Below are 115,343 nucleotides of genomic sequence, written 5' to 3'. Positions count from 1 at the left end.
GAGGGTAATTAATGCCTTTTTATGGTAAAATAAAGCAGGCATAGCAACATGCCTCATTAGGCAACCAACAGGAGGGATATTCCGATGAATCAGGAACAATTGATTCGCGTTCATACTGGCAAAGGTTTCATCGCGGCACTTGACCAAAGCGGCGGAAGCACGCCAAAGGCACTGCTGCAATATGGGATTACAGAGGATCAATATTCTGGCGAAGAAGCGATGTTCGTTCGCGTTCACGAGATGAGAACACGCATTATCCAGAGTCCGGCATTCAGTTCAGCATCTATTCTAGGCGCGATCTTGTTCGAGAATACGATGGACCGCAAGATTGAAGGCTTATATACTGCCGATTACCTATGGGAGAAGAAGGGGATCGTGCCTTTTCTCAAGATCGACCAGGGACTGGCTGAGCTTGATGGAGGCGTCCAGGTGATGAAGCCGATTCCTGGACTGGACGCCTTGCTTGCGCGTGCGAACGAGAGACATATCTTCGGGACGAAAATGCGTTCGGTCATCAAAGAGGCCAACCCGGAAGGGATCCGCAAAGTGGTGGAGCAGCAGTTCGAGATTGGCAAGCAGATTATCGCGGCAGGGCTTGTGCCGATTATCGAGCCTGAAGTTGACATCCATAGCGCAGATAAGGCGGAATCCGAGCAGCTGCTCAAGGTTGAAATCAGGAACCAGCTTGACTTGCTTCCGCAAGAAGCGCGCATCATGCTGAAGCTGTCGATTCCAACGAACGATGACTTCTATCGCGATCTCATGGACGATCCGCGAATTGTCAGAGTCGTAGCCCTCTCCGGCGGATACGAACGGGAAGACGCGAATACAAGATTGGCGCGCAATCATGGCCTTATCGCCAGTTTCTCCCGCGCGCTGGCAGAAGGACTTACTGCTCAGCAGTCGGATGAGGAATTCAACCAGCTGCTATCGGAGACGATTCGGTCGATTTATGAGGCTTCGATTACGTAATAGGTGTACATATCAGGTCATAAGAGTGAAGCCCGACCCTATGTGGTGGGGCTTTTTTTTATGTTCTGCATGACACCTGAAGTCGAGCAAACCAAGATGGTCATATTCCGATGTTTAACCAACTATGTTTAATTAGAACATGAAGAATAAGGGGATGATGAGGTCCATGCCTAAGATCATTTCTGTCATTAATTATAAGGGCGGCGTAGGAAAAACGACGGTTACATCCAATCTTGCCGCTGAACTGGCCAATAAGGGCTTTAAAGTACTGGCCATCGATCTGGACCCTCAAACCAATTTGACCTTTTCATTCTTGCCGGTAGACGAATGGCAGCGTGATTTTCAAGAGATTACGATTAAGAAGTGGTTTGACGCTTTCATTGATAACGATCAAGAGTTTAACTTAGAGGAATTGGTTATTAGCCCTAAGCGGGTAAACGCACGTCTGCAGAAGTTAAGGGCATCTGGCAGTGTTGATTTGATCTCCTCTCACCTCGGATTAATCAACGTCGATCAAGAGCTAAGCGCCAAGCTTTGGGGAGGTACGGATCGCGCAAACCGTAGAAACTATCTGAAGGTTCACTCGAGGCTCAAAGAAGGGCTAAAGCAGCTTGAAGCCAAAGGCTACGACTACGTGCTTATTGACTGCCCTCCGAATTTTAACGTAGTCACGAAGACAGCGATCATTGCCAGTGATTTTTTGCTTGCCCCTGCCAAGCCGGATTATTTATCTACGATTGGAATCGAGCAGCTTTACAAGAATGTGAGTGGGCTTGTAGCTGAGTATAATCAAAAAGTCCAATACGAAGAGCTTCGACATGAATTTCGAATCGTATCGCCGAAGCTAGAAGGAGTCATATTTACAATGGTCGGGATTCGTGAGGGAACAACGCCTATCCGCGCACAGCAGCAGTTTATTGCACAGGTTCGCAGACAAGAAATGATCCCAGTTTTTGATACTAGAATCAGAGATAACAAGACGATTTATGCTGAAGCCCCGGAGTCGGGCATTCCGGTTGTACTCGAAGACGTAAGCACCGGAACCTATGGGTACATACAGCAGGAGTTACAATCGCTTGCGCAAGAAGTAATTGATAAGGTCGGCATGCAAGCAGGGAAGGAGCATTATCAGTGAGAGCAGCTAAAAACGACATGGCTAATCTCTTTATGATTGTCGCGCAGACGCTGCGGGAGATGAGTGAAGCGGAGTTTCGCCAATTAGTGGATGGACATGGAGCACTGAAGTATGTGCCGTTGAAACAAGCCGTCAAGGCGAAGCCGGTGAAGGCAGTCTCCATAGATTTGAAAACGCTGGTCAAAAAGCTCTCAGAAGTGGAAACCAGAGAAGAAGCTAGAGGGTTGTTAGTGAAAACCGGTATGTTGAAGAATGAACTTATTAAACTGGCCTCATTACTTGATGTTTACGTGAGCAAGAGCGACAGTAAAGAAAAGATGATTGAGAAAGTCATTGAGTCGACAGCAGGAGTGAAAATGCGGTCCAAGGCAATTAAAGAAACTCGAATCGGGGAGTTATCAAGCGGTCGGGGAGGCAGCTAGCATGGGGCAGTGAATTAATAAAAAGAAGCCCAGTCCGCACGAGGACTGGGCTTCTTTTTGTTCTAATATGTTCTCATTCATCATCGCCGGTAGACGGCGTGTCTGTACCCGCCTCCGCACTCCTTCTATACTCCGTCGGCGTAACGCCCGTAATCTTCTTGAACGTGCGATTAAATGAACTGAGTGTCATGTAACCGGATTTCAAGGCGACATCTTGGATTTTTAGCTCCGATTGAAGCAGGAGCGCCCTCGCTTGCTTGATCCGGAACTCATTGACGTAGTCCACGAAATTAGCCCCCGTCATCTCCTTGAAATACGTCGACAAATATCCGCTGCTAATATTCAATTTGCCTGCGATGATATCGAGGGACAGCTCATCGCTGAAGTGCTCCTCCAGATAACGGAGCGTAAAGCTAATAATCGGATCATGCGTATCTTTCTTGAGCCGCACCAATCTACCAGCCTCGCTGACCATTTCCTCGAAATAGGCATCCAACGCTTCAACCGTATTTCGCTTCTTAATTGAAAGAGCCATCTCGGATAAGGATTCGCTGTCAATCTGCAGCCCATGAAGCACGCGCAGCACTTTATCCGTCGTCTCTTCGGCAAAACGATGGAACCTCGTCGCAGCGATGTTCTTCTTCTTCATCTTAGCCATCATCCGGCGCAGCGCGCTCAGGGCAAGCGTATCGTTCCCCTCTTGCAGGCTCACATTCAGCTCGTGCTCCAGAGCTGCAGTGGGCAGCATAGGCTGAGCGTGAACCTCGCCAGCCTGCAGGATATGCGTCGCATCATCGAAAGGTCTCAAGCTGACCAACTGCAGCGCTTCTTGGTAAGCATTCGTCATCTCGGAAGCATGCTCGTAATAAGAGCTGACGGTAATGACAAAGAAGCTATAGGCGCTATCCGTGTCCAGGACGGCTTTGATGCGGTCCAGCTCCGATCTCAAGCGGGCATCATCGCCATCGCCCAGGTAGACGACAGACAGAATCTGATTCGTTTCGATTTGAAAGGTTTGCGCGCCGGACATTGCGTTCCCTAATGCTTGAATGAGGTATTCGCGGATATAGGCGACAGTCCGTTCTTCATCCCCGGGCATCTCGTCCCAATAGCGCGGCTTGAAATTCATCTGGAACAGAATGAACCGATAGGGACGGCTATCCGCTTCATAGGCTGCATCGGTATCTTGATATTCAACACGGATGCGCTTAAGCAAATTCATCAGCGAATAATTCCGCAGATGGCTCTGTTTGTGCTGGATGCTGCGCATCGCTTCCTGATTAGCCTTCATCATATGGCCGATGTTGGCGTGAATCAGCTCGAACTCGTTGGCTGTTCCGCGAACGAAGTCTTTGTTTTCGTTCAAGCTCCGAATGGACTCCACGATCTTGCGCACCGGATTGTTGAAGCGCCTGCTGAACAGGACCGATAGAGCGGCGCTAATCGCTACCGAGATGAACAGCAGCACGATAAGGGTGACATTAAGCCGAAGAAGCCGTTTGGAGATGCTGCTCTCCGGGATGATATTAACGTAGGTTAGCCCGGTTGTTGTTCCAGTCTGGTAGAAGTAATAGTTGCCGCTTAGCTTCACCCAGTCCTTCCCGGATATCAATTCCGGAAGCGGTCCGTCGGCTGTTAGCCCGGATGAATACAGCATCTCGCCTTGCGGGCTTAGCATATAGAACTTGTTGTTAATCGACTGATGATAATCGCGATAGAACGAATCAACTTCGATAAAGGCCAGAAATTCGTAATCGGGATAGAGCTTGCTGCGAAATAAATAGGGCAGGACGCGCTCGGTACTCGAATCTGTTTGGGGCGTGTCGCTGCTGAATGAATCGGCTGGATACAGCTTCGAGTCGGAGTCCTTCGCCATCAATTCCTGCTGCCAGAAGCCAGGCGTATGGCCGCGGCTCACATAATGCTCGGAGAACATGATGTCGAGAGGTTTTCCTCGGCTGTTGTCCAGCACAAATCGATGCTTAACGTCGTAAACCAGTACATTCTTCAGATAGAGCTGCGGATTTAGGGTGAGTTTCTGGATATCGTCGATGACGCTTCCGGCGGTGAGGTAATAATGCTTCGCTTTCTGCAGATCGCTTAAGCTTCGGTCCAAGTAAAGGCCAACAAGCGCGTTGTTTAACAAGTCGAAATACTTTTCCATTCCAGAGGTCGAATGAGTCAGATTCGCATCATTATAGGTGATGATTTCTTTGTGAATGCTCTGTCTGAACAAACCAAGCGATACGAGATTGAACGAAACGAATAAGAAAATAATCGCTATAAAGCTCATCATGATCTTCGCGAAGATGGAACGGGTTCTGACCCTGAGCTGGATAATCTGCCGCACGAATAATCCCCTTTTACTCGGTTGTAATCCGATTATCGAAAACTGTGCAATTTTTCGGATATCCGCAATATTGCATGATTCTAGGCATAAATCGGATATGCCTTTGACAGTAGAACCCATATTATAGCCATAGTTTAAAAAAATCAAGAACCGTCAATTCAGTGCCATGAAGGGGGATCATCATTGAATCACTACAAGCTAACAAGCGAGGCCGCATCCAGATCGTCCGTTGCTTCCCAGAACAAGAGAAGCCGGGTAGCCTCGGTAGCGGGCAAGCTGTGGAACGAGCGATACTTGTATCTATTGCTTCTCCCGGGACTGCTTTACTTTATTATTTACCGGTACGTTCCGATGCTCGGAAACGTCATCGCCTTCCAGGACTTCAGTCCGTTCCAAGGCTTCCTGCACAGCGACTGGGTGGGGCTCAAACACTTTAAGAAGATTTTTGCGGATAGTGAAGTCATTAGGGTCATTTGGAACACGCTCTATCTTTCTTTCCTGCAGATTGCATTTGCTTTCCCTGTTTCGATAGCGCTTTCACTGATGCTCAACGAGGTTCGCAACGAACGGTATAAACGGCTCATTCAATCGCTCGTCTATTTGCCACACTTCTTGTCCTGGGTAGTGGTAGCCGGAATCGTAACCGTATTGCTTAAATCAGAAGGCATTGTCAACCATTATCTGCAAACGGGATTGGGCATCCACTCCATACCATTCTTGACTTCTCCGCATTGGTTTATGCCGTTAATCGTGTTAGAGGTCATCTGGAAAGAATCCGGTTGGGGGACGATTATCTTTCTTGCCGCGCTGGCGGGCGTCAACCCTAACTTGTATGAAGCGGCTGTCGTTGACGGCGCCAATAAGTGGAGGCAGCTATGGCACATTACGCTGCCGTCGATTCGAAGCACGATTATCATTTTGCTCATTCTTCGTCTGGGCAGCGTGCTGGATGTCGGGTTTGAACAGATCTTCCTGATGTTGAACCCACTTAATAAGTCGATTGGCGACGTGCTTGATACGTACGTGTACTACAAAGGGATTCAAAGCTCGGATTTCAGCTTTGCAACGGCAGTCGGCTTGTTCAAGTCGCTCGTCGGGCTGATCTTGATTGTCGGCGCGAATAAACTAGCCAAGAAGTTTGGCGAAGAAGGAATCTACTAAGGGGCGAGGCATGTGGTTAAAAATCATTCAAAACTGGAAAAATTAGGTGGAGCATTGAATGTGGCCTTGCTTGCCTTGGTTGGACTCTTGATGTTGTTCCCGTTCTATTACATGATCGCCACTTCGTTCACTTCAGGGGCGGAGAGCGCAGCGAGGACGTTCGTGCTGTTTCCGAAAAAATGGGTCATGGACGCTTATGATTATATTTTCAACTCCAAGGTGTTTGTCCGTTCGCTCATCGTTACGGCTGGGGTTACGGTCGTCGGGTCGCTGTTTAGCTTGCTTCTGACCTCGATGATGGCGTATCCGCTCTCGCGGAACATTACCGGTCAGCGACTCTTTCTTTTTCTCGTGCTGTTTACGTTTGTTTTCGGCGCAGGTATCATACCAACCTATATGGTGGTGAAATCGACGCACTTGATCGATACCTATTGGGCGCTTATTATTCCAGGAGCTATCAATTCGTTTAACTTAATCGTGCTACGGCAGTTCTTTCTGGGCATCCCGAACGATCTTACGGAAGCCGCGGTACTGGACGGCGCCAATGACTTGCAAATTTTCGCACGCATTATCCTTCCGCTGTCCAAGCCAGCGTTAGCCGCTTTCGGCTTGTTCTATGCGGTTACGAGCTGGAACACGTACTTCAACGCGCTTATCTATATTAACGATCCAACCAAGTGGACCGTGCAGGTTATTCTGCGGCAGATCGTTATATTGAGCCAGCGGCTGGATTCACTCTCGGACGGTCAGCAGGCTGCGATTGCCCAGGCCGCTCCTCCTGGCGAAACCATCGGCATGGCGGCGATCTTGATCGCGACGCTTCCGATTCTTGCCTTGTACCCGTTTCTGCAAAAGCATTTCGCGAAGGGAGTGATGCTCGGCTCCGTCAAAGGCTAGCAAGAAGCATCATGTTCTCGAAACGAATTGGCAAGATAAATAGAGGAGGTCAAACGTATGCGAAACAAAGTTGTCTCATCTTTACTTATTGTTGCGTTATTCAGCTCCGTTCTGGCGGCATGTTCTTCTAAAAGCAATGAAGGCAGTGAATCCACTTCCACCGCGGGCAACGCGAAGGACCAGAAAGTCTCGATCAATTGGTTCGACGGAACATGGGAAGATCCGGTTCCGGGTCCAAGCAGCGAAGCCGTGAACAAAATCAACGAGAAGTTCAATGTCGATTTCAAGCCGCAGTACATCCCATTCGATACCTATGAGGAGAAGCTCGCGGTCAAGATGGCTTCAGGCGATATTCCAGACGTAATCGGCATGGAGTCTGTAGACGCGAACTATATGAAATGGGCGCAGCAAGGCGCATTCCTGCCGCTGGACGAGTTCCTGAAGCAGTATGAATCGACTAAAGCCGTGCCTGACTATGCTTGGGATTCGCTCAAGGTAGACGGGAAGGTATACGGCATTCCGACGTACTTCTCTCCTAAAGGCGGCAAAAAGCCGGTTATTCGGAAAGACTGGTTGGACAAGCTCCACCTGACGATGCCTACGAATTATGAAGAGCTTAAGCAGGTCATCATCGCTTTCACGAAGAATGATCCTGATGGCAATGGGAAAGACGATACGATCGGGCTAGGACTCGCTAAGGGCATTTATTATGATCCTTCCTTCGGCGCGTACTATGGCAACTCGACCTGGTACAACAAGAACGGCAGCGGACAATTGATTCCTGGCGCCATTGCGGACGGGAATAAGGAGAAAGTCACTTTCCTGGCTGACCTTCAGAAACAAGGCATCCTGCAGGCCGATTGGGCGGTTACCGCGTACAAGGATATTTTCAAAGCCTTTAACGCTGGTAAAGTTGGCGTCTGGTACGAGCAGCCCGGCGGCAGCGGAAACAACGGCATTCAGTTCGACGTGCTGAAGCAGAATGCTCCGACTGCCGAAGTCGTGCCGATTCCGCCGTTCAAGGCTCCGGATGGCTCGCAAGGACTTACGATAAGCGGCAGCTGGTACCGGATGTATATGATCTCTTCCAAGCTGAAGAATGAACCGGAGAAAGTGAAACGCATTCTGGAGATGATCGACTACTTCCATAAACCGGTCGGCTTCGATCAGCGCAATCCGAAGAATGAGTATTTCGACTGGCTGTACGGCGGCGAAGGCAAAGGCTACAAAATGGAGAACGGAGCTGCACAGCCAATCGCAGAGAACCGTTCGAACGTAGCTCCAGGCGCTTATATTACTGAGGGCGGCTGGTTCATGAAGGACGAAGATTTATTCGCATTCCCGAAAATGGCCAAGACGAAGGAAGAGCAATCCTTCCAGCAATCGTTAGCCGATATGCTGCACACCCAGAAGTTCTATGTCAACCCGACGGGCCGGATTATCTCGCCGATCTTGATGGAGAAGAGCGGGGAGCTGCAGGAGTATATTTCAACCGAGACGACGAAGATGATCTTCGGCGAAAGACCGCTATCCGACTGGGACAAGATGGTTCAGGAGTACATGGATAAAGGCGGCAAGGACATGATTGACGAAGTGAATAAGAGCCTGGAGGCAAATAAAATCCAGGGCGAGTGGAAGTAAGAGATTTCTTAAGAGACAGCACGAACGGCTGAGGTTCGTGCTGTCTGTCCAATTAGATACACATTCTTTGGCAAACGAGGTATAGCAACGATGCCTATATTAACGACTCATAAACATTCATTCCTGCTGGACGGCGAGCCGTTCCGCATTCTATCTGGCGCCATTCATTATTTTCGCGTCGTACCGGAGTACTGGAAGGACCGCCTCTGGAAGCTCAGAGAGGGCGGGTTCAATACCGTTGAAACGTATGTCGCTTGGAATATCCACGAGCCGGTCGAAGGGCAGTTCGACTTTGATGGGATTGCGGACTTGACCCGTTTTATTGAGATCGCTGGCGAGCTCGGCTTGCATGTAATCGTCCGTCCTAGCCCGTATATATGCGCGGAATGGGAATTTGGCGGACTACCCGCGTGGCTGCTTGCCGATCCGGGCATGCGTCTGCGCTGCATGCATCAGCCTTTCCTGGACAAAGTCGATGCCTACTATGATGTGCTGCTGCCGAAGCTTGTGCCGCTTCTCTCGAAGAACGGCGGTCCAATTATTGCCATGCAGATTGAGAACGAGTATGGTAGTTATGGCAATGACAAAGTGTATCTAGCCTATCTGGAACAGAGTATGAATGAACGCGGTATCGATGTATTGTTGTTTACGTCCGATGGACCGGGAGACTTTTATTTGCAGGGCGGCATGATGGATGGGGTGCTCGCAACCGTCAACTTCGGCTCGCGTTCGGAAGAAGCTTTCGCGAAATTGAGAGAGTATCAACTAGACAAGCCAATGATGTGCATGGAGTTCTGGAACGGCTGGTTCGATCACTGGGGCGAGCAGCATCATACGCGCGATACGGATGACGCGGCGGCCGTGCTCGACGAGATGCTGGCTGCAGGCGCATCGGTGAATGCGTACATGTATCACGGCGGTACCAACTTCGGTTTCTACAACGGGGCGAATTATGGCAATGAGCAGCACCAACCGACCATTACGAGCTACGATTACGATGTGGCGATCAGCGAGTCAGGCGACTTGACGGACAAGTTCTATAAATACCGTGAGGTTATTTCCAAGTATGTAGAGCTTGAACCGCTTAACCTGCCGGAACCGATTAAGAAGAGAGCATACGGCAGCGTCGCGATGACAGAGCAAGCTTCTATGTTCGCTTCACTGGACAAGCTCTCTGTGCCAGTCACTCGCACATGCCCGGAAACAATGGAACAGCTGGGGCAGGACTACGGCTTCATTCTGTACTCTACTCACGTCATCGGGCCGCTTGCCGCTACCCGCCTCAACCTTCAAGACGTGCATGACCGTGCGCTCATCTTCTTGAACGGCGAATACAAGGGTATGATTGAGCGCAATTGCAAAGACCATGACGTGCTGCTTGAAATACCTGCCGAGGGCGCATCGCTGGACATTCTAGTGGAAAATATGGGGCGGATCAATTATGGCCCGTACTTGAAGGATGCCAAGGGCATTACGGAAGGCGTGCGGCTTGGACCGCAATTCCTGTACCACTGGACGATTCGATCGCTGCCGCTTAATGACCTGAGCAAGCTTGAATATCAACCGAAGCCATCTGAGCCGAAGCAAGAGCAGCCGACGTTCTATCAGGGATATTTTCAAGTCGATGAACCCGCCGATACCTTCCTTGCGCTTCCAGGCTGGACGAAAGGCGTTGTATTCGTGAACGGCTTCAACCTCGGCCGCTATTGGGAGATCGGTCCCCAGCAGACGCTGTACGTACCGGCGCCATTATTGCGCGAAGGTAGTAATGAGCTTATAATCTTTGAACTTCATGGCTGCGAGCAGCCTGAAGTTGAGCTTCTTGATCGTGCATCGCTCGGATAAAAGAGATTGCAATCCTATTTATTTTACTTGGGGAGATAACGATGAAACAACTTACCGCGATACTAATTGGAGCAGGTGCGAGGGGAGCGAACAGCTATGCCCCGTTTGCGCTTGATTATCCGCATGAATTGAAATTCGTTGCTGTTGCCGAGCCGGATCAGACTCGGCGCGAGCAGTTCGCCTTGAAACACGCGATCCCGGATCACCAGAGCTATGAATCATGGGAACAACTGCTTGCAGGCCCTAAGATTGCCGATATCGCCGTAATTTGTACGCAGGATCGCATGCATTACCATCCGACCCTGCAGGCTTTAAATAACAAGTATCATGTCTTGCTGGAGAAGCCGATGTCTCCGGATCCGAGAGAATGCTTGGAGATGGAGCAGGCTGCCCGCGACAACAATTGTTTGCTTTCGATCTGCCATGTCCTGCGCTATACGCCGTTCTGGAATAAGATCAAGCAAATCTTGCAGGAAGGCCGCATCGGCGATATCGCTTCCATCCAATTGAACGAGAACGTTGGCTATTGGCATATCGCGCACAGCTTTGTCAGAGGCAACTGGAACAACTCGACAACGTCGAGCCCGATGATTCTGTCCAAGTCCTGTCACGATATGGACGTCTTATCTTGGCTCATGGATCAGCCATGCATGCGGGTGAGCTCCTACGGATCGCTGATGCACTTTAACAGTGCGAACGCGCCGGAAGGTTCGACCGATCGCTGTCTGGACTGCGCAGTCGAGACGACTTGCCCTTATTCCGCGCCTCGGTTTTATTTGAGCGAACAATTCAAAGGCTGGGCACGTCATTTCACGCCTGAATTGACCAAAGAGAATATCGTCCAAGGGCTGCGCGATACGAATTATGGACGCTGCGTATATAGAAGCGATAACAACGTTGTCGATCATCAAGTCGTTAACATGGAGTTTGCGAACGGTGCAACCGCTATGTTCAGCATGAGCGGCTTTACGTTTGATCAGGAGCGCAGAATTCAAATTATGGGTACTCGCGGAGAATTGCGTGGGGAAGATAACACGATTACCTTATATGATTTTTTAACCCATCAAAAAACCGAGATTACGATCCCTACGCAAATGAGCGGCCATGGCGGCGGCGATGCTGGCATTGTCCGCAGCTTCCTGGCTGATGTACGGAGCTATCATGGGCAAGAAACGCTGACCTCGGCCGGCGCTTCCGTGCGCAGTCATCTAATGGCATTCGCTGCGGAAGAGTCGCGGCTGAACGGCGGCAAGTCGATTGAGCTTGCTCAGTATGCGGAAGAATTGATGGTTTAGTTTTGGTCTGGTAAATAGCTGTAATCGGATTTATGATGAGAGACACCATCAAACGGTGTCTCTTTTTGTATGCACAAGCGATGGCTCGGGTCAAATTTATGTATCTGTAAGAGTTCGTGTTATAATGAAAGTAATCGTAACAATTAAAGCAGTGGAAGAGGATGCCTGATATGCAAAGTTTTAAGGATTACAATCTGAAGGCGAAAGATACGTTTAATGCGACCAGTAACGAAATTGTATTAACCATAACGGAAGCTGGAAGTGCATTAGGCCTCTCCAAAGATCAAATGAAGATCTACGTAGACAAGAATAAACTAACTAAAGTTTCCATCATGAGAAGTGTGCATCGGTATCTGTTGTTGAAAAGTGAAATCGATGAGATTCTTCGTCTGAAGAAATAGTAATACGTGGAATTGAAGGCTTCAGGAACAATATTACTTCGCTAATTATGTCATAGTGTGTTATGATTAGATACACGTATAGTAGACGGAATGTCACATGCCGAAGAGGTTGCGATGCTGCCTTTTCGATATGTGGCTTTTTTTATGAAGGACAAACTAAAGGAGGGCTTGCTCATGTATTTTTCCCGTAAGAGACCCCCAGAGGATTATCCAACCGAAATGACGCCCATTTGGAAGTGTGCAAAAGAGGGCTGCAACGGCTGGATGAGGCAGAGGTATTCATTTGAGGATGTGCCAACCTGCGCGCAATGCATGTCTCCCATGGTCACTGGCATGAAAGAACTCCCTATCTTGTATGATTCAGGTCTTGACCGTAAGGCAGCGGTGAAGAATATGAAGAAGAAGAGCGATACTTCTGATACTTCTGATACTTCTGAATAATTTGGGGCTTATGCTTAGGTGACATCAATAAAGAGGGGTACAGGAATGGATGTAAATGAAGAGATGCTGCAGTTGAACATTAACAATGCGATCCAAGGCGCGGTTATGACCAGCTTAAAGGATATCCTTACACAGCTAACCAAGGATCGGTTGAATTTCATTGCGGCCAATTGCGCACTTGCGGGGCGCTCGAAGCTGAAGAAGCAGGAGCTCGTGGATGCGCTTTATGAACGAATTACGAATGTGATGGAAGTGCGGACAGCATTCCTATCGGCGGAGACGCAGGAATGGGAGCTGGTGAATCGGCTCTTCGATGTCCCGTACATTCAGGATAATAAAGTATTTGCGGATGCATACTTGTTCTTAATGGATAAAGGCTTAGTGTTCAGCTTCCTGGAGCAGGACAAGATGTTCTATGTTATGCCTCAGGAAGTGAAGGACGCATACAAGAAGCTGGATAAGAAGTCTTTTCAGATAGAACGCGACTTAAACCAGCTGGTGCTGCGTTATACGGAAGCTGCGGCTAACTTATACGGTATATGTCCTGTGCAGAAGCTCGTTGAGATTATTAATGCTCAGAACGACATCGGATTGACTGAAGAACAATTCAATCATATTCGTCGATCCGTCAATGATAAGGTGTTAACCTGGGATGTTCAGCGCGGGTTTCTATTTAGCGATGGCTTGGATGGAGAGAGCGTCGACGATTTTGAAGAGTTCTTGGAGAGTGTAAAGGATAAACCGTATTACATCCCTCCCAAAGATGAGTTGCTGCGCTATGCAGAGACTGATTATTTCGAGAAGACGCCCCAGCTAGAGGCATTGAAAAGCTACATCATGCAGAAGCTTGGCAAAGTCGAGCGTTTGGCTGAAGCGATCGTAGACGATCTTCAACTTGTATGCTCGATGGAAGAGCCACTTGGCGTCATTATGGAAACGTTTGAGGAACGTAGAATCCGCTTGAATAAGAAACAGGTAGAGGAAATAGTGCCGTTAATTATTCAAGTCGTTAATACGACGAGAATATGGTCCAATCGCGGCTTTACGCCTGCGGAGTTAAGCCTGAATTCAAGTCGGGATATGACTGGCAGCAATGTCGTTCAATTCCCTGCGGCCTCCTCGAAAGTCGGCCGAAACGAACCATGCCCATGCGGCAGCGGAAAGAAACATAAGAAGTGCTGCCTGTAAAGCGATAGAAGCCCGGTCCATCCATGGACTGGGCTATGTTTGTTAGAGTTGAAATAGTAGGAAACTTGCTACATAGCGTTACATTTGTAATTATTGGGATAGGTTTATCCTGCAAAACGTGGTAAAATAGCGTGGTTATGAAGTCATTTGTTGTGACGGATAGAAAGGGTCTAACATCATGGATTTAGGAAAAACAACGCAACTTAGCGATATTTTGTCGGCTTTGACGAAAGAACGTTTGAACCAAATTGCAGCAGCATGTGAACTTGCTGGCCGTTCCAAGCTGAAGAAGCAGGAGCTCGCTGACGCGCTCGTTCAGCTCCTTACCGATGCTGATTTCCCGCAAACGAGTCTGCAGCACCCAGATATGCCGGAGGAAATCCGGGAACTGCTCGGCAGCACGGACGCACAAGCGCCTGAAGCCCCTCCAGCACCCGAGGCGAAGCCGGAAGCACCGCAGGCTACAGCGCAAGCGCAAACAGCTGCAGCAAGCGTTACAAGCTCGATTCGCGCTTCCTATAAGAAAACGATCACAGCGCCTCGCCGCCCGGTGACGTCTGTCAAGATTGGCAGAAACGAGCCTTGCCCGTGCGGAAGCGGGAAGAAATATAAGAAATGCTGCTTGTAAGCGCAGCAGCGTAAGCAAAGACCACATTCGGTACCGGATGTGGTCTTTGCTGTATTCGCTAAAATTTTAAACAATTGACGAAGCTGTGAACTCCTCTTAATATATATTAAAAGCATGTTAGCGTTCACAAGGGATTCTGCTAGAGTTTGACTTTGTTGCTGTTTGGCGATAAAGCGTCGCAGTTTTTCAGAACAGATGCACTGCTTCATATAATGGGAGGGGAAATAATAGTATGAGAAAATGGTCATTATTAGTGCTCGTATGTTCTATTGTTCTACTGATTGTAGGTTGCGGCAGCAAGAAAGAAGAGACAAACAACACGGCTGCGGCTGGAAACAACACTACTGCTAACGCAAATGCGAATGCAGGCGACACGGAAACACCAGCGGAAAAGTCTTACAAGATCGCAATTTCTCAAATCGTCGAGCACCCATCACTTGATGCGACTCGTGAAGGTTTCCTAGCAGCGCTTAAAGACGCTGGCATTGAAGAAGGCAAGAACTTGACAGTTGACTTCAACAACGCGCAAGGCGACTCGTCGAACAACCTGTCGATCGCTCAGAAGATCGCGGCAGAGAAGAATGACCTCGTCTTTGCCATCGCAACGCCATCGGCGCAAGCAGTGGTACAGCAAGTGAAGGAAACGCCGGTCGTGTTCGCAGCTGTTACGGATCCGCTGGCAGCGAAGATCGTAAGCAACCTGGATGCACCAGGTGGCAATGTTACAGGCGCTTCGGATACAAACCCGGCAGCAACAACGCAGCTGTTCGACTTCATGGCAGCAAACTTCCCGAACATCAAGACAGTCGGCCTTATCATCAATGAAGGCGAAGACAATGCAGTCGTCATGTCGAAGATGGCTGAAGAAGCATTGTCCAAGCATGGCATCAAGCTCGTGAAAGCAGCAGTAACGAACACATCCGAAGTGAAGCAAGCAGCGGAATCGCTAGTCGGCCGCGCAGATGCATTCTACATCACGCTCGACAACATGGTTGTAAGCGGCGTGGATTCGATCATTCAAGTGGCGCAGAAGAATAAGATTCCGTTCTTCTCCTCTGACCGCGATACGGTAGAGAAAGGCGCATTCGCAACAGTCGGCTTCAAATATTATGATCACGGCTACCAAGCTGGACAGATGGCTGCGGATATTCTCAAGAACGGCAAAAAACCAGGCGAAATCAAAGTAAGCATGCAGGAGAAGCTGGATCTGATCCTCAACCTGAAAGCGGCTGATGCTCTTGGCATTAAAGTGACAGACGACATGAAGAAGGCTGTTCAGGATCAAGCGCAAGACATTATTCAGTAATCCAGTAATCCAGTAATCGTATTTGGAGGTTCGCCATGCATGCTATCATGAATTCCATACCTGGAGCCATTGAGCTAGGGTTGCTCTACGCGCTCATGGCACTCGGCGTGTACATCACGTTTCGCATTCTTGATTTTCCTGATCTAACGGTGGATGGCAGCTTCACAACCGGAGGAGCGATCGCCGCGACGATGATTGCACACGGCGCATCGCCTTGGATTGCAACAATCGTTGCTTGTCTTGGCGGCTGTGCGGCAGGGACCATTACGGGTCTGCTGCATACCAAAGGCAAGATTAACGGGTTGTTGTCCGGGATTCTGATGATGATCGCGCTCTATTCCATTAACCTGCGGATTATGGGGCGTCCGAACATCTCGCTGCTAGGTCAGAACACGATATTTAATTCCCTTTCTATTCTAGCTTTTATGATCGTTGTCGTAATCGTGATCCTGGCGCTGCTCAATCTGTTCCTCAAAACAGACCTTGGACTTGCACTGCGAGCGACCGGCGATAACGCGAGAATGATCCGCAGCTTCGGTGCACACACCGACAATACCATTATTCTCGGCATCGGCTTGTCCAATGGTCTCGTTGCGATGTCAGGTGCGCTCGTGGCTCAGCAAGCGGGTTACGCAGATAACTCGATGGGTATCGGGATGATCGTTATCGGTCTCGCTTCCGTCATTATCGGGGAAGCCATTCTTGGCGCCAGAACAATCTTGTGGGCAACGCTGGCCGCGGTATTCGGTTCAATCGTTTACCGCATCGTCGTTGCGTTGGCGCTTCAGGTCGACTGGTTGGACGCATCTGATCTGAAAATTATTACAGCGGTTATCGTTATCGTGGCGCTCATTATTCCAACGGCTCAGCGGTCTTGGAAACAGAAGAATGCAGCGCGCAGACGCTCCGCGGAATTGGCTGATTCGCTTACGGCTGCGGGAGGTGGGCGCTAATGCTGGAGCTATCTAGGGTGTCCAAGCTCTTCTTCCCAGGGACGCCGGATGAGAAGGCCGCGCTCGTCGGCATTAATCTGACACTGAAGCCGGGGGATTTTGTCACGGTCATTGGCAGTAACGGCGCGGGCAAGTCGACGTTGATGAATATTATTTCCGGTGTCGTATCACCGGATTCTGGCGATGTACGCATCGGCGGCAATGTAGTGTCGGATTTGCCAGAGTACAAGCGGGGCCGCTGGATCGGCCGCGTCTTCCAGGATCCGATGGCGGGTACAGCGCCTCATCTGACGATTGAAGAGAATTTGGCGATCGCGTATGTACGAGGCAAGAAGCGCGGACTAAGCTTTGGCATCACTCGCGGGAAGCGCATATTCTTCCAAGAGCAGCTGAAGAAGCTGGGCATCGGCCTCGATACGCGGCTGCGCGCCAAGGTTGGACAGCTGTCCGGCGGGGAGCGCCAAGCGCTCAGTCTGCTGATGGCGACGTTCACCGAGCCGCAGATTCTGCTGCTTGACGAGCATACCGCTGCGCTTGACCCGGCGAGGGCTGAGCTCATTACTCGCCTAACGGAAAGCATCGTACGCGAGATGAAGTTAACGACCTTAATGGTCACGCACAACATGGAGCAGGCGATTCGCCTCGGCAATCGGCTGATCATGATGGATAAAGGCCGCATCATCCTCGACATTGACGAGCAGCGCAAGAAAGACCTAACGGTCGAGCAGCTGCTTCGCGAATTCGAGAATATCAGCGGACACAAGATGGCGGATGACCGCGTTGTGTTCGGTTAATTAGGGAACGGATTCAAGCAGTAAAAAAGATCCAAGATGGGCAGGCTAGCTCTGCATCATCATGGATTTTTTTGCATTGACCGGTCGTTGTTGATGACTATTTAGGAAGCATCATGGGCTGGAAGCAGGGCAGGAGTCGAAAGTGTGACCCGTAGGGATACACATTGGCGGGAGATGGGGCAGAATACCGAAAGTGTGACCCGTAGGGATATACATTAGTGGAAAATGGATCGGAATGCCGAAAGTGTGATCCGTAAGGATACACATTAGTATAATAACGGTCGGCGTGGCCGAAGAAGCCGGTCTGGTGGACTACATCGGCGAAAATCCGCCGAACTGAGAGAAAGAAGCCGTTCTGGTGGACTACATCGGCGGAAATCCGCCGAACTGAGAGCAAGAAGCTGTCCTGGTGGACCTAATTGAAAAAAATTACCTAATGAATTGGGAAAGCGAAGGGGTTGCCTCTTAAGTCTTGATGACTTTTGGGACAACCCCTTTATTGAGTTACTTATACTTATCAGTCCAGTCTTCTTGCCATTCTTGAAAGGACTTGGATTGAACCTCCTCAAGTGTTTTTCCTTCCAATGACCAGTACCCGCCATCTGATGGATCGTCATGCGGGAACGAAGTTCCTCCTATGGGCTCGTCATTAACTTCATAGACATAAACATCGACCTTACCTTGAGCTAGCGGATGATTCTTGACAATGAACTTTTGCACGTTAATGGTTTCGCCCAGATACTTGGACGGGTCAACATGCTGCAATCCCCAATAGATCATATAGGGCAGCGTTACGATTCTTGCTTTGGTCAGCACGTAACTCTCCGCACGACCTTCATACGAAATAACGTGGAAACCCTTATGCTCCAGATAATTTTGAATAACGGATTGTTCTTTCGGATCCTCGCTGCTTGTTGCACAACCAAGTAATACTGCGAGCAATACATTGGGAATCAAATATTTCAAGGTTTTCATCTGTCTCACCTCTATCGATTACACAACCATTATTTGTATCTATAACGCAGCCGATCCCAGCAATGTTGCATTAAAGTCCCAGAAGCTCAAGCCCCAGCTTCACGGTGCGATAATCTCGCTGCTCGGTGAGATACTGCGCGTAGGCTTTGATCGTCGGCGTCTCGAACTCGCAAGGCAGAAGGTACAGCTGCTTCGCATCCAGATAAGGCTGAGCAACAGAGAGAGGCAGAAACCCGAAGCCAGAGCCTTGCAGCAGCATGGTCAGCATAATGGTGGAGTGGTCCATGTGCAGAGCAGGGATGAACCCAGTTCCCACTATGCCTGCGAACCAGTCGGGAAAAGGATAGCCCCACTCCATATGGCAGTAAGAAGCAGACAAGAAGTCCGCTTTGCTGACCGCAGTGGTCCGTTCTACAGCGGAGACAAGTACGATCTGGTCCTCGAACAGGAGCTGCTGGGTTACCTTCGGGTGAGCGGGAGGATCAAAGCGAACAGAGACGTGCACGACGCTATCGAGCAGCAGATCGCGGATCATATAGCTGGGATCGATGTTGCTGAGGAACTTCACTGCAATCTGCGGATGAGACTGCCGGAACGCCATAATGTTCGGCAAGTACCTGTAATGCCATACGGAGCCAGGTCCGCTCAGAACGAGCTGATGCTCGAATTGCTCCGACAGCGTTAGCTTACTCTCCTCATACAGCCGCATCATCCGTTCAGCATAAGGGAGGAAAGCAGTGCCTGCTTGCGTCAGGCTGACATTGCGGTTGTCTCGGATGAACAGCATTTTGCCGATGGCTGTCTCCAGTCCCTTAATACGTGCGGTAACGGCAGATTGAGAGATGTGCAGATGCTCCGCGGCTCGTGTGAAGTTCTGGATTTGGCATACGGCTAAGAAAGCTTCCAACTGGGATGAGTCCATGTGGTACGTAAACTCCTCTCATAGAGTGATTCGTTTTATTGATTATAACAAACCGAATTATTCGTTATACAAATGATGCTGCCTCCACTATTATAGGGCTATATTCAAGGGAAACATAAGCCGCTGAGAAGGAGTAGTGAACGATGCCGAAGATTACAATTGAACAAATACATGCCATTAACGATTCTACTCTAACGGAACTGTCGAAGCTGCTAATCGAAGTCGTAAAGGATGGCGCATCGATCGGTTTCTTGCCGCCAGTAGCAGAACAAGATGCCGCGCAATATTGGGAAGGCGTGCTTGCGCCGGACGTTATCTTGTTCGTCGCTAGTATGAACGGCCACATCGCCGGTACCGTTCAACTGCAGCTTTGCATGAAGCCGAACGGTCTGCATCGCGCGGAGATCGCCAAGCTCATGACACATCCCGAATGCCGGCGTAAAGGAATTGGACGACAGCTCATGATCGCTGCGGAGGAGCGGGCGAAGCAGGAGGCTCGCTCACTGCTCGTGCTTGATACAAGAGAAGGGGACCCGTCGAACCTGCTGTATACAGCAATCGGTTACACGCATGCAGGCCGCATTCCTGGCTTTGCGCGATCAGCTAATGGACAACTGGATGCAACGATGTTGTACTACAAGCAGCTATAGATAGCACGAAGCCGAAGTCACAACCTCACAGGATTGTGGCTTTTTTATTTTCTTCATGTTGAAAGTTATTTTCGCTTGTTGCCATAGATTTGAAATCATAGAATGGAAGGGAGACACCATATACTTGTACAGATCGCGTCAAAACAAGCTTTCGGGGGGATCTGATATGATAATTGCTCTACTGCTCTTGTGCGCTTGTTCCGCGGGCTTCCTGCTCTTCCGCCGAAGTACGGTTCCGGCGCTTGTGCCGGTACCGGTGCCTGTACAACATTTGCCGATACAAGGAGCACTGTCTGTCGTCATTCCAGCCCGAAATGAAGAGCGCAACCTTCCCAATCTGCTCCGTTCCTTGCAGGAACAGACAATAGGGAAGATGGAGATCATCGTAGTTGATGATCATTCCGAAGATCATACTCGAGAAATTGCCGAGCAGTTTGGGGTGACGGTCATCTCATGCCCGGTGCTGCCGGTTGGATGGACAGGCAAGAACTGGGCCGTGTGGAACGGCTACCAGCGGGCGAGCGGTGACCTTATTGCTTTTCTCGATGCAGATGTGCGTCTGGCGCCGCATGCGATGCACGCGCTGCTCGCAACACGTGCGGAGAAGGGCGGTACGATCTCCGTTGTTCCCTATCACGAAGCGGAGAAGTTCTACGAGCGGCTCGCGCTCATTCCGAACCTGCTTGGTCTCTTTGCCTTTACGTCGCCGATGGAACGGACGAATCCGCAGAAAGGGTTGTACGGCTCCTGCATTCTCACGACGAGAGATGACTATGAGAAGATCGAGGGCCATGAGAGCGTGAAGGCAGAGCTGCTCGATGATCTTAATCTCGGTGCGCGATTTATGGAAGCGAATATTCCGGTCAACAATTATATCGGGTATGGCACGGTGTCCTTTCGGATGTATCCCGGTGGCATTCGCAGCGAGATCGAAGGGTTCAGCAAAGGAGCAGTGCTCAGCACGAGCAAGCTCAGCTTGTGGACGACAATGCTTGTTGCTGTCTGGCTGATCGGCCTGATTGCTGCGGAGACGGCTCCTTTTGTACTCGGTACGTCTTGGGCGCTACCTCTGGCGGCAGGCTATCTGCTCTACACGGCGCAAATCTATTATTTTATCCAATACACGGGGCGGTTCGGTAAGTGGCTGCCGGCGCTGCATCCGATTAGCACGATCTTCTTCCTATTCATTATGCTGTACTCCATTTACCAAGTTGTATTCTTCGGGCAGGTCGCTTGGAAAGGAAGGCGAATCGAGGTTGGGGGGCGGTCGAAGCGATGATCATCGTATGGACGCTGCTGGCATTCCTCTCTGGCGGCCTCATGTTCTCCTATTGGTTAGGCCTGCTCGCTAAACAGAACCTGAAGGAGCATGGCGACGGCAATCCCGGCGCGCTCAATCTGTGGAAGGCGGCGGGTTATTCGTATGGCCTATCAGGTATCGTGCTTGATTTTCTAAAAGGGTACCTCCCCATCTTCTGGATAATCCGTACAGATGCGTTGGCAGGCTACGGTCTCATTCTTCCATGCTCGGCGGCGGTGCTCGGTCATATCTTCTCGCCTTTCATGAAGCTAAGAGGTGGCAAAGCAATCGCGGTGACGTTCGGTGTATGGAGCGGGCTCACGTCATTCACGGGTTCACTTGCATACGCCATTATTCTCGCTATCCTGCTGCTTACGGGGAGACTCCTGAGCAAAGGCAAGCCAGCTTCGTCAGAGGCGGACGGCTTCCAAGTGGTGCTCGGCATGCTCGTTCTGACCATCTACACCTTCCTCTTCGATTATTCCACGTCAGTCATCATATTCGGATTTATCAATTTCCTGCTTCTTCTGTACTCCCATCGTAAGGAGCTGCGCCGGTTCATCGGTGCGGTGTCCGCGCATACGAATCGCTAAAGAGCGGCTCCAAGGGAGCCGTTTGTTGTTGCTGCGCAAAGGATGATGCGTTTTTGTAAACGAAATTAGCGGATTGTAAGGTTCTGTGAAGCTGTCGTGTAACAGTTGTCGAATGAAATGTAGTATTTACAAGATAATAATCGAGGTTTATAATCAAAATCATGAAAATGTTTACTTAATTACTTTACATTTTATAATTTTGTAAACTGAATTCCGATTAGATCTCAGTGGGAAGAGGTGCTTCTTGTTCATGAGCGGACGCGTGCTTAATGTTGGCCTGATTGGCCTTGGGGAGGTTGCCCAGGTCATCCATTTGCCGGTGCTTCAATCGTTGCCGGAGCAATACCGAATTGCGGCAATATGCGATATTTCACCGAAGCTGTTAGAACATGTCGGCAGACAGTATGGAGTAGACAAGCTGTACACCGATATGAGGGAGCTTGTCAGGCAAGAGGATCTTGACGTCGTGTTTGTGCTTAATAGTGATGAATATCATGCGGAGTGTGCCATTGAAGCAGCCAATCAGAAGAAGCATGTGCTCATCGAGAAGCCGATGTGCCTTACGTTTGCTGAGGCGGATGCCATCATTGAAGCGAGGGATCGTAACGGAGTTCATGTGATGGTCGGCTACATGCGCCGTTATGCAGCGTCGTTCGTTCAAGCAGTCCAAGAGATCGGTGGACTGGACAACATTACATACGCAAGAGTGCGCGATATTATTGGGCAAAATCATTTCTTTATCCGTCCTACAAGCCGTACAGTCATGTTCGACGATATTCCGGAGGAAGCGAAGGCGGATCGCAAAGAGAGAGCGGAACGGCTCGGCCGCGAGGCGACAGGTGTTGAACCGGATTCGCCATTGTTCAGCTTTTACCGGCTGCTGGCGGGTCTTGGCAGCCATGACCTATCGGCGATGCGCGAGGCGATTGGCATGCCGAAGGCTTGTCTGGGGGCGAAGCTGTCTGTTCATAAGGACAGTATTTTCCTAAATGCGATTCTCGATTACGGCACTTTCTCGGTTACATATGAGACTGGCATGGATCAACAGGGGCGCTTCGATGCGCATGTGGAGGTGTATTCGAGCCGCAAGACGGTAAAGGTGCAGTACGACACGCCTTACATTCGCCATCTGCCGACGAAGCTGTTCCTCTATGAGACGGAAGGCGAAGCATACACAGAGTCGGTCATCCGTCCGACCTTTACTGATCCGTATACGCTCGAGATGGGGCATCTGTACGATGTCATTACGAATAATCATGCACCTAAGACGACACCTGAGGATTCGCGCGAAGATCTGGTTGTTTTCGAAATGATTATGAATGCGCTTAAGTCCTAGGAGGTGGCTTCCGTGAGTCAGGGTCAGCAGCTTTATAACGGTGTTTATACAGGTGACAGCAACACCCATATTGCGTTCCCGCTTGGCGGTATTGGCGCAGGAATGCTCTGTTTGGAGGGCACCGGAGCTCTGTCGCATTTCGCCATGCATCATCGGCCGAACAACTTGAATGAACCCATGGTGTTCTCCGCTCTCAGCGTAAAGACTCCGGGTGGAGGCGTTGTTGCGAGAGTGCTGGAAGGGCAGGTTCCGCGGCGCAAAATATTCGGGACCAAGGTGAAGGACTACGAGTCGGGGCCGGGAAGCGGGCTGTATGGCAAGCATTATGGATTGCCAAGGTTTGCGGAGAGCAGCTTCGAGGGGCGGTTCCCTTTTGGCACGGTGAGCTTGCAGGATGAGAAGGTTCCGGTTGCTGTGTCTATTGCGGGCTGGAGTCCGTTCATTCCGCTGAATGCAGACGATTCCAGCTTGCCTGCCGCGGGCTTGGAGTTCACCTTCGAGAACAAGACGGGCAAGTCGCTTGAGCTGGTTTATTCGTTCCATGCAGCGAACTTCATGAGCAGCTGGAACACGGAGGGGCGTCGTGTGCAGCGGGCTGAGAGCGAGGCGAATGGCTTCGTGCTGGATCAGCCGGCGCTTGCGGATGAACCGTGGAAGCGCGGGGCATTCAGTGCGGTAACCGATGACCCTCGGGCCAAAGTGGACTGCGCATGGTTCAGAGGCGGCTGGTTCGACTCGGTGACGATGATCTGGAACAAGGTGGCGGCAGGAGAGTGGTGCGAGCATCCGCCTGTTACGGAAGGCGCGCCAAGCTCTGGCGCAAGCCTCTATGTGCCTCTGGAATTGTTGCCGTACGAGCGGCAAACCGTGAGGATCATGCTGTCCTGGTACGTGCCGGAATCGAATTTGAATGCAGGCATTCCAGTGGCTGACGCTGGCACTGGCGCTGGAGTTGGCAGTACTCCGGGCAGCTACTATAAGCCTTGGTATGCAGGGAAGTTTAGCAACATTAACGATGTGGCTGCCTACTGGTCGCAGCATTATTCCCGCTTGCGTTCGGCAAGCGAAGACTTCACTGCGAGCTTCTTCGGCACCTCGTTGCCGCCTGAGCTGGCGGAAGCGGCTGCTGCAAACCTGTCCATATTAAAGTCGCCGACGGTGCTTAGGCAGACGGACGGCAGGTTCTGGGCATGGGAAGGCAGTGAAGATCTGCAAGGCAGCTGCCACGGTACATGCACGCATGTATGGAATTATGCGCAGGCGCTGCCGCATTTGTTCCCTGAGCTGGAGCGTTCGATTCGCGATACGGAGTTTGAAGAGGGCCAGGATGCGGCGGGTCATCAAAATTTCCGTGTGCCGCTGCCGATCCAGCCGGCTGACCATACGTTCCATGCCGCAGCAGACGGGCAGCTTGGCGGCATTATGAAAGTATATCGGGAATGGCGGATTAGCGGGGATACGGCTTGGCTGCAAGAGATTTGGCCGAAGGTGAAGCAAAGCCTTCACTACTGCATGGTCACATGGGATCCGGATAAGACTGGTGTGCTCTCTGAGCCGCATCACAATACGTATGACATCGAGTTCTGGGGACCTGACGGCATGTGCTCGTCTATCTATCTAGGTGCGCTCAAAGCAGCAGCCCGCATCGCGGCAGCTTGCGGGGACGACGACAATCAGTATGAGGACGTTTATCAGCGTGGTCGATTGTATATCGAACAGGAGCTGTTTAACGGGGAGTATTTTGAACAGCGAATTGTATGGGAGGGGCTTCATGCGCCTTCGCCGCTCGAGACTAAGGATGCATGGAACGTCAATTATTCTACTGAAGCGAGAGCACTGCTAGAGGAAGAGGGTCCGAAATACCAGTACGGCAAAGGCTGTCTGTCTGACGGCATCATCGGCGCATGGCTAGCGGAAATGTGCGGCCTTGGTGATATTCTCGACCGGGAGAAGGTTAGGAGTCATCTCCTCAGCGTCTATAACTATAACTTGAAGCGTGACCTGACGGAGCATGCGAATCCGCAGCGGCCAAGCTTTGCGCTTGGTGCTGAGGGCGGGTTATTGCTGTGCACATGGCCGAAGGGCGGCAAGCTGTCGCTTCCGTTCGTGTATAGCGATGAAGTGTGGACGGGGATCGAATACCAAGTGGCGTCCCATCTGATGGCGCTTGGCAGCGTGCAGGAAGGGCTTGATATCGTGCGCACCTGCCGTGATCGTTACGACGGACGAACACGTAACCCGTTCAACGAGTACGAGTGCGGCCACTGGTATGCACGGGCGATGGCTTCCTACGGGCTCCTTCAAGGCTGGGGCGGCGTGCGTTATGACGCCACTGAGCGGAAGCTCTATGTATCGCCGCGGGTTGAAGGGGATTATAGCGTATTCCTCTGTACGGCCAGCGGCTATGGGCATGCCGGTATGCGGGATGGAGCGCCTTTTGTAGATGTGAAAGCAGGACAGATTGCTGTTGACCATATGGAGCTCGTGTAACGGACCATTATTGCTAATCATTTTGCGAATTGGGGAGTGTCTGGCATGCCGAAAGTGTTGTCTGAAGCGCAAGTGCAGCATTTTAAAGAAAAAGGCTGGGTCAAGGTCGAAGGTGCCTATCCGCGTGAAGAGGCGCTGAAGGTACAGGATTTCCTATGGGGAGAACTCGCGAAGCGGGGCTTTCACAAGGAGGATAAGAACAGTTGGACGGAGCCGGTTGTAAGGCTTGGCAATTATGTGGATCCGATTATGGACGGACTGAACTCCGAGCGTCTAACCGGTGCGATTGAGGATTTGCTCGGGGAAGGGCGCTGGCAGGAAGGGAAGATGATGCAGGGCGCGATGTGGGGCGGCTACATTATCAACTTCGGGCCGGAGATTCCGGGCGGTTGGCACTATGACGGCAGTCATTTCCGTCATTACTTGGACAGCTGGGAGCAAGGGCTGCTCTTGGTTTGTCTGTTCTCGAGCGTGAAGAAAGGCGGCTCAGGCACGCTTGTTGCGGAAGGCTCGCACAATATTGTAACGAAGGTACTGGCGCAGCATCCGGAAGGCATGGGGCTGGGCGAAGCCCTACGTGAATGCGCGAAGCATCCTTGGCTGGCGGAGCTGATCGGCAAGAAGCAGCCTGCATCGGATGATATTTATGCCGATTCGCCGGAGCAGGACAAGAAGGAGCAAACGAAGCTGTCGAAGAAGGAGCATCTGGCGAAGTTTATGGACAACACGTATGAGGATCCAGAAGGCTACTCCTTGCGCGTTGTTGAGACGACGGGGGAGCCGGGGGATTTGGTGCTCTGCCATCCGTTTCTGTACCATGCCCCGTCCACGAATGAGCTTGGCGTGCCGCGCTTTATGTGCAACCGCGTAGCGCCGACGCATGAGCGGATGAATTTCAATCGGGAGAATCCAGCCGAATATTCGGTTGTCGAGCAGATGATCCGTGAGGCGCTTGGTCTGAAAGAAGGAGAGCGCTGTGAGTGGGCTAGAGTAGAGGCAAGTAAAGTAGAGTAGATTGTGCATAGAAGATCGTCCGGCAATTGCCCTCTATTGGGGGATTGTTGGGCGATTCTTTGTTTTATAGGCGCAGTCGTAGTATTGTTAGATGATATTGATGGACGTAAGAAGGTGTTTGTGAAAATGGGGAAGACACTTATAGCCGCACTGCTCGGCGGCGCGCTGTTTAAGCTGCTGAACGCGCCGATTCCTTGGCTGCTTGGGCCAATGCTTGCTGTCTTGATCGGCTCGAAGATCTTTGGCCGGACAGCCGTATTCAAGTGGTCCTCCTCCGTTCGGAACGCGGGGATGATTACGGTTGGCTATACGATCGGGCTGGCCATGACCGCTTCGGCACTCGCGGAGATGTCCCATCAGCTGGTTTCGATGGTGGTCATGATCGTGCTGCTGCTGTTATTCTGCGCAGGTATGGCGTTCGTCGTTGCGAAGCTCTCGGGCACGGACTTCAAGACCGCGCTGCTCGGCAGTGTGCCCGGCGGACTGACACAGGTGCTGGCGCTGGCGGAGGAGACTGAAGGCGTTAATGTCACGATCGTCACGGTCACGCAGGTCATCCGGCTCATGATGATTATTGTATGCATTCCGATTGTGGTATTCAGTCCTCTCCTCGGTGAGGTTCATGACACTGGCGGGGCTGTGGCAGAGCTGCATCACGCAGCCGCAACGTGGAGCGGGCTAATTCCCGGCATGCTATGGTTTGCGCCAGTAGCGATAGGGTGTGCGCTGCTAGGCAACCGAGTCAACTTCCCAACCGCGTACCTGCTCGGTCCCGCGATTGGCACCGCCGTGCTGCAGCTGTGCGGCTTGGAAGGGCCGGCGCTTCCGGCGTTTATGATTGATGCGGCGCAGCTCATGATCGGCGCCTATGTTGGGCTGCTCCTGAAGCCGGAGCAGCTGGAGAATAAGCTGCGGACGATCTCGCTCGCAGTGGGCAGCGGACTGCTGCTGATCGTCGGAGCATGGGGGTTCAGCGAGCTGCTGACCAAGCTGTACCCGATCTCGATGCCAACGGCGCTGCTCAGCCTTGCGCCGGGCGGAATGGACCAGATGGGCATCATCGCGCATGAGATTGATGCGGACTTGTCCATGGTCGCGGGATACCAGCTGTTCCGAATGTTCTTTATCTTCTTCGCTGTTCCACCGTTGCTGCGGCTGCTGTTCCGCCGTTCGCTCAAGCGAGGCGCGAGCGAGGGGTAGTGTTGGAGGGAATGGGGGCGGCAGCATGCGTAGCTGCTCCCTGCCTGGTCAAGCCGAATCGAGGAGACTCAATTCGGTTTTTTTTGTATCTAAATGAAAAAATAGAAATCCACTTGTGGCCCACCAAACCAGCCGCTCCACGCAACTCGCTCAATTTCCGCTCGGTAGACGGACCCGGTACACACTATAACCCTTCTTCTACCACACGCCACGTGCCCGCCTTCATAACAAAAAAAACAGCTGAGCAAGCGCATTCCGCGCCTGCACAGCCGTTCTTCTTATACCCTCTCGGTGGTCATCGTACTGTCGCCGATTACCACTCTCGTCGCGAGGCGAATCGTCTCGTAAGCGCGATCCGGCTTGCTTAGTCGCTGGAGCAGCTGCTCCGTCGCGCGCAGGCCGAGCTGATGCTCATCGTGCGCGACCGTCGTCAGCGTATAGCCGAGGAACTCCGCTTCCTCGATCTGGTCAAACCCGGAGACGGCGATGTCGCCTGGAACAGACTTGCCGATCTCGCCGGCATATTTAATGACGTTAAGCGCAATCTTGTCGTTGACGCAGACGAAGGCGTCGGGCAACTCTTTCATCTCTTTCAGCGAGCGCGAGAACCCCTCATAGTTCTGGAAGCCATCCGCGCTTGCCGACGTGATGCAGTAGGCAGGGTTCATAGGCAACCCTGCATCAAAGTGAGCGCGCTGGAACCCGAACCAGCGCTCCATGAAGCTGCGGCAAGAGCTGATATCCCCAATAAAGCCGAGCTTCCGGTGGCCCGCAGCAATGAGTCCACTCGTAATCTGGTAGATGCTGTCCTCATTCTCCATGAATACGACGTCTGTCTCGAGGCCGGAGAGCGGCAGCTCAGGAGTAATGTTAATAAACACTTTCGGAATCGGGAGCTGGAGCAGCTTATCTGTATAAGGCTTGCTCATGCTGCCTGCTACGATAAAGCCGGCAATATCGCCGCTTGTCAGCACGGCGGGAAGCACAAGTGCGTCGATATCCTCATTCTTCACGAAGCTGATCTTCATCTCGTAGCCGTTGCTGCTCGTAATTTCCTCGACGCCGCTCATCACGTTCATCCAGAAGCCGGTGCCGTGATACAGCTGATGCTTGGTAATATAAGCGATGCTCTGCGGCTTTACAGACAAGGAGCCTTCGGGATGCGGCTGTACAGCAACAATCTGCTTCACTTTCTTATAACCCATCGCAATCGCCTGTTCGATGACTCGTTGCTTTGTTTCGTTTGTAATGCTGGGGTGGTCGTTAAGCGCCTTGGAGACGGTGTTTCGGGAAAGGCCGAGACTTAACGAGATATCGTGGGTCGTCACCTTTTTGCTCAAGCATATCAATCCTTTAGTCATAGAGTCCTTGTTTCAATTGTAGAATAGCGCATCGTTTTGTCAATAAACAAAATCACAATTTTGTAACTTTACATAATTGAGGTAAAATTAAACAAAAGTCTTATTTACAGATGTGTTACAGGTACATTATAATCGAAATTGACTGAAATTATTACATAATTACGAAAAGTGTAAACTTTTTAGGTTACAAAACAAGCGACAAAAGGAGGGTATGTAGTAAACGGTTTATTGGCGATTCCTGGTGCTGTCACTGCTCTCTCTTGAGATGATTAGAAGAAGTAACATGATTCACTAATTATGTAAGCGCTTAAATCCAAAAAAGAGGTGAACGAGAACATGAATAGTACTCGCCGATTAGCCGCGCTATTTCTCATCATAAGCATGATCGCGGCAATGCTCGCTGTACCTGCAAGCGCTGATGCAACTTCCGACACTGCATTATTCAATTTCGAAAATGGCACGCAAAGCTTTACAGGCACCGGCGGCGCATCGCTCTCAGCCAGCAATGAACAAGCATACGCAGGCGCGCAGTCGCTGAAGATGAGCGCGAACGTAACGGGGGCTTCGACTAGCCCGTTTGCGAAGCTGGGCAATCCTGCCGGACTCACCGCAGGCAGCACTTATGAGTTTCATATCTGGGTGCCAAGCGGCGCCAACATTGCAGGCGTTCAGCCCTATATGATGGATAAGAACTGGTCCTGGACCGGTTCGCTCGTTTCTTACAGCAATCTGACGAAAGATAGCTGGAATACGCTCACGCTTACGATTCCTGCAGGTGCGTCGAATCCGTTTAACGAGCTTGGCGTGCAGCTGCAGACAAGCGGTGACTTTAACGGCAGCATCTACATCGACAGCATTAGCCTTGTCGGCGGTACTCCTGCCCCATCGCCAAGCCCGGCAAGCCTCAGCGATCTTCGCGTTAATGGCGTGACCGTGGCCGGCTTCTCGGACAATAAGTTCGCCTATATCGCGCATGTTCCGAACAGCACAGCATCAGCAACGATTACCGCAACGACTACGGACCCTGAAGCGACTGCGGTAGTCAGCGGCGGCGACAGCCTGGCGGTCGGCGAGAATGAAGTGTCCGTGCTTGTAACGGCGAAGGATCTCTCGACCAAGACATACACCATTAAGCTGATCCGCGATCTCCCTGGCGGAGGAAGCAATCCTATTACCGTACAAGGCACGAACTTCTATGCCGGTCATGAGCCGATCTGGTTCAACGGGGCGAACACGCCTTGGGATAACTGGAATGATTTTGGCGGCGACTTCGATTTCAGCTTCTGGGATACGCACTTCCAGCAGCTTCATGATAACGGCGTCAATGCGACGCGCGTCTGGATCACGAGCAACGGTGAAGTTGGCATTGATATTGACGAATCCGGCCATGTGTCCGGTGCAACAGCGGCGCATTGGAATGATCTCGACAGCTTGTTCTACCTGGCGCAGAAGCATGGCGTTTACATTATGGCAACGCTGATGTCGTTTGACCATATGAAGGCTTCGCACCCGAACTATAACAGCTGGCGCAATATGCTGATGAACGACGATAACATCGACTCGTATGTGACGAACTACGTGATTCCGTTCGCGAATCGCTATAAGGACAACCCTTACCTGTGGTCGATCGACTTCATGAACGAGCCGGATTGGGTGTACGAAGAGAGCAAGCTGCCATGGGAACAGCTGCAGAAGCTATTCGCGAAGATGAGCGTTGCCGTTCATGAGAATAGCAATATGCTGACAACGGTTGGTATTGCAATGGTGAAATACAACAGCGACACATGTACGGAAGGCTGCCAAGGCAACAAAGTAGGCGATGCGGAACTGACGGCTGCGGCTGGAGGCAACGCGCTTGCGAAGCTGGACTTCTGGTCGCCGCACTATTACGACTGGATGGGTCAGTATTGGGGCGTTCCGATGTATATGACGCCAGAGCAGTTTGGTCTAAGTGCAGACCGTCCAGCAGTCATTGGCGAGACAGCGGCTCTTGGTACGGCTGGTCACACACTTGAGCAGGATTATTTCAGCGCGTATGCGAACGGCTGGCAGGGCTTGATGCCTTGGACGTCCAACGGTGTCGACGGGCTTGGCGATCTCACGAAGGTTGGTCCAGCGGCAAGCAGCTTCTATAGCCAGCACCAGACGCTTGTATTCCCGCCAATCCGTTCGAACGATGCATCCTTAAGCGATTTGCAAATTGACGGAGTTACGGTTGCGAGCTTCTCGCCGGATACGCTGAGCTACAACATGGAAGTACCGATTAAGACGAAGGAAGTGACCGTAACGGCGACGTCTGCTGACGTGAAGTCAACGGTTACGGTTGTCGGCGGCGCGAAGCTGAAGAAGATTCCGAATACGGTGACCGTTCTTGTTAACGCAGAGGATGGCACGCAGCGCACATACACGCTGACGGTTAACCGCGTTAAGTCAAACGTAGCGTCGCTTAGTGACCTGCAAGTGAATGGCGCAACAATCCAAGGTTTTGATTCAAGCGTCCTCTCTTATTCGATTCAAGTTCCGAGCACGACGACATCGGTTTCCGTGACGGCAACAGCGCTCGATTCGCAGGCGAAGGTGCGTATTAACAGCGTGAAGAAGTTGAAGGCTGGAGCGAATACGATTACGGTGCGTGTGAAGGCCGATGACGGCACAGAATTAACGTACAGTATTATTGTTACACGAGGCTAATCCTCATTATCATATCTCGCAGCTAAGCTACATCATCAGCATTGGGAAGGCTGGTCTGGAGGTCTTTATTGACCACCGGGCCGGCCTTCAGTACTCATAAGAATGCAGGAATGGATTGACGCGAAGCAGGTCGATTACGTAAAATGATGAAAAATCATGCGAAATTGTAAAAAATCATACAGATTTAGGCTCACGCTTCCATGAGGGGGACAACTTGTGCTGCCGAAACCATCGTACTCGCTAAAGAGCAGAGCCTATTTCTTCCTCGTGCTCAGTTCGATTATTCCTCTTGCCCTAATCGGCTATATCTCCTATATTTCAATGATTTCTTTATTAAACAACAATATTGACGGCGGCATCCGAAGCAATATGAAGCAGATTCAGATCAGCACCAGCAATGTGTTCACCAATCTGGAGGACTCGGCGCTGCAGCTGGCCATGTATAACGGCAGAGTGGCCGATGATATCGAGACGTTTATTGATACAGATGATATCCTCACCAAATATGAGAAGAAGAAAGCCGTTATTGAGAGCATTTCGCTCATTAACGCAGCGAAGCCGGATATCGGCCTGATCTTCTTCTATCACGCGGACAAGCGCCAAGTCATGTTCGAGAATCAGAGCGTGCAGGAAGGGTTCCGCTTATCGAATTTGCCGACTCTTGCGCACGGTATTAACGCAACGTTCTTCGGTCCTCATCAGACGATGAAATCGACGAAGGACAGCATTGTGTTCTCGGTTGCGCGCAAAGTGAACCTCATAGAAGGCGCAGATCTCTACGTCTATATGGAGACAAGTATTAAATTGTTTGAGGATTTACTTAAATCTCAGCAGTACAAGCTTGCGGTCACTTCCATTATGCTTAATTCACAGGGCAAAGTGATGTACAGTCAGGGGCAGAAGGATTTTCCACTTGGATCCTATATGGATATCACCAAACTGAATGAGACAGGGAAGTCGGATTCAATTAAGAAAGGCTACTATATCTTCGCAGAGCAAGGCGAGCAGGGATGGTACATTTTATCGGCGGTTGAGAAGAAGGCGTACAGCTCCGACGTGATCAAGTGGATGGGTAAGTTCGCACTGCTGGCAGTGCTGTCGATTGCGATCAGCTTGTTGCTAGGTCTATCCATCTGGCGGGTCGTTTACAGGCCGCTGCGCACGATTCACCGGGAGATCAGTCTGTTATCCCATAACAAGTTCAACTCCGAATTAAAAAGGACGGGCATCACGGAGTTCGACAGCCTGCTCGTACAATTTCACAATATGAAAGACAAAATCTCCGACCTGTTCAAGGAGCTGGAGGAGAAGGAACGCAAGAAACGGGCCATAGAAGTGGAGAAGCTGCTTCACCAGATTAACCCGCACTTCCTGCACAATACGCTCAATACGGTGCAGTGGCTGGCGAGAATGAACGGGCAAGACGAGATCGACCGGCTTGTCGCGCTGTTTACGAGAGTGCTGCACTACAACCTCGGCAAGGAAGGCGGCATCGTCTCTTTAAGCGAGGAAGTGGAGGCGCTTCAGAATTACGTCGATTTGCAGCGTATCCGGTATGCGTACCATTTTGACGTACAGATCAAGGTGGATCCGGCGCTTGGCGATGTTGCAGTACCGCGCTTTATTATGCAGCCGATTGTGGAGAATGCGATCTATCATGGGCTGAAGGATGAGAGCGGCTATATCCAGATAAACGCGCATGAAGAAGCGGGGAAGCTTGTTATTACGGTGCAGGACAATGGCGCGGGCATGACCCCGCTTGAGATCGAGCGGCTGCTTGAGCCGCAAGCGGATGCGCATAAGAAGGTTGGCATGGGCATTGGCCTCAGCTATGTCCGGCATATGCTTGAAGTCAATTACGGCAGCGCTGCTTCCATGGAGATTAAGGGTGAGAAGGATCAGGGAACGACCTTCAAGCTTACGCTTCCGATAAGCCGCAGCATGATGTGAGGGGAGTCGCTGTTGATGAAGACATTAATTGTGGACGACGAAATTTTTGTGCGAAAAGGACTCATATCTGTACTGCCATGGCAGAAATTCGGCTTCAAAATCGTCGGTGAAGCAAGCGGAGGCGAGAAGGCGCTTGAGTTCTTGGCGAACAATCGTGTCGATATTGCTTTCATGGACTTAACGATGCCGGGCATGTCGGGCTTCGAATTGATGAAGGCGACGCGGGAGGCTTACCCAGACCTCAAGGTCGTCGTGCTGACCTGCCATCAGGACTTCAACTATATTCAGGATGCCATGCGCCTCGGTGCGATTGATTATATTGTGAAGACGCAGCTTGAGAAGGAGACGCTCGACGATGTGCTCGAGAGGATCTCCGCTCGCGTTCGGCATGATAGCAAGGAGCGGGGCAGCTTCGTTCCTGCGCCAAGCTTTGGTAGTGAGCATGGGAAACGCTATTCGGACGAGGTCGTTGCGAGCATTAACAATGCGATTCAGTACTTGAACGACCATTTGTTTGATGGCATTAGTCAAGAGGAAGTGGCCAAAGCGGTCAATATGAGCCGAGGCTACTTCAGCGTCTGCTTCAAGGACATTACCGGAACGCCGTTCAGCGATTACTTGAGAGGGCTTAAGCTGAGCAGTGCGGAGTCGCTGCTGCGCAAGACCGCGAAGCCGATCTATGCGATCGCCGACCAGCTCGGATTTCAGGATGAGAAATACTTCAGCAAGCTGTTCCGAGAGCATAATGGCGTGACACCGTCAGAATATCGGGAGCGAAATCGATAGCTTTAAACAATTTCGTAAACGCTTTCATACACAAGAGAAAGTTTTACTGAGTTAGTAGGAATGTTGTTATGTAAACGTCTGCAATTGATGACCAAACTCCCATTAGAAGAGGAAGATCGTCTATCCCGCGATCTTCCTCGTTTCGCTTAGTATAGAGACAAGCAAGTCATACCACTCAAGGCTAGGGGGATTCAAGTGAAAAAGAAATTAAAAGCAGTTGCATCTGTATCACTGGTCACCGCGCTTATGTTAACAAGCGCAGCTTGCGGCAATTCGAACAATGGGGGCAATTCCAAAGAAAGCAACACCGCAGAAGGCAATGCGCAAACGACGAATGCAAGCACGAACAGCGGCGGCAATGCAGACAAGGCGGCCAATACGACCGCGCCAGCTGAGAAGCCGGATCCATTCAGCAAAATGCCGGAGTTGGTTGAGTTCACGACAGGCATCTCACTCTCGGCAGAAGCGAAACCGCCTGCAGGCGAAAGCTTCGAGAACAACGATGTCGAGAAGTGGTTCGAGCAGAATTTGAACGTGAAGCCGAAGATGGAATGGTCGACAAGCGATCAGAACTATGCCTTCGAGCAGAAGATTAGCCTCTTGATCGCGGCGAACAACATCCCGGACGTACTATCCATTAGCGTGGACCCGAACGGACTTAGCACCCTGAAGAAGCTCATCAAGGCAGATATGATTGAAGATTTGACGCAAGTGTATAACGATTACGCTTCCCCGAACCTGAAGGACAGCATCGCGCTTGGCGGACCAGATGCGCTGAAGTCTGTATCCTCGGACGGCAAGCTGTATGCAATCCCGTCGATTGCCGATGTTGAAACCGCGATTCCGGTTATCTGGACGCGTAAAGATTGGCTGGATCAAGTGGGCTTGAACGAGCCGCAAACGCTGGAGGACGTAGAGACGACGCTGAAAGCATTCAAGGAAAAATTCGGTGCTGGCGTGCTGCCGTCGCAGCAGAACATCTACGGAGCGGATACTGCTTCCTTCGACTTCGTATTCGGCGCGTATAACTCGTATCCAGGTCAATGGATTAGAACGGCAGATGGCAGCGTTGGCTATGGCTCCGTACAGCCTGAGATGAAGGGCGCGCTCGAGCGTCTTGCGAAGTGGTACAAGGACGGCCTGATTGCAAAAGACTTCATTATGAACGACAGCAACAAAGCGGTAGAAGCAATCGCAAAGGGCAAAGCCGGTGTATTCGAAGGCGCATGGTGGTCCACATGGTATCCGCTGCCGGATTCGGTGAAGAACGATCATAATGCAAATTGGCAAGCGACTGTTCTTAAAGGCGTTGATGGCATTGCACATGCGAAGGGTTATGGCACAGTGAGATCGTTCGTGGTTGTGAAGAAGGGCTTCAAGAATCCGGAAGCGATTATGAAAATGCTCAACTACGCGCAAGAAGCGAATACCAAGAAGCTCGATTGGTACAACAAGCTGACGATTGACGAAGGCGCGAAGTACTTGAACGCGAAGATGCCGCTGCTTCCTGTAAGCGTCAGCGCGAAGGATCCGCATGAAATTACGGTTCGCTACAAAGCGATCATGGATGTTGTAGACGGCAAGGCGAAGATGGAAGATGCAGATCCAGAGACGAAAGTACAAGCGACTTCGATTCTGAACTACAACAAGGCAGCGGATAAATTCGCGGATATGGGATTGTGGAGCCTTGCGAACCAGTTCGCGGTCGGCGCGGCAGGTCTTGTGAAGAATCCGGTGCAGCAGACGCTTCCGGCATTCATCGGTTCGACCGATCTGATGCAGAAGAAGAAAGCTTCGCTTGACGATCTGGAGAAGAAGACCTTCCTCGAGATCATTACAGGCAAGAAGTCTATTGATGAGTTCGACAAGTTCGTAGAGCTGTGGAACAACATGGGCGGTAAGGATATTACGGCTGAAGTGAACGATATCGTAGGCAAATAAGATTAACGCACACGCAAACAAGTGCTGAGCTTGCTGCTTGGCTAGGGCAGTTCAGCACTTGTTTCATCTGAACTGAGGTGAACTTAGATTGAAAGCTAACGGCAGAGTTCGCAATAAGGAATCGCTTCACTACCACTTTATGCTCTTTCCAAGCATCGTCATTTTGGCTATCTTCAGCATTTATCCGACGCTCGGTTCGATCATGGCTTTCAAATATTTTGATCCGATTGCAGGCATCTGGGGTTCCCCATGGGCGGGACTGGATCATTTCAAGATGCTATTTCAAATACCGGAATTCAAACAAATTACGTTTAATACCATTACCATCTCCGTCATTAAGATCATTCTGAACGTCTCGTGCGCGCTGGCATTCGCCCTGCTACTTCATGAAATTAAGAAAAAATGGTTCAAGAAGTCTGTACAGACGATCGTTTACTTGCCCTTCTTCCTTTCCTGGGTCATTATGGCCGGTATTTTCAAAGATTTCTTCTCCATCGACGGCATGATTAACGGCATCGTTCACAAGCTGAACGGCGGAGAGCCGATTATGTTCTTCAGCAGCAATACCTGGTTCATGATTATCATCTATGTGACGGATGTATGGAAGGGCTTCGGATTTAACGCGATCGTGTTTCTGGCGGCTCTGACGAGCATCAATCCGAACTTATATGAAGCAGCAGATGTAGACGGCGCTTCAAGGTGGGCTAAACTTCGAAACATTACGCTGCCGAGCATTAAAGGCACGGTTGTGTTGATTCTCATATTGAGTCTGCAAGGCATCTTAAGCGGCGGCTTCGACCAGATCTTCAACTTGTACAACCCGCTCGTCTATCAGGTTGCTGACATCTATGACACGTATATTTACCGAATGGGCTTCCAGAGCAATCAGTATGAATTTGCAACTGCGGTAGGCTTGTTCCGCTCGGCAGTAGCGTTTATCTTCATTCTGATTTCGCAGTGGCTAGCCGAAAAATATGGCGAATACAAGGTCTTCTAAGGCGGAGGTGAACGAAAGTGGCTATTAAATTAACGCGGCAGGATATCGTAATCAATACGATTGTATACGCCATTCTGACGTTCTTGGCGGTCATTACGCTCATTCCGCTGCTTAATATCTTCTCCATCTCGCTCAGCGACAGCGCGAAGGCGACGGCGGGCCTTGTTACGGTCTATCCGCTTGGCCTCAGCTGGAATACGTACATCACGATATTCAAGGATCATGCAATATTGACGGCGGCGGGCGTCTCGACCGAACGTGTCGTGCTGGCGCTCGTCATTGACATGGTGCTCGTCGTGCTCGCATCGTATCCGCTTTCTAAGACGACGAAGGCGTTCCGCTCGCGGAATATCTACATGTGGACGGTCGTGGGCACGATGCTGTTCGGTCCGAGTACGATACCGATGTTCTTCACCGTCAAGGACATGCATATGCTCGGCACGATCTGGGCGCTTGTTATTCCGGGCGCTGTCGGCCAGTTCTACATTATTCTCATGATTAACTATTTCCGCAGCATCCCGTCGGAGCTTGAAGAGTCGGCAAGCATCGATGGCGCAGGACCCTGGCGCAGACTGCTCCAAATCTATGTGCCGCTGTCGATGCCGATTATGGCGACCATCGCGCTGTTCGTCGTCGTCGGCAACTGGAATGCTTACTATGACGGACTCATCTATGCCATTCAGACGAGCGACTATCCGCTTCAGACGTACATTCAGCAGCTGGTCGTCAGCTACGATACGACGATCCGCGACATTGAACAGGTGAAGAGCTTGCTCGCTGTCTCGAACCGAAGCCTCACGGCAGCGAAGCTCGTGATTACGATGATTCCGATTTTGCTCGTATATCCGTTCATGCAGAAGTATTTTATTAGCGGCATTATGCTTGGTTCGGTGAAGGAATAGGGTTTTATGAAGCTATCGAAGAGGCCGTTTGCTATGTCAGGAGATGACGTAGTGGGCGGTCTTTTTTTGTCCACTAACCAGCGGAAAAAATGTAAAAAAATCCAACCCGCTAGCTTGGTTTATGATATAAAAGAACTATATCTCATATAGAAACATCATGTTGGAGGAATCATGTCGCATAACCACCGAATGTCCGTAACAGATCGTTATCCTGCCTATAGGTCGTTGTTTGACCATTATCCAGAGGCCATTTTATCTTTTGATTTGGAAGGCAGGCTGCTCGAAGTCAACCGGTCGGCTCAGCTGAGGCTTGGTTACGAGCCAAGCGAGCTTGAGAATTTGACGCTGGATTGCGTGTCTGCTCCGGATTACAGGGAACGAAGCAAGCAGGCATTCATGGACTCGGCAACCGGATCACAAAACGAGTGCGAAATGGTTGTTCTGCATAAACAGGGATTACGTCTTGCGATGACGTTAACGAGCTTCCCTATCATCGTCAATGATGCAATTACTGGTGTTTATATGGTGCTTCGTGAGAGGGAATCGAATGATGGCCCGGATCTGGATGAGCAGCTTTCGAGAGAACAGTTGAAATTCTTCTTTGCGAATGTCGATGATGCCTGCCTCGTACTTGATACGGAGTTGCATATTGTGAAAATAAACGAAGCGTTCGAGTCCATGTTTGGCTGGTTGGAAGAAGAGGTACTGGGCATGCGGGTGCCTACAATTGCTGACCAGCGGCAGGATGAGGTTGAGCGTGTTCGCAGCCTCGTGCTTAACTCTCGGCAAACATATGGCTACGAAGGATTCCGAGCCCGCAAGGATGGCAGTATCGTCGAGATCGCCGTCACGGCTTCCCCTTTGCTGGGCAGTAAGGGTGAGCCTGTCGCTATAGCGTTAATAATAAAGGATATAGCCGAGCGTAAGAAGATGATCGAAGCGCTGCGGGAAAGCGAGAAGCAGCTGCGCGAAGTGATGAACGCCATGCCGGATCTCGTCAGCTTCAAGGACGGTCAAGGCAGGTGGATCGAAGCGAACCAGAATACGCTGATCATGTTTAAGTTGGAATCCGTTCCTTACAAAGGGTTGACCAATGTGGAGCTGGCTGAGCGAAGCGGGCATTACGAAGAGATTCTCGCGAAGAGCAACGAATGGGATGAGCAGGTTTGGGAGGCGGGCTATGCCATTCGTCAGCAGAACGGGCTTCCTGATACGCCGAACGGCGATCGTTTATACGATATTATGAAGGTGCCGCTCTTCCACGCGGACGGCCGGCGCAATGGTCTGCTGACGATAGGGCGAGATATTACGGAGCTGAAGCAGACGGAGGAGTTGCTCCGGACGACGGATAAACTCGCCGTGGTCGGCCAGCTCGCGGCAGGAATCGCGCACGAAATTCGCAACCCGCTAACGACGATTAGAGGGTTTATTAGCCTTTTGAATAAGCAAACAACCGACCAGAACAGCTGGTACCTCGATGTGATGCGCAGCGAGGTTGAGCAGATGGAGTGGATTACGAACCAGTTCATGTCTGTCGCGAAGCCGCAGTTGATGTCTTACAAGATGCACCGGATCGAGCTTGTACTGGCGCATGTGACGTCGTTTCTCTATCCGCTCGCGCTGATGAATAACGTACAAATTCACTTGGAGACTGAGCCGGACATTCCTGAGGTGGAATGCGACGAGAATCAGCTTATTCAAGTTTTCATTAATGTGGTGAAGAATGCGATTGAAGCGATGAACGGCGGCGGACAGATAGACATTATGATCAGGCGAAGAGACGAGCAGTACGTCTCCATCTGTGTCACTGACTACGGCTGCGGCATTCCTGCGGATCGTATCGCGCGGCTCGGCGAACCGTTCTATAGCATGAAGGAAAAAGGCACGGGTCTTGGCCTTATGATCTGCTACAAAATCGTGAAGGAGCATAGCGGCTGTATCAGCGTCGAGAGCGAGCTTGGGCAAGGGACGACAGTCGAGATTGTGCTGCCGTTCACGGGGGCAGCCCCGGAATCTCTGCATTGACATCCTCCTATATAGGATTTAATCTATATGTATTATAAAAAATATATATAAGATCGAAAGGATGTTCAAACTCACATGATGCATGCCATTCGTCCTTCCTCAGTTCCTCTCGTTACAGTTGATCCTTATTTCAGCGTTTGGTCGGCGGCTGATCGCCTGACGGACGATTATACGCGCCACTGGACCGGCCAGCGCCATGCGATGACCGGCTTAGTGCGCATTGATGGCAGTGTCTACCGCTTCGCGGGTAAAGTAGAGCCGAGAGCGGACCGGTACTATACAGAGCCGCCTGCGCTTGCACAAACGGGGGTAACGGTGACACCGCTTAGCACGGTGTACACATTCGAAGCGGGAGGCGTAGCGCTGTCGGTTCACTTCCTGACGCCGCTGCTGCTGGATGATCTTGATGTATTATCGCGGCCAGCTTCGTACGTATCCTTCGAAGTGAAGGCGACGGATGGACGCGAGCATGAAGTCAGCGTGTACTACGACGTGACGGGCGAATGGTGCGTCGATCTTCCGAAGCAAGCGGTGCTCTGCGAAGCTGCTGACAGCGACGAGCTGCTGGCTCTGCGCATGAGCCATGAGCAGCAGAATTATATGAACCGGTCGGGCGACGACCACCGCATCGACTGGGGTCATTTCTATTTGGCGGCGAAGCGCTCGGAGCCGGCCCGGATGTACGCGGGCTCAGATGATCTGCGCAAGCGCTTCGTCCGGGGCGAGCAGCTGAAGGGCGAGCCGGCGGATGTGTCGGCAGCGCGGGTGGTGGCAGATGCCAGCCCGGTGATGGCGGTTGTCTTCGATAGCGGCAGCATTGGCGCGTCCCCTGTCAGCCATCTGGCTGTTCTTGCGTACGATGACGTCTATGCCGTCGAGTATTTCGGCGACAAGCTGCAAGCCTACTGGCGCCGGAACGGTCAAGGCGCGGAAGAGATGCTCGCGGCTGCATTCGCGGAGTACGATACACTGCGTGAGCGCTGCGCAGCCTTCGACCGTCAACTGCTAGAAGACGGCGTGAAGGCAGGCGGCGAGCGCTATGCGGACCTGCTTGCCTTATCGTACCGTCAGTCCATTGCTGCGCATAAGCTGGTGGCCGATACGGAAGGACAGCTGCTGTTCCTGTCCAAGGAATGTTACAGCAATGGTTGTATGGCGACCGTTGATGTCAGCTACCCATCCATTCCGCTGTACTTGCTATACAATCCGGCGCTTGTTGAAGGCATGATCCGTCCGATTCTGAAATATTCGCTGACCGATGCATGGCCGTTCGAATTCGCGCCGCATGATATCGGGCAGTATCCAATCGGCAACGGACAAGTGTACAGCGACAATTCGCGTGATGGGCAAATGCCGGTCGAAGAATGCGGCAATATGCTTATCATGGCTGCTGCTGCATGTCTGGCTGGCGCTAACCGCCAATATATCTTTGATCATATGGAGCTGCTCGGCGAGTGGGCGTCGTATCTGCTCGAATACGGTCTCGATCCGGAGAACCAGCTGTGCACAGACGACTTCGCCGGACATCTTGCACGTAATGCGAACCTGTCGGTGAAAGCGATTATGGGCGTCGCTAGCTATTCGATTCTGAAGCAGTTGCAAGGCGAGACGGAAGAAGCGGCTCGTTATCGCAGCGCGGCGCAGGACATGGCGGTTAAGTGGGGCGAGCTTGCAGCGGATGGCGATCATACGAAGCTGGCATTCGGCTCCGAAGGCACATGGAGCTTGAAGTATAACCTGATCTGGGATGTGCTCTTCGGCACTGAGCTGTTCGACCGCGACATGATTCGCCGCGAAGTAGCTTGGTACGTGAAGCAGAGCAACAAGTACGGCACGCCGCTTGATAGCCGCGCGACCTACACGAAGTCGGACTGGCTCGTATGGTCGGCTGCGCTCGCGGAGCAAGACAGTGATTTCACTTCGCTGATCGAGCCAATTTGGCATATGCTGAACGACACGCCAGACCGTGTGCCGTTCTCGGATTGGACGGATACGTTAACGACGAGACAATTGAATTTCCAGCATCGCAGCGTCGTGGGCGGGATCTACATGAAGGTGCTGAAGGACAAAGGAACGATGCACGTATAAGCAATTTCTTTAAGAGGCGGCGTAAATGGACCATTTACGCCGTCTTTTTTCATGTTTCAGCACGGGCAGCCTGCTGATACTTCCATTAGACAGACAACGTAGGTAGGTGGGATAATAGCAGGAGTCAATCAAAATAGAGATACGGATACATGGGATAGGAGACATATTGAAATGAGTAAAGGAGAACAACTGTCAGGGGCACAGCAACCCTCTTGGAAGAAGCTGACGCTGTTCGCGCTGGCTTGGCCGATTCTGGTCGATTCCGTCCTGCGCATGATGCTGGGCACGGCGGATGTCTTTATGTTAAGCCGCATTTCGGATGAAGTGGCCGGCGCGGTAGGACTTGCGAATGAAATGATTATGTTCTGCGCGATGATGTTCGGGTTTGTTGCCGTCGGTACAAGCGTAGCGGTGACGCAATACCTGGGAGCCGGGCAGAAGGAAACGGCGACACGCATTTCTGCGCAGGCGATTACAATGGTGTTTATTTTTGGAATCGTGATTAGCCTGGTGCTCTTCTGCTTCAGCAAGCAGGGACTCGAGCTGATGAATCTTGATCCGTCTCAAGTCGATATCGCGAATAAGTATTTAAGGCTTATCGGCGGCTTCATCTGGATTGAGGCGCTCTCTTACGCCATTGCGTCCATTATTCGGGCGAACGGCAATACGAGAGGCGTTATGTATGTCACGTTCGGAGTCAATTTGCTGCATGTTGCAGGCAACTATCTGCTCATCTTCGGTCACTTCGGCTTCCCGGAATGGGGCGTCACAGGTGCAGCGGTATCAACGATTATAAGCCGTTTGATCGGTGTGCTGGTGCTGCTCGTTCTCCTGTACCGAACGGTACCGAGCAAGATTCGGCTGAAGGATTACTTCCGCTTCAACAAGCAGTATGCATCCAAAATATTAGGCATCGGCTTGCCGTCCGCAGGCGAGCACCTCGCATGGCAGTCGCAGCTGATGATGATTATGGTCTTTATCAACATGATCGGCCAACAAGCGCTGAGCGCCCATGTGTATGTGTGGAACATCTCGGCGTATTTCATGGCGTCATCGATGGCCATCGGCATGGCAACGGAGATTATCGTAGGTCACATGGTCGGGGCGGGCGAGAAGAGAGCGGCGTTCTTCCGGCTGCTGCGAAGCCTGAAGATTAGCATCGCGGTAACGGCAGGCTTGGTGACGGTCGCTGCGTTATTCCGCTATCAGCTCCTCGGTTTATTTACCGAGGATTCTCAGGTCATCTCGATCGGCGCGAGTATTCTTCTGTTGTCGATCGTCCTGGAGCCGGGGCGCGTCTTCAACATCGTCGTCATTAACTCGCTCCGCGCGGCAGGCGACGCCAAGTTCCCGGTCCTCATGGGCATTTGCTCCATGTGGGGGATCTGCGTACCGCTCGCATACTACCTGGGCATTCATCAGGATATGGGGCTTCTCGGGGTATGGATCGCTTTTGCCGTTGATGAATGGGTAAGGGGATTGCTCATGCTGGCTCGTTGGAAGAGCGGCGTCTGGGCGCGAAAGTCGCTCGTCAGTCACGAGCATATGGCTGTATAAACAAGAAGAAGCAAGCTTGTCCGGCATGACCGGAGCGGCTTGCTTATTTCTTTATGTCTACTCATTCGATAAAATGTCGAAAATAGACGCTATCTATATAGTTTTGTCATCCTATTCAAAGCTTAAATGAAATCGCTTACAATATCAATTGTGCGTGGTTAAACCTGGAATAACCTACAATGGCATAGGAGTTGATTACACCGTTATGAAACTGCCTGTTGTACATTTGTGCGGAGATTTCATCGTGAGGCGCAATTGGAAGCTGGAGATGCGCCGGCTGGAACAGCATGAGCTCGTCTATTTCCCCATTGGAACGGGAACGACGTATCATATTGCAGAGAAGACCTATACGCTGGACAAGCCTTGCTGGGTCATAACGAGGGCCGGGGAGGAGCATGGCTATCAGTTCAGCGAGACATCGGCGACAAGGCATCAGTTTATTCATTTTACGCAGGAGGATTCCACTCAGCTTGCGCTTCTTGCTGCGGACGGACCTGACGTCATTCCGATTCGCGAAGGCGGGTTTCAAGAGCAGATGATTCGTCATCTAATTGAAGTCACGTACACGGGCGGCAAGGACACCAGGCGCAGCGGATTCCTATTGGCGGCACTGCTCAATGAGCTAATCCAGCTAAGCGGTGCCAAACAAAAAGAAACCGTCGCCGGTTCCTCTTATTCCCCTATGGTCAGAATGGCGCTCGCCTATATTCGCCGTCATCTGGCCGAGCCCATCTCGGTCGCGGAAATCGCAGGCCACTGCAAGCTGTCGCAGGAGCATCTGTCACGATTGTTCGCTCGCGAGGTGGGCATTCCGCTTCGCCAGATGATTATTCAGCTGCGGCTGGAGCGCGCTGCGTATCATCTGCGCCACAGTACCCTCAGCATCAATGAGATTGCAGCCCAGTGCGGCTACTCCGAGAACCATTATTTCTCCCGAACGTTCACCGCCTACTTCGGCATCTCCGCCTCCGTGTACAGAGGCAAGTATGCGACGCCTGCTGAACGGCATGTCGTGTACGAGCAGCACATCGACGTCAAATATCCGATCAATACCTACATCTTCGTTAACCCTTGATGCCAGTCATCGTAATCCCTTCAATAATGTATCGCTGCAGCAGCAAGTAGACCACTAGAACAGGGATAACCGCAATCGTCGACCCTGACATCATTAGCGTCCAGTCCGTTACATACAGCCCCTTGAATGTACTGAGCATAAGCGGAACCGTAAACTTATCCGTCGTGCTTAGGAAGATGACCGGACGGAAGAAGTTGTTCCACGTTCCGAGGAAGGCAATAATCGCAAGCGCCGCGAGCGCCGGCTTCACGAGCGGAATCATAATGCGCCAGTAGATGGTCCACTGGTTCGCGCCATCCACATAAGCCGATTCCGATAGGTCGCGCGGAATGCCGAGGAAGAACTGGCGAAGCAGGAAGACACCGAATGCGCTGAATAACGAATCAGGTATGATGAGCGATAAGTGGGAGTCAAGCCAGCCGAAGTTCTTCAGAATGATATACAGCGGGACGATGGTGACTTGCTCGGGCACCATCAGCATGGACAGGAAAGCGATGAAGAGGATGTTCCGGAACGGAAAGTTGATCTTGGCAAAAGCAAACGCAGCCATCGAGCAGGTAAGCAGCTGGCCAATAACGATGGCAACCGAGATGTAGGCGCTGTTGAAGTAGGCCTTGTCGAACGGCATCGCCGTCAAGGAACGATGGATATTCTCCCAGTGCCACGGATTCGGCAGCAGGTTCGGCGGAACGAGGAAGATCTGGGACAGATCCTTTAGGCCGCTCGATACCATCCAGAAGAATGGGGCAATCATGAGTGCCGATGCTAATATCAGAATGAGATGGAGAATGATGCCTGGGATATTCAGTTTGTGTGAAGCGCGCCTGGCAGCTGGGCGCTGCTGCAGCTGCGTCATTGATTCCGTCTTAGCAGATTCCATGGACAATCATCCTCCTTAATCGGCGTAATGTACCCATTTGCGGGAGTAGTAGGTTTGCAGCACAGTCAGGATGAGAATGATGACGAACAGAATGACGGCGGCTGATGCGCTCCGGCCGAACTGGAAGTTCTTGAACGCAAGCTCGTACAGATGGTAAACCATCGTATAGCTGGCCTTTGCCGGTCCGCCGCTTGTCATGACGAAGGCGGTATCGAATACCTTGAAGGAATCAATAACGGCAATGATCGTGACGAACAGCGTCGTCGGCGACAACAGCGGCACCGTAATGCGCCAGAACTGTTGGTTTCGAGTCGCGCCGTCAATCATGGACGCCTCGTAATAGTCTTTGGAAATCCCCTGCAGACCGGCGAGGAACAGCACCATGTTGAAGCCAATTCCTTTCCAGATGCTTACGATTGCAAGTGATGGCAGCACGAGATTGAGGTCGGTCAGCCACTGTGGACCTTTGATATTGAAGAGCAGCTTGAGCGAGACGTTGATTAGGCCAAAGTCGCCGTTGAGGAGCCACATCCAGACGATTGCAACCGCAACGGAGCTCGTGACGACTGGCATGAAGAAGAATAGGCGATACAGCACGCGCATCCGTACATTATTGAGGGCGACTGCTGTAATTAAGGAGAGGAAGATACCCGCTGGCACCGTTAGGACGGAGAACAGCAGCGTGTTCTTCATTGCTTTCTGGAAGTCAGGGTTGTGGAAGGCATAATTGAAATTGTCCAAGCCGACAAAAGCCGCTGCCTTGAACCCGTCCCAGTCGAGCGTGCTGAGCACGAACGCGCTGATCAGAGGGATGAGCGAGAAGGCAAGGAGCCCAACGAGCTGCGGGGCAATAAAGAGATAGCCCCATATGGTGTTCGAACGTTTAGGATTCATAACGGACCTCCGATGTAGCTCGAATGGAATCGTAGAGAAGGGGAGGAATGAATTCCTCCCCTTCTCTTGGTGCTGCTATATTACTTGGCGTTTGCCTCAGCGATCTTCTTGTTCACGCCTTCAGCCATTTTCTTCAGCGTCGTCTCTGCGTCCTGTTTGCCGAGCAGCAGCAGGTCGTAGTTGTCCTTCACGATGTCTGAAGCGCCTGGTACGGCGGACTCCGATGGCCAGAGCGCATAGCCGATCTCGCGAGCATCAAGGAAGTACTGAGCGTGCGCAGGCTGAGCGCTTTTATCGAGCACCAGATCATCTACACCGGAGACGGAAGGAACGGCGTTACCGCCTTTCAGACGGAACTGCTGGCCTTCCTTCGATACGAAGTAAGAAAGGAAGTCATACGTTGCATCCGGATGAGCGGTCTTCTTGTTCATAACCATGTAGGCGGTAGGGATGCCTGCCGGTTCCATTTTGTTGCCTGTATTCGTAGGCAGCGGAACGATATCGTATTGCAGTGCAGTGTTTGCATTATATTGAGGCACCCACCAGCGTCCAGCGATACCGAAGCCGACTTGGTTGGACATGAACATCGCGTCAGGACCTTGTCCTTTCGGCAGGGAGCCGGAGAAGACGAAGTTCTTGTTCTTCACATTGTCAGCGAGGTATTGGAAGGCTTCGAGCGCTTTCGGATCTTTATCGGCAACGAATTGGCCGCCAAGGTCTTTGTCATATACTTTGCCGCCGTTTGTCGTTACCCACGAATAGATTGGGGATGACCAGTCTTCAAGCACGAGGCCGTATTTGCCGGCCGCTTGGATCTTAGCCGTCAGTTCGGAGAGCTTCTTCCAGTTCCACTCGCCTGCTTCGTACAAGGCTTGCGGATCGTCGGTAATGCCAGCGTCCTGCAGCACTTTCTTGTTGTAGTACATAACAAGCGGGTTACAGTCGACCGTTACGCCGAAGATTTGGTCGCCTTTCTTCGAGCCGCCCCAGAGGCCTTCTGCAAAGTCAGAGGCTTTAATCGGACTGCTCGGCTTGTCCATCAGCTGTGTAAGTTCAGAGATCGAGCCGTTGGCAATAAGCTTAACGACGGTCTGATCGCCCGCGTAGAACGCGTCAGGCGCTGTGCCGCCTTGCAGCTGAGTAATGAGCTTCTCTTCGTAACCGTCGTTCGGTACAGCAACGAGCTCCCATTGTGTCTTCGGGTGATCCTTGTTGTACTGATCGGTTAATTCGTAGAAACGTTTCAGCTCACCGGGGTTGCCCCAGGTGCTCCATTTCAGGTGCAAGACTTCACCGTCAGAACCGGATTTGCCGCTGCTGCAAGCAGACAGTGCGATGGATAGAACGACGAGTGAGCTTGCGGTTAATTTCATACTTCTTCTCATTGTCCGAGTCGACCCCTTCCAGAATTGAAAATCTTCCAATTATGGCGAATTGTAGTGACTTTGCGCGGATGTAAGTAAATTGTAATGCCAATTGGTAGCGGTTACAATGTGCGTAACTCGTACAAAATATGGACTTTTATGATCTGTGAAAGAAGCAAGCACGCGTATAACTATACGGAATGAGCCTTGTCAGACCTGGGTGGAAAGGGTATAAAGAAGAGGATAAGCGCTTCTCAATTTCTGGTAGTGGAGGAAGGGGCAAATACGCGTGGTATTATCGCTTTCAAGCAAAGTAACGCTGAATAATGGCGTTCAGATGCCGTGGCTAGGACTTGGAGTATGGCAGGGCAGATCGGAGGATGGCCCGCATGTCGAGGCCGCGGTGCGTACGGCGATTGAAGCCGGCTACCGCAGCATTGATACGGCTTCGGCTTATGAGAATGAAAGAGGCGTCGGTAAGGCGGTTCGCGAGAGCGGCGTTCCGCGGGAGGAGATCTTCGTGACGACGAAGGTCGCGAATCCGGATCACGGCTATGAAGCAACGCTGAGTGCTGTGGATCGGTCGCTTCGCGAGCTGAATATTGATTATGTGGATCTGTTCCTGATCCACTGGCCGGTGTCCGTTCGCGCGTCATTCATTGATACGTGGCGTGCGCTCGAGAAGGTATATGCCGAAGGCAAAGTGAAAGCGATTGGCGTCAGCAACTTCCAGATTCACCATCTGGAGAAGCTGATTGGCACCTGCGAAGTAGTGCCAGCGGTGAATCAGGTGGAGTACCATCCGCGGCTGACGCAGCAAGAGCTGCATAGCTACTGCAAGAGCAAAGGCATTCAGCTTGAGGCTTGGAGTCCGCTCATGCTGGGTCGCTTGCTGGAAGAGCCCGTCATCCAGAAGCTGAGCGAGCGCTATGGCCGGACGCCTGCGCAGATCGTGCTGCGCTGGGATTTGCAGAACGGCGTCGTGACGATTCCGAAGTCGTCGAACCCGAAGCGAATTCACGAGAACGCCGATCTGTTCGGCTTCGAGCTGTCCGCTGCCGATATGGAGCAGCTGAACGGCCTCAACCGGAACGAACGATCCGGTATGGATCCGGATAAGTTCGAGCAGCTGTGGAGCTGGTAGCTAGCTCTGCTCTGCCTTGCTCTGCTCTGTAAATGCAAACACCCTCGGGTCCGTCTTCACGGGTCCGAGGGTGTTTTTGTCGTTATGGGCTATTCTTCGCCTTATGGCAAGATGTTGCCAGCAGCGCGGTAGATTGCGTACCACTCTTCGCGAGTGAGGCGAATCTCGCTTGCTTTGACGCAATCGAGCAAACGCTCTACGTTCATCGTGCCTGTTACTGGCTGCATGTTCGCTGGGTGACGAAGCAGCCAAGCGATTGCGATTGTTGTGTTGCTCACTTCGTATTTCGCTGCGATCTCATCGATCTGCTGGTTCAGTTCAGGGAACTTCGCGTTGTCGAGGAAAACGCCTTCGAAGAAGCCGTATTGGAATGGCGACCAAGGCTGAATCGTGATGTCATGCAGGCGGCAGAAATCAAGAATGCTGCCGTCGCGGTTGAGCGACGAATCGTTCACCATGTTAACGTTAACGCCATTAGAGATCATGTTGGCATTCGTGATGCTGAGCTGCAGTTGGTTTGCAATAATCGGCTGTTTGACCGATTTCTTCAGCAGCTGGATTTGGAGAGGGTTCTGGTTCGATACGCCGAAGTGGCGCACTTTGCCCGAGCTCTCGAGTTGGTCGAATGCAGCCGCAACTTCGTCCGGCTCAACGAGCGCGTCAGGACGGTGCAGCAACAGCACGTCCAGATAGTCGGTTCTCAGACGCTGAAGGATCTTATCCACCGACTCCAGGATATGCTCCTTGGAGAAGTCGAACTGTCCTTGGCGGATTCCGCATTTGGACTGGAGAATGATTTTCTCCCGAATCTCATCGTTCATATGAATGGCATCTGCAAAGATCTCCTCGCACTTACCGCCGCCATAAATATCAGCGTGATCGAAGAAATTCGCGCCTGCCTCTAGTGATGTTTGGACGAAACGCTCTGCCTCAGTCTTGCTAAGCGAGTTGATGCGCATGCAGCCGACGGCTAGAACAGGTACTTCTAACGTGCTTGTACCAAGCTTAATCGTTCTCATTGGAATTGTTGTCCTCCTCATCATTTGGAAATACTGTACATCCCTTACCGATTGTGACACAGGTGACAGTACATCGCAAGGAGGCAGATTCAAGAACATCTGGCGGGAATTACGAGCTTGGCGGTTATGCGAGAGTGTGTTATCGTGAGAATAACGATTGTTTGAACGAAACCATGTATGTAAGAATGGATGAAGACGCAATATGGAAGGCGACCGGTACCACCTATCGGACGCCTTATTTTGTGCGGCTACCGCGCAACATGAAGGAGGCATCCTTAGTAGGTTATGAATGTAAAAACACTGGTTATCTGTCTGTATGTCATGTTGATCTATTGGCTATCCTTACACGTATCCTTCCTTGATACGTTATTCTTCCCAACGCTCGGCGCATTTAGTTTCTTATTTCTTTCTCGTCCATTTACACCGAAAGAGCTGGCGAAGGTCGTATTCGGCGCTGTGGTGACATCGCTGATCGGCTTGCTCCTGGTATCGCTGTACGCGAGCGCGCTCACCTTGTTTATCAATGTCGTCATTACGATCTGGCTGATTCGCAAGTTCAAGTGGAACGCGCCGCCGATTGCGGCTATTGCTCTTATTCCGTTCTTCTCTCATTCCCCGCATCTGTGGGCGATTCCAATCTCGGTGACCATTGCTTTGCTCGGATTGATGGGCGTACTCTACCTGGGCGGGCTTGTGGAGCAGAAGTTCGGACAACGGCTGGAGCTGCTTACGGGCAGAAGCAAGACGGCAGGAGAGCGCGATATTGCAGGTTAACTCTAGTATCCACAGCCAGAAGAGGCTGTGGATTTTGTTGCTATATATTCATATGTATAAATTGACTTACTCAAATTTGATTGGATAAAATAATAGAAGAATACTTCTAGCAGCGTTAGAGGCAGCATATCGTGCAGGGGGCAGACGTAATGGATTCAATTGGACTCATACTTGAAGGCGGGGGCATGCGGGGCATCTATACGGCGGGCGTGCTCGATTATTTCGCGGAGCAAAATCTCTATTTTCCATATACAATCGGGGTATCGGCAGGGGCGTGTATGGGCGCGAGCTACCTCTCGCGGCAGATCGGCCGGAACCGGGAAGTGAACGTGAAATGGGTGAGCGATCCGCGCTATATCTCATGGAGCAGCTTCTTCAAGAAAGGCGAGCTGTTCGGGATGGACTTCATCTTCGATGAGCTTCCGAATCGCCTGGTGCCATTCGACAATGAAGCGTTCAACAATAGCGAAGAAGAGTTCGTTATCGGCACGACCGATCTCGAGACTGGCAAGACGGTGTACTATCGCAAGAGCGACCCTGAATTTGATCTGCTGACGATTATCCGTGCTTCGAGCTCGCTTCCTTTTATCGCGCAGATTATTGAATATAAGGGGCGCAAGCTGCTGGATGGCGGCATCTCCGATCCGATTCCAGTTCGTCAGGCCGAGCGCGACGGTTATAAGCGCAATGTGCTTATTCTAACCCGCAACGAAGACTATCGGAAGTCCAAGAACAAGTTCGCCTTCTTCGTTCGCCGCGCATATCGCAAATTCCCGAAATTCGTAGAGAAGATGCTGACGCGGGACCGTATCTATAATGAAGAGCTGGACTATATCGCGGAGCAGGAGCGTAAGGGCAACGTGTTTGTTATCCGCCCGCAGAAGAAGCTGACCGTCGGCCGGTTAGAGCGCGATTCTTCGAAGCTGGATGAGCTGTACCTGCAGGGTTATGAGGAAGCGAAGCTGCTCGCGCCGAAGTTGAAGGCTTGGATGGAGCAGGGCTAGGCGCTGTTAATAGAAAAACCCGGACCAGTTGGTCCGGGTTTATTTGTCCTTGTGCGGCTTAATGCGAAGCTTTCCGGCGCAGACGGAATTGCTTCCATTGGAAGTACATGAAGCAGCCCATGCAGAATCCGCATAGCGCGAGCACGACTGCAACCGTGAGCATGCCTAGGCCGATATAGCTCAGTATCGTGAGGTTCAGCGCATAGGCAATAAGCGTGATAGCGAGGAAAATAATCGCGAGCAGGTTGTTGAAGCGCAGCAGCTCGCGGCTTTCTGTTCGGGCGCTGACCGGGAAGAGCGGCGACAGCACGCGAACGAACAGGTTATAGCGCACGCCATAGGTTCGGCTGATGAGCTGAACGGCGAGCGGCAGCAATAGAATCCATAGCTGCCCGGTCAGGACGCTGGCAATGATGCTGATCAAGATGCCCAGCTGATTGCCGCGGACGCGGTGGAGCGGGACTTCATCTACACAGTCATAGGATAAGTTTACAGGTGGACGTTCCATCGAGATCATCCTCCGATTCTGAATTGGGGTTGTATTGTTTTTATTATACGCCAAAACATAGTTTTCGGGTAGGATTAATTGAATAGGTTGTCTCATCTTTGAAAATAGGCGTAAAATTCCATAATTTCTGCCATGGATTAGCAACTTTATATCGTTTACTATTAAGGTTGCGAGATTCATTGTCATTAACTGATTCTTCATGACAATGGTACGAGAGTCGAATAATAGGGGAGGTTTATGATGAGAAAGCAAGCACTGATGAAGCGAGTAGCTGCATTGCTTGTTGTTACGATTGTTGCGGGGCTCATGCAGACCGCTGGTCTAGGCTTGGGGAAAGCAAAGGCAAGCGCGGGTGATGCGCTGGCAGGCTTAAGTTGGTTCGCGAAGCCGTCAGAGACGAGCGATCCGACGGAGATGTTCCGTACGGCAGCCTATGGGGACGGAACAATTGTGGCGGCGGGTACGCCGACGATGTATTTCACAGGGGAAAACGGTGATATGCACAAAAAGGATCTGATCAGAACGTCGGACGCAGGGGCGGCTTGGACACCCGGAAGCACACAAGCCAATCTCGAACTGAGAAGTCTACTCTATGGACCGGATGATCTGTTCATAGGAGTAGGATACGGGCAACAGCTCTATTACGGACAGCAAAGCTACCATGGCAAGATTCTGACCTCCGCCGATGGCGTGAATTGGGATTCAGAAACAGTGCCGATCGAGATCGAGCCAGGCACGCAACTCTTTGGCGTAACTACGAACGGGACTGACAAGTATGTAGCGGTAGGCGCGCTGAGCGATATTAATTTCAACCAGACGCCTGTTATCTTAACTTCAGAAGACGGAACGGACTGGTCGTCGCAAGCGTCTGCGGTCGGCACCGGGGCAATGAACGCCGTTACATATGGCAGTAACAAGTACGTTGCGGTTGGCAGCGGCGGCGCAATTCAAACATCGGGCGATGGTGAGAACTGGACGCAGCAATCGTCAGGCGTTACATCGACGCTTCGCGGAGTTGCTTACGGGAACGGCAAATTCGTAGCCGTCGGCAGCGGCGGCAAAATCCTTACATCGTCCGATGGATCGTCTTGGTCTGCGGCGACGCCGCCGGTGAGCGGGACCTTCAACAGCATTGCTTTTGGCGGTGGCACGTTCGTCCTTGTGGGCAATGGCGGAGTAATCCTCAGCTCGCAGAATGGAACCAGTTGGACGCAGCAGACATCAGGCACGACTGCGGTGCTGTACGGCGCGGCTTACGTGAATGGCGAGTTCATGGCGCTCGGCGCGAACGGCACGATTCTGATGGCCCAGCACAAGCTGAGCTATTCGGCTGATGCGAACGGTTCGATTGACGGCAATGCGGTGCAAGGCGTACGTTCGGGCGGAAGCGGTACGACTGTTACTCCGAAGGGGAACACAGGCTACGAGTTCGATAGCTGGAGCGATGGTCTCTTCGGGACAGCGGATGGCGTGCGTACGGATAGCGGTATTGCAGGCGATCTCGATGTGACAGCTTCTTTTAAACGGATTAAGTACGCGTTGACCTACGATATATCTGGCAATGGTCATATTGATGGAGAGCGCAACCAATTGGTGCCGTATGAGAGCAATGGGACTGCGGTTACAGCTGTACCGGAAATAGATAATCATTTTGTACAGTGGAGCGACGGGGACACGAATCCGACCCGCACAGATTTGAATGTGATGGCGGGCAAGACGATTACGGCTCAGTTCGCGATTGATACCTACAATGTTACGTATACAGCGGGCGCAGGCGGCACGATTAGTGGCACTGCTTCGCAGACGGTGAATGTAGGATCGGATGGATCTACAGTCACGGCGACCCCGAATACGGGTTATCATTTTGTAAAATGGAATGACGACAAGACGGATTCGGCGCGCTTTGAGAGCAATGTTCGATCGAACCTAACTTTCTCGGCTAGCTTCGCAATCGACACATTTACGCTGAAATATCGTGCGGGTGCCGGAGGAAGCTTGACCGGTGTCACAGATCAGACGGTAGATTACGGACAGGATGCTACGCCTATAACGGCTGTGCCGACTAATGGCTACAGCTTCATTGGCTGGAGTGATCTCGTTGCGGATCTAACGCGCACAGACCTCAATGTGACGCATGCCATTGATGTGCAGGCACTCTTTACCATTAACCAGTATACGCTTTCGTATTCAGCAACTACTGGTGGAAGCATCACGGGCACTGCTCTTCAAACTATTGATCACGGTTCTAATGGTACAGCGGTAACGGCCGTTGCGGACAGGGGTTACCACTTCGTAGATTGGAGCGACGGCAAGACGGAAGCGACGCGCCAGGATATGAGCGTAATCGCTAGCAAGACGGTGACGGCGAATTTTGCAATCAATACGTATCATCTTACTTACTCGGCAGGAGATCATGGAACGGTTACCGGAACGTTGCAGCAAACCGTGAACTTTGGCGCGGATGGCACTGAAGTGACGGCTACGGCTGAGACAGGTTACCACTTTGTTCGATGGTCTGACGACAAGACGGCGGCAAACCGGACGGATGAGGATGTCGACCGGGATATTACGGTGAGCGCGATCTTCGCAATTGATCAGTTCACGCTGGAGTACGTGGCTGGTGCAGGCGGCAGCTTGACAGGCAGCGCACATCAGAACGTGAATTACAATACGGACGGAACGGAAGTAACAGCGGTTGCGGAGACGGGCTACCACTTTGTCTCGTGGAGCGACGGCATTACGACGGCAGCTCGTAAGGACTTGAAAGTGAAAGCCAACAAGAGTGTGACGGCGTTGTTCGAGATTAATACGTACTCGCTGGCGTACACGGCGGGCGCGAATGGAACGGTTACGGGCAACGCGTCCCAATCCGTTCAGCATGGCTTGGATGGAACGGCAGTAACTGCGGTCCCGGATGCCGGGTATCATTTTGTAACATGGAGCGACAACGTCACTGCGGCAACGCGTACGGATGAAGATGTGACCGGTAATATCGCAGTAACGGCACAGTTTGCGATTGATACCTTTACCGTGAGTTACGCGGCAGGTACAGGCGGCACTATTGGCGGGGAAGCAACGCAGGAGGTTGATCGCGGCGCAGATGGCACTGAAGTGACAGCTGTTCCGAACGCAGGTTATCACTTCGTTGACTGGAGCGACAGCAAGACAACGGCGTCTCGGACCGAAACCGACGTGACAGCAGACTTCAGTGTAACGGCGAATTTTGCGATTAACAAATACACGCTGACCTACACGGCTGGCTCCAATGGAACATTGACGGGCGATACGAATCAAACGGTAACGCATGGCTCGAACGGCACGGCTGTGACAGCTGTTCCGGCTGTAGGCTATAAGTTCGTCAGCTGGAGCGACGGTGTACGTAGTGTTGCGCGAACAGACTTGAACGTTAGTGGCGATGTTATAGTAACCGCTACGTTCAAGCGGATCACGGCTAGCGGCACGGGTGGCAGTCAAGGGACAACACAAGGGGAAGGTGCGGAAGTCATTATTGGCGGCAAACCGTACACAGTCGGTGAATTGCACACTTCTGAACGTGGCGGGCAATCGGTCGCTACGGTAACGGTGGATGAAACTAAGCTGAAAGAGCTGCTGGCAAGCGTAGGTCAAGCCGCAACAGTTGTCATTCCGATTTATTCGGATGCCGACATTGCGATTGGTCAGCTCTCAGGCGGCATGATTCAGGAGCTAATTGCGAAGGAAGCGACTCTGCGAGTAGAAACGGAAGGCGCTGTATATTCGCTGCCTACTCAGCTGATTGATCTGGAAGCGATGGCGAAGCAATTCGGTACGGATGTGAAGGCGAGCGACCTGACGGTCAGTATTGAAATCGGCAAGCCGACAGCGGCTGCTGCCGCTGCAGCTCAGCAAGCGGCGGACAACGGCGATGTAACGATCATTGCCCCGCCGGTCAGCTTCTCGGTTCATTTCACCTACAACGGACAATCGATTGAGCTGTCTTCGTTCCCTTCATACGTAGAGCGTATGCTTGCGATTCCAGGAGAGAATGCGAATCAAGAAGCGACTACGGCTGTTATTGTGGAGCCGGACGGCACGCTACGCCATGTGCCAACGAAGCTGGTACAGGCGGATGGCAAGTGGTATGCCGTAGTGAACAGCATGACGAACAGCTTGTACGCCGTGGTGAATAAGCAGGTTCAATTCAAGGATATAGCGAGTCACTGGGCGAAGGATGCCATTGTTAATATGGGATCACGCACAATCGTTGGCGGAACGGGGAACGGATTATTCGAACCGAATAAGGCTATTACCCGCGCCGAATTCGCGGCGATAATGGTTCGTGCACTTGGTCTTAAGCTGGTGGATGGAACAGGCGGTTTCGCTGATGTTCAGTCATCGGCATGGTACGCGGATGCGGTTCAGACCGCTTATGCGCACCAGCTCATTAACGGCTTCGAGGACGGCAGCTTCCGTCCGAATGCAAGCATTACCCGCGAGCAGGCGATGACGATGATCGCGAAGGCGATGAAGATCACAGGCATCAATGTGAATCTTCAAGCTAGCGATGCGGACGCGTTGTTAAGTCGCTTCGCGGATAAGGCGAGCGCTGGCGGATGGGCGATTAACGGCATTGCAGCATGCTTGCAATCCGGAATCGTATCCGGTCAGGGCGCAGCTGCGCTAGCGCCGAAAGCCAACATTACACGGGCTGAGGTAGCCGTTATTATTGAGCGGCTGCTGGAGAAGTCCAGCTTGATCTAAATGGATTAAGTAAGAAGGCAGTGACCCTGCGGTCATTCAGAGTGTAGAAAGTGTAGAGAACCCCACGTTCAAAGAGAAACCCACCTTCAAAACGGTGGGTTTCTCTTTTTTTTGTATATTTTCACTCTTAGGGGTTTCGGAGAGGCACTCAGACTGGGAAGCAGCCAATATCGGCAGCATGGTCGAGGCTTTCTCGACAGCCTGAGTATCCTTGGGTCATTGCCTTTTTCTATGCTTGCATGGCGTCTACTCATGCCGTTCGTGCAGTTCGGGCTCCATCAGCGCCTTATATTCCGCTGGGGTGTAGTCCGTGTACTTCTTGAACGACTTGCAGAAGTGGGCAGCGTCGAAGAATCCCGTATCGAGCGCGATGTCGGTCACTTGCAGATGGGTCGTGCGCAGCAGACGCTTCGCTTGTTCGATGCGGATCTTCATCAAGTAGCGGCCGAGCGGAATGCCCGTGATGCTCTTGAAGATTTGGTTGAGATACCGCTCGTTCAACTCGTAACGCTCAGCCACTTCGGCTAGCGAGATTGGATCGCCGTAATTTTCATTTAGGTCCTTAATAATCTCCTGAATCATCGGCTCGTGCTTGAGCGTCTTCGACTTCGACGGTCCGTGGAACAGATGCACCGCTCGGTAGATTTTCACCAATATATGAATGAACAGGTGTTTTGTTAGGTGTGGCGACGGCTTGCCTGAACGCATCTCCGTGATCAGCGCTAAGAAGTCTTCCTCCAGTCCCGGGAGTGTCAGCGGCTTGGATTGAAGATTAATCGTCTTATAGATCTGACGCAGCTGGGCTTTAAGCGCTTCATCCTTGAACTGAAAGGCAAGGAAAATGACCTTGAAGCTGCCTTCTTCGCAGCTGCTATTGCGGATCGTATCGGGCAAGAAGAGCAGGTCATCCTGCGCGACATGTACAATGGTTCCGTCCTGGCGGATCGTGTTCGTCCCTTGAATGTAGTAGCTCAGCTCGAAGTCGTAGCCAACGCCGTCCCAGCCTGTATTCCGCCATATGCCGCCGGAATGCAGGTTCATTCGCGGCCATTCGAGATCGATCATCGCAATGAATTGTTCAAGCCCAATCAGCATCGTTTCGCTCGTTGTCAAAATTTATCCACCACTTTATCTTACTTTTTTACAATCGTACTTCCATTATACAATACAGCCTCGTGCATGCAACGTATAATCAAGTCATAAGTCAACCACATTAAGGAGTGAACAAATATGCTACTCAAATTGACAGAACAAGAAAGACTGACAGGTGTCCCAGAACAGGAAACAATTGATATTGCGATTGAGCAAATTAAGAAAAACGGATATATCGGTTTTGAAAGCGTACTCTCCCCGGAGCAAATTGCTGAGCTTAAAGGTGCATTCCTTCCGATGTTCAACGAATACATTGAACGTTTCGGCTACAATACAGGTACGAACCGTGCACAGATGCATCTACCTTTTTTACAACCATTTATTAACGATTACATGATTGCTAATTCATTCGCGTTGCCGGTAATCAAAGCCGTTCTTGGCGAAGGCGTTCGCGTTACGTACCTTGCGTCGGATACAGCTTGCCCAGGCTCTGACTATCAGAACGTGCACTCGGATATGCCGCCGCTGTTCCCTGAGCTTGGCGTAGCGCTTCCCGCTTACAGCCTTGTATTGAACATTCCGCTCGTGGATGTTAATGCAGAGAACGGTCCGCTTGAAGTATGGCCTGGCGGTACGCACCTCGATCCAGAGAGCACGAAGCATACGTCGATCGACGGCCCAATGCTGCGCGCTGCGCAAACGATGCACTCGGAGAAAATCCATATGCCGGCTGGCTCGATCGTTATCCGCGACATCCGCATGTGGCACCGTGGCACGCCGAACGTAACGAACGAGAACCGCACGAACATTGCGCTGATCTACAACAACGACTGGTACGGCGCTGGCGGCTCCATCCACGTTCCGCAAGAAGCGTACAACGAAGCTTCCAAAGAAGTGAAAAGCCTATTCCGCTGCGAAAGAATCGGCGTACCGGCGAAAATGCCTTGGGAATGGTAATTTGTTCGAAATAGAGAAGAAGGGCTGCAGCGAAATGCTGCAGCCCTTCTTTTTTTGGTGCGCTAACGCTAAGGAACCGTACGACGCTTATTCGCTCATTTGCAGTCCGTTTGCTCGTGTAACGAGCTACAGAAGCGTTATTCTGCCTATTTTGCCTACGGAATTACTGGAATATGGCTAATAGCGCTTATTGGATTCGTTACGTTTACTAAACGACTTATTTTGCTTCGATAACGCTTCTGGAGTTCGTTAGCCAGCTAGGGCCGGCCGGATCAGCTAATCCGCCGAGCCGCATAATCCTGCAGCTGAATGGGCAAATCAATCGTAACGGTCGTGCCAAGACCGGCGGTGCTGTCAATGCGAAGCTCCGCTTGCCCGCCAAACAGATGCTCAATCCGCTGCTTCGAATTCGGCAGCCCGATATGCCGAAGCCCCGGACTGCGGCGGCTCTCGCCTTCCTCCCATATGGAGGCGAGCTGTCCATCCTCAATGCCGATGCCATCATCGGCGATCGTAATGATGAGCCTGCCATTGCGTGCGGTTGCGCTTAAACGAATAATGCCGTTATCATCCTTCGGGCAGATGCCGTGGAAGATCGCATTCTCGACGAACGGCTGAATCAGGTTACGCGGAATGCTGCAATCCAGCGCCGCATCGTCAATCGCCCACTTCACCTCGAACATGTCCGCGTACCGGTATGACTGAATTGCCAAGTAGTCCCGCAGCAGCGCAATATCCTCGCGAAGCGGAATAAAGGACTGTGCGCCTCCCATCTTAACCGCATCTTGCAAAATCCGAATGAACGAGCCCACCATCCGTACGATATCGTCGTTGCCTTGCTTTTGTGCCATGTAGATGACCGCATTGAGCGTGTTGTAGACGAAGTGTGGGTTCAGCTGGGTGAGAAGCAGTTCGAGCTCCATCTCCTTCTTCTCCTGCTCGTAGCGAATGGATTCCTCCAGATGAACGCGAAGCTGATCGATCATCCGGTTAAAGCCGACGCCAAGCTTCTCGATCTCATCGCCGGTATGAATCGCCACCGACGTCTGCAAGTTGCCGCTTGAGGCAGCGTTCATCGCATGATACAGCTGCATGATCGGCCGCGTGATTCGGAAAATCGCCGGCATCATGAGCAGCAGAATAAGCGCGGTGTTCGTGAGCGTAAAGATGCCGAGCAAGTAGATGATAATGCTCGCCCGCTCGATCATCGAGTGACGCGATGTGAACGAGACAAGCTTCCACCCGTTACTTGCCATCCGATCCACGAGCATATAACCGCCCTGCGTCTTATGCTGCGTCTTATTCGCTCCAAGCTTGGCTGCATCCTGAAGCAGCTGTGCAAAATGGACTTTCAGCTCCTTCGCCGGCTTCTTCTGGAATAGCACATGGCCTGCATTGTTCATCCAGACGAGCCCGTCCAGGTCTGCGCTGCCGAAGCCAAGCAGCGAATCGAAATCGCTGTAATCGAGATTCACAATAAGCTCCCCGATGACGCTGCCGCTTATTTTCTCGATATTGCGCACCTTGACGATGTAGCTGATCGTTTTGCTGTCGGTGGCGGGTCCGAAGAAGATCTGATGCGGCTCGGTGAAACCGCTCGTCTGATTGCTGGCGCTGGCAAAATTCTGATACCACGGCTCCTCCATCCGCTGGGAGAAATAATTATCGTACTTCGATTCGCTCCAGAACGTCTCGCCGCTAGGCATGACGAGCGCGAAGCTGGTCACTTCTTTCCGCAGCCCTTTGTAATCGTTAAGGAAGTTAAATGTGTTCTGCAGCAGCATGAATTGGTCGAACGTATCGACTGAATTGTAAGTTTTATAGAACGTTTGCAGCTGATTCGATATGATAAGAGATGACGCGAATTGTGTAATATCATCGGACATATATTGCAGCTGCCTTGCGGTCTGGGCGAGCTTCGACTGATCGTCGTGAATCATTTGTTTGACGAGAATGCTCTGGTAATAGTAGTAGGTGAACCCGCCCGAGAGCAGGAAGCTGACGACGGCAACGATCACGATCCGTTGAAAAATAATCGAGCGCAGGCTTCTCATCGGTTGTAATCTCCGCTTCGGTATTGATGGGGCAGCGTACCCGTCAATTTCTTGAACACTTGGCTAAAATGCTGCGGAGAACGATAACCGACAAGCGTTGCCACTTCGGTCATCTTCGTATCTCCATGACGCAGAATACGCTTCGCATGGTGGATGCGATGCTCGGTTAAATAATCAAGAAAGGTGCGTCCGAGCTCGCGCTTGAACAGCTGGTATAAGTAAGAGGCGCTAATCTCTACGGCATCGGCGACCGCGTCGATGCTGATATCATCGCGGTAATGTGAGTGAATAAATTGAATGGCTTTCTGCAGTTTAAGCGAGAGGCTTCGCGTTTCACCGGGTGCGGCGCACAGCTCCCGAAGCAAGCAGACGAACCGCTCTTGAATGTCCCCGATGCTGTAGGCGGCATTGTAGGTCTCTGTGTCAAAAGGATCGATCTCGAGCAGACCGCGCTTCACGCGGTGCTCATTGATAAGAGCAGTCAGCCCGCGTACGGTATGATAGAGGCCGCGCAGGTTCCAGACCGGCAGGGAAAGCGGCGTAAACAGCTTTGTGACAACGCTTTCAATTTGCAGTGAGCCATCGGCTTTGGAGAGCAGCAGCTCGGAGGCTTCCTGCAGCCGCGCTGATGAGGAGCCATGCGCGAAGCTGTTGAACATCATGTCTTGTTGAGCCGAAGGCAGCAGCTGCGGAAGCGGAAGCTCATCCGCGCAGACGGTTGCTTGCGGACCGATGAAGATCGCATGATGCAGCGCGGCGGATATTTTGTGATAGGAAGCAGGGAGCGATACGCCTGCCCGTTCGTCCGCTTCGCACGTATAGCAGATCGAGAAGCTTGCTGGACAAGTCTGGCTGAGCTGTGTGCGGATCGCTTGCAGCAGCGCATGGAACGACTCGCGCATCGGCGCGGCGATGACGCTCTTCAGCGTGAACAGCGCAAGCGACTGATCCGCGTTCAGCGGGAAAGCGCCGGCGAGCTGCCAGCCGCTGTTCTCGGCAGAGCCGGTCAGCTTCTGCTCCCAGGCGAGTCGGGGCAATGGCGCAGCAGCAACTGTGGCTGCGGCCGGAACAGCTGAGAATGAGGTGTCGCTTTGGAACAGGGCCATCGCATAGGGAGGCTTGAGCAGCAGGGGACCGCCATTCGGTAGAGTGCTGCTGGCTGTGGACAGCGCCGCTCCCGCCGTTCCCGTCACGAGCGCTTTCAGCTGTTCGCTGCGCTGAATGGCACGTTGCACTTCTTCGGCTTCCCACGCTTCTTTTGCTTTATTCACTTCAAGCAGCAGCTTCTCGCTGTTCACTTCATGCTTGATGAGATAGCTGGACACGCTGCCGAGCGAGATCGCCTTGCGTGCGTACTCGAAATCCTCATAGGCGCTCATTACAATAAACTTGACGCCGAGCCTCCGCTCGGTTGCGGCATGGATTAGCTCGAGGCCGTCCATGACGGGCATCCGGATATCAACAATCATAATTTGCGGGCGAATATCCTCGCATAATTTCAAGGCGCTGCGGCCGTTCGTCGCTGTCGCTGCAATGAGGAAGCCGTGTGCCTCCCAGTCTAGGAGGCTCTTAATATGCTCGGTAGCGATCCGTTCATCGTCAACCAGAATGATCTTCATAGCTTAACCTCCATATGCAGGAAGATGATGGCTCTATTATACCTGAGCGAGCAGGGGCGGTAGAAGAGTAGTGTAGAAATGCAACCAAAAGTGTAGGTTTCTTATATTTCGGCGATGTGGGTCTTCGAATTATATTGAAAGCGGATACAATAATGATTGCTAGGGGAGGCTCATCAATGTTGGAACCGAAATGGATGAAGCGAGTTGGCGCGGGGCTGTCCGCAGCTATGCTGCTCGGCGTGCTTGCAGGCTGCGGCGGAGGCAGCGGCAATAGCAACAGCGCGAACGGGAATGCAGCAGCGAATGACTCGACAAACAGCGGAGACACGGCGAACAATACGGCTTCTGACAACAATGCAGCTGCGACTAACACCGGTAGCAGCGCAGATAAGACGGAAGGCGAGTTCGTATTGTGGACGTGGGAGCCTGATCACAAGACGGCGCTGGATGCTTTTCACAAACTATATCCGAACATTAAAGTTAAGCGCGTTAACGTTTCGGCGGGCGATGTGACGAAGAAACTGCAGACGACGATCGCATCGGGCGGCGAGCTGCCGGACGTCATTCGGATTGAGGCGGGGCAGAAAGCGAAGATTTTCGATATGAACGTCCTGGAGAACCTCGAAGATGCGCCGTACAACACGGATAAAGGGCTGTTGTTCGACTATGACATTAACGCCTTCTCGGTAGACGGCCATCTCGTCGCTATTCCGGACGACATGAGCATTGCCGGCATCGCCTACTTGAAACCGCTGGCGAAGGAGTACCTCGGTACCGATGATCCGAAGCAGCTCGAAGCGATGTTCCCGGATTGGAATGCGGTTATCGAGAAGGGCAAGGAAGTCGTCGCAAACAGCGGTGGCAAGGTAAGAATGTTCCCTGGACTTGGCGATGTCTATACGGTGCTGAAAGGACAGCGCTCCGGTCCGTTCTTCGACGGCGATAAGATGAATACGCCTGTAGTCAAGCAGCTGCTAACCGATCTCGTCAGCTTCCGTGACTCCGGCATCGTCGATAAGCTGGACCAATGGACGCCGGCGTGGAACGCGACGTTCGCGCAGTCGAAATATATGTTCGCGATGTCTCCGGTCTGGATGCCGCAATATGTAATCGGCGCCAACGACAAGGCGGAAGGCCGCTGGGGTCTGATGGTGCCTCCGGCAGGAGGCTACATTACGGGCGGCTCCTCGCACGGTATTCCGAAGGGCGCGAAGAATGCGGCACTTGCATGGAAATGGATTCAGTTCACATCCATGACGCAGGAAGGCGCGACTGCGCAGAAGCAAGACGGCGTATTCACGCACTTCAAGCCGGCCTATGACGATCCGGCGTTCACGAGGTGGACTTGGCCGAGCTTCGGCGATCAAGATATCGGCGAGAAGTACTTCAAAGATATCTCCGCGACGACGAAGGCGGTTCCGGAGAACGTTAATGACCTTCTGCTGAACGATGTCATGAACATTGTGCTGCAGACACTGTCCAAAGACAATTCATTCGGCGTCGATCAGGCATTCGACAAGATCAAGTCGGAGCTTACGGCGAAAGCGCCGGGCATTACATTCGAATAGGGCCTGTTTGCACTGCACGGGCCAACCAATAGAAGACCAAAGAACGGCTGCGTATCTCCCGGGCTGTTCTTTGGCTTCTTTATCAGGAGCGTGAATAATGGACACTGCAAAACGCAAATGGGTTCCCTATTTCTTCCTCTCCCCCTATCTGCTGTTCTATATGGCATTCGGGCTCATTCCGATTATTTTCTCCTTCTACGTCAGCTTAACGGACTGGGACGGCATTAGCGGCAAGAAATTCGTCGGCTTCGCCAACTACAAGTTTCTCTTCAACGGGGATTCGTATTTCTTCAAATCCGTCGGCAATACGCTGCTGTTCATCGTCATGACGCTTCCTTTGCAGCTCCTATTCGGGCTTCTAATCGCAACGCTGCTTTACAGCCAGTATGTGAAGTGGCGGGCGTTCTTTCAGCTCATAAACTTTCTGCCTTATATCGTGACGCCGGTAGCGGTCGGTCTGATGTTCAATCTGCTGTTCGACTGGCAGGCGGGTTTCGTGAACAAGGTACTCATTCATTTTGGGATTATAGATGAAGGTATCTATTGGCTTGGCGACCCTGTGTACGCGCGCCTCATTATCGTGCTGATGATGTTCTGGAAAGGCTTCGGCTATACGATGATCTTCTTCCTTGCGGGACTCGCAAACATTCCAAAAGACTTGAACGAAGCGGCGCAGGTCGACGGTGCATCCGGCTTCCGCAACTTCTGGTCAATTACGCTGCCGCTGCTGCGGCCTGTCATTACGTTCATTGTTATTACGGGCATTATCGGCGGCTTCCAGTTGCTCGAGGAACCGATGCTTCTGCTTGGCGGCGCAGGTATGGGCTCCAGCAGTGCGGTCATCGGCGGTCCGGATCGCTGCTGCCTGACGACGGTATGGAATATGTATGATACAGCTTACGGAAGCACGACGAGATACGGGCTTGGCGCGGCGATCGCGTATGGACTGTGCGTCATTATCGCGGTGTTCTCGTTCATCGGCGTGAAATTCCAGAAGGGGGAACAGGAATGAATAGATCGTTGCGTACGACGCTTACGACCTCGACGATTGCGCTGTTCTCTTTGTTTGCCCTGTTGCCGTTCTACATTATGATCGTGATGGGCACGTATCAGAATGAGGAGCTGTTTCAGAAGATCGTGCTGGTGCCGGGCAATTATTTAATGGAGAATATCAAAACGGTGGCAGAGAGTCGGTTCGACCTCGCGTATTTGAACAGCTTCATCGTCTCCGCGGCAAGTACGTTGGTGTCGGTGTTCGTGAGCTGCTTTGCAGGGTTCGCGTTCGCGAAGCATGAGTTCAAGTACAAGAAGCAAATCTTCTCGGGCGTGCTGCTTACGATGATGATACCTGGCCAGCTTGGCCTCGTCGCTTTCGTTATCGAGATGCGCTACATTCATGTCTCCAGCACGCTGCTGCCGCTCATTCTGCCATGGGTTGCAAATGCCTTCGGCATCTTCTGGATGACGCAGTTTATGAAGGGAGCAATTCCGACCGAGGTGCTCGAGAGTGCGCGGATTGACGGATGCTCGGACATCGGCGTGTTCTTCCGGATTGTAGTAGCCTTCATCTATCCAGCGATTGCAACGCTGTCGCTGCTGGTGTTCCTCTGGTCGTGGAACAACTACTTGCTGCCGTTAATTATTATTAACAAGCCGGAGCTGTTCACGATTCCGCTCGCGATCACCTCGCTCGGCAATGCGTACCGGACCGACCTGGCCGCGCAAATTCTTGGGCTTACGCTCGGGACGATTCCGGTGCTCATTTTGTTTATTTTCGGCTCGAAAAGCTTCATTCGCGGGCTGACGGCCGGCTCGGTGAAAGGTTAGTTGGGTTAATCTCTCAGCTAGGCTGCGTTTGGATAGAGTGTCAGCTCGCTAAACACTAACGAAAAAAGCCGCAACCCTAAACGGTTGTGGCTCTTTTGCATCCTTACCAACTAGGCACGCGGCTTCCACGGGTTCGAGCGGCGGATCAGATACAGAATGGTCCACAGCAGCAGGAGCGCGGTTACCGGATGGATCGCAGCAAGCGCCCGCGCATCCAGATTGACCGAAATGTATTGAAAAATAATAAATAAGTACAGGACCGCTGACAGCGTAATCGTCCGCCAGCCCATGCGTCCGAGGGCTGCGAAGATAATCATGATTACAGGCGTGAATTCAAAATAATGAATGAAGGACTTGTGCATCGACCAGTCGCCGTTATCGAATACGGCAAGACCGGCTAGGAAGACCTGAACGAACAGGGATGCGGCGAATAACCAGGCCAGCACATAATAGATGATTTTGAAATTACGGTTCATAGCTGCTTCAACTCTCCTTATAGTTAGTTTCGACTCTTGCGTTTGCCGCCTGGTTTCCATATGGAAAGAACGAACATGGCAATGAGAGACGCGGTTTGTATGACAACTCCGATCCACAGCGATACATGATTGACGGTGAAACCCGCGACGTTCCAAGCGCCAAGTCCCTCGGCGTCGATGCAGTTCAACCCATGCAGCGTCCATTCGTACAGCCCATACAGACCAATGCCGATTGCGAGCAGTGTCAGCACTTCTTTGGCAATAATCCAGTAGTAGCGGAACAGTCCCCAAGAGGTCCATACCGATAGCATAATGCCGGTTACGGTCGTGCCGATCGTAGATGCCCGCACGCTTGAAGTCGCCAGCAAGTGCATGATGTAGTAGCAGGATTGCAGCACGGATTCGTTGTCCGTAACGGAAGCTGTCAGGGCGAGGATGATGAAAACAACCTGCACGCCAAGCATGATAGCGGCAAAGAGAATGTGGAGCAGCAGAAGAATCCTTCGCTGCATTAAAGATATTTTGTTCACTTTGTTCAATACCCCCTACAGATTAAAGCGGTAGCCAACGCCCCAGATCGTCTCGATGTATTGCGGAGCGGATGGATCGCGTTCAATCTTCTCCCGGAGCTTGCTAATATGGACGGTGACGGTCGCATGATCGCCAAGCGCATCCAGTCCCCAGATCCGCTCGAACAACTCCTCCTTGCGGAAGACACGGTTCGGATTACTGACGAGGAAGAGCAGCAGGTCGTATTCTTTTGCTGTAAAAGCAACCTCCGTCTCGTTCACGTAGACGCGGTGCGACTGCCGTTCAATGCGGATGCCATGCAGCGTTAGCTCATCCCGCCGCCATTCGCCGCTACCGACGAGCCGGTCATACCGCGCCAGATGCGCTTTCACTCGTGCGACAAGCTCGCCGAGTCCGAACGGCTTGAGGATATAATCGTCGGCGCCGAGCCCGAAGCCGCGAATCTTGTCCACTTCCTCTTTCTTCGCGGAGACAATCAGAATCGGCAGATTGCTCGCTTCGCGCACTCTCTTGCATATCTCGTAGCCGTCCATGCCCGGCAGCATGAGGTCGAGCAGCAGCAGATCGTACTCGCCCTGCAGCGCAAGCTCCAGCCCCTGGTCTCCGCGGCTCGCTATATCGGCTGCAAAGCCGCTCGCTTCCAGATAATCCTTTTGCACCTCGGCAATGACGGGATCATCCTCAATAATTAAGATCCGCTTCTTCACAGCTGGTCTCCTTTCGGCGTTCCATTATCCGCGTCTACGCGAACGAGGGGCAGCTTAATCGTAATGCTTGTTCCTTGGCCGACTGCGCTGTGCGCCTCCACCGTACCGTCATGCTCCTCAATAATTTGCTTCACGATCGTCAGACCGAGTCCGCTGCTTCCGGCATCGGTGCGACGCGATTGCTCCGCGCGGTAGAACTGGTCGAACACATGCGGCAGAGCTTCGGCTGGTATGCCTGTGCCATTATCAGTGATGCGGATTGTGACCGCCGCCGCCGTTGTAACATTGTCCGCAAGCAACGCGAATCGAAGCTCGCGAGGCTCTTGTTCCATATGCGCGAGGCTGTTGCCGACGATATTGAGCAGCGCCCGGTTCAGCTTCTCGCGGTCCGCCCGAATCCATGCGGGTCTTCCTGGCTCGCTGCTGTTCTCGAACATCAGCGAGATACCTGCCATTCGGGGATCCAGGCGCAGCTCGTCGACCGTCATCTGCATATATGCCGCGGCATCAAGCCGCTCCCAATTGAACGGCAGCTTGCCGATATCGAGGGTCGAATAGAGCAGCAGCTCTTCGATCATCCGGTTCATGTCGCTCGTCTTGCTTGCGATCATATCCAAGTACTTGCCGCGTTTCTCTACAGTATCTGCGACGCCGCCTTGCAAGCATTCGACACAGCCCTGAATGCCGGTAATAGGCGTCTTCAAGTCGTGCGAAATGTTCGCGAGCAGCTCCTTGCGGCTCTGCTCCAGCTGCAGCTGCGCACCGATGGAAGCTTGCAGCCTTACCCGCATTTCCTCGAACGAACGGCTGAGCTGGCCGATCTCATCTTGCCGCTTAAGTTCTTCCTGCAGCAGCCTGTGCCCCAAGTTGCCCTCGCGGATGTGACTTGCTGCATCCTTCAGCGCATAGAGCGGCTTAATGATGCTGCGAGATACGAAGTACGTGAGGAGGCCATTCGTCAGGATGAGCGTGCCGATGAGCGTTAGCAGCACAGTCGGGACGAAGCGGCGGAAGAAACGCGCGACCGGCTCTATTTCCGATGCAATGACGACCGTACTCGGCTCGCCATCCGTCGCCGTGAAAGCGATCTGGTTCAGGCTTAGCTGACGCGAGCCGCTGCCGCGCTGCCAGGGAGGACCCCACTCAGCACCTCGGCTGTGCTCGCTGTTGCTTTTATCCTCTGCTAACTGCTGTTTCACTTTTGCACTATCCAATCCATCTGAAGCATACGCGACACCATCGCCCTTCAAGACGAGAAGACCGGCATCAACCTTCGCCAGCTCTGCCGCCGTCTCCTGGAGGAAAGTGGCATCCTCGAGCAGCTTCGGATCATGCTGAGCAATGAATCGCAGCCCGGAAGTCACTTCACTACGACCTTCGAATAGATTGCGAATCGCTGCGAATGGCACGCTGCTCTTGCCGCCAGCCGGCTCAGTGCCGGAATCGCGCATGAACGCGCTCGCTGCCAGCAGCACAGTAAGCACCAGCAACAACGCCGGAATTGCAATCATGGCGATATAGGAGAATACGAGCTTTTTGCGGATCGACATTGGGCATCACTCCTTCTTCCCCTATTGTACAGGGCACCTCTAAACAGCCGCTAAACCAATTCTAAAAAAAGTATAAAACACAGCTTCTAACAGAAACCAAACAGAAAATCCAAACTAGAAGCAAAGGAGTAATCACAGTTTATGAACCGTCCTCCAGTATTTCAGCGCCTTACACCACGAAAAATCACCACGAAGCTGATGATCTCCACACTCGTCATTTCTTTGCTTATCGTTGTATCGATGTCACTCTCGCTATTCATTCAAACTCCTCGGTGTTCCGGATGCGTTTAAATATTAATAAGTTGCAGGAACGGCTGTCCGCATGCTGATGCGGATGCCGTTTCTTTTTGCTGTACGGGCTTGTGCCGCACCTCCTGTTTATGCTATAAATTAGGTAGAATTAGCACTCTTCACGTTAGAGTGCTAAGCCATATTGTGCCATGAATTGGGAGGGTAATATAGCCAATGATCAAGCAAGAATTTAAAGCGGAATCCAAGCGTCTGCTCGAAATGATGATCAACTCCATTTATACGCAGCGTGAAATTTTTCTGCGGGAGCTTATCTCCAATGCCAGCGATGCGATTGATAAAATCTACTACAAAGCATTAACCGACGATACACTCGTCTTTAACCAAGAGGATTACTATGTTAAAGTGTCCGCGGACCAAGAGAACCGCCTTCTGACGATCACCGATACAGGTATCGGCATGACGCAAGAAGAGCTCGAGAACAACCTCGGCGTAATCGCGAAGAGCGGCTCCCTTGCTTTCAAGAAAGAGAACGAGAGCAAGGACGGCCACAACATTATCGGCCAGTTCGGCGTCGGCTTCTACGCAGCGTTCATGGTTGCGGACAAAGTGACAGTGACGAGCCGTGCGCTTGGCAGCGATGAAGCGTTCAAGTGGGAATCCGAAGGCGCGGATGGTTACTCGATTGTACCGAGCGAGAAAGCGACTGTTGGTACCGAAATCGTGCTGCATATCAAGGCGAATACGGAAGAGGATCAGTACGACGAATTCCTGGAGGAATACCGACTTCGTTCGGTCATTAAGAAGTATTCCGACTTCATCCGTTATCCGATTAAAATGGACGTGAAAGGCCAGCGTCCGAAGGCCGGCAGCGAAGCGGCAGAAGGCGAAGCGCCTGAGCTGGAATCGTATGTGGAAGAGCAAACGATCAACAGCATGGTGCCGATCTGGCGCAAAAATAAAAGCGAGCTGAAGGCTGAGGACTACGAGCAGTTCTACCATGAGAAGCGCTACGGCTTCGATAAGCCGCTGAAGCATCTTCATATTAGCGCGGACGGCGCGGTTGTATACCAGGCGATCCTGTACATTCCGGAGAGCACGCCATTCGACTACTACACGAAGGAATATGAGAAGGGGCTGGAGCTGTACTCGAACGGTGTCCTGATCATGAACAAGTGCGCGGACTTGCTGCCGGACTACTTCAGCTTCGTGAAGGGTATGGTCGATTCCGAGGATCTGTCCTTGAATATTTCCCGCGAAATGCTACAGCATGACCGCCAGCTGACGCTCATTGCGAAGAATATCAAGAACAAGATTAAAGGCCAGCTGCAGAGCTTGCTGAAGGACGAGCGCGATAAGTATGAGACGTTCTACAAAGCGTTCGGCAGACAGCTGAAGTTCGGCGTATACAGCGACTACGGCATGAACAAGGACACGCTGCAGGATCTGCTGCTGTTCCACTCCTCGAAGGAGAACAAGCAAGTGACGCTGGATGAGTACGTCTCCCGTATGCCGGAAGACCAGAAATTCATCTATTACGCGACAGGCACTTCGGTCGAGCGGATTGAGAAATTGCCGCAGACGGAGCTTGTGCTGGATAAAGGCTACGAAATTCTGTACTTCACCGACGATATCGACGAGTTCGCGATCAAGACGATCATGAGCTACAAGGAGAAGCAGTTCAAGAACGTATCGAGCGGCGACCTTGGCATTGAATCGGAAGAGGACGATGCGTCGAAGGATGCGGAAGAGAGCGGCAGCAAAGCGTTGTTTGAGCAAATGCAGACGCTGCTCAGCGGCAAAGTGACGAAGGTGAAAGCATCCAAGCGGCTGAAGAGCCATCCGGTCTGCCTCACGAGCGAAGGCGAATTGTCGATTGAGATGGAGAAGATTCTCGCGGCAATGCCGAACAATGATGGCGTCAAAGCCGACAAAGTGCTCGAGATCAACGTGAACCATCCGGTGTACGCATCGTTGAAAGACGCGGCGGAGAAGGATGCGGAGAAGCTGAACTTGTACACGCAGCTGTTGTACAACCAAGCGCTGCTGATCGAAGGGCTGCCGATTCAGGATCCGGTAGCATTTACGAACGATATCTGCAAAGTGATGGTATAGGGACAAATAAAGATCGCCCGCTGCTTGGTTGAGCAGTGGGCGTTTTTTTATGGTTGCGCGTTTCGACTGCTGGCTACGCTGCTCGCGCGAAAATGGAGCTGAGAGAACCAATATGTGCTCTCAGCACCAAAAGTAACATTGAGAATTGCCCGAGAGAACATATATGTTCTCTCGGAGTATAGCGAACCTGCCCGACGCGTGGATGGTATGCCGAGAGAGGGAAAACCCGCTCTCAACCTGCGAAATCGGGGGAATAACATGCCGAGAGAGGAAAAAGCCTCTCTCGGCGCACGAGGAGACGGCAATCGGCGAAGTTTGAGTGCTGAGAGTCGAAAAAATCGACTCTCAAGCACGAAAACACAGCGCAAACGAGCTGAGAGTACAGAAATTCGACTCTCGGAATGCAGAGAGTCATGCGTCCCCCGCATGCCCACCTCACGCATGCGTAGCTCCCCCCTTCTTCACAAGCGTGGCGATCCATAGGATCAGCGGGATGCCGATGGCGCAGACCGGGATGACGATTAATCGCCACAGCTTTTGCAGCATCTCAATGCTGTCCTCGTTCGGAATGATCGCCGCGATGACGAAGATCATTGGCGCGCTGAACCAAATCAGCTTTCGCCAATCTTTAATATGCGCGCTGCGCGCCATCTCAGAGGTGGTGAGGAACAGATAGAAGGACAGCTTGGCGAATAAGCCAAATATCCAGATAAAGATGACGAAGATATCCAGGTTCTGAATGAAGTTGAAAATATCAATGGTCCGAACCAGCATGAAGTAGGGGAACCGTAGCTTTGCCGCGACATTGGGACCGAACACAAGCAGGCACATGACTGTGGCCGCGATTACGAAAAGGGTTGTGACGGCCACGCTTAGCAAGGATGCGGACATTGCTTTTCGCGGCTTTTCCAAGTAGGAGATGATAACGAGCAGCATGAACGATTCCCCGAAGAAGGAGGCAGAGGGGTAGGACGCCTTCATAATAGTCTGCCAGCCGGTATCGGTATAAAAGGGCTTTATATGAATCCATTCTATATTTCCAAGATTCAGCAGGAAGCTGACGATGATCGCCGCAACCGTAACCGGACCTGCAACTTCGCAGAACCTGGCGATCCCGCTAATGCCTCCGACTAGGGTCATATAAATCATTAATGCTAACATCAATAGCATAATGATCCAGACAGGCGTGCTGTCTAGCAGAATGAGGTGGACGAAGTCGGCAAAAGATCGCATGACATCGCCTGCAAGGATAAACCATGAGGTCAAATACGGCCAAATGACCAGTTTGCCAAGCCACTTGCCGAGCAGCTTCTGGCTGAACTCGGCTAAGCTTTCATTCGGATGCAGCATGCTCAGGTGAACAACAAAGAACGTGATGGCTAAGCCCATCAGTCCGCCTATGAATACAGACAGCCATGCATCTTGTTTCGCCTCGGTGATGGCTGGAGAGATACGCAGCCACACGGCCATCACGACCTCGATGGTAGCTACGATCCAGAACAATTGTATACGGGTCAGCTTCACTAGCCGATTCCACTCCTTCCTCTGAACACCTCAGGTATTCCTCTAGAGCATGCTGTCGATGGATGAATTCGTTTGGCCTGGATCTTTGCATTTCAGCTCGACTTTGACCACAACGCGAACCGATGGGAACATCATGCTCCACTTCGGCTTAAGCGACTTCCAACGATTAGGGTGGTCGCGATGAATAAACTCCCCGAAACCGAAAATATCCGCTTTATACTGCTTCTGCACCTTGTTCACCATCGCTTGGACTTCCTTCTGCGTCGCTTGGCTAAGGGCCTGTTCAATCACCTTTAATTCGCTGCTTTTCGAAGGATTCATCGACGAGTTATTCTCGGTCATAATACCGATGCCTGTCAGCATGACCGTGATTCGAGGTGGGTCCTGCATCTCGAAGTGCAGCTTCTTGGTTAACGCTTTTGCGCTGAGACTGACCTCTTCTTTGCCTGGCCTAACGTGAGCGGTGATGGTGACAGCGGTTTGCCGGCCAATGATCCAATTCGCATAAGACGATTCTTTGGCATTCAAATAGCCCACCAGCTTCAAATTATCATCCTTGTTCAGAATGGCCGAGCCGACATAGCGATAGCGATTGTTCGGCGTGACTTCCACTGCAGGAAGCAGCGGCTGCATCGTTTGGCTGAGCGCATCGGAGAGAAACTCTCTGTAATAATACGGCTTCAATCCAACTGCGCTTTGCTCGCGAACGAGCATGGTGCTGATATAGGGATCGAATAGAGGTTCAATGTTCAGTAAGTCCTTCGCCATCCCGCCTTTCACGACAAGAATGCTGGAGCGCATCTCCGACTTCGGGTTACGGATAAACATATCCGTCAGGCTGCCGACGCCGTTCCTCACGAGCTTCTCGCCAAGTAGAATCGTCTGGCGATGTGCATAGAATAGCGTGCGAGGGAGCTGTGTTTGCAGACTTTGTCCGGCGTCCATCACATTCTTACCCGTGCCGCTCACGACAACGAAGCTTTTTTTGTGGCCGCCGCCGCCCTCCGGAGAGCCGCTGATTGCGGCCGGCACCGCGATTTGAGAGGTGACTTCCAGCTTTCCCTCTTCGTTGTAATCAAGTCCGGCCGCGGTGATAAAAGAAAGCTCGTCGGGTTCACGTAGATTCCAGCAACCTGTCGTAATAGACAGCAACAAGACGAGCATCAGTCCTAGCTTCATGGCTCTGCTCATGTCTGATCAGCACCGCCTTTGGGTGTATTCGAAGAGGCGAGCTTCCTTGGCCAGCGCAGCAAGATATCCTTGAGCTTGCTCGTAACGAGCGGCGTCACCGGAGTGAGGTAAGGCGTTCCGAACGGCTTCAGCTGAATCAGATGAATGAGCATTGCGATGATGCCGAGGGCAACGCCGAACAAGCCGAATAGAGCGGACAAGATCAGCAGCGGGAACCGGAGCATCCGAAGCGGAAAGCTGAAGCGGTACCTAGGAATGACGAATGAGGAGATTCCGGCTGTGGAGACGACGATAACGATCGGCGCGCTAATAATGCCGGCACGAACGGCGGCCTCACCGATGACCAACGCTCCGACAATACTGACCAGCGGCCCGATCTGCTGAGGCAGCCGAATTCCGGCTTCGCGCAGCCCCTCGAACATGAATTCCATGAGGAAGATTTCAATAATGGTCGGGAATGGCGAAGCTTCCCGGAGTCCCGTAATGCTGAGCATCAGCTTGGGCGGAACCATCTCCGGATGGTAATTGGTCAAGGCGACATAAATAGAAGGAAACAAGATAGAGAATACGGCGAATATGTACCTGATCCAGCGATTCATTGAAGCAAACAGGAACCGCTCGTAGAAGTCGTCGGGAGCCTGAAGACCATCCCAGAACGTCATTGGAACTACGATGACGTTAGGCGTCCCGTTCGTCAAGACGGCTACTTTTCCTTCTATAAGGCTTGAGGATACGACGTCAGGGCGCTCCGAAATGATCATTTGCGGAAAGGGAGAATAGTGGGTGTCCTCGATGGATTCTTCAATATAGCTCGATTCCAGAATGGCATCCAGCTTGATCTGATTGATTCGGGACCGTACTTCTTTCACGACGTTATCGGATGCAATGCCTTCGATATAGGCAATGACCACATCGGTTTTCGTTAATCGGCCGACTTGGACGGTCTCCATCTTCAGATCAGGTGTCGTAATGATTCTGCGCAGCATCGTCGTATTCGTGCGAAGGAGCTCCGTGAAGCTCTCCCTCGATCCGCGCAGTGCCGCTTCATTCGTCGATTCTTCCACGCTTCTCGTAGCGAATTTAATGCAATTCAAGAGAAGGGCGGACGCATCGCCATCGGCCAGCATGGCGGCATTTCCTTTCAGGATAGCGTCAATGATCTCGTCGCTGACGGTTAGTCGCTGATACTGCATGACTGCGAACAACCCAAGCTCGCACATCTGTCCGATGCTGTCAATCGTACCGAGACCTTCGGGCAAACCATCGTATAACAACGGTTTCAGGACGTTGGTAGTCATCACGTCAGTGTCGACCATACCGTCTACATAGACAAGCAGGAGCGGGATGCCGCCCTTTATGGTGAGTGTGCGAAATTGAATATCCGAGCAGTTCTGGAATGATTGTCGAAGCAGCGTCTCGTTGTCCTTCATGCTCGTGCTGATGTTCATAGCAGGGTCTCACCTTCACCTTTCCATCCAGGATCAATCGTGAAGTTAGCGTTCCCTGATTTGCAAAGATTACCCAAATGCAAAGAGCCGCGACTGCATGTCGCGGCTCCTCTATCCATCCCCCGGCTAAAGTTACTGCAGCGTCCCGCCATACGGGAACTGCGAAGAATAGCCGTTGAACTGCTGATACGCCTGATCGAGCTTTTGCTGCTCCTCGGCTTCGAGCTTATAATGCCCTTTGCGGAACATCACTTCGAATATCTCGTGCTGGCATTGATGCGTCTCGTTCAGCACCGTCATAATGTCTTGATGCAGGGACAGATGGCTCGCTTCCCGGGCGGCGATGCCGAAGCTGTCGGCCAAGTACTTCTCCGTCGCCAGTACATCATTAATCCGGTCGCGGTCGGTTAGTTCGGGCCCTTTTACCTGCGGCTCGTAGGAAGGCTTCGGGTTAGCAATCGTATTCTGATTGTTCGGACTCATGTCGTCGGTTGTCCTCCTCTCTAATGCTGCTGCGGCACTTGCTGCATCTGAGCGTCATTGTTGTTCTGCAGATGCTTCAAGAGCAGCTTGTAATGGCGCTCATGCATTTGGCCGGCTTTGTTGATGGCTTGCTTAATCTCGGGATCGGAGCATTCATTCGCGAAATGGCTGCATTTCTTCATGGCGAGAATAAGCCACGATAATTGATCCTTCACATAGAGCGTATCCTTGACAGTCATCACATTTGGCGGCGTCTGCATAATAGCTGTTTGCTGCTGGGTTTGCGATTGCGTTTGTTGCAATGAAGTGACCTCCTTTGCCTATTGTCCTGCTTAGCTTACCGCAATCATGATGAAATTAACCGCGGCGACTGCGGCAAGCGACCAGCATTTGCCTTGGCAGAATTGAGCGCTTTTAAGCTTTCTTTAAGGTTGTGGCTCTATAGTAATTGGAGCGACTCGTACGGCTACTAAATGGATGATAGTGAGGAGATGAATACGTGGAGCAACAGACACAATTATCGCGACAGACAAATTTAAATAGATCGCAAGCGCCTAAGCTGAAGGTTACAAAGCCGAAGCGATGGAAACGCAGAATCATGCAGCTATTCCTGCTGCTAATCGCTCTTATTCTAATAGGTGGGGGATGGTTCTACCTGACTCCCTCAGGCTCGAATTTGCGCTATATCATGGCAGATACACTTATTACGAGCCAGCATCGCTACTTGGCGAAGTATCTAATCGGCCAAGATGAGCTGGACAAGCGGGTTGCCGAGTATAACAAGAAGTTCGACCAGATGGCTGACGTGAAGGATAACCATAATATTAATCTGGCGTCGCATCCTGAGAATAGCGTGGAGATTGAGCCAATCTCGCATAAAACGTTCAAGGGCTACCTCATGTATGTGCATGATCCCAAAATGATCCGCGTCGTCACAACGAACATCGTCGGCGAAGGGGAGCGCGTGCTCAGCATGGTGAAGCGCACAGGCGCTATTGCCGGCGTGAACGGCGGCGCTTTCGATGATCCGAACTGGGAAGGCAACGGCTTCAAGCCGGCCGGTATCGTCATGTCCGGCGGCAAGGTTCTGTATAAAGGCAACGGCATGAATGCCAAGGTGAATGTGGTCGGCATCGATAAGAACGGCCTGATGATCGCAGGCCGTTATACGCCGAACGAGCTGCTGAAGATGGGCGTCTCCGAAGCGGTAACGTTCCAGCCGAAGTTTATCGTCAACGGCAAAGGGCTTATTAAGAGTGAAGCCGACGGCTGGGGAATCGCCCCTCGTACCTCGATGGCGCAGCTGAAGGACGGCACGATCGTATTCTGCGTTATCGATGGTCGCCAGCCGGGCTACTCGGTTGGTGCGACGCTGTATGACGTGCAGAACATTTTGCTGGAGAAAGGCGCTGTAACGGCAGCTAACCTGGATGGCGGCTCCTCGACCGTCCTTGTTAAGGACGATCAGGTCGTCAATAAGCCTTCGAGCCAATACGGACCGCGTTACTTGCCGACGGCGTTCCTCGTGTTCGACCATCCGGAGCAGGTGAATGTCGGGAACATCTGGAGCGGTGTTGATATGAACCATTTCGATTCCTCGGCGCAACGGGCACACAACAGCCCTGCAGCGTAATGGCATCCTATATCTCTAATAAAGAGCGAGCATCTGACTGGAAACGGTCAGGTGCTCGTTTTCTGTTGATAAGGATAAAATCGCCCTCCAAGGCACATAGTAAATGGTGCTCAAGTGGAAAAACAGGAGGAACAAGAGTGGTTGCAAGTTGGCGTATATTCGCAGCATTGCTGTGTATCATGCTGTTATGCGGCTTTGATAAGCCGGCGAAAGGTCGCTCATTCTATGAGCAAAGAGGCGATATCATATGGGAGCTGCCCATGGCGCGGAAGGACATTGCGCTCACCTTCGATGATGGACCATCCCCGGAAGCGACGGAAGAAATTCTGGATCTTCTGAAGCAATACAATGCGAAGGCGACCTTCTTCGTGCTTGGTCACCGGGTGCAGAAGTTCCCGAACATCATCAAGCGAGAGATAGCTGAAGGGCACGAGGTCGCGAATCACACATTCCATCATGTATTCTTCACGAACGGTATTAATCCGGCAACGGTGCAGAAGGAAATTGTGAGTACAGAGGACTCCTTGATTGAGCTAACTGGGCGCAAGCCGATGCTGTTTCGACCGCCGGGCGGCTACTATAACGAGCAGACGGTTGCAATTGCGAAGAAGCTTGGTTATACGACGGTGCTCTGGTCCTGGCATCAAGATACAGAGGATTGGCGCAGTCCGGGCGTCGGCTTTATCGTTCGGAAAGTGCTGAAGAATGCGAGGAGCGGGGATATTGTGCTGCTGCATGACTATGTAACGGGCAATATACATACAGTTAAAGCATTGCAAGTGATTCTGCCGGAGCTTGCACAGCGGGGGTTCCGGTTCGTGACCGTATCGGAGCTGATCAATGATAAGGCGAAGGAAATGATGAATACAGGAGAAGGCGGAATGATTCATGGAACAGAAGTACACCCGTGAGACACGCTGTTTCAAAGTATCGCGCGTATTTCCAACAGACGTTAACAACCACGACACCTTGTTTGGCGGGAAGCTGATGTCGTACATTGACGACATTGCATCCATCTCGGTATCGAAGCTATGCCGCTCGGCGGCTGTCACTGCTTCAACGGACTCTGTCGACTTCCTTCAGCCGATCCGTCCGACCGATTCCGTGTCGCTGGAGTCCTTCATTACTTGGACGGGAACAAGCTCCATGGAAGTGTTCGTGAAAGTCATTCGCGAGGATCTGAGAAGCGGCGAGCGCGTAATCGCAGCAACCTCGTTTCTAACCTTCGTCGCACTCGATGAGAACAACAAGCCGACGGCTGTCCCGCAGATTGTGCCGGAGACCGAGGAAGAGAACAAGCTGTACGAAACGGCAGAACTGCGTTCACTCATGCGCAAGCACCGCAGGGAGGAAAGTAAGAAATTTGCCGATTATTTGGTCACCAAATATCCATGGGAATAGATGCATGAGCCCGAGCACTGAAGTGCTTGGGCTTTTTTTGCGTTTTCCTTGGAGGGATTTTTCCTGCGTTTACATCCATCTCCTTACCTGCTAATTTGAATCGGTTCGACAGCGTTCGATCTTAAAAATGGACACAAGGATATAAAAAATGATCCGTATAAATCCTGAAAGCGCTTCATGTATAGTGTAAATATAGTTCGGTAAGGGGGTGGGCGGATGTCAGCAAGTCATGCGCTCTTCGCTGGGAAGCATCAACATACGCGAACAGTGGAAGAAGCATCAGCTTTGTTGAAACGTTTCTACTTAGTTGAGAAAGAAATTATGCGAACTCTCGGGGGTTACCTGATCAGTGTATCGAACTGGGAGCTGAATAAAGATTTGCCGCATCACATGTGGCAGGATTCATTAAGAGCCGACGCACTGCGCACGCGCATTATGGAATTGCGTTATCCGCGCCGTGATGTGGACGGCAACCACGATCCGCAGCTTAGCCGATTGCTGTCGCTTCTTATTCGCTGCCTTGGCGATAACGAGCTGCTCGCAGGCGTTTACGATGTCATGAAACAAGAGCTGAAGCAGCAGTATCAGATCTATCTGCAGCAAGCAGATCCGATCAGCGATGCGCCGACGATTGCCTTTATGTGGCGGTTCCCGGAGCAGATCCAGTGTCAGATCGACCATGTGAGCGAGATTCGCGACACGCTGCTGCCGAAGGAAGACGTGAGCGAATGGAGAAACGCGATTCGCTCGTACTTGCAAGGAATTGGCGGCATTTATGGAAACGGTGTCACGGGCGAAGAGACGATGGCTGCTGAAGCGGCTGATGCATGGATTATCGCGAACAGGCAACCCTACAAGATGCCAGCGAAAGCTGCTCGCGATCCAAGATTTGTTCCGGCGCCATGCTCCATCCCGCCGAAGAGAGCGGAATCTCCGATTGAGATTCAAGTGCTGCAGGCCATCTACCATCTGACCGAGATTTGGGCAGCGGAAGCGCCGGGTCTTGCGATTTGGACATGGGATGACATGCCGTGGGAGTTCTACCTTGATCTGTCCCGCTGGGCATACGACGAGTCAAGGCATGTAAAGATGGGCGAGCTGAGGCTGATCGAGTGGGGCTTTAAGATCGGCGTGGACGTTCCGGTCTACGAAGAAACATATGCTTCCCAAGCGACGAACGGCGGTAATGAACTGGATCTGATGGCGTTGCTGCACCGATTCGAAATTGACGGGCCGGCTAACCGCGAGAAGGCGAAGCAGGAGTTCGAACAATTCGGCGATCTGCAAACCGCGCATCATATTGATTACGACTGGGCGGATGAAGCCATTCACCTGAAATATGGTCATAAGTGGCTCATGCACCGCTTTAATAATGATTACGAGAAGATGCAAGAAGTGATGGAGAAAACACTCGGTTGGTATAACCAGTACGTTGAAGATATCAACAAAGTATGGGATTACGAGCCCTTCCTATCACGAATTGCTGAAAAAATGAAAAGGATTGAGAGCGATTACAATGAGCAACAATAATCGCATAACGATTCAGGCAACAGGCGAGTCGTTTGAAGTTGCACCGCGCGAATTCATTCTAGACGCTGCGATCAGGCAGCAAGCTAGCATCCCGTATTCCTGCCGCAACGGCACGTGCCGGACTTGCATCAGCACCGTCGTAGAAGGCAAAGTCGATCAGCACGATATCGAGGATTGCTTGATTTCACCAAGCGAGCTGGCAGCGGGCCAGCGCCTCATCTGTCTGGCAACTGCATCCGGCGATGTCGTTATCGAACCGCTTCGCAAGCTTCCGAAGAAGCAGACGGTTCAGTCCTAAGCAATACGTAAATCGAGGTAATCCTAAGCAAGATTACAATAAGGTTAACAGGGGGATTAAGTATGAAAAAGCAATACGGCATTAAACTCGCATCGCTTACTCTCATTCTTTCGCTATCTGTATCGCTGGCAGCTTGCGGCAACAATAACAGTGGTAACAGCGGCAACACAGGCAGCAACGGCGGTTCGTCGAACAACAGCAACGAAACAACGGATATTTCGAAGCTTCTTGATCCGAATGCGGAGCCTGCGAAGGATCCATTCGGCAAATACTCTCCGGCAATCGAAGTAACGACTGTTCACACGGACAACGGGGTTGAGAAGAACGCGATTGGCGGACAAACGATCGAGAAGAGCATTTACACCCAAACTTGGGAAGACAAGCTTGGCGTTAAGCTGAAATTTAACTGGACTGCACCGAATTCGCAGGCTGAAGAGAAGATGAACCTGATGATCGCATCCGGTGACCTGCCAGACTTCTTCTACGTGTCGCCTCAGCAGTTCGAGAAGCTTGTATCCACGGGCCAGCTCGAGGACATGACGAGCGAAGTGCAAGACTATGCGACTAAGTATATGAAGAAATACCTGACAGGCGATTACCAAGGTCTTCTTGAGAGCGTAACAAGAAACGGTAAAATCTACGGTATTCCAAACGGTATGACGTACCATGACCAAGGCAACATGCTTTGGATCCGTGAGGATGATCTGAAGAAAGCAGGCTTGTCCGAGCCGAAGTCGGTCGCTGACCTCGATAAGATTCTTGAAGCGTTCAAGAAGAATGATTACGACAACAAAGGCAACGAGAAATATCCGATTCCGCTTGCAGATGCAAACTTGAACTCCACGAACTGGGGTATCGGCAACGCATTCTTCAACATGTTCCACTCTTACCCAGACATCTGGATTAAGAACAGCAAAGGCGAGCTCGAGAACGGTATGTTCGGCGAAGAGTCCCGCGAGAATACACGTAAAGCGCTTCTGAAGCTGCAAGAGTACTACAAGAAGGGCTACATCCACCCGGACTTCGCAACGCTTGACGATACGAAGTACAACGAGCAAATCATCAACAGCCAATCGACAGTCGTGTTCGGCGGTATGTGGGATGCTTGGTGGCCGCTTAACCAAATCCTTCCGGAGAATCCAAACGCGAAGTGGGAGCCAGTTGGCATTCCATCCGCTGACGATCAACCGGGCAAATCTTCCGTTACAGCTACAATGCTGCTTGGCGTTAACGTAGCGAAGAAGGGCGTTAAGAACCCTGAGGCGCTTGTGAAGATGGAGAACCTGTTCCATGACTTGAACAACAATCCAGAGACGATGCAATTCGGCAAATATAACACAGATCCTAAATCGGGCTTCGGCGTGTTCCAGTTGTACCCATTGCACGTTTACAACCCATCGTTTAACTACGAAGGCTTCCAGCAAGTTGAGCAAGCTATGAAAGATGGCCAAGGAGACAAGCTCCCTGAAGCGTACAAAACGTTCTACGATCAAGCGAAAGCTTACCAAGATAAGAACGATGCTAACGGATTCCCTCCTTACCTGACGTACACGAACAAAGGCAGCGAAGGCGTAGTTGACCAGTACATCAAAGAGAAACGCTTTGAAATGAACGAGTACACAGCAATGCCAACACAAAACATGCTCGACAACGCGCCAATCATCAAGAAAGCTTGGGACGTTATGTTCCTGAACGTTGTTAAAGGCGGCGACATCAGCCAATACGACGACTTCCTGGCACAATTCGATTCGCTCTACGGTTCGGTTGTGAATCCGGAAGTAAACGACTGGTTCAAAGCGAAAAACAGCGAATCCGTACAACAGTGGTTTGACGACAAGAAATAAGAAGATTAGTTAAAGGCATGAAGAGTGCGGATGATCGTCCGCACTCTCCAGCTTTTATCGTAATTACAAGTGGTTAGGAGCGAGCTTATGAATGCATTCAAAATTCCAAGGAAGCAGCTAGCGCTGTATCTCATGCTGATTCCCCCGGTTGTTGTGTTGTTTATTTATGCCTACCTCCCGATGCTCGGGGTTGTCATGGCGTTTCAACGGTATCAGCCGGCGCTCGGCTTCTTTCATTCCGACTGGGTCGGATTAGATAACTTCAGACGTCTGTATCACATTCCGGATGTGAAGCAAGTTATTGCCAATACGCTCTTCATTGCAACGATGAAGATTATCGTAGAGACCGTAGCTGCAATCGCGGTTGCTATTCTGCTAAACGAACTTGTGTCGAAGGTGTTCAAACGCACCGTACAGACGATTATTTACTTCCCGTACTTCCTTTCTTGGGTTATTCTCGGCGGTATCTTCCGCGATATGCTCTCTCGTGAGGGCCTCATTAACACCATGCTCGGCAAGTTTGGCATCGACCCGATTATTTTCTTATCCAAAGCATCATGGTTCCCTTATATTCTTGTCAGTACTGAGACTTGGCAAATTACCGGCTTCGGCACGATTGTTTTCTTGGCTGCCATTACGACAATCGATCCGACGCTTTACGAGGCTGCTGTTATCGACGGCGCGAGCCGTTGGAAACAAACGCTGCATATTACGCTACCAGGCATGAAATCGACTATTGTACTGATGGTTACGCTTAGCCTTGGTTATATTTTGAACGCAGGCTTCGAGCAAGTGCTTATGCTTTATTCTCCGGAAGTGTACAAGACTGGTGATGTTATCGATACATGGGTATACCGGATGGGTCTTCAGCAAGCTCAGTATTCACTTGGTGCCGCGATTGGTTTGTTCCGTTCGGTGGTCAGCTTGCTCCTCATTACTGTATCGTACATGATTGCCCGCAAAGTATCGGATCATCGCATTTTCTAGGAAACGGAGGGAACGCAAGTGGTAGATCGTTCGTTAGGCAGACGTATATTTCAGGGCTTTAATAGCCTCCTATTCATCATATTTTCGCTGAGCTGTATCATTCCAATGGTTCACGTACTGTCCATTTCGTTGAGTAAGAGCACTGCGGTTACAGCGGGTAAAGTTACTTTCTGGCCTGTGGAGTTCTCCTTGAAGTCGTATCAGTATATCCTTAAAAACTCCGAGTTCTGGAATGCGATGGGCGTTTCCGTGGAGCGTGTTATTCTAGGCGTTGTGATCAGCATGATTCTGACCATTTTGGCGGCGTACCCGCTGTCGAAGGGCAAGCTTCATTTCAAGCATCAGTCGTTCTTCGCTTGGTACCTGGTTGTGACGATGCTCTTCTCTGGCGGCTTGGTGCCTTCCTTCATGATCGTTAAGAATACGCACTTGTACGATACGATCTGGGCGCTTGTTATCCCGAGTGCAATCTCCGTCTTCAACGTGCTTCTATTGTCGAACTTCTTCCGGAACATTCCGAAGGAAGTTGAAGAATCCGCGTTTATTGACGGTGCGGGACATGTCCGCATTCTGACTTCATTGTACCTGCAGCTGTCGATGCCGATTATCGCGACACTCGTCGTGTTCGCAGCGGTCACGCACTGGAACTCCTGGTTCGACGGTATTATCTACATGAGCAATCAGAAGAGCTATCCGCTCCAGTCGTACCTGCAGACGATTCTTGTTGACTCCACCACCAGGGTCATTACGAGAGAGAACGCGGAGCTGATGAGCCGTGTATCCGATCGTACCATTAAAGCGTCGCAAGTATTTATCGCAGCGATTCCGATCTTGTTCGTATATCCGTTCATGCAGAAGTACTTCGTATCCGGCATGATGATCGGTGCGGTCAAAGAATAGTTCATTCATACAAGAAGCTGACCTTCGTTATGGGGGTCGGCTTTTTTGTTTTTTCATTCCGGTGCTGTCGAATGTGGGCGAAAATGGTTACAATGAGTAGAGTGTTTACGGGAGGAGGTGATGATGATGAATGCTGGAACGATCACGCGCAGCTGGAAGGCGCTGCTAGTCATCGTGTTGTGCGCCAGCGTGATTCAGATCACCGCTTGCGAGCGTGCAGACGAGGAGCCGTCTAAGGTTGTGAATGACCGGCCAATTAGCGCTCCGCCGACGACCACGAATACGAGTAATCAAACATCGATTACCAATGATACCCCGATTACGTTGACTGTCTACGTGGACATGCCCTGGTTCTGGGTCGATTCGTTCAAAGGTCCGATTCCGGAGGAGCTGACGAAGCGGACAGGCGTGAAGCTGAACATTATCCGCAGTACGGATGCGAATCAGCTGCCTGCCATGCTGGCGAGAGGCGATCTGCCGGATATCATCTATTCCGATCGGCTGGCTGATCGGTTGGCGAATAAACAAACAAGCTATGCGTGGGACTTATTAATGAATGCCTATACACCGAAATTCGTTGTCTCGGACGAAGAGAAGCGGCTGAACGCTTCTTCGGACGGACATTTCTATACGATCCGCAACTTCTACCAGAGAGAAGTGGATATGTTCAATCCGCACGCGGTTGCAGGGCCGGGGACGGCTGCACTGACCATTCGCGACGACTTGATGAAGCGGCTGGGCAATCCTCCGCTTCATACATTAGCGGATCTGGAGCAGATTCTGCTCGTCGTGAAAGCCAAGTTTTCAAGTATCACTCCGCTCTTGCTGGATGAAACCTCGCAGTGGAGCAAGTATTTCAAAGAACGGTTCGGCGTGGACGGCTTATACCAGCATGATGGCAAGGTTCAGAGCCAGCTTCGCAATCCGAAGATGCTGGACTACTATCTGTTTCTGAACCGGCTGTATAGGGAAGGGCTCATTCTGCCGGAGAACTTTACGTACAACAATGAGCAGTATATCGAGAAACGCGATTCTGGCGAGGCATTCGCCTTCATTCGCAACGTGTATGATGCGAATGCGGCGAACAGCGCTTATCAGGCGGCGAATATGAGCGCCCATGCCAAGCTTGTCACCTCGCCGCTGTCAGACTCATTCGTGCACGTGAACGATACGATTGGCTGGGCGGCCACGTACGTGACGAAGAAGAGCCGTTATCCGGATGTAGCGATCCGGCTGCTGCAATACTTGCGAAGCGAGGAAGGGCAGCGCCTGATGGCTTGGGGCATCGAAGGGGTGCACTGGCATATGTCGGAGAAGGGCTATCCGGTCTTTGACAAGCAGTTTCTGAAGGATAAGTACACGAGCTATGATGGATGGGTGCAGAAGTACGGCGTAGGTGCTTGGTCATTCGGCGTACATGGCAATATTGCGAATCAAGCTGCCTATGACCCGAATCAGCCGGAGATCATGGAAGCGCTGCGCGTAGAGAAGGAGCACACCGTCTACGAGCCGCAGCTCGCGAGCGTGAATCCGCCGTCAGATACGAAGGAGGCGGCGATCGCGGGAGATGTCGAGGCGCTCATCAGCAGCGAGCAGACGAAGGTCATTCTGGCGGATACGCAGGAAGCATGCGTGACGCAGTATAATTTGATGGTGAGCAAAGCAGAGCAGCTTGGTCTCTCGAAGCTCGAGAAGTGGATGAGCAGCAAGTATGCGGAGATATCGAAGAAATAGATGGCGAAGAGCAAAAAAGGGCGACCCTGATGGGCCGCCCTTTTGTGTATGGCTCAAGCAGCAGATGAGCTCATGTTGAGCTCGATTGGCTGTATTCCCCGAACTGGCGCGGGGTCATGCCGGTATGCTTCTTGAACACTTTATAGAAGTGACGCGGATTCTCGAAGCCGGTCAGAAGCGACACTTCGCTAAGCGGCAAATTCGGTCGCTTCACGATCAGCTCCTTCGCTTTCACTACCCGCAGCTGATGGATATAAGCGAGAACGTTCATGCCGGTCTCCTTCTTGAACAGGTAGCTGACATAGTTCGGATGGAGGCCGACCTGCTCGGCTACGGAGCTAAGTGATAGATCGGTCTGATAATTCGCTTCAATATATTCGAGCATTTGCTTGCCGGCATCCGGCTTGTCCATTTCGGCAGGGAAGCTGTCTTCGCTAAGTTCTTCGTCCGCTTCCTCCTCATGCTCGTTCTGCAGATCAAGTTCCGCTTGAATCTGTTCCCCAATCTTGGTAAGCAGCTCGCCGAGCTGTTCATCGTTAATCGGCTTAAGCAAATAATCAATGACCTTCAGCCGCAGCGCGCTACGGGCATAAGAGAAATCATCATAGCCGGTGAGAATGATGAATCTGCCGCATAGATCCTCATTCTGGGCGGCCTGAATGAAGTCCAGCCCATTCATCTGCGGCATATTGATATCCGTCATGACCAGGTCCGCCGTGTGCTGGCGCAGATCCTCCAGCGCTTCCTCGCCGCTTGAGGCGCCTGCAATCTCTTGAAACGGCAGGTCGAGCGCCTTCACCTTGCGCAGCAGCCCCCGCAGAATCGGTGCTTCATCTTCAACAATTAACAGCCTCATGTTGATTCCCCCTTTCTCGGGATGTACAAGGCAACGGTCGTCCCTTCCCCGAGCTCACTTGTAATCCTTAGCCCGTAGGCCTGCCCGAATCTGCTGATCATGCGTTCATGCACGTTCATGACGCCGATGCCGCCGGGCGTATCCGATTCTTGCGGCCTTATCTCGCCATCGAGCTTGCGTTGCAGCAGCTCGAGCTGCTCCGGCGTCATGCCGACGCCATTGTCGCGGATCTCGACGATGGCAAGCTCGTCTTCGAGCCATGCTTCAATATGCAGCACTCCGGTCTTGCTGCGCTTCGAGATGCCGTGAATGATTGCATTCTCGACAAGCGGCTGAATGATAAACCGCGGGCATTCCCGCAGGAGCAGCGCTTGATCGCGAACGATGATATCGTATTGCAGCCGTTCCTCCATGCGCACCTTGTAGATTTCCAAATAGCTGCGGATATGGGACAGCTCGTCCTTCAGCGTCGCGTGATTGCTTCGAGATAAGCTGTAGCGGATGGACTGTCCGAGCGCATAGAGCATCTTCGCAACGTCAGGGTCTTCGTTCTCTTCTGCCGCCATACGAATCGCTTCGAGCCCGTTATAGATGAAATGCGGATTGATCTGCGCCTGCAGCGCCAAGTAAGCCGCTTCCTTCTGCCTGAGTTGCGAAATATCGATCTTGCTCATCAGCTCGTCATTGTGCGCAATCATCGTATTATACGACGAGACGAGGAAGGCGATCTCATCGCTGCCGCGGTCTTCGTCGTAGCGCGTGAGCAGGTTCTTGCGCATATGCCGCCCAAGCTTCAGAATACGCTGAACAACCGTAGAGAAAGTGACGAAATACGCGCCGGATAGAATAATCAGCAGCGCTGCGATGACTAGCACATACCACCTCACGAGACTATTCGTGCGTTGGAAGAGCTCGTCCGTTGGCGTTAGCGCCATAATGGTCGCCGACATCTTCGGCACCTGGAACTTGTTCATCAGCAGCTCGCCGCTTGATGCTTCGAAGTACTGATACGGCCGCGGCATCTTGATCGAGGAGAAGATCTGCTCCCGATCGCCGTTTGTCAGCGGCATGGCGGGCTCTGAGACCGTGACCAGATTCGTGCCGAGCACGTTGCTCCTGTCCGTGACGTAGAAATAATGCGCATTCGCGCCGCTCGGATCATTCGAATGAAGCAGGCTGTTGACGAAATTGCGCTTGAGGCGAATCTCCAGAATGCCGATCTCCTGCGTGAAGTCTTCATTGTACAGCTTCTTATAATACGTCAGCTGCAGTGCGCCCGACTTCTTATCGGCGAGCTGCTGCAGCCAGTAGCCCTCGCCGAGCTTCAGTTTGTCCACCTCTGGCGCAATGGTGCTGGCGTTGTCAACGATGCTGGCGCCGAGGCTGAGCACCTTCGGGTTCATTTTGTAAACACGGATTCGGTCAATGTAAGTCGAACTATTCTTATAGAAGTTGAACAGCGGCACGAGATCCTTCAAATAGACATAGACCTGCTCGGACGCCGATGTGTAGCTGCCGGAGAGCAAGGTGCTAAGCGTGCGGTTCGTCTGGAACATGTCGTGAATCATCTCGATCTGGCTCAAATTCATCAGGAACGTGGAGCCAACCTGCTGAATAAGGTATTCGCGGTTCGTGGCGTAATCTTTCACGGCATTATTATGAAGCTGTTTATAATACAACGAGCCAATGAGCAGCGTCGGCAGCAAAATAATAACGACATAGCCGATGATCATCTTCTGTGCGAGCCCAACTCGGAATTGGCGGAACTTGCGAAACATCCGTTCACCTTCTTAGCTGTAAGCGATCTATCGTACCTCATTATAGAGTACTTTCCCGTGAATATACAGGGAAGGCTTTACGATGGAGTCAATGCGTGTTTGATTAAGTTTTTCTCATCATATTCTCAGAAACGAACAGGAGCGGCGAGTGCTCAAGGATTCCGTGCTCATTGAGAAATAGTGGGAGCTTTTGCTGTGTTATAGTGTTTCTAGGCAAGCGACATGAAAGCGAACACAAGCGGATCAGGCAGCCGATTCCTAACCTACAATTCTAGACATCAGGAGGAACTTACACATGACGACTACAACAACTAACAATAAACGTTTGAATGCAAAAATGATCGGGATCACATTGGGCGTATTCTTGGCGTTTGGCGGAAGCATGCTGGCAGCGCCGGGCACGACCCACGCGGCGACAGCTTCGAAGACATCAACAACGGCATCAGCAGCTTCCAAAGCTTCAGATGTAACCACAAGCGTGGTGGATAACATCATTGCAACAGGCGAACAATATTTAGGCGTGGATTATAAATTCGGTGCGAAATCCGGCATTACGAGCGCATTCGACTGCTCGTCGTTCATGCAATATATCTTTAAAGAGAACGGCATTGACCTGCCGCGTACGTCCAGACAACAGGCGCTGGTAGGCACGAAGGTAGCCAAGGCGGACCTGCAACCAGGTGACCTCGTGTTCACGGACACGAACAATGACGGCAAGATTAATCACGTAAGCCTCTACATGGGCGACGGTAAGCTGCTGCAGACGTATCGTGTCGGCGTCGGCGTGACGATTTCTGATTTTGAAGGAAGCGTCTGGGACCGTACATTCGTAACCGCTCGTCATGTTGTTGATACTGGCGGCGAAGGCGATACAGGTTCAGATACAGGCTCCGGTTCTGATGAGAATGTGAACGGGGATACGGGTACTGACACCGACAACGGATCGGATTCGAGCACAGACGCTGACGCAGCTGATCATGCTTCGTCTGATGCATCGAGCACAGGAAATCACAATACGGACAAGCATAGCTACGGCTATAATAGATAATGATTTGTTAATCATATGAACATTTGATAAAAGCAGTCGTATCCCAGTGCTTCCAAGGGGTGCGCCTGCTTTTTTATTTGGGGCGATTGGAGTATAATTTATTGGATAAACTATCAATCTAGTGAAATGTTTCAATAGGTTATTGTAATTCCGAGTATTCCGATGTATAATTCGGAATAACAAAACTAACTCGCATCAATTGAAGGGGCTGACAGCATGATTAGCAAGAAAAGAAGTTTATCCGTAGTAATTGTTTTGGCCGTATTAACACTCGTAATTAGCGCCTGCGGCGGAAATTCAGCGAACAATAATTCGTCTGCAAATTCGAATAAAGGCTCGAACGTAGCGAACACTGGCACTGCAAATAGCGGCGACGCAGCGACAGACGCTTCTCAGCCGAAAGACGGCGGCAACCTCATTATTGCAGTAGCTGCTGACCCTGATGTACTGAACCCAATCTATGCCGGTGACCGCGTTAGCTTGACGATTGACCAAGCGCTGTACGCACCGCTGTTCCAAATCAACAATGGCAAGAAGACATACTACTTGGCAGACAGCTTGACGCAATCTGCTGATAACCTCACTTATACACTGAAGCTGAAGAGCGGCCTGACTTGGCACGACGGCCAACCGTTGACTGCTGATGACGTTGTCTTCACTTTCGATAAAATTCTCGACAAGAACCAGAACAGCTTCTTCCGCGATTACCTCGTATTCGGCGATAAGCAAGTTGAGGTCAAGAAGGTTGACGACCTGACAGTAGAATTCAAGCTGCCGCAAGTTAACCCGGCTTTCGAAGCTACGCTGGTTCAGCTGACACCGATTCCTAAGCATATTTTCGACAAAGAAACAGATATTCAGAAGAGCACGAAGAACGCGGCGCCAGTTGGTTCCGGCCCGTTCAAGTTCAAAGAGTACAAAACAGGCGAGTATGTAACGCTTGAGCGCTTCGATAACTATTTCGAAGGCAAGCCGCACCTTGACTCCATCACTTACCGTATTGCGAAAGACACGAATGCTGCTAACCTTGCCCTTCAGAACGGCGAGATTAACGTGAAATACCTGGATCCGCAAGATGTTTCGACAATCCAAGGTACTGGCAAGTTCGATATCATGCCATACGCTGAAGGCCGTCTGTCCTACCTCGCGTTCAACGAGAACAGCGACATCGGCGTGCTGAAGAAGAAAGAAGTTCGTCAAGCGATCGGCTACGCACTGAACCGTGAAGAAGTTATCCAAGCTGCATATGCTTCCCCAGATTATGCAGATCCGGCTCATTCGATCCTGACACCGGACACACTGTACCACACGAATGATGTACCAACGTTTGATAATGACGTTGCGAAAGCCAAAGAACTGCTGCAACAAGCTGGCGTTAGCAACCTGAAGCTGCGTTTCATCGTAACAAGCGGCAATAAAGTACAAGAAGCAATCTCCCTGTACGTTCAACAGAAGCTGAAAGAAATCGGCATTGACGTTGAACTGCAAAGCTTGGATTCATCCGCATTCGGCGCGAAAGCTTACGATCCGAAAGCAACTGACTTCGATCTGTTTGTAGGCGGATATATTATGGGTTCTGACCCAGATGCATACAGCGTGTTGTTCACGACTAACGGCTCGTACAACTCCTTCCACTACGGAAATGCAGAAGCAGACGGCTTGTGGAAACAAGGCTCGACTGAAGCTGACACGACGAAGCGCGGTGACGTGTACAAGAAGATCCAAGAGATCATCGCTGGCGACGCTGCAATTTACCCAATCGGCTACACGAAGACAATCGTTGCTTTCGACAAGCAATTTGGCGGTGTAGATGAAGCGGTTCTGAAACCGGTAGTAATCTTCGAAGATCCGTCCAAACTGTACTTGAAATAAGAAAAAATACAAAAGATAAGCTGGGTAATACCAGCTTATTTTTTGCTACACAAAGCAGGGAGACTTCACGAATGAGACAACTCATCGCCAGACGGTTGCTGCAGACGATACCGATGCTCTTCTTCGTATCGATTGTCTGCTTTGCTATGATTAAGATGGCTCCGGGCGATCCGGTGCTTAACTTCGTTACGCCGAACATGCACGCAGATGATATCGAACGCGTCCGCCATAACCTCGGACTTGATCAGCCGGCGTATGTTCAATATTTTCACTGGCTGAAGGAATGCTTGACTGGCAACCTGGGGTATTCCCTTGTCAATCATAAGCCTGTGTTGGGCCAGATCTTAGAGCGTCTGCCTGCTACGGCAGGATTGGTAGGCGTTTCGATTGGTCTTGCGGTACTGCTTGCGATACCTCTTGGCCTACTTGCAGGCGCTTATCGGAACCGCTGGGTAGACAAGCTTGTCAATCTGCTCGCCTATATCGGGATTTCGGTGCCGCTATTCTGGGTAGGCATTCTATTTATGTATTTCTTCGCACTAAAGCTGGGCTGGCTGCCGAGTATGGGGATGCGCACGATTGGCAAAGATTCCGCGCTTGATATTATCAAGCATGGCATTCTGCCTTGCTCGGTTCTGACGATCAGCTTCTTGTCCAGCTATGTTCGTTATATTCGCTCCAGTGCGATTGGCCAGTTGAAAGAAGATTACGTTCAAATTCAATATGCGTTCGGCTCGAATCAAACTGCGATTCTGTTTCGGCATGTAACGAAGCATGTGCTGTTGCCTGTCATTACGCTTCTTGGATTGTCGATGGCTGAGCTTGTCGCCGGTGCGATCATTACAGAGACGGTATTCACTTGGCCGGGTATTGGCTCGCTTACTGTGACCGCTGCGAAGGGGATGGATTATCCGATCATTATGGGCGTTACATTATTCTCTTCCTTGATGCTCATGCTCGGGAATTTAGCCGCAGACCTGTTGTACAGCGTAGCCGATCCAAGAATCAAAATGACGAGGTGACCTCATGAATCGCAGCAAATGGAGAAATGTACGTAACGAGCTGTTGTCTAATAAATGGGGCATCGCAGCCGTCATTGTTCTCGTTATTTTCACGATAGGGGCGGTGCTTGCTTTTCTAGCTCCTTATGATCCCAATAAATTAAATGTTCTTGAACGTCTGCACAAGCCAAGCGCAGCACATTTGTTCGGTACGGACGATTATGGCCGTGATTACTTCTCACGGGCGCTCTACGGCGGCCGCGTGTCGCTGCTGGTTGGCTTTACATCCATGCTGCTCGCTACGACAATCGGTGTCATCGTTGGCATCGTGAGCGGTTACTTCGGCGGCTGGCTGGATAACTTGCTGATGCGTGCAGTCGAAGTGTTCATGTCGATCCCGTCGTTCCTGCTCTTGCTCTTGCTCAGCGTTTTATTAAAGCCGAGCGTAATCGGCATTGTTCTCATTATTTCTTTCTTAATGTGGATGAGCGTCGCTCGAATTATTAGAGCGGAGACGATGAGCGCCAAGGAACGGGAATTTGTGCTCTATGCTCGAGCTTCCGGCCAGAGCACGCTGGGCATCATTATCAAGCACATTCTGCCGAACCTGATGCCTGTTATTATTGTTGGTGCATCGAATACAATCGGCTCCGCTATTATGCTAGAGTCATCTCTGAGTTTCCTGGGCTTTGGGGTGCAGCTGCCAACGGCTACATGGGGCAGCATGCTGAACAATGCGCAGGGCTATATCGGACAGGCGCCATACATGGCGATCTTCCCAGGTTTATTTATTTTCTTGACGGTTCTGAGCTTCAACGTGCTCGGCGATATTCTTCGCATTGGTTTCGAGCCGAAGCTGAACCGGCGTTAAAGTGAAGCGGTGGACATAAAGGAGTGAACACAGATGGCAGAACGTCTCTTGTCCGTCGATAATTTGAAAGTATCGTTCTTTACCGCGGGTGGCGAGAATCAGGCGGTTCGCGGCGTAAGTTTTCATATTGATGCAGGCGAGACCGTCGGCATCGTTGGCGAATCCGGCAGCGGCAAAAGCGTCACGGCCAAAGCGCTCATGGCGCTGACGCCGCCGCCGGGCAAGATTGTCGCGGGCGATATCAAATTCCGCGGCGAGTCCGTGTCGCGTCTGTCGGATAAGGATTGGCGCAAGATTCGCGGCAATCAGATCGCGATGGTGTTCCAAGACCCGATGACGGCGCTCAATCCAGTGCAGAAGATCGGCAAGCAAATGGTGGAGGTTATTCGCCGCCACCGCGGTCTTAGCCAGAAGGAAGCGCTGCGTGAAGCGATCGAGATGCTACGCCAAGTCGGCATCACGGAGCCGGAGCGGCGCGTGAATCAGTATCCTCATGAGTTTAGCGGCGGCATGCGCCAGCGCGTTATGATCGCGATGGCGCTCTCGTGCCAGCCGGAGCTGCTCATTGCGGATGAGCCGACGACGGCGCTCGACGTGACGATTCAGGCGCAGATCTTGGAGCTGCTTGGACAGCTCAAGGAACGCTCCAATACTTCGATTGCGCTCATTACGCATGATCTTGGCGTAGTAGCTCAGGTGTGCAGCCGCGTCGTTGTTATGTACGGCGGCATGGTCATGGAGGAAGGCACGGTCGAGGATATCTTCTATCGTCCGAAGCATCCTTATACGAAGGGCTTGCTCCGCTCCCTGCCGAAACGGGAGAGCGGCTTCAAGGAACGGCTCGTTCCAATTGAAGGCACGCCTCCGAACTTGCTCGACCCGCCGCCAGGCTGCCCGTTCATGGATCGCTGCCCGAATGCGATGGCGACTTGCGCGGCGCTGCCTAAGGTAACGGAAGTATCGCCAAGCCACCGGTATATGTGCTGGTTAGCAGAAGGTGGAGAGGAGGCGCTAAGCAATGAGCGAGCATGAGTTGCTGGTTGATGTGCGCAATTTGAAGAAGCATTTTACGAAGGGCCGGGATATGTGGGGACGTTCGACGGATGTGCTGAAAGCCGTTGACGGCGTCAGCTTCCAGATCAAGCGCGGCGAGACATTCGGTCTCGTCGGAGAGTCCGGCAGCGGGAAGTCCACTGTCGGCCGCTGCCTGCTTCGGCTCTATGACTATACATCGGGTGAAGTGCACTTCGAAGGACAAAACTTGTCAGCATTAGGTGAGCGAGAGCTGAAACCGTTCCGCCGCCGCATTCAGTCGATATTCCAAGATCCGTACTCATCGCTCAATCCGGGGATGAACGTGCTTGAGCTCATCGGGGAACCAATGGACATTCACGGCTTGCAACGCGGCGAGGAGCGCAAGGAATTCGTCGCTTCTCTGCTTGAGCGAGTGGGCTTGAAGCGCGAGCATCTGTACCGCTTCCCGCATGAGTTCAGCGGCGGTCAGCGGCAGCGGATCAGCATTGCGCGGGCATTGTCCGTTCGTCCCGATTTCGTCGTCTGCGACGAGCCGATCTCGGCGCTCGACGTATCCGTGCAGGCGCAGGTTATTAACATGCTTGAGGACTTGCAGAGCGAGTTCGGTCTGACCTATCTGTTTATCGCCCATGACTTGTCGATGGTGCGTCATATCTCCGACCGTATCGGCGTTATGAATGGCGGCCGCCTCGTCGAGGTAGCGCCAAGCGATGAGCTGTACGATAATCCGCTTCACCCGTATACGAAGGCGCTATTGTCCTCGATCCCTGTACCGGATCCTCACGTTGTGAGCGAACGCATAGAATGGGTTAGAGAAGCAGGCGCGACGATTCCGGACTTGCGCGAAGTGAGCCCGGGGCATTTTGTAGCCTTGGAATAGGAGGGACTAGGACGATGACGGAAGTGAAAGAACGTGTAAAGCTGTCCCAATGGGATGCAATGTTGTTGGAATCTCTGCGCGTGCTCGGCTGGTCGGATGACGAGATCATCGAGCGGACGAACCAAGGCGAGCTGCCGAAGGAAGACACGAGCATCTATCAGTTCAATTATGAGGAGCTGGCGGCATTCGCGACTCGTGAACCTGCTACGTTCGAGGCAGCAGTGCGCACAGGCTATCAGATCAAGTACAATACGATCCGCGGCATACGCAGCTGGATTAACATCGCGTACAAGCTGGAGCCGGAGCTCGTGCTTGATGCGGGCAATGAATCGGTCGTCGCGGAGCTGACGCTGGCGCAGAAGGAACGCGTCGCGTCCGTCTTGTCGCATGGCTGGGTTATTGTTGGCGAGCACGCCGGCGCGGCTGAGGAAGCTTCGCGTTATGTAATTGTGCCGCAGGCTTAAGTGTAGATCAAAGTGATAAAGCGTCCCTACTGGGGCGCTTTTTGCTTTGTTTAGCGGAGATATGGCGACCTCTCGCATGAGGCGAATGAGATAACAAATCAAACCGGCACATGTAACGGAACCAAGAGGCCTTATTCGCTCCCAATCCGCTTGATTCAACGTTTAACGGAACTCAGGGGTGCTATTGAGGGCAAAATGAAGCGAAGTCGGCGGGTTTGAGCACTATAGGGCCACTGAGATCCGTTAGCGCAATTAGGATGCGATATATCGCCAAATAAGCTTCCTACGTTCCGCTAGCGTTCCGTTGGCGCTCCCGAGTTAGTCTCAGTCCCTCTTCCGCGCCGCTCCCTCGCGGAACATCGTCGGCGTGACGCCCTCGGCGAGCCGGAATCGCTCGATGAAGTAGCTTGGCTGCGAGAAGCCGACCTCGAGCGCGATTTGCTTGACTGGTTTCGCGGTTGCCATGAGCATCTGCTTGGACAGCTCGATGCGCTGATTATTCAAATAGACTAGCGGCGGAACGCCCATCACTTCGTGAAAAGTCCGGCTGAAGTAAGCCGGGCTTATTTCGCATAGGTCCGCAAGCTTCTGCAAGGGCAGGCTGCTGGCGCAGTTCATGCGCATATATTCGGCTGCGCGCCGGATGCTTTGCGATAAGCCTCGCTCTGCGGAGGCGTTCAGATCGGAGGAGTGGAGCAGCAACTCCAGCATAAGCTCATACAGCAGTGCCGCTTGTTTCGGAACGTGCCTGGCATCATTCAGCCTCGCGGTTGTCCATAGCTCCTGCACAAGCGCCAATACCCGATTATTATCTGCATAAGAGAACGCCCATACCTCTCGCATTGCTTTGTCCCCAAGCAAGCTGCTCATGCCCTCGCCAGCAACGTAGATCCACCATACTTCCCACGGATCATCCGCATTCGTGCCGAAGTACTGCGGGTGGTCGCCATAGAGAAAGCCCATTCCGGCCTTCAGCTCGACCGTACCTTGCTCGGTCCGCATCCAGCCCGTGCCTTTCACAATAAAATGAATGTTATAAAAGCCAGGCTTATAAGTTGTGCCGTTTACGTAATGCTCGGGCTCGTCATGGATATGCCCAATGCCAAGCGGGAAGCCAGGGAAACGGTCGAACTCCGGATGTGCGCTAAAAATGGCATCATACATTGTTAAATTCCCCTATCGCAAAATATTGATATCGTTCGCAAAATCGAGATATCCTCTTCCTATTATCAATAGTATATATTGAGCTTATGGGAAACGAAATAGCAAAATCGACATATTCATCAACTTTACTCATGAAGAAAGGGGAAGTGAGCAATGGAATATACGACATTTGGCAGGACGGGTCTTCGCGTCTCCAAGCTTGGCCTCGGAGGGGCGCCGATCGGCGGCGATTTTCGGGATATTGATGAAGCGGAGATCGAACGGGTCGTGCACGAGTCGCTTGACCTCGGCATTAACTTCATCGACACGGCGCCGCTTTACGGATTCGGCAAGTCAGAAGAGAGAATTGGCAAGGCACTCACAGGTGGACGCCGGGACAAAGTGGTGTTGGCGACCAAAGCGGTCCGGTATGATTTTGCCTACGATTTTGACAACGTGATCCGTTCGGCTGAAGAAAGTTTAAAGCGCTTGCAAACCGATTACGTTGATCTGATGCAGCTGCATGATGTGGAGAAACAGCCGTACGAGCTCATTATTAATGAGGCGATTCCGGCGCTGCTGAAGCTGAAGGAACAGGGGAAAATCCGCTTCCTCGGCGTTACCACCCGCGATTTGCCGCTCCTCCAGCGGTATATGGAGACAGGCGCTTTCGATGCGATCCAGTTCTATGCTCGCTATATGCTGCTCGACTATTCGGCGGCGAAAGAGATTATTCCGCTGGCGAGGGCGAACGATATCGCCATTATTAACGGCAGCGTGCTCGGCATGGGGCTGCTCGCCGAGTCGCCGGCCAAGTTCCTCGGCGAGGATATGCGTACCGAGGCGGCTAGACGGATGGAGAAGCTGGCGTTCCTGCGCCGCTCCGAGCCCAAAGGTCTGATCGAGCCGGGCATGCGCTTCAGCCTGCAGAACCCGGACATCCACGTGACGCTGACGGGCACGGCTTCCAGCCGATCGCTGCGGGCGAACGCTTCTTACTGTGACGGCGTGGGACTCGCGCCGGAGGATCACGAGCGGGTACTGACTCTTTTTGCGGACACTCCGTCCTTATTTGCTTAATCCACAACACCTATTCATAAAGGAGCGATTGAAACGATGGCCTATATCGTACACAACACACATTCCATCAGCGACGAACTACTCGAAGAACTGAAGCTTGTCAGCGTCAGCACCGCATCTCACACGCTTGTAGAGATGGGCTACCGAAACGCATATATGCAGGGCATTATGCCGCTAAGTTTCCCAGAGGGTCAACAAAGCGCCGTTGGCCGCGCGGTTACGCTGAGGTTCATTCCGCTGCGCGAAGACCTCGTGAAGCAGCAGTACGATACACTGCCGGAGTCGCCGCACCGGACCGCATTGGAATCAATCACTCCGAACGATATTCTCGTTATTGATACGGGAAGTCATATGGAAACTGGCGTCATCGGGGATATTTTTACCCGTCGTCTGCGCTACTTGGGCGGTCAGGCAATTGTCGTTGATGGCTGTATCCGTGATCTTCAGCGCGTGAAGCAGGTTGATTTCCCTGTGCTGGCTAGAGGCGTGCATGGCGGCGCGATTCCTCGTTCGCTCATGTCCGTCGGCTTCAATGAGCCGATTCGCTGCGGCGGCGTGGCTGTTATGCCAGGCGATATCATTCTCGTTGACCGTGACGGCGCGGTCGCGATTCCGCCGCAATGCGTGGAGGAGATTGTGAAGATTGCTAGAGCGCATGACGAGCTGGAAGAGCGCTGGATCAAGATGAAGCTGGATGAAGGCGCATCGCTGCATACGCACTATCCCCCGAATGCGGAGGCACGAGTCGAATTCGAGAACTGGAAGAAGGAGAATGGCTATGCTTAAGCTGAACGCTAATCTTGCTTTCTACGAACCGCCAAGATGGGCGATTCTTGAACGTCAGCTGATCGCGCTGATGAATGAAGCTGTGGAGCCTTTGCTCGAGCGGTATATCCGGCCGGATGGCACGATTCTCTGGCCGCCTGCGGAGAACCATACCGGCATCGACGCATTGGATGATATGTATGAAAGTTTCTTCAATTGGCCGTTATTTTACGTGCTGGGCGGTCATGAGAAGTTCAAGGATTTGTCCAAGAAGGAATTCGACGCGATTACCGCACAGTTCGCTCGTTATGACTCGGGCACCGGTCACAAAATGGTCGAGAAAGAGTACGAGCAAGGCTATGACTGGTTCCATCAAGGCGAAGGGTACACGATGTTCTATCATATGGGGCTGATGGATCCGAGCGATGAGACCATCCGGGAGCGCGCGCTGCGTTATGCCGGACTCTTCCTCAATGAAGATCCGGAGGCCGTCAATTATGACGAAGAGCACAAGATCATCCCGTATCCGCACTCCGGCAGCAAGGGGGCGACGGATCGCAACTTCAAGGTGCACTTCAGCGGCTGGCACTACCTCGATTGGATGCGGCATTACGGGATGCATTTTCAAGATGTGCCTGGCGTCAATTCGTTGGAAGACTTGAAGCAAGAGGCAGGAGCGCTAGCCATGGGCAAAGCCATTGTCGACCGCTGCTCGCAAGGCGATATTCCGCTCAATCTGCTGGCGACCAGCATGGTGACGAACGCCTATCTGCATACGGGCGATGCCAAGTATAAGGATTGGGTCAAAAGCTATGTCGATGCCTGGATCGACCGTTCGAAGCAAAATGGCGGTCTGATTCCGGACAACATCGGACTGAACGGCATTATCGGCGAACACAACGGTGGCAAATGGTACGGTGGCTGGTACGGTTGGACTTGGCCGCACGGATGGGTGAGCATCGGTCAAGGCGTCGGTGTCGCCACGCAGAATGCGCTGCTTCTGGAGCGCGATCCGGCTTACGTGGAGTTCCTTCGCTCGCAGCTTGTAATCATGAACGAGAGGCGATCGTTCGGGATGGCACGCGGTACTTGCCTAATAAATTCGGCTCCCCCGGTTGGTATGGTTACGATACGTCAAACATTCTTGTGGAGGATGACGGCAAGACGGTCATTTGGAAGGATCATGCGTTTGAATTCACGACGATCGAACCGTTCTATCCGACGCATCTATGGTACATATCGATGGAGGAGGCGGACTACGAGCTGCTGAAGTCGCTGCGCAACTATGCGAAGAAGGACTGGGATCATATCAAGTATTACCGCAACAAGGATCAGGCTGGGCATGATTACGGCTGGGTTGCATATTTGAATGGGGAATTTGCGGACTATCCGGAGCAAATCCTGAACTACAACCTCTCTCAGGTGTATCATCGCATCAACTTCATGAGGACGGATACGGAAGACCCTGCCGGCTATCGGGATGATTACTTGCAAATCCGCAACACCGTTACGCTTGAGGGGCTCCTGCAGCTGACGCTTGGCGCTCCGTCGCCGCTCTACAATGGCGGTCTGCTGATGGCGCGGCTGCGTTACTTCGATGCGGATGCACGGCGTCCGGGTCTGCCCGCCGATGTGGCGGCGCTTGTGGAGAATCTGGAAGCGGACCGGACGGTCGTTAAGCTCGTTAATCTTCATCCGACGCGGACGCGCAGCGTGGTTGTGCAGGCCGGTGCGTTCGGCGAGCATCAATTTACGTCGGTCACGTACACGGTGTTCGGGGCTTCCGTCAAGGACGGCAGCAAGCTCAACGCTTCGACGACGATGGAGAAGCTGCCGGATGGCTTGTACAATCCAGCAGCAAGCCAGGAATCGGCTGCAGTGAATGATAAATGGCTGCTCGTGCAGCTGGCTCCGGGCTGCCATACGACGCTTGATCTCGGCATGAAACGATTCGCGAATGAGCCTTCCTATCAGGAACCTTGGGAGGCATTATAACGACGATGAAGCGCAATATCGAGCGGTTCATGTGGGTATCGGCGCTAAAGCCGGGGATGGAAGAGGCATTCGTTCAGAAGCTGAAGGAGCAACGCGAGCAATTGCAGAGCAGCTTGGAAGAGCATGGCGTGCTGGTGTGCAGCGTGTTCCGCGAAGGCAGCTATCTGTTCACGTATTTAGAGCAGGCGGCGGGAGAATCGGAGCGGCGAGTGCGAGTGGACAGCATTTGGAATGAGGGGCTGACTCCACTCCTGCAAGCTTGGCCAACTCTTGACGGTGGGACTGCACGAACATACGAGATACGCATGAATGATATCTTCCACGACGATTGCGAGATGGATGATGTGCCTTGGCGGCGTCCGGGCTATAGGGCGGAACAGCGAGTAGGGAGCTTGGCGAGATTGAAGCCTGACATGTACAGCAGCTATGTCTTCTTGCACTACCAGCTTCAGGAAGAGAAGCCGCGGCTGTTCAACAAGTATTATACGATCGGCAGCTTCGGTGACTATATTTTTTCCTACCAAGAGCTCCCAGCAGTCGTAGAACCGCCTCGAATCGGACAAATTTCGACAAAAAATTCACCGGCAAATTGGGGCGAAACCATGGAGCCGCATTTCGAGCCCTGGACGATAAAGCTAGACGCAGAGCGGCTTTGGTGCGTGTTGGAGGAGCTGTTTCACTTCGAGAGCAGCAGGTGAATGGACGAAAGAGAGGACTATCGTAGGGGTAAAGCTTGATGTACAATAGCGATATAACCTACTATGATGGCGAGTTGTGTCGAATTATGAAGAATGCTGCTCCGAAAAGCGATCCTGTGCTGGAGGCGATTTTCTCCGTACTGCGCTGGATCTTCCTGCTGACAGCCGCTTGGATCTACTTCGAGTATTATCAATCGCCGCAGACGCAAGGCAGATTCGTGCTGCTGTTATGCGGGGGCGGCGCTTATATGGCATTAACGCAGGTGATTATCTCCAAAGGCAATTTGGAGAGCAAAGCCTTTTATATGATTACGCGGCTAGGCGTCATCTTCGACGTCATCGCCTTAACGGCGCTGCTCGCGCTGACTGGCGGGGCGGGCAGTCCGATGTTCCCGATCTCTTATTTTATTATTTTGCATGCGTCGGTATATTGGGGTCTGCGAGGCGGAGTCATTGCCTCCTTCATTCTTGGCGCGTGTTATACAGTTGTACTGCTTGGCGGCAGCGCGGGTTCCATGCATGCTCATGAAGCTGATGTAACCATGAATTTCGTCTGTTTGTTGCTTGTGGGCGTGGGCGGCGGTATCGTTGTTGCGCGAGGGCGCAAGCATCTAGGTGAGAAGAGCCGTTTCGAGCAGATGGCGAAGCATGACTATTTAACAGGGCTAAGGAATCAGCGAATGTTTCAATCGAAGCTGAAGGAGCTGGTTCATAGCGGCGGAGAGCTCACCTTGGTGATCGGGGATATCGACTGGTTTAAATCGGTTAACGACCGCTATGGCCATCTTGTCGGCGATCAGGTGCTGCGGGAGGTTTCAGCCATGCTGGGTCGTGCATTCAATGCGGAGCACGGCGGCAAGGCGTACCGCTACGGCGGCGAAGAGTTTGCCATTACGATGAGAACCGGCAGCCGGGAAGAAGTGCGGGAGCGGCTGTTGTCGTTCCAGGAGGCACTCTCGAAGTTGACGTTCACGGCGGAAGAGGGGGAGAGCTTCCAGGTGACGATGAGCTTCGGGTTCGCGGTGTTCGATAATCATACAGTGGCTGCCCTGATCAAGGAAGCCGACGAATCGCTCTACGAGGCGAAGCGGCAGGGGCGCAATTGCGTCATTTGTTTGAGGTCTGTTGTTTAAGAGTTGAGATCCGCGGCTGGTGTAGGCTGCGGATTTTTTATGTGCTTGTGTGGTCGCTGAGCGTGGTCGTTGCCCGCAATTCCCCGCTCTGGAACCCACGCACGCACGCCCCTACGCGCACTCGCCCCCCAAACCTATTCACGCACTCACGCACCTTCGCGCACTCGCACCACCAACCTACCCATGCACTCACGCACCTTCGTGCACTCGGAGGCTAACGGAACGTAAAGACCTTATTGCCGCGAAAATAGCCGCTGCGGAGCGCTAACGGACTCAGGAGCGCTTATTCCGACAGAATGAAGCTAAATCGCATCAGATATCGGGAAATAGCGCTGCTCAGTTCCGTTAGATGTCGTGCGACGGTCATTTCGGCACAATAACGATTCCTGAGTCCGTTAGCGTAGCCAAGCAACGCACGCATGCGCGCAAAAAAGCCCACAACCATCATAGGTGTGGGCTTGCTGCGCATACTATGCTGCTTCATTCATCGGCACGGATTGCCGGTCGAAGCGGTTAAACATGACGTTGTAGATGAACGCGGATGCGATCGCGAGCAGTGCGAGCAGAGCGAACGTCCACGGGAAGCCGATCCAGCTGGTCAGCGGAATGGTCAGAGGCGCAATGGTGCGTCCGACCGTATAACGCAGACTCGCTGCGGCAAAATATTGCCCCCGCATATGCTCGGGCGCCATCCGTGAAACAAACGCTTGCTGCGGTCCTGCCGACATCAGCTCAGCAACGGTGAAGACCGCGATTGCCAGCGTGAAGCCCCAGAACGAGGACATCAAGCCGAACATATAGATGCCGGCTGCATAGAGCACAGCGCCGCCGATGAAGACATAACGGTCGCGGAAGGTTGTCATCCACTTCGTAATGATGACGGTGAACAGGGCGACGAACAGTCCGTTCTCCGAGACGATGATGCCGAAGAGCTGCTGGCCAGTCACTTGCAGATTCCAGTCGCCGAACGAGAATATCGTGGACAGCTGCACTGTTTCCTTCAGGAAGACCGGGAACAGCAGGTCAAGCTGCATGAATGTTTGCGACAGCAGGATGCCGGCGATTGTGAACAGCAAGAACACGCGGTCTGTTGCAATAACGCGGTAATCGCGCAGCTGCGTGCCGATGGCTTTATACCACGGCTGGCCTTCCTTGGCCCGCGTGCGTTCCGCCACTTGTGCGGGACGCGTCTCGTGGAGTCGTGCGTTCATGACCATCGCGAGCGTCGCGCATATAACCGCTGCTGCTGCCAGCACCGGATACGGATTATCCGTATAGGTGAGCGAACCAATTAGCGGACCAACTACAACGGCGACATTAGCCGCGGTGTAGAAGATGGCGAAGACGCTTGCTTGATGCTTCTCATCGACGACGTCGGAGACCATCGCTTGACTGGCTGGCCAGTAGATGGCGCCGAAGAAGCTTGCCATCGTGAAGCCGATGAAACCGAGAGACGGCATTGATAAGAGCGGTGACGCGGCAAGAGCGAAGAGGCCGTAGCCGAAGGCTTGTCCGAACGCGGCGAGTACCATCATACGCTTGCGGCCGAATCGATCTGCGCAGTAGCCGCCAAGCAGATTGGCGAAGACGCTCATCAGCTGCGATATAACAAGCAAAGTGCCGGTCCAGCCTTTGCCGAATTGATCGGAGAAATAAATCGACAAGAACGGAAAGAAGGTCCAGAAGATGACGTTGAACGCCGCTTCACCGCCGAGGCGGATTTTTAAGTTTAAATCCCAATCTTTGATTTTCATGTGTGCCCTATCTTTCTAGTTGTAGATGCTTTAAAGTGCTGTACCATCATACTACCAATGCGACAGAGGAGACAAGGAGCGGGAGAGCGTACATTTTGGAAAATGAATAGGGGATAAAGTGCTTTCTCCAAATCGGCTCTGCTATAATGGAAGGAACAATCAACTTACTTAGAACTGATGCGCGAGGTGTCCATGTCCACCGATACGTCTTATACGACAGAAGAAATAGCGAAGCTGCTAAAAATATCGAAGCTCACCGTATACGATCTCATCAAGAAAGGCGAGCTGCCCTCATACCGCGTCGGCAAACAGATCCGCGTCGATGCGTCGGATATTGAAGCCTATAAGCTGCGTGCAAAAGGGATAGCCGCAGCGCCGCAGCAGCAACATCAACTTCAGCAGCAACCGCAACAGGAGCGGGGGGCAACGACGATCTTGCAGACATCGCATGCAGCATCGACCGAGAGACCGCTTGTCATTACCGGCCACGATGTGAGCCTCGACATCCTGAGCAAGCATATCGAGAAGCAGCTGCCGGGGATGCGTCCGCTGCGTTCGTTCGTTGGTAGCATGGACAGCCTGATCTCCATGTACAAAGGCGAATCCGACATCGTCAGCACGCATCTGCTTGATGGCGATACGAATACATACAATCTGCCGTACATTCGTCGGCTGCTCGTCGGTCTGCCGATCGTCGTCGTCCATCTGCTGACGCGATCCGCCGGTTTCTATGTGCGGCAGGGCAACCCGAAGCATCTGCAGAGCTGGGACGATCTTCGCCAGCCGGGGCTGAAGCTGGTGAACCGCGAGCAAGGCTCGGGCGCGCGCGTCCTACTCGACGAGCAGCTGCGGCTGCACGGCATCGCAGCCGGAAGCCTGCTCGGCTACGCCGATGTCGAGCATAGCCATCTCGCCGTCGCAGGCAAGATCGCCGCCAATATCGCCGATGTCGGCATCGGCATCCAGAAGGCAGCGAACATCGTCGGCGGGATTGACTTCATTCCGCTCATCGAGGAGCGATACGATCTTGTCATGTTGAAGCGACCGGATAATATGAAGTGGATCGAGACGGTGCTTCATACTATCCAATCGGAGGCATTCAAGAGCGAGCTGCGCACGATTCAAGGCTACGACCTGTCCGAGACAGGCCGTGTGCTGCTGGACACATAGCCGGCGCGAGCCGGAGACAAACAATGCCCTTCGCAAGCTGCGGTCAAGTACCGCGCGCGAAGGGCATTCTCCATATTCTTTCGTTATTTATTATTCTTTCGTTATTCGATTCACCGCGAGCAGCATGATGAACGACAGCAGCACCATGGAGCCGGCCCAAGCCCAAGCGAGCTTCATGCTTCCGCCGTCCATCGCGACGTAGATCGCTGTCGGAATCGTCTGCGTTCGGCCGGGAATATTGCCCGCAATCATCAGCGTCGCACCGAATTCGCCAAGTCCTCTTGCAAATCCAAGAATGTAGCCGGTTGTTACCGAACGGAAGGCGAGCGGGAACGTGATGTAGCGGAACACCTGCCATTCCGAAGCACCGTAAACTCTTGCCGCATTTTCCAGTGAAGGGTCTATTCCCTCGAAGCCGGCTTTCATTGTACGATAAGCAAGCGGGAAGGCGACCACGACTGCTGCAATAACAGCCGATTGCCATGTGAAAATAATCGGACCGCCGAACAGCGATTCATACAGCTTCCCAAGCCAGCTTCTGCGCCCAAGCGCAACGAGCAGCAGGAAACCGATGACCGTCGGCGGCAGCACGAGCGGGAGCATAAGGAGCGCATCGACGATGCTCCGGCCGATGAAACGAGCTTTGGCCATCCGCCACGCGATGATGGAGGCGAGCAGCAGCATAACGATGCTCGCAATGAGCGATATTTGAATCGAGAGCTGTATCGGTTCAAAGAACGTAGGCCAGTCCATGAATGATCATCCTAGGAAATAGATTATGACAGTTTGAAGCCGTACTTTGCGAATACTGCATCCGCATCGCTAGATTGCAAATACTCGTAGAAGTCAGCGGCTTCCTTGGCATGTTTTGTTTCTGCGACGATGCCTGCAGGGTAGACGATTGGTTGATGCAACGCAGGATTATCGTCAATAGCGATCTTTACTTTCTTGGAAGTGAGTGCGTCTGTCTTATATACAAAGCCTGCGTCGGCATTGCCGGTTTCGACATATGTGAGCACTTGACGAACATCTTTGCCGTAGACCACTTTAGACTCAAGCGAATCCCAAAGTTTCATCGTACTGAACATATCCTTCGCGTATTGCCCGGCTGGGACGGTCTGCGGCTCGCCAATCGCAATCGTTCTGACTGTGGAAGTCGTCAGCTGATCTATAGAAGTGAATGTGCTGCTAGAGTCAGCCGGCACAATCATAACCAGTTCATTATACAGCAGAGCTGTACGCTTGCTAATGAGTTTCTCATCGACTAGAGCATCCATCTGCTTGCTTCCTGCCGAGATGAACAGGTCAGCCGGGGCTCCTTGCTCGATCTGTTTCTGCAATGTGCCGGACGCGCCGAAGTTGAATTTGAGATCGATCTTCGGATGGCTGGCTTCATAGCTGCTCTCAATTTCTGTGAGGCTATCTTTCAGACTGGCTGCGGCGGAGACGGTCAGCTCGACTTTCTTGGAAGAACCGGACGACTGACACGCGGAGAGCGCTATAATCATGAGGAGTATTGTCGGAACAAGTATGACAAGAGCAGGGCGTTTCATTAAAGAAGTCACTCCATTCAATCTAGTAATTATGTAATGTATCGTAACATAGATCACTAGCATTTTGAATGGTTTATTTTATAATTAGTATGGTTTGGTTATGTTTGATTATATTTAGTATTTGATAAGAGGTGCATCCGAGTGCTTTTGCGCAGAACAAAGCTATATTTAATGATTGCGATCGGCATGTTTATGCTCGCATCGCTTACCGTAACCGTCGATCAGCTGCTCGTCTTCAAGAAAGCGGTCGCCGTTGCTTCGCCTGGCTCAGCGGATGAGGTGAAAATTCCGGTGCTTTGCTACCATTCCATAACGAACGCGAAGACAGGTGAATATATCGTCAGCACGGCAGAATTCCAGGCACAGGTGAAGTCGCTTCACGAGCATGGCTACCGAAGCATCAGTTTGGAGCAATTCGACCAGCTCATGAAGGGCAAGCTGAAGAATGACGGCAAGATGGTGCTCATCACGTTCGACGACGGCTATCAAGACAACTTCACGAATGCTTATCCGATTCTAAGCAAATACGGGTTCACAGCGACGGAGTTCCTCGTTACAAGCTGGGTTGGCGGGGGAAGTTATATGAACTGGAATGAAGCGGGGGAGCTGTACCGTGCGGGTTGGGACATCATGTCTCATACGCGGACGCATCCTTACTTGCCGCTTCATAAGGCGGAGGGACAGCGCGAAGAAATTGCCGGTTCCAAGCAAGACCTTGAGAAGCATCTGCCGGTACCTGCGAATGTCATTGCGTATCCGTACGGACTGCGCAGTGCAGAGACAGTAGATATTGTGGCTGAAAGCGGCTATACGTATGCATTCACGTTCGATGACGGCATGACGACTTCGTCGCAAAATCCATTACTTTTGAAACGTCTCTTCATTAAAGGCGAGATGAACTTGCAGGCGTTCGAGCGGAAAATGGAGTATTAGGGGCTGGCATACGGCCGATATTCATGCTGAGAGTACGAATTCTGCACTCTCAGCTCTCCCCGATCTGCTTGCCATCGAAGAATTGGCCGTCCTGCAGCTTGTCCACGAACTGCTGCAGCCATTCGTAATAGCGGACCGCATGGCGCAGCTTATGCAAGTCCTGCAAGCATAGCTTCCGCTCCTCTTCGCTCGTCTCGAGCGCAAGAATTGTCTCCGACAATGGCTCGATGACAGGCTCAATCGCGGCTTTCATCACATCAATTTCTCGCTGCAGCTTCGAGGCAAAGAACAGCTGGAACGCTTTGAAGAAGTCGGTTTCCGCCGCGTATAAGTCTTTGCGGTCGGCTTTCTCTTCGAGTTTGGACACCATCTTGGAATCCATTAGCGAGCGGACGGCATAGCTCATGTTGCTCTTGCTCATATTCATGCTTGCCTGCATATCGTCGAGCGTCATCGGACGATCCTCGAAGAACAGGATGCCGTATAATTGACCGAATGAATAATTAACGCCATATAAGTCCATCGTTTGAGCAATCGCATCAATGACCTTCGCCCGGATTTCCTCGCGCTTCGAGCTCGGTTCTTTCATTTTCCCCGATGTCGCTTTCTTCATCTTTTACCGCCCTTCACGAAACCACCGTTCAATTAAGTCGAATTATACCAAACTGGCGAGCAGAATGGGAATGACTACGTTCTATTCGTTCAATTAATATTGAATACTTATGATTATCACTCTATATTTGGCTATTTAACTCACAAATTAAAAATATATTGAACGTTTAACACTCCTTATCGTATAGTTAGTGAAAAGAGGAGGGAAATGGTGTGGCGAATTTAATAGCAGCAGGTGTGACCTATCCCATTAAGGCGATCCTGTTCGATAAGGACGGAACGCTCATCGATTTCATCCATACATGGGGCAAGTGGAGTGAGCATATGCTTGCCGAGTTCGCGAATCAACTGAAGGCGCGGGAGCTTCCGCCGATGAACGTGGATATCGCGTCTCTGTGGGGCACGCGCCATGAGGGCAGCGCTATCGTCGATTACGACCGGAACGGTCCGCTCGCGATGGGCACGATTGAAGACTTGGTTGCCATCCTGGCCTGGCAGGGCTACCAGGCAGGGATGTCTTGGGCAGAGGCGAAGATGGCTGTGCAGCATTGCAGACAGCACGCGGATCAGCAGCTGGACGCGGTCCGTTCGGCGCAAGCATTGCCTGGTGTAGTAGAGTTTCTATCGCTATGCCGCGAGCAAGGGCTGAAGCTTGCGGTCGTGACCGCCGATGAGACGGCTGCTGCCGTGAAGCATCTGGAATGGCTCGGGTTGACCACGTATTTCGATGCCATTATCGGCACGGATCTAGTGGAGCGAGGCAAGCCATTCCCCGATATGGTAGAGCTAGCTTGCCGAGAGCTTGATATTCAGCCTTCGGAAGCGGCGGTCATCGGCGATACGAATGGCGATATGCGCATGGCTAGCCTTGCCGGGGCGACGGTTGCGATCGGCATCGCTCCAGAGAGCGGGGCTGCTGCGTCCAAGCTGCCTGATGCAGATGCCATCATTATTTCCTACGAAGAGCTTGGGTTCGCTCATGGCACAGATGAAAGGTGAGACGGCGATGGGCTGGATACTGCTAGCGATTGCGATTGCACTTGAATTGTCGGGCACGATCTCTATGAAGCTGTCGGCTAGCTTTACGAAGTTGGTGCCCTCCATACTTATGTTTGTCTGCTATGCCGCGAGTTTCACGCTCATTAACTATGCGCTCGGCTATTTGCAAGTAAGTGTCGTGTACGCGGTATGGTCGGGTGTCGGCATCGTGCTGATTACGCTCGCAGGCTTTTTTATTTTTAATGAACGGCTGCCGATGTCTTCGCTTCTATGGATCGGTGTCATTCTGGTCGGAGTAATCGGACTCAAAGTTACAAGCAGCGGAGGGGGATAAGCAGGTGGAAGGAAGAGACGAGAAGCTGCTCTTATCGTTCCAGGTCATCACGGATACGCATATTGTGGCGGACATGGAGCACGAGCATAATCGGAATTTGGACCGTGCGCTGAAGGACATCAAGGCGATGGCGCCGGAGAGCTGCGGCATTATGCATTCCGGTGACGTGACGGATAACGGCGAGCAGGTGGAGTATGAGACGTTTCGGCAGATATGGCAGAGCAATGAGGAAGGGCTGCCTCCACTGTACGTGACGAGCGGCAACCATGATATCTGCGATGATTGGGAGCGATGCATTCCTCTCTTCATGTCTCAGACAGGGATGACAGGAATGTACCATGACCATTGGGTCGGCGGGTATCATTTTATTTTTCTCGGGACAGAAGAGGGCATTGGCCTGTACTGCACACTGTCGGAGGAGCAGCTGTCTTGGCTGGACACCAAGCTCGGTGAAGAGGCTGCACCGGATAAGCCTGTGTTCGTCTTCCTGCACCAACCGCTCAAAAATACAGTAGCTGGCTCCTTGGAAGCACAGAATTGGTATGGCGTAACACAGGATGAGGAGCTCAAAGCGGTGCTGGCGAAGCATCGGCAGGCGATCATGTTCACCGGACATACGCACTGGGAACTTGATGCACCGCATACGTATTTCGATGGCGGCGGCAAACTTCCGGCGATGTTCAATGCAGCTTCGGTTGCTTACTTATGGACAGACGAGGACGAGCATAAAGACGGCAGCCAGGGCTTCTATGTCGAGGTGTACGCAGACCGTGTGTTGGTGAGAGGAAGAGACTTCGAACGCGGTGAATGGGTGGAGAGTGCGCAGTTTGAAGTGAAATATGGAGTGTGAAGATTAAAAGAAACAGAGAAAGAGACGCCTTGAAGGGCGTCTTTTTTTGTTTGGAATTGAGAGGGCTTAGTCGGCGTGGAAGAGTAGCAGATGCTACCCCCTAAGATGAAAAAATAGAAATGTAATAACTCTCCCTAATGTGGTACATTCAGGAATCTGGATATCCTGGGGAGGGTGAAATTTCGGTGTATAAGAAGCTGTTGCAAAGTTTGTTTTGTTTGATTCTGATTGTGGTAGTATCAGCGCCATCGCTGTCGGCTGCGGGCAAGACGGTGAAGGTTAAAGTGACGTTAGTCAGCGCCTCGATGGTTTCGAACAACCATGTAGGCAATGAATGGTGGAGCGGCGGCTACGTGAATGGCAAGGAGCTTGGCGTAAGTCGATCCGTCACTCTGAACATTAGCGCTTCCGGCTCCGTTAACCTTAAAGCAGAGGCTCAGGAACAAGATAAGTATCCGGATAACGGCGCTGCTGCTACATCAGTCAAGGTTTCCTCCATCGGCAAAAGCATCACCAAAGCGCTAAACATCACTGTCGTCGAGAATCGCGGCAGGTACTCCGGCAATACGGCGAAGTGGAAGTTTGTTTTTAAGGTAGAGAAGGCATAGATTGTGCTGATTATTACATAAGACCGCCTGCAAGCGGTCTTTTTGGCGTGTTCGAGTGAGTGAACAGCTGAGTTGCAACCTTACCCTTGCCTTCGCCGTCTTTGGTGGTAAAGGGGGGACGAAAGATGCGTGAGAGAGGGTTAATGGCGTTCATTATCTTGATTATGCTCGGGTGTGCATTTTACGGCGGCTATATCGTGGGGAATGACAGCAACGAAGAACGCTCTGAGCAGCAGGCTCATACGGTGAAGTCGCAGTGGATCAAAGAGGGGAAACCGCCAGTGCCGGGTGTAACCGTAGACGGAGCCCCCATGAAGGTGAAGCTAAGCAGCTATACCTGGTGCCAGCCAGCTGGAGCGGATTCCGCAACCTGCCAAAGCGTAGATGCCTCCATTCCTCAGATGGAGCCAGTCGTGGTGAGCGGCGGTTCGCAGATTCAAATTAAAGCGCCTGAGCGGATTAAGGAGCTGACGCTGACCAACATGAGCCAAGGGTTCACCGGCGACTCGTATTACGTCCCCAAGGAGAAGGGCATCTACCAATACAGCATCCACTGCGAATGGTTCTTGGACCAGGGGAATGCGGAGTATTATTTTGCGGTTGAGGTGAAGTAGGGAGGTCCAGCGGAGCAGCTGCATCTGGTTTAATGAAGCGCTAGCGCATGACTAGGCTGCTGCCACAGCCACTCGCCGGGCTAACGGATCGTACACACCTTATTCGTTCAAAATCAGCATCGAAAAAAATCTAACGGACTCCAGCGTCGTTATTTGCAAAACTTCTGAGCCGAGAATGGTGGATTTCAACGAAATAGCGACTCTAGGATTCGTTACATTCCCAAAGACGGCTTTTTCACTCAAATAAGGCGTCTGTAATCCGTTAGCGAGCCCCGAGAACGATATACAAACAAGAAAAAGTACCCGAGAGGAAGTCTCAATGACCTCTTTCTCGGGTACTCCGGAAGCGGCCGCCATAGCGGTCCTTTTCTATGCAATCAGCTATCGATATAATCACGTCGCAGCGTGAACAAATCCTTCAGCGCGTCAGTCGACAGCTCGGTAATCCAGCCTTCTGAGCTTGTGATGACGTTATCGCTCAGCTGCTGCTTGCTCACGAGCATCTCGTCAATCCGCTCCTCTAGCGTGCCGAGCGAGATGAACTTATGCACCTGCACATCGCGGGTCTGGCCCATCCGGTACGCACGGTCCGTCGCCTGGTTCTCAACAGCCGGATTCCACCAGCGGTCAAAGTGGAACACATGGTTAGCCGCCGTCAGATTGAGTCCGACACCGCCTGCCTTGATAGATAGAATGAACACATTCGGCTGTTCATCCGCAGGCAGCGTCTGCGATTGGAACTGATCAATCATTCGGTCGCGCGCCGTCTTCGACGTACCGCCGTGCAGATAGAGAACCTGCTCCTGCAGCTCATGCGATAGCACCCTTTGCAGCATTTGGCCCATGCCGATATACTGCGTGAAAATCAAACAACGCTCGCCTTCCTCTCGCAGCTCTCGCACCATCGCGAGCAATCTCTCCAGCTTGGCGGAGCGGGTGATGAGCGATTCGCTCTCTTCGAATTCGCCGCTCTCGCTAACCTCTGGAATCGGCTCCTTCGTCAGCAGCATCGGATGATCGCACAGCTGCTTCAGTTGAGTCAGCGCGGAGAGGATCGCACCTTTGCGCTCAATGCCTTCCATCTTCGCTACCTGCTCCATCAGCTGGTTAACGGTCTGATCATACAGCGCCCCTTGCTCGGCGGTAAGATGAATGTATGTCTTCATCTCGTTCTTATCCGGCAAGTCGAGCTGAATTGAAGGATCCTTCTTCTTGCGGCGCAGCATGAATGGCTTCACAAGCTTCTGCAGCTCCTGCGTCCGCTCCTCGTCGCGTTCCCGCTCGATTGCCTGCGCGAACTGCTCGTTGAAGCTGCGCGCACTACCGAGATACCCCGGATTGATGAAATCATAGATCGACCATAGCTCCGACAGCCTGTTCTCGATCGGCGTACCTGTCAGCGCAATGCGGTGCTTGGCGCGGAAGCTGCGCACGGCTACAGACTGCTTCGTTCCGGCGTTCTTGATGTTCTGCGCCTCATCCAGACAGATCGCCGACCAATGGAAGCTGCTGATGGTCTCTTGATCGAGCGCGGCTGTCGCGAAGGAGGTGAGCACGATGTCGGCCTCCAGCGAAGCCTCGCAGAACGAATCGCCAGTGAGCCGCTTGCTGCCGTAATGCAGCAGAATGCGCAGCGATGGCGCGAACTTGCGCAGCTCCTTCTGCCAGTTGCCAAGGACGGATGTCGGGCAGATGAGCAGGGCTGGGCCTCGCGATCCGCCATGTTCAGCTTGCTCTTTCACATGGAGCAAGTAGGTAATGAACTGAACGGTCTTGCCAAGGCCCATATCGTCGGCGAGGCAAGCGCCAAGCCCGAAGCGGCGCAGAAAAGCAAGCCAAGCGAAGCCGTCCTTCTGATAGCTGCGCAGCTCAGCATGCAGCCCGGCAGGTATTTCGACCACCGGCCAATCGGTCTGTTGCGTCAGCTGAGCGATAAGCTTCGTCATATGCTCGTTCAGCTCGACTTCAAG

The 115,343-nt window shown here is 52.1% G+C and carries 99 protein-coding genes and 1 pseudogene (2 of these 100 running past the window's edge); 70 read left to right on the top strand and 30 right to left on the bottom strand.

Annotation, left to right across the window (positions count from 1 at the left end; genetic code table 11):
- From AC0YNX_RS16165 to AC0YNX_RS16150, 4 genes are all read left to right on the top strand, one after another.
- Window positions 1-2, top strand: a 2-nt sliver of a protein-coding gene (locus tag AC0YNX_RS16165; protein WP_475816697.1) for a GntR family transcriptional regulator. 715 nt of this gene lie to the left of the window's left edge; only 2 of the gene's 717 nt are visible here; the start codon falls outside the window, past its left edge; only part of the stop codon is in view: it crosses the left edge, with 2 bases visible at window positions 1-2.
- Window positions 3-84: 82 nt separating this feature from the next.
- A complete protein-coding gene (locus AC0YNX_RS16160; RefSeq protein ID WP_475816696.1) occupies window positions 85-972 on the top strand; it encodes a fructose bisphosphate aldolase in 888 nt (295 codons plus the stop codon).
- Between the two features lie 166 nt (window positions 973-1,138).
- A complete protein-coding gene (locus tag AC0YNX_RS16155) occupies window positions 1,139-2,107 on the top strand; it encodes a ParA family protein (protein ID WP_475816695.1) in 969 nt (322 codons plus the stop codon).
- Window positions 2,104-2,529: a hypothetical protein gene (locus tag AC0YNX_RS16150; protein WP_475816694.1), complete on the top strand. Its 426-nt coding sequence runs from the start codon at window positions 2,104-2,106 to the stop codon at window positions 2,527-2,529. The genes AC0YNX_RS16155 and AC0YNX_RS16150 overlap by 4 nt, the downstream gene beginning before the upstream one ends.
- A gap of 73 nt (window positions 2,530-2,602) precedes the next feature.
- Here the strand turns inward: AC0YNX_RS16150 and AC0YNX_RS16145 are convergent, their stop codons facing one another.
- Window positions 2,603-4,879: a helix-turn-helix domain-containing protein gene (locus AC0YNX_RS16145; RefSeq protein ID WP_475816693.1), complete on the bottom strand. Its 2,277-nt coding sequence runs from the start codon at window positions 4,877-4,879 to the stop codon at window positions 2,603-2,605.
- Between the two features lie 276 nt (window positions 4,880-5,155).
- On the opposite strand from AC0YNX_RS16145, the gene AC0YNX_RS16140 reads away from it, so the two are divergent.
- The 12 genes from AC0YNX_RS16140 to AC0YNX_RS16085 all read left to right on the top strand — a co-directional run bounded on the left by AC0YNX_RS16140 (window position 5,156) and on the right by AC0YNX_RS16085 (window position 17,429).
- The gene (locus AC0YNX_RS16140; protein ID WP_475816785.1) at window positions 5,156-6,040 is read left to right on the top strand and encodes an ABC transporter permease; all 885 of its coding nucleotides are present in this window, start codon (window positions 5,156-5,158) and stop codon (window positions 6,038-6,040) included.
- 60 nt (window positions 6,041-6,100) lie between these two features.
- Window positions 6,101-6,937, top strand: a complete 837-nt coding sequence (locus tag AC0YNX_RS16135; protein ID WP_475816692.1) for a carbohydrate ABC transporter permease — start codon at window positions 6,101-6,103, stop codon at window positions 6,935-6,937.
- A 57-nt stretch (window positions 6,938-6,994) separates the two neighbouring features.
- Window positions 6,995-8,578: an extracellular solute-binding protein gene (locus AC0YNX_RS16130; protein WP_475816691.1), complete on the top strand. Its 1,584-nt coding sequence runs from the start codon at window positions 6,995-6,997 to the stop codon at window positions 8,576-8,578.
- A gap of 90 nt (window positions 8,579-8,668) precedes the next feature.
- Window positions 8,669-10,423 carry a glycoside hydrolase family 35 protein gene (locus AC0YNX_RS16125; RefSeq protein WP_475816690.1) on the top strand — a complete coding sequence of 585 codons (1,755 nt, stop codon included), beginning with the start codon at window positions 8,669-8,671 and terminating at the stop codon, window positions 10,421-10,423.
- Between the two features lie 41 nt (window positions 10,424-10,464).
- Window positions 10,465-11,718, top strand: coding sequence for a Gfo/Idh/MocA family protein (locus AC0YNX_RS16120; RefSeq protein WP_475816689.1), 1,254 nt, complete (start codon window positions 10,465-10,467; stop codon window positions 11,716-11,718).
- 170 nt (window positions 11,719-11,888) lie between these two features.
- The gene (locus AC0YNX_RS16115; RefSeq protein WP_475816688.1) at window positions 11,889-12,119 is read left to right on the top strand and encodes a DNA-binding protein; all 231 of its coding nucleotides are present in this window, start codon (window positions 11,889-11,891) and stop codon (window positions 12,117-12,119) included.
- 144 nt (window positions 12,120-12,263) lie between these two features.
- A complete protein-coding gene (locus tag AC0YNX_RS16110) occupies window positions 12,264-12,560 on the top strand; it encodes a cold-shock protein (protein WP_475816687.1) in 297 nt (98 codons plus the stop codon).
- Window positions 12,561-12,605: 45 nt separating this feature from the next.
- Entirely contained in the window at window positions 12,606-13,748 is a 1,143-nt protein-coding gene (locus AC0YNX_RS16105) for a YecA family protein (protein ID WP_475816686.1), read from the top strand.
- 178 nt (window positions 13,749-13,926) lie between these two features.
- Entirely contained in the window at window positions 13,927-14,376 is a 450-nt protein-coding gene (locus AC0YNX_RS16100; RefSeq protein ID WP_475816685.1) for an SEC-C metal-binding domain-containing protein, read from the top strand.
- 232 nt (window positions 14,377-14,608) lie between these two features.
- Window positions 14,609-15,682, top strand: a complete 1,074-nt coding sequence (locus AC0YNX_RS16095; protein WP_475816684.1) for an ABC transporter substrate-binding protein — start codon at window positions 14,609-14,611, stop codon at window positions 15,680-15,682.
- Between the two features lie 35 nt (window positions 15,683-15,717).
- The gene (locus AC0YNX_RS16090) at window positions 15,718-16,635 is read left to right on the top strand and encodes an ABC transporter permease (protein WP_475816683.1); all 918 of its coding nucleotides are present in this window, start codon (window positions 15,718-15,720) and stop codon (window positions 16,633-16,635) included.
- Window positions 16,635-17,429, top strand: a complete 795-nt coding sequence (locus tag AC0YNX_RS16085; protein WP_475816682.1) for an ABC transporter ATP-binding protein — start codon at window positions 16,635-16,637, stop codon at window positions 17,427-17,429. Before AC0YNX_RS16090 ends, AC0YNX_RS16085 begins: the two co-directional genes overlap by 1 nt.
- Window positions 17,430-17,933: 504 nt before the next feature.
- On the opposite strand, the gene AC0YNX_RS16080 is transcribed toward AC0YNX_RS16085, so the two are convergent.
- Window positions 17,934-18,404, bottom strand: a complete 471-nt coding sequence (locus AC0YNX_RS16080; RefSeq protein WP_475816681.1) for a hypothetical protein — start codon at window positions 18,402-18,404, stop codon at window positions 17,934-17,936.
- A gap of 70 nt (window positions 18,405-18,474) precedes the next feature.
- The gene (locus tag AC0YNX_RS16075; protein ID WP_475816680.1) at window positions 18,475-19,326 is read right to left on the bottom strand and encodes a LysR family transcriptional regulator; all 852 of its coding nucleotides are present in this window, start codon (window positions 19,324-19,326) and stop codon (window positions 18,475-18,477) included.
- A gap of 143 nt (window positions 19,327-19,469) precedes the next feature.
- Between AC0YNX_RS16075 and AC0YNX_RS16070 the strand changes: the two genes are divergently transcribed.
- From AC0YNX_RS16070 to AC0YNX_RS16040, 7 genes are all read left to right on the top strand, one after another.
- Entirely contained in the window at window positions 19,470-19,976 is a 507-nt protein-coding gene (locus AC0YNX_RS16070) for an N-acetyltransferase family protein (RefSeq protein WP_475816679.1), read from the top strand.
- 166 nt (window positions 19,977-20,142) lie between these two features.
- Window positions 20,143-21,255, top strand: a complete 1,113-nt coding sequence (locus AC0YNX_RS16065; protein ID WP_475816678.1) for a glycosyltransferase — start codon at window positions 20,143-20,145, stop codon at window positions 21,253-21,255.
- A complete protein-coding gene (locus AC0YNX_RS16060) occupies window positions 21,252-21,869 on the top strand; it encodes a glycerol-3-phosphate acyltransferase (RefSeq protein ID WP_475816677.1) in 618 nt (205 codons plus the stop codon). Before AC0YNX_RS16065 ends, AC0YNX_RS16060 begins: the two co-directional genes overlap by 4 nt.
- A 250-nt stretch (window positions 21,870-22,119) precedes the next feature.
- Complete coding sequence (locus AC0YNX_RS16055; RefSeq protein ID WP_475816676.1) at window positions 22,120-23,205, top strand: Gfo/Idh/MocA family protein; 1,086 nt, start codon at window positions 22,120-22,122, stop codon at window positions 23,203-23,205.
- Window positions 23,206-23,217: 12 nt separating this feature from the next.
- Window positions 23,218-25,695, top strand: a complete 2,478-nt coding sequence (locus AC0YNX_RS16050; RefSeq protein ID WP_475816675.1) for a GH116 family glycosyl hydrolase — start codon at window positions 23,218-23,220, stop codon at window positions 25,693-25,695.
- A gap of 45 nt (window positions 25,696-25,740) precedes the next feature.
- Window positions 25,741-26,709, top strand: a complete 969-nt coding sequence (locus tag AC0YNX_RS16045; protein ID WP_475816674.1) for a hypothetical protein — start codon at window positions 25,741-25,743, stop codon at window positions 26,707-26,709.
- Between the two features lie 126 nt (window positions 26,710-26,835).
- Complete coding sequence (locus AC0YNX_RS16040) at window positions 26,836-27,909, top strand: AbrB family transcriptional regulator (RefSeq protein WP_475816673.1); 1,074 nt, start codon at window positions 26,836-26,838, stop codon at window positions 27,907-27,909.
- Between the two features lie 278 nt (window positions 27,910-28,187).
- Here the strand turns inward: AC0YNX_RS16040 and AC0YNX_RS16035 are convergent, their stop codons facing one another.
- A complete protein-coding gene (locus AC0YNX_RS16035; protein ID WP_475816672.1) occupies window positions 28,188-29,249 on the bottom strand; it encodes a LacI family DNA-binding transcriptional regulator in 1,062 nt (353 codons plus the stop codon).
- A 357-nt stretch (window positions 29,250-29,606) separates the two neighbouring features.
- On the opposite strand from AC0YNX_RS16035, the gene AC0YNX_RS16030 reads away from it, so the two are divergent.
- The 10 genes from AC0YNX_RS16030 (at window position 29,607) to AC0YNX_RS15985 (ending at window position 45,282) form a co-directional block, all read left to right on the top strand.
- Window positions 29,607-31,961, top strand: a complete 2,355-nt coding sequence (locus tag AC0YNX_RS16030; RefSeq protein WP_475816671.1) for a cadherin-like beta sandwich domain-containing protein — start codon at window positions 29,607-29,609, stop codon at window positions 31,959-31,961.
- A gap of 216 nt (window positions 31,962-32,177) precedes the next feature.
- On the top strand, window positions 32,178-33,911 hold the full coding sequence (locus AC0YNX_RS16025; RefSeq protein ID WP_475816670.1) for a sensor histidine kinase: 1,734 nt from the start codon (window positions 32,178-32,180) through the stop codon (window positions 33,909-33,911).
- Window positions 33,912-33,926: 15 nt separating this feature from the next.
- On the top strand, window positions 33,927-34,697 hold the full coding sequence (locus AC0YNX_RS16020; RefSeq protein ID WP_475816669.1) for a response regulator transcription factor: 771 nt from the start codon (window positions 33,927-33,929) through the stop codon (window positions 34,695-34,697).
- 195 nt (window positions 34,698-34,892) lie between these two features.
- Entirely contained in the window at window positions 34,893-36,638 is a 1,746-nt protein-coding gene (locus AC0YNX_RS16015) for a type 2 periplasmic-binding domain-containing protein (protein WP_475816668.1), read from the top strand.
- 88 nt (window positions 36,639-36,726) lie between these two features.
- Window positions 36,727-37,635 carry an ABC transporter permease gene (locus AC0YNX_RS16010; protein ID WP_475816667.1) on the top strand — a complete coding sequence of 303 codons (909 nt, stop codon included), beginning with the start codon at window positions 36,727-36,729 and terminating at the stop codon, window positions 37,633-37,635.
- 17 nt (window positions 37,636-37,652) lie between these two features.
- Window positions 37,653-38,537 (top strand): carbohydrate ABC transporter permease, encoded by an 885-nt coding sequence (locus tag AC0YNX_RS16005; RefSeq protein WP_475816666.1) that lies wholly within the window; start codon window positions 37,653-37,655, stop codon window positions 38,535-38,537.
- Between the two features lie 189 nt (window positions 38,538-38,726).
- Window positions 38,727-40,562, top strand: a complete 1,836-nt coding sequence (locus AC0YNX_RS16000; RefSeq protein ID WP_475816665.1) for a PAS domain S-box protein — start codon at window positions 38,727-38,729, stop codon at window positions 40,560-40,562.
- A gap of 78 nt (window positions 40,563-40,640) precedes the next feature.
- Window positions 40,641-42,650, top strand: coding sequence for a glutaminase family protein (locus AC0YNX_RS15995; protein WP_475816784.1), 2,010 nt, complete (start codon window positions 40,641-40,643; stop codon window positions 42,648-42,650).
- A gap of 171 nt (window positions 42,651-42,821) precedes the next feature.
- A complete protein-coding gene (locus AC0YNX_RS15990; RefSeq protein ID WP_475816664.1) occupies window positions 42,822-44,207 on the top strand; it encodes an MATE family efflux transporter in 1,386 nt (461 codons plus the stop codon).
- Between the two features lie 205 nt (window positions 44,208-44,412).
- Window positions 44,413-45,282, top strand: a complete 870-nt coding sequence (locus AC0YNX_RS15985) for a helix-turn-helix domain-containing protein (protein WP_475816663.1) — start codon at window positions 44,413-44,415, stop codon at window positions 45,280-45,282.
- Here the strand turns inward: AC0YNX_RS15985 and AC0YNX_RS15980 are convergent.
- The 3 genes from AC0YNX_RS15980 to AC0YNX_RS15970 form a co-directional block, all read right to left on the bottom strand.
- Entirely contained in the window at window positions 45,272-46,138 is an 867-nt protein-coding gene (locus tag AC0YNX_RS15980; protein WP_475816783.1) for a carbohydrate ABC transporter permease, read from the bottom strand. The genes AC0YNX_RS15985 and AC0YNX_RS15980 overlap by 11 nt on opposite strands.
- 39 nt (window positions 46,139-46,177) lie before the next feature.
- Entirely contained in the window at window positions 46,178-47,056 is an 879-nt protein-coding gene (locus AC0YNX_RS15975) for a carbohydrate ABC transporter permease (protein ID WP_475816662.1), read from the bottom strand.
- A gap of 80 nt (window positions 47,057-47,136) precedes the next feature.
- Window positions 47,137-48,441 carry an ABC transporter substrate-binding protein gene (locus tag AC0YNX_RS15970; protein WP_475816661.1) on the bottom strand — a complete coding sequence of 435 codons (1,305 nt, stop codon included), beginning with the start codon at window positions 48,439-48,441 and terminating at the stop codon, window positions 47,137-47,139.
- 316 nt (window positions 48,442-48,757) lie between these two features.
- On the opposite strand from AC0YNX_RS15970, the gene AC0YNX_RS15965 reads away from it, so the two are divergent.
- Window positions 48,758-49,564 carry an aldo/keto reductase gene (locus AC0YNX_RS15965; protein WP_475816782.1) on the top strand — a complete coding sequence of 269 codons (807 nt, stop codon included), beginning with the start codon at window positions 48,758-48,760 and terminating at the stop codon, window positions 49,562-49,564.
- 101 nt (window positions 49,565-49,665) lie between these two features.
- Here AC0YNX_RS15965 and AC0YNX_RS15960 read toward each other — a convergent pair whose 3' ends face one another.
- Complete coding sequence (locus AC0YNX_RS15960; RefSeq protein ID WP_475816660.1) at window positions 49,666-50,583, bottom strand: aldo/keto reductase; 918 nt, start codon at window positions 50,581-50,583, stop codon at window positions 49,666-49,668.
- Window positions 50,584-50,868: 285 nt separating this feature from the next.
- Between AC0YNX_RS15960 and AC0YNX_RS15955 the strand changes: the two genes are divergently transcribed.
- Entirely contained in the window at window positions 50,869-51,357 is a 489-nt protein-coding gene (locus AC0YNX_RS15955; protein WP_475816659.1) for an HPP family protein, read from the top strand.
- Between the two features lie 149 nt (window positions 51,358-51,506).
- Entirely contained in the window at window positions 51,507-52,361 is an 855-nt protein-coding gene (locus AC0YNX_RS15950) for a patatin-like phospholipase family protein (RefSeq protein ID WP_475816658.1), read from the top strand.
- A gap of 58 nt (window positions 52,362-52,419) precedes the next feature.
- Here AC0YNX_RS15950 and AC0YNX_RS15945 read toward each other — a convergent pair whose 3' ends face one another.
- Window positions 52,420-52,869, bottom strand: a complete 450-nt coding sequence (locus AC0YNX_RS15945; protein ID WP_475816657.1) for a DUF4395 domain-containing protein — start codon at window positions 52,867-52,869, stop codon at window positions 52,420-52,422.
- A gap of 237 nt (window positions 52,870-53,106) precedes the next feature.
- On the opposite strand from AC0YNX_RS15945, the gene AC0YNX_RS15940 reads away from it, so the two are divergent.
- The gene (locus AC0YNX_RS15940; protein WP_475816656.1) at window positions 53,107-57,609 is read left to right on the top strand and encodes an InlB B-repeat-containing protein; all 4,503 of its coding nucleotides are present in this window, start codon (window positions 53,107-53,109) and stop codon (window positions 57,607-57,609) included.
- Window positions 57,610-57,855: 246 nt separating this feature from the next.
- Here the strand turns inward: AC0YNX_RS15940 and AC0YNX_RS15935 are convergent, their stop codons facing one another.
- Entirely contained in the window at window positions 57,856-58,722 is an 867-nt protein-coding gene (locus AC0YNX_RS15935) for a helix-turn-helix domain-containing protein (protein WP_475816655.1), read from the bottom strand.
- A 117-nt stretch (window positions 58,723-58,839) separates the two neighbouring features.
- On the opposite strand from AC0YNX_RS15935, the gene AC0YNX_RS15930 reads away from it, so the two are divergent.
- Window positions 58,840-59,658, top strand: a complete 819-nt coding sequence (locus AC0YNX_RS15930; protein ID WP_475816654.1) for a phytanoyl-CoA dioxygenase family protein — start codon at window positions 58,840-58,842, stop codon at window positions 59,656-59,658.
- A 272-nt stretch (window positions 59,659-59,930) separates the two neighbouring features.
- Here AC0YNX_RS15930 and AC0YNX_RS15925 read toward each other — a convergent pair whose 3' ends face one another.
- A complete protein-coding gene (locus AC0YNX_RS15925) occupies window positions 59,931-61,712 on the bottom strand; it encodes a sensor histidine kinase (protein ID WP_475816653.1) in 1,782 nt (593 codons plus the stop codon).
- A complete protein-coding gene (locus AC0YNX_RS15920; RefSeq protein ID WP_475816652.1) occupies window positions 61,709-63,331 on the bottom strand; it encodes a helix-turn-helix domain-containing protein in 1,623 nt (540 codons plus the stop codon). Before AC0YNX_RS15920 ends, AC0YNX_RS15925 begins: the two co-directional genes overlap by 4 nt.
- A gap of 176 nt (window positions 63,332-63,507) precedes the next feature.
- Here AC0YNX_RS15920 and AC0YNX_RS15915 point away from each other — a divergent pair, with 176 nt between their 5' ends.
- Window positions 63,508-64,899: an ABC transporter substrate-binding protein gene (locus AC0YNX_RS15915; protein WP_475816651.1), complete on the top strand. Its 1,392-nt coding sequence runs from the start codon at window positions 63,508-63,510 to the stop codon at window positions 64,897-64,899.
- 97 nt (window positions 64,900-64,996) lie between these two features.
- Window positions 64,997-65,911: a carbohydrate ABC transporter permease gene (locus AC0YNX_RS15910; RefSeq protein ID WP_475816650.1), complete on the top strand. Its 915-nt coding sequence runs from the start codon at window positions 64,997-64,999 to the stop codon at window positions 65,909-65,911.
- On the opposite strand, the gene AC0YNX_RS15905 is transcribed toward AC0YNX_RS15910, so the two are convergent.
- Window positions 65,797-66,054 carry a hypothetical protein gene (locus AC0YNX_RS15905; protein ID WP_475816781.1) on the bottom strand — a complete coding sequence of 86 codons (258 nt, stop codon included), beginning with the start codon at window positions 66,052-66,054 and terminating at the stop codon, window positions 65,797-65,799. The two genes, AC0YNX_RS15910 and AC0YNX_RS15905, sit on opposite strands and share 115 nt — an antisense overlap.
- Here AC0YNX_RS15905 and AC0YNX_RS15900 point away from each other — a divergent pair.
- The gene (locus tag AC0YNX_RS15900) at window positions 65,962-66,726 is read left to right on the top strand and encodes a carbohydrate ABC transporter permease (RefSeq protein WP_475816780.1); all 765 of its coding nucleotides are present in this window, start codon (window positions 65,962-65,964) and stop codon (window positions 66,724-66,726) included. The genes AC0YNX_RS15905 and AC0YNX_RS15900 overlap by 93 nt on opposite strands.
- 110 nt (window positions 66,727-66,836) lie before the next feature.
- Here the strand turns inward: AC0YNX_RS15900 and AC0YNX_RS15895 are convergent, their stop codons facing one another.
- Genes AC0YNX_RS15895 through AC0YNX_RS15880 form a run of 4 tightly spaced genes read right to left on the bottom strand, consistent with a single transcriptional unit; the run spans window position 66,837 to window position 69,990 of the window.
- Window positions 66,837-67,202 carry a DUF6220 domain-containing protein gene (locus tag AC0YNX_RS15895; protein ID WP_475816649.1) on the bottom strand — a complete coding sequence of 122 codons (366 nt, stop codon included), beginning with the start codon at window positions 67,200-67,202 and terminating at the stop codon, window positions 66,837-66,839.
- Between the two features lie 23 nt (window positions 67,203-67,225).
- Window positions 67,226-67,732 (bottom strand): hypothetical protein, encoded by a 507-nt coding sequence (locus AC0YNX_RS15890; protein ID WP_475816648.1) that lies wholly within the window; start codon window positions 67,730-67,732, stop codon window positions 67,226-67,228.
- 15 nt (window positions 67,733-67,747) lie between these two features.
- Window positions 67,748-68,440: a response regulator transcription factor gene (locus AC0YNX_RS15885; protein WP_475816647.1), complete on the bottom strand. Its 693-nt coding sequence runs from the start codon at window positions 68,438-68,440 to the stop codon at window positions 67,748-67,750.
- Window positions 68,437-69,990, bottom strand: a complete 1,554-nt coding sequence (locus AC0YNX_RS15880; protein WP_475816646.1) for a sensor histidine kinase — start codon at window positions 69,988-69,990, stop codon at window positions 68,437-68,439. Before AC0YNX_RS15880 ends, AC0YNX_RS15885 begins: the two co-directional genes overlap by 4 nt.
- A 465-nt stretch (window positions 69,991-70,455) precedes the next feature.
- Here AC0YNX_RS15880 and htpG point away from each other — a divergent pair, with 465 nt between their 5' ends.
- On the top strand, window positions 70,456-72,354 hold the full coding sequence (gene htpG, locus AC0YNX_RS15875; RefSeq protein WP_475816645.1) for a molecular chaperone HtpG: 1,899 nt from the start codon (window positions 70,456-70,458) through the stop codon (window positions 72,352-72,354).
- A 435-nt stretch (window positions 72,355-72,789) separates the two neighbouring features.
- On the opposite strand, the gene AC0YNX_RS15870 is transcribed toward htpG, so the two are convergent.
- From AC0YNX_RS15870 to AC0YNX_RS15850, 5 genes are all read right to left on the bottom strand, one after another.
- A complete protein-coding gene (locus AC0YNX_RS15870) occupies window positions 72,790-73,878 on the bottom strand; it encodes a GerAB/ArcD/ProY family transporter (protein ID WP_475816644.1) in 1,089 nt (362 codons plus the stop codon).
- Window positions 73,879-73,920: 42 nt separating this feature from the next.
- Window positions 73,921-75,069, bottom strand: coding sequence for a Ger(x)C family spore germination protein (locus AC0YNX_RS15865; protein ID WP_475816643.1), 1,149 nt, complete (start codon window positions 75,067-75,069; stop codon window positions 73,921-73,923).
- Window positions 75,066-76,517: a spore germination protein gene (locus AC0YNX_RS15860; RefSeq protein ID WP_475816642.1), complete on the bottom strand. Its 1,452-nt coding sequence runs from the start codon at window positions 76,515-76,517 to the stop codon at window positions 75,066-75,068. The genes AC0YNX_RS15865 and AC0YNX_RS15860 overlap by 4 nt, the downstream gene beginning before the upstream one ends.
- 132 nt (window positions 76,518-76,649) lie before the next feature.
- Entirely contained in the window at window positions 76,650-77,000 is a 351-nt protein-coding gene (locus AC0YNX_RS15855; protein WP_475816641.1) for a spore coat protein, read from the bottom strand.
- A 20-nt stretch (window positions 77,001-77,020) separates the two neighbouring features.
- The gene (locus AC0YNX_RS15850) at window positions 77,021-77,302 is read right to left on the bottom strand and encodes a hypothetical protein (protein WP_475816640.1); all 282 of its coding nucleotides are present in this window, start codon (window positions 77,300-77,302) and stop codon (window positions 77,021-77,023) included.
- A 197-nt stretch (window positions 77,303-77,499) separates the two neighbouring features.
- On the opposite strand from AC0YNX_RS15850, the gene AC0YNX_RS15845 reads away from it, so the two are divergent.
- The 9 genes from AC0YNX_RS15845 to AC0YNX_RS15805 all read left to right on the top strand — a co-directional run bounded on the left by AC0YNX_RS15845 (window position 77,500) and on the right by AC0YNX_RS15805 (window position 87,327).
- On the top strand, window positions 77,500-78,633 hold the full coding sequence (locus AC0YNX_RS15845; protein WP_475816639.1) for a phosphodiester glycosidase family protein: 1,134 nt from the start codon (window positions 77,500-77,502) through the stop codon (window positions 78,631-78,633).
- A 137-nt stretch (window positions 78,634-78,770) separates the two neighbouring features.
- Complete coding sequence (locus AC0YNX_RS15840; protein ID WP_475816638.1) at window positions 78,771-79,544, top strand: polysaccharide deacetylase family protein; 774 nt, start codon at window positions 78,771-78,773, stop codon at window positions 79,542-79,544.
- Window positions 79,522-80,034, top strand: a complete 513-nt coding sequence (locus tag AC0YNX_RS15835; protein ID WP_475816637.1) for an acyl-CoA thioesterase — start codon at window positions 79,522-79,524, stop codon at window positions 80,032-80,034. Before AC0YNX_RS15840 ends, AC0YNX_RS15835 begins: the two co-directional genes overlap by 23 nt.
- 216 nt (window positions 80,035-80,250) lie before the next feature.
- Complete coding sequence (locus tag AC0YNX_RS15830; RefSeq protein ID WP_475816636.1) at window positions 80,251-81,564, top strand: DUF455 family protein; 1,314 nt, start codon at window positions 80,251-80,253, stop codon at window positions 81,562-81,564.
- Window positions 81,551-81,862, top strand: a complete 312-nt coding sequence (locus tag AC0YNX_RS15825) for a 2Fe-2S iron-sulfur cluster-binding protein (RefSeq protein WP_475816635.1) — start codon at window positions 81,551-81,553, stop codon at window positions 81,860-81,862. The genes AC0YNX_RS15830 and AC0YNX_RS15825 overlap by 14 nt, the downstream gene beginning before the upstream one ends.
- A 62-nt stretch (window positions 81,863-81,924) precedes the next feature.
- Window positions 81,925-83,706 (top strand): type 2 periplasmic-binding domain-containing protein, encoded by a 1,782-nt coding sequence (locus tag AC0YNX_RS15820; RefSeq protein ID WP_475816634.1) that lies wholly within the window; start codon window positions 81,925-81,927, stop codon window positions 83,704-83,706.
- An 87-nt stretch (window positions 83,707-83,793) separates the two neighbouring features.
- Entirely contained in the window at window positions 83,794-84,693 is a 900-nt protein-coding gene (locus AC0YNX_RS15815) for an ABC transporter permease (protein WP_475816633.1), read from the top strand.
- Between the two features lie 129 nt (window positions 84,694-84,822).
- Entirely contained in the window at window positions 84,823-85,593 is a 771-nt protein-coding gene (locus AC0YNX_RS15810) for a carbohydrate ABC transporter permease (protein WP_475816632.1), read from the top strand.
- Between the two features lie 120 nt (window positions 85,594-85,713).
- Entirely contained in the window at window positions 85,714-87,327 is a 1,614-nt protein-coding gene (locus AC0YNX_RS15805; RefSeq protein WP_475816631.1) for a type 2 periplasmic-binding domain-containing protein, read from the top strand.
- 70 nt (window positions 87,328-87,397) lie between these two features.
- Here the strand turns inward: AC0YNX_RS15805 and AC0YNX_RS15800 are convergent, their stop codons facing one another.
- Window positions 87,398-88,183 carry a response regulator transcription factor gene (locus AC0YNX_RS15800; protein ID WP_475816630.1) on the bottom strand — a complete coding sequence of 262 codons (786 nt, stop codon included), beginning with the start codon at window positions 88,181-88,183 and terminating at the stop codon, window positions 87,398-87,400.
- On the bottom strand, window positions 88,180-89,961 hold the full coding sequence (locus AC0YNX_RS15795) for a sensor histidine kinase (protein ID WP_475816629.1): 1,782 nt from the start codon (window positions 89,959-89,961) through the stop codon (window positions 88,180-88,182). The genes AC0YNX_RS15800 and AC0YNX_RS15795 overlap by 4 nt, the downstream gene beginning before the upstream one ends.
- A 295-nt stretch (window positions 89,962-90,256) precedes the next feature.
- Here AC0YNX_RS15795 and AC0YNX_RS15790 point away from each other — a divergent pair, with 295 nt between their 5' ends.
- The 7 genes from AC0YNX_RS15790 to AC0YNX_RS15760 all read left to right on the top strand — a co-directional run bounded on the left by AC0YNX_RS15790 (window position 90,257) and on the right by AC0YNX_RS15760 (window position 97,132).
- Window positions 90,257-91,009 (top strand): C40 family peptidase, encoded by a 753-nt coding sequence (locus AC0YNX_RS15790; RefSeq protein ID WP_475816628.1) that lies wholly within the window; start codon window positions 90,257-90,259, stop codon window positions 91,007-91,009.
- 216 nt (window positions 91,010-91,225) lie between these two features.
- The gene (locus tag AC0YNX_RS15785; RefSeq protein WP_475816627.1) at window positions 91,226-92,881 is read left to right on the top strand and encodes an ABC transporter substrate-binding protein; all 1,656 of its coding nucleotides are present in this window, start codon (window positions 91,226-91,228) and stop codon (window positions 92,879-92,881) included.
- 71 nt (window positions 92,882-92,952) lie between these two features.
- On the top strand, window positions 92,953-93,903 hold the full coding sequence (locus AC0YNX_RS15780; RefSeq protein WP_475816626.1) for an ABC transporter permease: 951 nt from the start codon (window positions 92,953-92,955) through the stop codon (window positions 93,901-93,903).
- Between the two features lie 4 nt (window positions 93,904-93,907).
- Window positions 93,908-94,753, top strand: a complete 846-nt coding sequence (locus AC0YNX_RS15775) for an ABC transporter permease (RefSeq protein WP_475816625.1) — start codon at window positions 93,908-93,910, stop codon at window positions 94,751-94,753.
- A gap of 33 nt (window positions 94,754-94,786) precedes the next feature.
- On the top strand, window positions 94,787-95,785 hold the full coding sequence (locus AC0YNX_RS15770) for an ABC transporter ATP-binding protein (RefSeq protein WP_475816624.1): 999 nt from the start codon (window positions 94,787-94,789) through the stop codon (window positions 95,783-95,785).
- Window positions 95,772-96,668, top strand: coding sequence for an ABC transporter ATP-binding protein (locus AC0YNX_RS15765; protein WP_475816623.1), 897 nt, complete (start codon window positions 95,772-95,774; stop codon window positions 96,666-96,668). Before AC0YNX_RS15770 ends, AC0YNX_RS15765 begins: the two co-directional genes overlap by 14 nt.
- Before the next feature lie 14 nt (window positions 96,669-96,682).
- Window positions 96,683-97,132, top strand: coding sequence for a hypothetical protein (locus tag AC0YNX_RS15760; RefSeq protein ID WP_475816622.1), 450 nt, complete (start codon window positions 96,683-96,685; stop codon window positions 97,130-97,132).
- A 324-nt stretch (window positions 97,133-97,456) separates the two neighbouring features.
- Here the strand turns inward: AC0YNX_RS15760 and AC0YNX_RS15755 are convergent, their stop codons facing one another.
- Entirely contained in the window at window positions 97,457-98,296 is an 840-nt protein-coding gene (locus AC0YNX_RS15755; RefSeq protein ID WP_475816621.1) for an AraC family transcriptional regulator, read from the bottom strand.
- A 153-nt stretch (window positions 98,297-98,449) separates the two neighbouring features.
- On the opposite strand from AC0YNX_RS15755, the gene AC0YNX_RS15750 reads away from it, so the two are divergent.
- The 5 genes and pseudogenes from AC0YNX_RS15750 (at window position 98,450) to AC0YNX_RS15730 (ending at window position 103,946) form a co-directional block, all read left to right on the top strand.
- Window positions 98,450-99,355 carry an aldo/keto reductase gene (locus tag AC0YNX_RS15750; RefSeq protein ID WP_475816620.1) on the top strand — a complete coding sequence of 302 codons (906 nt, stop codon included), beginning with the start codon at window positions 98,450-98,452 and terminating at the stop codon, window positions 99,353-99,355.
- Window positions 99,356-99,391: 36 nt separating this feature from the next.
- Window positions 99,392-100,141, top strand: a complete 750-nt coding sequence (locus AC0YNX_RS15745) for an RraA family protein (RefSeq protein WP_475816619.1) — start codon at window positions 99,392-99,394, stop codon at window positions 100,139-100,141.
- A pseudogene (locus AC0YNX_RS15740) lies at window positions 100,050-102,115 on the top strand (DUF8034 domain-containing protein). The gene AC0YNX_RS15745 and the pseudogene AC0YNX_RS15740 overlap by 92 nt, the downstream one beginning before the upstream one ends.
- Window positions 102,116-102,120: 5 nt before the next feature.
- Window positions 102,121-102,813: a hypothetical protein gene (locus AC0YNX_RS15735; RefSeq protein WP_475816618.1), complete on the top strand. Its 693-nt coding sequence runs from the start codon at window positions 102,121-102,123 to the stop codon at window positions 102,811-102,813.
- Window positions 102,814-102,851: 38 nt separating this feature from the next.
- On the top strand, window positions 102,852-103,946 hold the full coding sequence (locus AC0YNX_RS15730; RefSeq protein ID WP_475816617.1) for a GGDEF domain-containing protein: 1,095 nt from the start codon (window positions 102,852-102,854) through the stop codon (window positions 103,944-103,946).
- A 470-nt stretch (window positions 103,947-104,416) separates the two neighbouring features.
- Here the strand turns inward: AC0YNX_RS15730 and AC0YNX_RS15725 are convergent, their stop codons facing one another.
- Window positions 104,417-105,700: an MDR family MFS transporter gene (locus AC0YNX_RS15725; protein ID WP_475816616.1), complete on the bottom strand. Its 1,284-nt coding sequence runs from the start codon at window positions 105,698-105,700 to the stop codon at window positions 104,417-104,419.
- Between the two features lie 192 nt (window positions 105,701-105,892).
- Here AC0YNX_RS15725 and AC0YNX_RS15720 point away from each other — a divergent pair, with 192 nt between their 5' ends.
- Window positions 105,893-106,870, top strand: a complete 978-nt coding sequence (locus AC0YNX_RS15720; RefSeq protein WP_475816779.1) for a substrate-binding domain-containing protein — start codon at window positions 105,893-105,895, stop codon at window positions 106,868-106,870.
- 90 nt (window positions 106,871-106,960) lie between these two features.
- Here the strand turns inward: AC0YNX_RS15720 and modB are convergent, their stop codons facing one another.
- Window positions 106,961-107,623 carry a molybdate ABC transporter permease subunit gene (modB, locus tag AC0YNX_RS15715; RefSeq protein ID WP_475816615.1) on the bottom strand — a complete coding sequence of 221 codons (663 nt, stop codon included), beginning with the start codon at window positions 107,621-107,623 and terminating at the stop codon, window positions 106,961-106,963.
- 23 nt (window positions 107,624-107,646) lie between these two features.
- A complete protein-coding gene (gene modA, locus AC0YNX_RS15710) occupies window positions 107,647-108,423 on the bottom strand; it encodes a molybdate ABC transporter substrate-binding protein (RefSeq protein WP_475816614.1) in 777 nt (258 codons plus the stop codon).
- Between the two features lie 171 nt (window positions 108,424-108,594).
- Between modA and AC0YNX_RS15705 the strand changes: the two genes are divergently transcribed.
- Window positions 108,595-109,356, top strand: coding sequence for a polysaccharide deacetylase family protein (locus AC0YNX_RS15705; RefSeq protein WP_475816613.1), 762 nt, complete (start codon window positions 108,595-108,597; stop codon window positions 109,354-109,356).
- Between the two features lie 49 nt (window positions 109,357-109,405).
- Here AC0YNX_RS15705 and AC0YNX_RS15700 read toward each other — a convergent pair whose 3' ends face one another.
- On the bottom strand, window positions 109,406-109,969 hold the full coding sequence (locus AC0YNX_RS15700; protein ID WP_475816612.1) for a GbsR/MarR family transcriptional regulator: 564 nt from the start codon (window positions 109,967-109,969) through the stop codon (window positions 109,406-109,408).
- A gap of 212 nt (window positions 109,970-110,181) precedes the next feature.
- Between AC0YNX_RS15700 and AC0YNX_RS15695 the strand changes: the two genes are divergently transcribed.
- From AC0YNX_RS15695 to AC0YNX_RS15675, 5 genes are all read left to right on the top strand, one after another.
- The gene (locus AC0YNX_RS15695) at window positions 110,182-110,967 is read left to right on the top strand and encodes an HAD family hydrolase (RefSeq protein WP_475816611.1); all 786 of its coding nucleotides are present in this window, start codon (window positions 110,182-110,184) and stop codon (window positions 110,965-110,967) included.
- Window positions 110,957-111,301, top strand: coding sequence for a DMT family transporter (locus AC0YNX_RS15690; RefSeq protein WP_475816778.1), 345 nt, complete (start codon window positions 110,957-110,959; stop codon window positions 111,299-111,301). The genes AC0YNX_RS15695 and AC0YNX_RS15690 overlap by 11 nt, the downstream gene beginning before the upstream one ends.
- Before the next feature lie 4 nt (window positions 111,302-111,305).
- On the top strand, window positions 111,306-112,151 hold the full coding sequence (locus tag AC0YNX_RS15685; RefSeq protein ID WP_475816610.1) for a metallophosphoesterase family protein: 846 nt from the start codon (window positions 111,306-111,308) through the stop codon (window positions 112,149-112,151).
- Window positions 112,152-112,381: 230 nt separating this feature from the next.
- On the top strand, window positions 112,382-112,759 hold the full coding sequence (locus tag AC0YNX_RS15680; protein WP_475816609.1) for a hypothetical protein: 378 nt from the start codon (window positions 112,382-112,384) through the stop codon (window positions 112,757-112,759).
- Between the two features lie 125 nt (window positions 112,760-112,884).
- Window positions 112,885-113,373 (top strand): hypothetical protein, encoded by a 489-nt coding sequence (locus AC0YNX_RS15675; protein ID WP_475816608.1) that lies wholly within the window; start codon window positions 112,885-112,887, stop codon window positions 113,371-113,373.
- A 377-nt stretch (window positions 113,374-113,750) separates the two neighbouring features.
- Here AC0YNX_RS15675 and AC0YNX_RS15670 read toward each other — a convergent pair whose 3' ends face one another.
- Window positions 113,751-115,343, bottom strand: the 3' portion of a protein-coding gene (locus tag AC0YNX_RS15670) for a DEAD/DEAH box helicase (RefSeq protein ID WP_475816607.1). 1,533 nt of this gene lie beyond the right edge of the window; the window shows 1,593 of its 3,126 coding nt (coding positions 1,534-3,126); its start codon lies off the right edge, out of view — the gene reads right to left on this strand; it ends in the stop codon at window positions 113,751-113,753.

The organism is Paenibacillus sp. J31R98 (assembly GCF_056269245.1).
Note: the sequence above shows the minus strand (reverse complement) of the source record. Positions and strands in the feature narration are given on the sequence as shown.

Coding starts and splice junctions, on each gene's coding strand:
- AC0YNX_RS16160 (WP_475816696.1), top strand. CDS start 85: ATGAATCAGGAACAATTGATTCGCGTTCATACTGGCAAAGGTTTCATC.
- AC0YNX_RS16155 (WP_475816695.1), top strand. CDS start 1,139: ATGCCTAAGATCATTTCTGTCATTAATTATAAGGGCGGCGTAGGAAAA.
- AC0YNX_RS16130 (WP_475816691.1), top strand. CDS start 6,995: ATGCGAAACAAAGTTGTCTCATCTTTACTTATTGTTGCGTTATTCAGC.
- AC0YNX_RS16125 (WP_475816690.1), top strand. CDS start 8,669: ATGCCTATATTAACGACTCATAAACATTCATTCCTGCTGGACGGCGAG.
- AC0YNX_RS16120 (WP_475816689.1), top strand. CDS start 10,465: ATGAAACAACTTACCGCGATACTAATTGGAGCAGGTGCGAGGGGAGCG.
- AC0YNX_RS16115 (WP_475816688.1), top strand. CDS start 11,889: ATGCAAAGTTTTAAGGATTACAATCTGAAGGCGAAAGATACGTTTAAT.
- AC0YNX_RS16110 (WP_475816687.1), top strand. CDS start 12,264: ATGAAGGACAAACTAAAGGAGGGCTTGCTCATGTATTTTTCCCGTAAG.
- AC0YNX_RS16105 (WP_475816686.1), top strand. CDS start 12,606: ATGGATGTAAATGAAGAGATGCTGCAGTTGAACATTAACAATGCGATC.
- AC0YNX_RS16100 (WP_475816685.1), top strand. CDS start 13,927: ATGGATTTAGGAAAAACAACGCAACTTAGCGATATTTTGTCGGCTTTG.
- AC0YNX_RS16095 (WP_475816684.1), top strand. CDS start 14,609: ATGAGAAAATGGTCATTATTAGTGCTCGTATGTTCTATTGTTCTACTG.
- AC0YNX_RS16090 (WP_475816683.1), top strand. CDS start 15,718: ATGCATGCTATCATGAATTCCATACCTGGAGCCATTGAGCTAGGGTTG.
- AC0YNX_RS16085 (WP_475816682.1), top strand. CDS start 16,635: ATGCTGGAGCTATCTAGGGTGTCCAAGCTCTTCTTCCCAGGGACGCCG.
- AC0YNX_RS16080 (WP_475816681.1), bottom strand. CDS start 18,404: ATGAAAACCTTGAAATATTTGATTCCCAATGTATTGCTCGCAGTATTA.
- AC0YNX_RS16075 (WP_475816680.1), bottom strand. CDS start 19,326: ATGGACTCATCCCAGTTGGAAGCTTTCTTAGCCGTATGCCAAATCCAG.
- AC0YNX_RS16070 (WP_475816679.1), top strand. CDS start 19,470: ATGCCGAAGATTACAATTGAACAAATACATGCCATTAACGATTCTACT.
- AC0YNX_RS16065 (WP_475816678.1), top strand. CDS start 20,143: ATGATAATTGCTCTACTGCTCTTGTGCGCTTGTTCCGCGGGCTTCCTG.
- AC0YNX_RS16060 (WP_475816677.1), top strand. CDS start 21,252: ATGATCATCGTATGGACGCTGCTGGCATTCCTCTCTGGCGGCCTCATG.
- AC0YNX_RS16055 (WP_475816676.1), top strand. CDS start 22,120: ATGAGCGGACGCGTGCTTAATGTTGGCCTGATTGGCCTTGGGGAGGTT.
- AC0YNX_RS16045 (WP_475816674.1), top strand. CDS start 25,741: ATGCCGAAAGTGTTGTCTGAAGCGCAAGTGCAGCATTTTAAAGAAAAA.
- AC0YNX_RS16040 (WP_475816673.1), top strand. CDS start 26,836: ATGGGGAAGACACTTATAGCCGCACTGCTCGGCGGCGCGCTGTTTAAG.
- AC0YNX_RS16030 (WP_475816671.1), top strand. CDS start 29,607: ATGAATAGTACTCGCCGATTAGCCGCGCTATTTCTCATCATAAGCATG.
- AC0YNX_RS16020 (WP_475816669.1), top strand. CDS start 33,927: ATGAAGACATTAATTGTGGACGACGAAATTTTTGTGCGAAAAGGACTC.
- AC0YNX_RS16000 (WP_475816665.1), top strand. CDS start 38,727: ATGTCCGTAACAGATCGTTATCCTGCCTATAGGTCGTTGTTTGACCAT.
- AC0YNX_RS15995 (WP_475816784.1), top strand. CDS start 40,641: ATGCATGCCATTCGTCCTTCCTCAGTTCCTCTCGTTACAGTTGATCCT.
- AC0YNX_RS15990 (WP_475816664.1), top strand. CDS start 42,822: ATGAGTAAAGGAGAACAACTGTCAGGGGCACAGCAACCCTCTTGGAAG.
- AC0YNX_RS15985 (WP_475816663.1), top strand. CDS start 44,413: ATGAAACTGCCTGTTGTACATTTGTGCGGAGATTTCATCGTGAGGCGC.
- AC0YNX_RS15980 (WP_475816783.1), bottom strand. CDS start 46,138: ATGACGCAGCTGCAGCAGCGCCCAGCTGCCAGGCGCGCTTCACACAAA.
- AC0YNX_RS15975 (WP_475816662.1), bottom strand. CDS start 47,056: ATGAATCCTAAACGTTCGAACACCATATGGGGCTATCTCTTTATTGCC.
- AC0YNX_RS15970 (WP_475816661.1), bottom strand. CDS start 48,441: ATGAGAAGAAGTATGAAATTAACCGCAAGCTCACTCGTCGTTCTATCC.
- AC0YNX_RS15965 (WP_475816782.1), top strand. CDS start 48,758: ATGCCGTGGCTAGGACTTGGAGTATGGCAGGGCAGATCGGAGGATGGC.
- AC0YNX_RS15960 (WP_475816660.1), bottom strand. CDS start 50,583: ATGAGAACGATTAAGCTTGGTACAAGCACGTTAGAAGTACCTGTTCTA.
- AC0YNX_RS15955 (WP_475816659.1), top strand. CDS start 50,869: ATGAATGTAAAAACACTGGTTATCTGTCTGTATGTCATGTTGATCTAT.
- AC0YNX_RS15950 (WP_475816658.1), top strand. CDS start 51,507: ATGGATTCAATTGGACTCATACTTGAAGGCGGGGGCATGCGGGGCATC.
- AC0YNX_RS15945 (WP_475816657.1), bottom strand. CDS start 52,869: ATGGAACGTCCACCTGTAAACTTATCCTATGACTGTGTAGATGAAGTC.
- AC0YNX_RS15940 (WP_475816656.1), top strand. CDS start 53,107: ATGATGAGAAAGCAAGCACTGATGAAGCGAGTAGCTGCATTGCTTGTT.
- AC0YNX_RS15930 (WP_475816654.1), top strand. CDS start 58,840: ATGCTACTCAAATTGACAGAACAAGAAAGACTGACAGGTGTCCCAGAA.
- AC0YNX_RS15925 (WP_475816653.1), bottom strand. CDS start 61,712: ATGAGAAGCCTGCGCTCGATTATTTTTCAACGGATCGTGATCGTTGCC.
- AC0YNX_RS15920 (WP_475816652.1), bottom strand. CDS start 63,331: ATGAAGATCATTCTGGTTGACGATGAACGGATCGCTACCGAGCATATT.
- AC0YNX_RS15915 (WP_475816651.1), top strand. CDS start 63,508: ATGTTGGAACCGAAATGGATGAAGCGAGTTGGCGCGGGGCTGTCCGCA.
- AC0YNX_RS15910 (WP_475816650.1), top strand. CDS start 64,997: ATGGACACTGCAAAACGCAAATGGGTTCCCTATTTCTTCCTCTCCCCC.
- AC0YNX_RS15895 (WP_475816649.1), bottom strand. CDS start 67,202: ATGAACCGTAATTTCAAAATCATCTATTATGTGCTGGCCTGGTTATTC.
- AC0YNX_RS15880 (WP_475816646.1), bottom strand. CDS start 69,990: ATGTCGATCCGCAAAAAGCTCGTATTCTCCTATATCGCCATGATTGCA.
- htpG (WP_475816645.1), top strand. CDS start 70,456: ATGATCAAGCAAGAATTTAAAGCGGAATCCAAGCGTCTGCTCGAAATG.
- AC0YNX_RS15865 (WP_475816643.1), bottom strand. CDS start 75,069: ATGAGCAGAGCCATGAAGCTAGGACTGATGCTCGTCTTGTTGCTGTCT.
- AC0YNX_RS15860 (WP_475816642.1), bottom strand. CDS start 76,517: ATGAACATCAGCACGAGCATGAAGGACAACGAGACGCTGCTTCGACAA.
- AC0YNX_RS15855 (WP_475816641.1), bottom strand. CDS start 77,000: ATGAGTCCGAACAATCAGAATACGATTGCTAACCCGAAGCCTTCCTAC.
- AC0YNX_RS15835 (WP_475816637.1), top strand. CDS start 79,522: ATGGAACAGAAGTACACCCGTGAGACACGCTGTTTCAAAGTATCGCGC.
- AC0YNX_RS15830 (WP_475816636.1), top strand. CDS start 80,251: ATGTCAGCAAGTCATGCGCTCTTCGCTGGGAAGCATCAACATACGCGA.
- AC0YNX_RS15825 (WP_475816635.1), top strand. CDS start 81,551: ATGAGCAACAATAATCGCATAACGATTCAGGCAACAGGCGAGTCGTTT.
- AC0YNX_RS15820 (WP_475816634.1), top strand. CDS start 81,925: ATGAAAAAGCAATACGGCATTAAACTCGCATCGCTTACTCTCATTCTT.
- AC0YNX_RS15815 (WP_475816633.1), top strand. CDS start 83,794: ATGAATGCATTCAAAATTCCAAGGAAGCAGCTAGCGCTGTATCTCATG.
- AC0YNX_RS15805 (WP_475816631.1), top strand. CDS start 85,714: ATGATGATGAATGCTGGAACGATCACGCGCAGCTGGAAGGCGCTGCTA.
- AC0YNX_RS15800 (WP_475816630.1), bottom strand. CDS start 88,183: ATGAGGCTGTTAATTGTTGAAGATGAAGCACCGATTCTGCGGGGGCTG.
- AC0YNX_RS15795 (WP_475816629.1), bottom strand. CDS start 89,961: ATGTTTCGCAAGTTCCGCCAATTCCGAGTTGGGCTCGCACAGAAGATG.
- AC0YNX_RS15790 (WP_475816628.1), top strand. CDS start 90,257: ATGACGACTACAACAACTAACAATAAACGTTTGAATGCAAAAATGATC.
- AC0YNX_RS15785 (WP_475816627.1), top strand. CDS start 91,226: ATGATTAGCAAGAAAAGAAGTTTATCCGTAGTAATTGTTTTGGCCGTA.
- AC0YNX_RS15780 (WP_475816626.1), top strand. CDS start 92,953: ATGAGACAACTCATCGCCAGACGGTTGCTGCAGACGATACCGATGCTC.
- AC0YNX_RS15775 (WP_475816625.1), top strand. CDS start 93,908: ATGAATCGCAGCAAATGGAGAAATGTACGTAACGAGCTGTTGTCTAAT.
- AC0YNX_RS15770 (WP_475816624.1), top strand. CDS start 94,787: ATGGCAGAACGTCTCTTGTCCGTCGATAATTTGAAAGTATCGTTCTTT.
- AC0YNX_RS15765 (WP_475816623.1), top strand. CDS start 95,772: ATGAGCGAGCATGAGTTGCTGGTTGATGTGCGCAATTTGAAGAAGCAT.
- AC0YNX_RS15760 (WP_475816622.1), top strand. CDS start 96,683: ATGACGGAAGTGAAAGAACGTGTAAAGCTGTCCCAATGGGATGCAATG.
- AC0YNX_RS15755 (WP_475816621.1), bottom strand. CDS start 98,296: ATGTATGATGCCATTTTTAGCGCACATCCGGAGTTCGACCGTTTCCCT.
- AC0YNX_RS15750 (WP_475816620.1), top strand. CDS start 98,450: ATGGAATATACGACATTTGGCAGGACGGGTCTTCGCGTCTCCAAGCTT.
- AC0YNX_RS15745 (WP_475816619.1), top strand. CDS start 99,392: ATGGCCTATATCGTACACAACACACATTCCATCAGCGACGAACTACTC.
- AC0YNX_RS15735 (WP_475816618.1), top strand. CDS start 102,121: ATGAAGCGCAATATCGAGCGGTTCATGTGGGTATCGGCGCTAAAGCCG.
- AC0YNX_RS15730 (WP_475816617.1), top strand. CDS start 102,852: ATGTACAATAGCGATATAACCTACTATGATGGCGAGTTGTGTCGAATT.
- AC0YNX_RS15725 (WP_475816616.1), bottom strand. CDS start 105,700: ATGAAAATCAAAGATTGGGATTTAAACTTAAAAATCCGCCTCGGCGGT.
- AC0YNX_RS15720 (WP_475816779.1), top strand. CDS start 105,893: ATGTCCACCGATACGTCTTATACGACAGAAGAAATAGCGAAGCTGCTA.
- modB (WP_475816615.1), bottom strand. CDS start 107,623: ATGGACTGGCCTACGTTCTTTGAACCGATACAGCTCTCGATTCAAATA.
- modA (WP_475816614.1), bottom strand. CDS start 108,423: ATGAAACGCCCTGCTCTTGTCATACTTGTTCCGACAATACTCCTCATG.
- AC0YNX_RS15705 (WP_475816613.1), top strand. CDS start 108,595: ATGATTGCGATCGGCATGTTTATGCTCGCATCGCTTACCGTAACCGTC.
- AC0YNX_RS15700 (WP_475816612.1), bottom strand. CDS start 109,969: ATGAAGAAAGCGACATCGGGGAAAATGAAAGAACCGAGCTCGAAGCGC.
- AC0YNX_RS15690 (WP_475816778.1), top strand. CDS start 110,957: ATGAAAGGTGAGACGGCGATGGGCTGGATACTGCTAGCGATTGCGATT.
- AC0YNX_RS15675 (WP_475816608.1), top strand. CDS start 112,885: ATGCGTGAGAGAGGGTTAATGGCGTTCATTATCTTGATTATGCTCGGG.